The organism is Yoonia sp. SS1-5 (assembly GCF_038443705.2).
GTDB lineage: Bacteria > Pseudomonadota > Alphaproteobacteria > Rhodobacterales > Rhodobacteraceae > Yoonia > Yoonia rhodophyticola.
On record NZ_CP151767.2, the window covers coordinates 2,048,841 to 2,160,721 of the forward strand.

Annotated in this window: 119 protein-coding genes and 1 pseudogene (2 of these 120 cut by a window edge); 63 read left to right on the forward strand and 57 right to left on the reverse strand. The window is 58.6% G+C overall.

Annotated elements, in window-relative coordinates; all coding sequences use genetic code 11:
- The 4 genes in view from AABB31_RS11680 to AABB31_RS11695 are tightly spaced (at most 1 nt apart) and all read left to right on the forward strand, a layout consistent with a single transcriptional unit that may run on beyond the window.
- Positions 1-347, forward strand: partial view of a molybdopterin-binding protein gene (locus AABB31_RS11680; RefSeq protein WP_342077969.1) — the 3' portion only. 376 nt of this gene lie to the left of the window's left edge; 347 of the gene's 723 nt are visible here — the last part of the coding sequence; its start codon lies beyond the left edge, outside the window; the stop codon is at positions 345-347.
- A complete protein-coding gene (locus tag AABB31_RS11685; RefSeq protein WP_342077968.1) occupies positions 344-1,072 on the forward strand; it encodes a GNAT family N-acetyltransferase in 729 nt (242 codons plus the stop codon). Before AABB31_RS11680 ends, AABB31_RS11685 begins: the two co-directional genes overlap by 4 nt.
- Before the next feature lies 1 nt (position 1,073).
- Positions 1,074-1,640, forward strand: a complete 567-nt coding sequence (locus AABB31_RS11690; protein WP_342077967.1) for a peroxidase-related enzyme — start codon at positions 1,074-1,076, stop codon at positions 1,638-1,640.
- On the forward strand, positions 1,637-2,575 hold the full coding sequence (locus AABB31_RS11695) for an OmpA family protein (protein WP_373635779.1): 939 nt from the start codon (positions 1,637-1,639) through the stop codon (positions 2,573-2,575). Before AABB31_RS11690 ends, AABB31_RS11695 begins: the two co-directional genes overlap by 4 nt.
- An 80-nt stretch (positions 2,576-2,655) precedes the next feature.
- On the opposite strand, the gene AABB31_RS11700 is transcribed toward AABB31_RS11695, so the two are convergent.
- Both AABB31_RS11700 and AABB31_RS11705 read right to left on the reverse strand, forming a co-directional pair.
- Positions 2,656-3,561: a LysR family transcriptional regulator gene (locus AABB31_RS11700; protein WP_342077965.1), complete on the reverse strand. Its 906-nt coding sequence runs from the start codon at positions 3,559-3,561 to the stop codon at positions 2,656-2,658.
- Between the two features lie 196 nt (positions 3,562-3,757).
- Positions 3,758-5,782, reverse strand: a complete 2,025-nt coding sequence (locus AABB31_RS11705) for an FAD-dependent oxidoreductase (protein WP_373635780.1) — start codon at positions 5,780-5,782, stop codon at positions 3,758-3,760.
- 124 nt (positions 5,783-5,906) lie between these two features.
- On the opposite strand from AABB31_RS11705, the gene AABB31_RS11710 reads away from it, so the two are divergent.
- Both AABB31_RS11710 and AABB31_RS11715 read left to right on the forward strand, forming a co-directional pair.
- The gene (locus AABB31_RS11710) at positions 5,907-6,893 is read left to right on the forward strand and encodes a fatty acid desaturase (protein ID WP_342077964.1); all 987 of its coding nucleotides are present in this window, start codon (positions 5,907-5,909) and stop codon (positions 6,891-6,893) included.
- A 34-nt stretch (positions 6,894-6,927) separates the two neighbouring features.
- On the forward strand, positions 6,928-7,776 hold the full coding sequence (locus AABB31_RS11715) for a sugar phosphate isomerase/epimerase (RefSeq protein WP_342077963.1): 849 nt from the start codon (positions 6,928-6,930) through the stop codon (positions 7,774-7,776).
- 11 nt (positions 7,777-7,787) lie between these two features.
- On the opposite strand, the gene AABB31_RS11720 is transcribed toward AABB31_RS11715, so the two are convergent.
- Positions 7,788-8,369 (reverse strand): DNA-3-methyladenine glycosylase I, encoded by a 582-nt coding sequence (locus tag AABB31_RS11720; RefSeq protein WP_342077962.1) that lies wholly within the window; start codon positions 8,367-8,369, stop codon positions 7,788-7,790.
- A 68-nt stretch (positions 8,370-8,437) separates the two neighbouring features.
- On the opposite strand from AABB31_RS11720, the gene AABB31_RS11725 reads away from it, so the two are divergent.
- The 4 genes from AABB31_RS11725 (at position 8,438) to AABB31_RS11740 (ending at position 12,631) form a co-directional block, all read left to right on the forward strand.
- On the forward strand, positions 8,438-9,244 hold the full coding sequence (locus AABB31_RS11725) for an EAL domain-containing protein (RefSeq protein ID WP_342077961.1): 807 nt from the start codon (positions 8,438-8,440) through the stop codon (positions 9,242-9,244).
- 152 nt (positions 9,245-9,396) lie between these two features.
- A complete protein-coding gene (locus AABB31_RS11730; RefSeq protein ID WP_342077960.1) occupies positions 9,397-10,572 on the forward strand; it encodes an acetyl-CoA C-acetyltransferase in 1,176 nt (391 codons plus the stop codon).
- An 80-nt stretch (positions 10,573-10,652) separates the two neighbouring features.
- Entirely contained in the window at positions 10,653-11,378 is a 726-nt protein-coding gene (gene phbB, locus AABB31_RS11735; protein WP_342077959.1) for an acetoacetyl-CoA reductase, read from the forward strand.
- Positions 11,379-11,692: 314 nt separating this feature from the next.
- A complete protein-coding gene (locus AABB31_RS11740; RefSeq protein ID WP_342077958.1) occupies positions 11,693-12,631 on the forward strand; it encodes a transcriptional regulator GcvA in 939 nt (312 codons plus the stop codon).
- Positions 12,632-12,635: 4 nt separating this feature from the next.
- Here the strand turns inward: AABB31_RS11740 and AABB31_RS11745 are convergent, their stop codons facing one another.
- From AABB31_RS11745 to AABB31_RS11755, 3 genes are all read right to left on the reverse strand, one after another.
- Complete coding sequence (locus AABB31_RS11745; RefSeq protein WP_342077957.1) at positions 12,636-12,803, reverse strand: DUF465 domain-containing protein; 168 nt, start codon at positions 12,801-12,803, stop codon at positions 12,636-12,638.
- Positions 12,804-12,920: 117 nt separating this feature from the next.
- Entirely contained in the window at positions 12,921-13,688 is a 768-nt protein-coding gene (locus AABB31_RS11750; protein ID WP_342077956.1) for a methyltransferase, read from the reverse strand.
- Positions 13,669-13,887, reverse strand: coding sequence for a DUF2007 domain-containing protein (locus tag AABB31_RS11755; RefSeq protein ID WP_342077955.1), 219 nt, complete (start codon positions 13,885-13,887; stop codon positions 13,669-13,671). Before AABB31_RS11755 ends, AABB31_RS11750 begins: the two co-directional genes overlap by 20 nt.
- Before the next feature lie 55 nt (positions 13,888-13,942).
- On the opposite strand from AABB31_RS11755, the gene AABB31_RS11760 reads away from it, so the two are divergent.
- Complete coding sequence (locus AABB31_RS11760) at positions 13,943-14,941, forward strand: polyprenyl synthetase family protein (RefSeq protein ID WP_342077954.1); 999 nt, start codon at positions 13,943-13,945, stop codon at positions 14,939-14,941.
- 6 nt (positions 14,942-14,947) lie between these two features.
- Here the strand turns inward: AABB31_RS11760 and AABB31_RS11765 are convergent, their stop codons facing one another.
- From AABB31_RS11765 to AABB31_RS11775, 3 genes are all read right to left on the reverse strand, one after another.
- Entirely contained in the window at positions 14,948-15,568 is a 621-nt protein-coding gene (locus AABB31_RS11765; protein WP_373635781.1) for a hypothetical protein, read from the reverse strand.
- Between the two features lie 122 nt (positions 15,569-15,690).
- Positions 15,691-16,554, reverse strand: a complete 864-nt coding sequence (locus tag AABB31_RS11770) for a 4-(cytidine 5'-diphospho)-2-C-methyl-D-erythritol kinase (protein ID WP_342077952.1) — start codon at positions 16,552-16,554, stop codon at positions 15,691-15,693.
- The gene (locus AABB31_RS11775) at positions 16,541-18,178 is read right to left on the reverse strand and encodes a tetratricopeptide repeat protein (protein ID WP_373635782.1); all 1,638 of its coding nucleotides are present in this window, start codon (positions 18,176-18,178) and stop codon (positions 16,541-16,543) included. The genes AABB31_RS11770 and AABB31_RS11775 overlap by 14 nt, the downstream gene beginning before the upstream one ends.
- Before the next feature lie 356 nt (positions 18,179-18,534).
- On the opposite strand from AABB31_RS11775, the gene AABB31_RS11780 reads away from it, so the two are divergent.
- Genes AABB31_RS11780 through AABB31_RS11790 form a run of 3 tightly spaced genes read left to right on the forward strand, consistent with a single transcriptional unit; the run spans position 18,535 to position 20,009 of the window.
- The gene (locus AABB31_RS11780; RefSeq protein WP_342077949.1) at positions 18,535-18,945 is read left to right on the forward strand and encodes a hypothetical protein; all 411 of its coding nucleotides are present in this window, start codon (positions 18,535-18,537) and stop codon (positions 18,943-18,945) included.
- Positions 18,946-18,959: 14 nt separating this feature from the next.
- Positions 18,960-19,247 carry an antibiotic biosynthesis monooxygenase gene (locus AABB31_RS11785; RefSeq protein ID WP_342077948.1) on the forward strand — a complete coding sequence of 96 codons (288 nt, stop codon included), beginning with the start codon at positions 18,960-18,962 and terminating at the stop codon, positions 19,245-19,247.
- 3 nt (positions 19,248-19,250) lie between these two features.
- Positions 19,251-20,009, forward strand: a complete 759-nt coding sequence (locus AABB31_RS11790) for a helix-turn-helix transcriptional regulator (protein WP_342077947.1) — start codon at positions 19,251-19,253, stop codon at positions 20,007-20,009.
- Positions 20,010-20,014: 5 nt separating this feature from the next.
- On the opposite strand, the gene AABB31_RS11795 is transcribed toward AABB31_RS11790, so the two are convergent.
- On the reverse strand, positions 20,015-21,664 hold the full coding sequence (locus AABB31_RS11795) for an electron transfer flavoprotein-ubiquinone oxidoreductase (RefSeq protein ID WP_342077946.1): 1,650 nt from the start codon (positions 21,662-21,664) through the stop codon (positions 20,015-20,017).
- A gap of 194 nt (positions 21,665-21,858) precedes the next feature.
- Between AABB31_RS11795 and greA the strand changes: the two genes are divergently transcribed.
- The 8 genes from greA to AABB31_RS11835 are packed head-to-tail and all read left to right on the forward strand — an operon-like array spanning position 21,859 to position 28,391.
- A complete protein-coding gene (gene greA / locus AABB31_RS11800) occupies positions 21,859-22,329 on the forward strand; it encodes a transcription elongation factor GreA (protein ID WP_373634773.1) in 471 nt (156 codons plus the stop codon).
- A 6-nt stretch (positions 22,330-22,335) separates the two neighbouring features.
- Positions 22,336-23,286, forward strand: a complete 951-nt coding sequence (locus AABB31_RS11805) for a hypothetical protein (protein WP_373634774.1) — start codon at positions 22,336-22,338, stop codon at positions 23,284-23,286.
- A gap of 2 nt (positions 23,287-23,288) precedes the next feature.
- Complete coding sequence (locus AABB31_RS11810; RefSeq protein ID WP_342077943.1) at positions 23,289-24,218, forward strand: AEC family transporter; 930 nt, start codon at positions 23,289-23,291, stop codon at positions 24,216-24,218.
- Positions 24,219-24,259: 41 nt separating this feature from the next.
- Positions 24,260-25,090 carry an S-formylglutathione hydrolase gene (gene fghA, locus AABB31_RS11815; protein WP_373634775.1) on the forward strand — a complete coding sequence of 277 codons (831 nt, stop codon included), beginning with the start codon at positions 24,260-24,262 and terminating at the stop codon, positions 25,088-25,090.
- Entirely contained in the window at positions 25,087-25,533 is a 447-nt protein-coding gene (locus AABB31_RS11820) for a YaiI/YqxD family protein (RefSeq protein ID WP_342077942.1), read from the forward strand. Before fghA ends, AABB31_RS11820 begins: the two co-directional genes overlap by 4 nt.
- Entirely contained in the window at positions 25,533-26,456 is a 924-nt protein-coding gene (locus AABB31_RS11825) for a DMT family transporter (protein WP_373635805.1), read from the forward strand. The genes AABB31_RS11820 and AABB31_RS11825 overlap by 1 nt, the downstream gene beginning before the upstream one ends.
- A 59-nt stretch (positions 26,457-26,515) precedes the next feature.
- Positions 26,516-27,418 (forward strand): ornithine cyclodeaminase, encoded by a 903-nt coding sequence (locus AABB31_RS11830; protein WP_342077941.1) that lies wholly within the window; start codon positions 26,516-26,518, stop codon positions 27,416-27,418.
- Positions 27,419-27,470: 52 nt separating this feature from the next.
- Complete coding sequence (locus AABB31_RS11835; protein WP_342077940.1) at positions 27,471-28,391, forward strand: alpha/beta fold hydrolase; 921 nt, start codon at positions 27,471-27,473, stop codon at positions 28,389-28,391.
- Positions 28,392-28,393: 2 nt separating this feature from the next.
- Here AABB31_RS11835 and AABB31_RS11840 read toward each other — a convergent pair whose 3' ends face one another.
- The 3 genes from AABB31_RS11840 to fnrL all read right to left on the reverse strand — a co-directional run bounded on the left by AABB31_RS11840 (position 28,394) and on the right by fnrL (position 31,686).
- On the reverse strand, positions 28,394-29,521 hold the full coding sequence (locus AABB31_RS11840) for a diguanylate cyclase domain-containing protein (RefSeq protein ID WP_373634776.1): 1,128 nt from the start codon (positions 29,519-29,521) through the stop codon (positions 28,394-28,396).
- A 113-nt stretch (positions 29,522-29,634) separates the two neighbouring features.
- Positions 29,635-30,873 (reverse strand): MFS transporter, encoded by a 1,239-nt coding sequence (locus tag AABB31_RS11845; protein WP_342077938.1) that lies wholly within the window; start codon positions 30,871-30,873, stop codon positions 29,635-29,637.
- A gap of 78 nt (positions 30,874-30,951) precedes the next feature.
- The gene (gene fnrL, locus AABB31_RS11850) at positions 30,952-31,686 is read right to left on the reverse strand and encodes a transcriptional regulator FnrL (protein ID WP_373634777.1); all 735 of its coding nucleotides are present in this window, start codon (positions 31,684-31,686) and stop codon (positions 30,952-30,954) included.
- Between the two features lie 52 nt (positions 31,687-31,738).
- Here fnrL and hemN point away from each other — a divergent pair, with 52 nt between their 5' ends.
- On the forward strand, positions 31,739-33,094 hold the full coding sequence (gene hemN / locus AABB31_RS11855; RefSeq protein ID WP_342077936.1) for an oxygen-independent coproporphyrinogen III oxidase: 1,356 nt from the start codon (positions 31,739-31,741) through the stop codon (positions 33,092-33,094).
- Positions 33,095-33,110: 16 nt separating this feature from the next.
- Here hemN and AABB31_RS11860 read toward each other — a convergent pair whose 3' ends face one another.
- Positions 33,111-34,049: a phytanoyl-CoA dioxygenase gene (locus AABB31_RS11860; protein ID WP_342077935.1), complete on the reverse strand. Its 939-nt coding sequence runs from the start codon at positions 34,047-34,049 to the stop codon at positions 33,111-33,113.
- A gap of 142 nt (positions 34,050-34,191) precedes the next feature.
- Between AABB31_RS11860 and zapE the strand changes: the two genes are divergently transcribed.
- A complete protein-coding gene (gene zapE, locus AABB31_RS11865) occupies positions 34,192-35,247 on the forward strand; it encodes a cell division protein ZapE (RefSeq protein ID WP_342077934.1) in 1,056 nt (351 codons plus the stop codon).
- Positions 35,248-35,344: 97 nt separating this feature from the next.
- Positions 35,345-36,112 carry a hypothetical protein gene (locus tag AABB31_RS11870; protein WP_342077933.1) on the forward strand — a complete coding sequence of 256 codons (768 nt, stop codon included), beginning with the start codon at positions 35,345-35,347 and terminating at the stop codon, positions 36,110-36,112.
- Between the two features lie 326 nt (positions 36,113-36,438).
- Here AABB31_RS11870 and AABB31_RS11875 read toward each other — a convergent pair whose 3' ends face one another.
- The 3 genes from AABB31_RS11875 to accD are packed head-to-tail and all read right to left on the reverse strand — an operon-like array spanning position 36,439 to position 39,154.
- Positions 36,439-36,945 carry a hypothetical protein gene (locus tag AABB31_RS11875; protein WP_342077932.1) on the reverse strand — a complete coding sequence of 169 codons (507 nt, stop codon included), beginning with the start codon at positions 36,943-36,945 and terminating at the stop codon, positions 36,439-36,441.
- The gene (locus tag AABB31_RS11880; RefSeq protein WP_342078842.1) at positions 36,942-38,183 is read right to left on the reverse strand and encodes a folylpolyglutamate synthase/dihydrofolate synthase family protein; all 1,242 of its coding nucleotides are present in this window, start codon (positions 38,181-38,183) and stop codon (positions 36,942-36,944) included. The genes AABB31_RS11875 and AABB31_RS11880 overlap by 4 nt, the downstream gene beginning before the upstream one ends.
- A gap of 29 nt (positions 38,184-38,212) precedes the next feature.
- A complete protein-coding gene (gene accD, locus AABB31_RS11885; RefSeq protein ID WP_373634778.1) occupies positions 38,213-39,154 on the reverse strand; it encodes an acetyl-CoA carboxylase, carboxyltransferase subunit beta in 942 nt (313 codons plus the stop codon).
- Between the two features lie 144 nt (positions 39,155-39,298).
- On the opposite strand from accD, the gene AABB31_RS11890 reads away from it, so the two are divergent.
- Positions 39,299-40,015 (forward strand): hypothetical protein, encoded by a 717-nt coding sequence (locus AABB31_RS11890; RefSeq protein WP_342077931.1) that lies wholly within the window; start codon positions 39,299-39,301, stop codon positions 40,013-40,015.
- A 7-nt stretch (positions 40,016-40,022) separates the two neighbouring features.
- On the opposite strand, the gene AABB31_RS11895 is transcribed toward AABB31_RS11890, so the two are convergent.
- Positions 40,023-40,931: a CPBP family intramembrane glutamic endopeptidase gene (locus AABB31_RS11895; protein WP_342077930.1), complete on the reverse strand. Its 909-nt coding sequence runs from the start codon at positions 40,929-40,931 to the stop codon at positions 40,023-40,025.
- Between the two features lie 108 nt (positions 40,932-41,039).
- Here AABB31_RS11895 and ilvD point away from each other — a divergent pair, with 108 nt between their 5' ends.
- From ilvD to AABB31_RS11920, 5 genes are all read left to right on the forward strand, one after another.
- Positions 41,040-42,773, forward strand: a complete 1,734-nt coding sequence (gene ilvD / locus AABB31_RS11900; protein WP_342077929.1) for a dihydroxy-acid dehydratase — start codon at positions 41,040-41,042, stop codon at positions 42,771-42,773.
- 1 nt (position 42,774) lies between these two features.
- Entirely contained in the window at positions 42,775-43,386 is a 612-nt protein-coding gene (locus AABB31_RS11905) for a dihydroxy-acid dehydratase (RefSeq protein ID WP_342077928.1), read from the forward strand.
- A gap of 66 nt (positions 43,387-43,452) precedes the next feature.
- Positions 43,453-44,226 (forward strand): DUF6478 family protein, encoded by a 774-nt coding sequence (locus tag AABB31_RS11910; protein WP_342077927.1) that lies wholly within the window; start codon positions 43,453-43,455, stop codon positions 44,224-44,226.
- A gap of 28 nt (positions 44,227-44,254) precedes the next feature.
- Positions 44,255-44,620 (forward strand): hypothetical protein, encoded by a 366-nt coding sequence (locus tag AABB31_RS11915; protein WP_342077926.1) that lies wholly within the window; start codon positions 44,255-44,257, stop codon positions 44,618-44,620.
- Positions 44,621-44,755: 135 nt separating this feature from the next.
- A complete protein-coding gene (locus tag AABB31_RS11920) occupies positions 44,756-45,247 on the forward strand; it encodes a fasciclin domain-containing protein (protein ID WP_342077925.1) in 492 nt (163 codons plus the stop codon).
- 64 nt (positions 45,248-45,311) lie between these two features.
- On the opposite strand, the gene AABB31_RS11925 is transcribed toward AABB31_RS11920, so the two are convergent.
- The 8 genes from AABB31_RS11925 to AABB31_RS11960 form a co-directional block, all read right to left on the reverse strand.
- On the reverse strand, positions 45,312-45,761 hold the full coding sequence (locus AABB31_RS11925) for a molybdenum cofactor biosynthesis protein MoaE (protein WP_342077924.1): 450 nt from the start codon (positions 45,759-45,761) through the stop codon (positions 45,312-45,314).
- A complete protein-coding gene (gene moaD / locus AABB31_RS11930) occupies positions 45,762-46,007 on the reverse strand; it encodes a molybdopterin converting factor subunit 1 (RefSeq protein WP_342077923.1) in 246 nt (81 codons plus the stop codon). It abuts the gene before it with no gap.
- On the reverse strand, positions 46,007-46,672 hold the full coding sequence (gene pgsA / locus AABB31_RS11935; protein WP_342078841.1) for a CDP-diacylglycerol--glycerol-3-phosphate 3-phosphatidyltransferase: 666 nt from the start codon (positions 46,670-46,672) through the stop codon (positions 46,007-46,009). Before pgsA ends, moaD begins: the two co-directional genes overlap by 1 nt.
- A 78-nt stretch (positions 46,673-46,750) precedes the next feature.
- The gene (uvrC, locus tag AABB31_RS11940; RefSeq protein ID WP_373634779.1) at positions 46,751-48,619 is read right to left on the reverse strand and encodes an excinuclease ABC subunit UvrC; all 1,869 of its coding nucleotides are present in this window, start codon (positions 48,617-48,619) and stop codon (positions 46,751-46,753) included.
- Positions 48,620-48,905: 286 nt separating this feature from the next.
- Positions 48,906-49,682 carry an SDR family oxidoreductase gene (locus AABB31_RS11945; protein WP_373634780.1) on the reverse strand — a complete coding sequence of 259 codons (777 nt, stop codon included), beginning with the start codon at positions 49,680-49,682 and terminating at the stop codon, positions 48,906-48,908.
- 160 nt (positions 49,683-49,842) lie between these two features.
- On the reverse strand, positions 49,843-50,634 hold the full coding sequence (locus AABB31_RS11950) for a S49 family peptidase (protein WP_342077922.1): 792 nt from the start codon (positions 50,632-50,634) through the stop codon (positions 49,843-49,845).
- A 36-nt stretch (positions 50,635-50,670) separates the two neighbouring features.
- On the reverse strand, positions 50,671-51,432 hold the full coding sequence (locus tag AABB31_RS11955) for an ABC transporter permease (protein ID WP_373634781.1): 762 nt from the start codon (positions 51,430-51,432) through the stop codon (positions 50,671-50,673).
- Entirely contained in the window at positions 51,429-52,355 is a 927-nt protein-coding gene (locus AABB31_RS11960; protein ID WP_342077921.1) for an ABC transporter ATP-binding protein, read from the reverse strand. The genes AABB31_RS11955 and AABB31_RS11960 overlap by 4 nt, the downstream gene beginning before the upstream one ends.
- 157 nt (positions 52,356-52,512) lie before the next feature.
- Between AABB31_RS11960 and AABB31_RS11965 the strand changes: the two genes are divergently transcribed.
- Entirely contained in the window at positions 52,513-53,565 is a 1,053-nt protein-coding gene (locus AABB31_RS11965) for an NAD(P)-dependent oxidoreductase (RefSeq protein ID WP_342077920.1), read from the forward strand.
- Here AABB31_RS11965 and AABB31_RS11970 read toward each other — a convergent pair whose 3' ends face one another.
- On the reverse strand, positions 53,566-54,453 hold the full coding sequence (locus AABB31_RS11970; protein ID WP_342077919.1) for a helix-turn-helix domain-containing protein: 888 nt from the start codon (positions 54,451-54,453) through the stop codon (positions 53,566-53,568). It lies immediately after the preceding gene.
- Between the two features lie 166 nt (positions 54,454-54,619).
- On the opposite strand from AABB31_RS11970, the gene AABB31_RS11975 reads away from it, so the two are divergent.
- From AABB31_RS11975 to AABB31_RS12005, 7 genes are all read left to right on the forward strand, one after another.
- Positions 54,620-56,608 carry an ABC transporter substrate-binding protein gene (locus AABB31_RS11975; RefSeq protein WP_373634782.1) on the forward strand — a complete coding sequence of 663 codons (1,989 nt, stop codon included), beginning with the start codon at positions 54,620-54,622 and terminating at the stop codon, positions 56,606-56,608.
- A 76-nt stretch (positions 56,609-56,684) separates the two neighbouring features.
- The gene (locus AABB31_RS11980) at positions 56,685-57,707 is read left to right on the forward strand and encodes an ABC transporter permease (RefSeq protein WP_342077917.1); all 1,023 of its coding nucleotides are present in this window, start codon (positions 56,685-56,687) and stop codon (positions 57,705-57,707) included.
- Positions 57,708-57,711: 4 nt separating this feature from the next.
- Positions 57,712-58,854 (forward strand): ABC transporter permease, encoded by a 1,143-nt coding sequence (locus AABB31_RS11985; protein WP_342077916.1) that lies wholly within the window; start codon positions 57,712-57,714, stop codon positions 58,852-58,854.
- Positions 58,847-60,454 carry an ABC transporter ATP-binding protein gene (locus tag AABB31_RS11990; protein WP_342077915.1) on the forward strand — a complete coding sequence of 536 codons (1,608 nt, stop codon included), beginning with the start codon at positions 58,847-58,849 and terminating at the stop codon, positions 60,452-60,454. The genes AABB31_RS11985 and AABB31_RS11990 overlap by 8 nt, the downstream gene beginning before the upstream one ends.
- Before the next feature lie 88 nt (positions 60,455-60,542).
- Positions 60,543-61,916: an alpha-glucosidase/alpha-galactosidase gene (locus AABB31_RS11995; protein ID WP_342077914.1), complete on the forward strand. Its 1,374-nt coding sequence runs from the start codon at positions 60,543-60,545 to the stop codon at positions 61,914-61,916.
- On the forward strand, positions 61,916-63,451 hold the full coding sequence (locus tag AABB31_RS12000; protein WP_373634783.1) for a tryptophan halogenase family protein: 1,536 nt from the start codon (positions 61,916-61,918) through the stop codon (positions 63,449-63,451). The genes AABB31_RS11995 and AABB31_RS12000 overlap by 1 nt, the downstream gene beginning before the upstream one ends.
- 117 nt (positions 63,452-63,568) lie before the next feature.
- Positions 63,569-64,549, forward strand: a complete 981-nt coding sequence (locus AABB31_RS12005) for a hypothetical protein (protein ID WP_342077912.1) — start codon at positions 63,569-63,571, stop codon at positions 64,547-64,549.
- 93 nt (positions 64,550-64,642) lie between these two features.
- Here AABB31_RS12005 and AABB31_RS12010 read toward each other — a convergent pair whose 3' ends face one another.
- A complete protein-coding gene (locus tag AABB31_RS12010) occupies positions 64,643-65,203 on the reverse strand; it encodes a helix-turn-helix domain-containing protein (protein ID WP_342077911.1) in 561 nt (186 codons plus the stop codon).
- Between the two features lie 94 nt (positions 65,204-65,297).
- Between AABB31_RS12010 and AABB31_RS12015 the strand changes: the two genes are divergently transcribed.
- The 3 genes from AABB31_RS12015 to AABB31_RS12025 are packed head-to-tail and all read left to right on the forward strand — an operon-like array spanning position 65,298 to position 68,632.
- Positions 65,298-65,759, forward strand: coding sequence for a (2Fe-2S)-binding protein (locus tag AABB31_RS12015; RefSeq protein WP_342077910.1), 462 nt, complete (start codon positions 65,298-65,300; stop codon positions 65,757-65,759).
- 3 nt (positions 65,760-65,762) lie between these two features.
- A complete protein-coding gene (locus tag AABB31_RS12020; protein WP_342077909.1) occupies positions 65,763-68,003 on the forward strand; it encodes a molybdopterin cofactor-binding domain-containing protein in 2,241 nt (746 codons plus the stop codon).
- A gap of 8 nt (positions 68,004-68,011) precedes the next feature.
- A complete protein-coding gene (locus tag AABB31_RS12025; protein WP_342077908.1) occupies positions 68,012-68,632 on the forward strand; it encodes a hypothetical protein in 621 nt (206 codons plus the stop codon).
- Between the two features lie 355 nt (positions 68,633-68,987).
- Here the strand turns inward: AABB31_RS12025 and AABB31_RS12030 are convergent, their stop codons facing one another.
- On the reverse strand, positions 68,988-69,500 hold the full coding sequence (locus AABB31_RS12030) for a DinB family protein (RefSeq protein WP_342077907.1): 513 nt from the start codon (positions 69,498-69,500) through the stop codon (positions 68,988-68,990).
- Between the two features lie 526 nt (positions 69,501-70,026).
- Between AABB31_RS12030 and AABB31_RS12035 the strand changes: the two genes are divergently transcribed.
- Positions 70,027-70,563: a DUF3859 domain-containing protein gene (locus AABB31_RS12035; protein ID WP_342077906.1), complete on the forward strand. Its 537-nt coding sequence runs from the start codon at positions 70,027-70,029 to the stop codon at positions 70,561-70,563.
- A gap of 8 nt (positions 70,564-70,571) precedes the next feature.
- On the opposite strand, the gene AABB31_RS12040 is transcribed toward AABB31_RS12035, so the two are convergent.
- The gene (locus tag AABB31_RS12040) at positions 70,572-71,342 is read right to left on the reverse strand and encodes a sulfite exporter TauE/SafE family protein (RefSeq protein ID WP_342077905.1); all 771 of its coding nucleotides are present in this window, start codon (positions 71,340-71,342) and stop codon (positions 70,572-70,574) included.
- 145 nt (positions 71,343-71,487) lie between these two features.
- Between AABB31_RS12040 and AABB31_RS12045 the strand changes: the two genes are divergently transcribed.
- Positions 71,488-73,173, forward strand: coding sequence for an acyl-CoA dehydrogenase family protein (locus AABB31_RS12045; protein WP_342077904.1), 1,686 nt, complete (start codon positions 71,488-71,490; stop codon positions 73,171-73,173).
- A 104-nt stretch (positions 73,174-73,277) separates the two neighbouring features.
- Here the strand turns inward: AABB31_RS12045 and recO are convergent, their stop codons facing one another.
- The 15 genes from recO to folK all read right to left on the reverse strand — a co-directional run bounded on the left by recO (position 73,278) and on the right by folK (position 85,120).
- Entirely contained in the window at positions 73,278-74,003 is a 726-nt protein-coding gene (gene recO, locus AABB31_RS12050; protein ID WP_342077903.1) for a DNA repair protein RecO, read from the reverse strand.
- Positions 74,004-74,233: 230 nt separating this feature from the next.
- Positions 74,234-74,560: a DUF1491 family protein gene (locus tag AABB31_RS12055; protein WP_342077902.1), complete on the reverse strand. Its 327-nt coding sequence runs from the start codon at positions 74,558-74,560 to the stop codon at positions 74,234-74,236.
- Positions 74,557-75,474, reverse strand: a complete 918-nt coding sequence (gene era, locus AABB31_RS12060; RefSeq protein ID WP_373634784.1) for a GTPase Era — start codon at positions 75,472-75,474, stop codon at positions 74,557-74,559. Before era ends, AABB31_RS12055 begins: the two co-directional genes overlap by 4 nt.
- The gene (gene rnc / locus AABB31_RS12065; protein ID WP_373634785.1) at positions 75,471-76,151 is read right to left on the reverse strand and encodes a ribonuclease III; all 681 of its coding nucleotides are present in this window, start codon (positions 76,149-76,151) and stop codon (positions 75,471-75,473) included. Before rnc ends, era begins: the two co-directional genes overlap by 4 nt.
- A complete protein-coding gene (lepB, locus tag AABB31_RS12070) occupies positions 76,148-76,984 on the reverse strand; it encodes a signal peptidase I (RefSeq protein ID WP_342077901.1) in 837 nt (278 codons plus the stop codon). The genes rnc and lepB overlap by 4 nt, the downstream gene beginning before the upstream one ends.
- A 52-nt stretch (positions 76,985-77,036) precedes the next feature.
- Positions 77,037-77,438 carry a holo-ACP synthase gene (acpS, locus tag AABB31_RS12075; protein ID WP_342077900.1) on the reverse strand — a complete coding sequence of 134 codons (402 nt, stop codon included), beginning with the start codon at positions 77,436-77,438 and terminating at the stop codon, positions 77,037-77,039.
- A complete protein-coding gene (locus AABB31_RS12080; protein WP_342077899.1) occupies positions 77,435-77,761 on the reverse strand; it encodes a Dabb family protein in 327 nt (108 codons plus the stop codon). Before AABB31_RS12080 ends, acpS begins: the two co-directional genes overlap by 4 nt.
- Positions 77,758-78,240, reverse strand: coding sequence for a nucleoside deaminase (locus AABB31_RS12085; RefSeq protein ID WP_342077898.1), 483 nt, complete (start codon positions 78,238-78,240; stop codon positions 77,758-77,760). Before AABB31_RS12085 ends, AABB31_RS12080 begins: the two co-directional genes overlap by 4 nt.
- A 418-nt stretch (positions 78,241-78,658) precedes the next feature.
- Positions 78,659-79,441 (reverse strand): hypothetical protein, encoded by a 783-nt coding sequence (locus AABB31_RS12090; protein ID WP_342077897.1) that lies wholly within the window; start codon positions 79,439-79,441, stop codon positions 78,659-78,661.
- A 310-nt stretch (positions 79,442-79,751) separates the two neighbouring features.
- Entirely contained in the window at positions 79,752-80,300 is a 549-nt protein-coding gene (locus AABB31_RS12095; protein ID WP_373634786.1) for a cell wall hydrolase, read from the reverse strand.
- 17 nt (positions 80,301-80,317) lie between these two features.
- Entirely contained in the window at positions 80,318-81,061 is a 744-nt protein-coding gene (locus tag AABB31_RS12100; RefSeq protein WP_342077895.1) for a pyridoxine 5'-phosphate synthase, read from the reverse strand.
- Positions 81,062-81,101: 40 nt separating this feature from the next.
- Positions 81,102-81,776 carry a DUF2062 domain-containing protein gene (locus AABB31_RS12105; RefSeq protein WP_373634787.1) on the reverse strand — a complete coding sequence of 225 codons (675 nt, stop codon included), beginning with the start codon at positions 81,774-81,776 and terminating at the stop codon, positions 81,102-81,104.
- Positions 81,754-83,913: a bifunctional (p)ppGpp synthetase/guanosine-3',5'-bis(diphosphate) 3'-pyrophosphohydrolase gene (locus AABB31_RS12110; RefSeq protein ID WP_342077893.1), complete on the reverse strand. Its 2,160-nt coding sequence runs from the start codon at positions 83,911-83,913 to the stop codon at positions 81,754-81,756. Before AABB31_RS12110 ends, AABB31_RS12105 begins: the two co-directional genes overlap by 23 nt.
- A gap of 40 nt (positions 83,914-83,953) precedes the next feature.
- Entirely contained in the window at positions 83,954-84,307 is a 354-nt protein-coding gene (gene rpoZ, locus AABB31_RS12115) for a DNA-directed RNA polymerase subunit omega (protein WP_342077892.1), read from the reverse strand.
- Between the two features lie 186 nt (positions 84,308-84,493).
- Positions 84,494-85,120 (reverse strand): 2-amino-4-hydroxy-6-hydroxymethyldihydropteridine diphosphokinase, encoded by a 627-nt coding sequence (gene folK / locus AABB31_RS12120; protein WP_373634788.1) that lies wholly within the window; start codon positions 85,118-85,120, stop codon positions 84,494-84,496.
- Positions 85,121-85,171: 51 nt separating this feature from the next.
- Between folK and AABB31_RS12125 the strand changes: the two genes are divergently transcribed.
- The 9 genes from AABB31_RS12125 to AABB31_RS12165 all read left to right on the forward strand — a co-directional run bounded on the left by AABB31_RS12125 (position 85,172) and on the right by AABB31_RS12165 (position 90,784).
- Entirely contained in the window at positions 85,172-85,744 is a 573-nt protein-coding gene (locus AABB31_RS12125; protein ID WP_342077890.1) for an NYN domain-containing protein, read from the forward strand.
- Between the two features lie 158 nt (positions 85,745-85,902).
- The gene (ispH, locus tag AABB31_RS12130) at positions 85,903-86,853 is read left to right on the forward strand and encodes a 4-hydroxy-3-methylbut-2-enyl diphosphate reductase (protein WP_342077889.1); all 951 of its coding nucleotides are present in this window, start codon (positions 85,903-85,905) and stop codon (positions 86,851-86,853) included.
- Positions 86,850-87,464 carry a LysE family translocator gene (locus AABB31_RS12135; protein ID WP_342077888.1) on the forward strand — a complete coding sequence of 205 codons (615 nt, stop codon included), beginning with the start codon at positions 86,850-86,852 and terminating at the stop codon, positions 87,462-87,464. The genes ispH and AABB31_RS12135 overlap by 4 nt, the downstream gene beginning before the upstream one ends.
- Positions 87,461-87,913: a YdeI/OmpD-associated family protein gene (locus AABB31_RS12140; RefSeq protein ID WP_342077887.1), complete on the forward strand. Its 453-nt coding sequence runs from the start codon at positions 87,461-87,463 to the stop codon at positions 87,911-87,913. Before AABB31_RS12135 ends, AABB31_RS12140 begins: the two co-directional genes overlap by 4 nt.
- The gene (locus AABB31_RS12145; RefSeq protein ID WP_373634789.1) at positions 87,910-88,359 is read left to right on the forward strand and encodes a DUF3429 domain-containing protein; all 450 of its coding nucleotides are present in this window, start codon (positions 87,910-87,912) and stop codon (positions 88,357-88,359) included. The genes AABB31_RS12140 and AABB31_RS12145 overlap by 4 nt, the downstream gene beginning before the upstream one ends.
- Positions 88,290-88,955 (forward strand): class I SAM-dependent methyltransferase, encoded by a 666-nt coding sequence (locus AABB31_RS12150; protein WP_373634790.1) that lies wholly within the window; start codon positions 88,290-88,292, stop codon positions 88,953-88,955. Before AABB31_RS12145 ends, AABB31_RS12150 begins: the two co-directional genes overlap by 70 nt.
- Positions 88,948-89,400: a ribonuclease HI gene (gene rnhA, locus AABB31_RS12155; RefSeq protein WP_342077886.1), complete on the forward strand. Its 453-nt coding sequence runs from the start codon at positions 88,948-88,950 to the stop codon at positions 89,398-89,400. The genes AABB31_RS12150 and rnhA overlap by 8 nt, the downstream gene beginning before the upstream one ends.
- Positions 89,397-90,092, forward strand: coding sequence for an alpha/beta fold hydrolase (locus AABB31_RS12160; protein WP_373634791.1), 696 nt, complete (start codon positions 89,397-89,399; stop codon positions 90,090-90,092). Before rnhA ends, AABB31_RS12160 begins: the two co-directional genes overlap by 4 nt.
- Positions 90,077-90,784, forward strand: a complete 708-nt coding sequence (locus tag AABB31_RS12165) for an RraA family protein (RefSeq protein ID WP_342077884.1) — start codon at positions 90,077-90,079, stop codon at positions 90,782-90,784. Before AABB31_RS12160 ends, AABB31_RS12165 begins: the two co-directional genes overlap by 16 nt.
- 11 nt (positions 90,785-90,795) lie before the next feature.
- Here the strand turns inward: AABB31_RS12165 and AABB31_RS12170 are convergent, their stop codons facing one another.
- From AABB31_RS12170 to AABB31_RS12180, 3 genes are read right to left on the reverse strand one after another with little or no spacing between them, the layout of a single operon-like run.
- Positions 90,796-91,224 carry an NUDIX domain-containing protein gene (locus AABB31_RS12170; RefSeq protein WP_342077883.1) on the reverse strand — a complete coding sequence of 143 codons (429 nt, stop codon included), beginning with the start codon at positions 91,222-91,224 and terminating at the stop codon, positions 90,796-90,798.
- A 39-nt stretch (positions 91,225-91,263) separates the two neighbouring features.
- A complete protein-coding gene (locus tag AABB31_RS12175) occupies positions 91,264-92,235 on the reverse strand; it encodes an NAD(P)H-quinone oxidoreductase (RefSeq protein WP_342077882.1) in 972 nt (323 codons plus the stop codon).
- Complete coding sequence (locus tag AABB31_RS12180; protein WP_342077881.1) at positions 92,235-92,933, reverse strand: COQ9 family protein; 699 nt, start codon at positions 92,931-92,933, stop codon at positions 92,235-92,237. Before AABB31_RS12180 ends, AABB31_RS12175 begins: the two co-directional genes overlap by 1 nt.
- A gap of 104 nt (positions 92,934-93,037) precedes the next feature.
- On the opposite strand from AABB31_RS12180, the gene rpsU reads away from it, so the two are divergent.
- Together rpsU and AABB31_RS12190 are read left to right on the forward strand one after the other, a co-directional pair.
- Positions 93,038-93,244: a 30S ribosomal protein S21 gene (rpsU, locus tag AABB31_RS12185; protein WP_008231221.1), complete on the forward strand. Its 207-nt coding sequence runs from the start codon at positions 93,038-93,040 to the stop codon at positions 93,242-93,244.
- 136 nt (positions 93,245-93,380) lie between these two features.
- Complete coding sequence (locus AABB31_RS12190) at positions 93,381-94,442, forward strand: alcohol dehydrogenase family protein (RefSeq protein WP_342077880.1); 1,062 nt, start codon at positions 93,381-93,383, stop codon at positions 94,440-94,442.
- 10 nt (positions 94,443-94,452) lie between these two features.
- On the opposite strand, the gene AABB31_RS12195 is transcribed toward AABB31_RS12190, so the two are convergent.
- Positions 94,453-95,340: a DMT family transporter gene (locus tag AABB31_RS12195; RefSeq protein ID WP_342077879.1), complete on the reverse strand. Its 888-nt coding sequence runs from the start codon at positions 95,338-95,340 to the stop codon at positions 94,453-94,455.
- 323 nt (positions 95,341-95,663) lie between these two features.
- On the opposite strand from AABB31_RS12195, the gene AABB31_RS12200 reads away from it, so the two are divergent.
- Positions 95,664-97,544, forward strand: coding sequence for a substrate-binding domain-containing protein (locus tag AABB31_RS12200; RefSeq protein WP_373634792.1), 1,881 nt, complete (start codon positions 95,664-95,666; stop codon positions 97,542-97,544).
- 136 nt (positions 97,545-97,680) lie between these two features.
- The gene (locus AABB31_RS12205; RefSeq protein WP_342077877.1) at positions 97,681-99,102 is read left to right on the forward strand and encodes a hypothetical protein; all 1,422 of its coding nucleotides are present in this window, start codon (positions 97,681-97,683) and stop codon (positions 99,100-99,102) included.
- Positions 99,103-99,170: 68 nt separating this feature from the next.
- Here AABB31_RS12205 and AABB31_RS12210 read toward each other — a convergent pair whose 3' ends face one another.
- From AABB31_RS12210 to AABB31_RS12220, 3 genes are all read right to left on the reverse strand, one after another.
- Positions 99,171-102,086 (reverse strand): DNA translocase FtsK 4TM domain-containing protein, encoded by a 2,916-nt coding sequence (locus AABB31_RS12210; protein ID WP_342077875.1) that lies wholly within the window; start codon positions 102,084-102,086, stop codon positions 99,171-99,173.
- Between the two features lie 11 nt (positions 102,087-102,097).
- On the reverse strand, positions 102,098-103,276 hold the full coding sequence (locus tag AABB31_RS12215; protein WP_342077874.1) for an aminotransferase class I/II-fold pyridoxal phosphate-dependent enzyme: 1,179 nt from the start codon (positions 103,274-103,276) through the stop codon (positions 102,098-102,100).
- Between the two features lie 153 nt (positions 103,277-103,429).
- Positions 103,430-104,761: an amidase family protein gene (locus AABB31_RS12220; RefSeq protein ID WP_342077873.1), complete on the reverse strand. Its 1,332-nt coding sequence runs from the start codon at positions 104,759-104,761 to the stop codon at positions 103,430-103,432.
- A gap of 43 nt (positions 104,762-104,804) precedes the next feature.
- On the opposite strand from AABB31_RS12220, the pseudogene AABB31_RS12225 reads away from it, so the two are divergent.
- Positions 104,805-106,051 (forward strand): annotated as a pseudogene (locus tag AABB31_RS12225) (UbiH/UbiF/VisC/COQ6 family ubiquinone biosynthesis hydroxylase).
- Between the two features lie 27 nt (positions 106,052-106,078).
- Here AABB31_RS12225 and AABB31_RS12230 read toward each other — a convergent pair.
- Genes AABB31_RS12230 through AABB31_RS12240 form a run of 3 tightly spaced genes read right to left on the reverse strand, consistent with a single transcriptional unit; the run spans position 106,079 to position 107,835 of the window.
- Positions 106,079-106,258: a Trm112 family protein gene (locus tag AABB31_RS12230; protein WP_342077872.1), complete on the reverse strand. Its 180-nt coding sequence runs from the start codon at positions 106,256-106,258 to the stop codon at positions 106,079-106,081.
- Positions 106,255-106,896, reverse strand: coding sequence for an LON peptidase substrate-binding domain-containing protein (locus tag AABB31_RS12235; RefSeq protein ID WP_342077871.1), 642 nt, complete (start codon positions 106,894-106,896; stop codon positions 106,255-106,257). Before AABB31_RS12235 ends, AABB31_RS12230 begins: the two co-directional genes overlap by 4 nt.
- A 27-nt stretch (positions 106,897-106,923) precedes the next feature.
- A complete protein-coding gene (locus AABB31_RS12240) occupies positions 106,924-107,835 on the reverse strand; it encodes a co-chaperone YbbN (RefSeq protein WP_342077870.1) in 912 nt (303 codons plus the stop codon).
- Positions 107,836-107,943: 108 nt separating this feature from the next.
- On the opposite strand from AABB31_RS12240, the gene AABB31_RS12245 reads away from it, so the two are divergent.
- Positions 107,944-108,582: an SGNH/GDSL hydrolase family protein gene (locus AABB31_RS12245; RefSeq protein ID WP_373634793.1), complete on the forward strand. Its 639-nt coding sequence runs from the start codon at positions 107,944-107,946 to the stop codon at positions 108,580-108,582.
- Positions 108,579-108,983 (forward strand): NUDIX hydrolase, encoded by a 405-nt coding sequence (locus tag AABB31_RS12250; protein ID WP_342077866.1) that lies wholly within the window; start codon positions 108,579-108,581, stop codon positions 108,981-108,983. The genes AABB31_RS12245 and AABB31_RS12250 overlap by 4 nt, the downstream gene beginning before the upstream one ends.
- A gap of 8 nt (positions 108,984-108,991) precedes the next feature.
- Here the strand turns inward: AABB31_RS12250 and AABB31_RS12255 are convergent, their stop codons facing one another.
- Positions 108,992-109,717, reverse strand: coding sequence for a phosphodiester glycosidase family protein (locus AABB31_RS12255; RefSeq protein WP_342077865.1), 726 nt, complete (start codon positions 109,715-109,717; stop codon positions 108,992-108,994).
- A complete protein-coding gene (gene rbfA, locus AABB31_RS12260; protein WP_342077864.1) occupies positions 109,717-110,112 on the reverse strand; it encodes a 30S ribosome-binding factor RbfA in 396 nt (131 codons plus the stop codon). Before rbfA ends, AABB31_RS12255 begins: the two co-directional genes overlap by 1 nt.
- Before the next feature lie 99 nt (positions 110,113-110,211).
- On the opposite strand from rbfA, the gene dapB reads away from it, so the two are divergent.
- From dapB to AABB31_RS12275, 3 genes are all read left to right on the forward strand, one after another.
- Positions 110,212-111,033 carry a 4-hydroxy-tetrahydrodipicolinate reductase gene (gene dapB / locus AABB31_RS12265; protein WP_373634794.1) on the forward strand — a complete coding sequence of 274 codons (822 nt, stop codon included), beginning with the start codon at positions 110,212-110,214 and terminating at the stop codon, positions 111,031-111,033.
- A 62-nt stretch (positions 111,034-111,095) separates the two neighbouring features.
- A complete protein-coding gene (locus tag AABB31_RS12270) occupies positions 111,096-111,455 on the forward strand; it encodes a dihydrodipicolinate reductase (RefSeq protein WP_342077863.1) in 360 nt (119 codons plus the stop codon).
- Between the two features lie 105 nt (positions 111,456-111,560).
- Positions 111,561-111,881, forward strand: the 5' portion of a protein-coding gene (locus tag AABB31_RS12275; protein WP_373634795.1) for a hypothetical protein. Its footprint extends 255 nt past the window's final position; 321 of the gene's 576 nt are visible here — the first part of the coding sequence; its start codon is at positions 111,561-111,563; the stop codon falls past the right edge of the window.

The window sequence follows — 111,881 nt, forward strand, 5'->3', positions numbered from 1 at the left end:
GCGCAACATTAATCGACAACCCGGTCAGCGTGGCCCCGGGTTTCACCTTGGGCCATGTGCATGTCATGGCAGGGGTCCCATCTGTGTTTCGGGCCATGGTCGCCAGTGTCCTGCCGACGCTGACAGGCGGCGCGCCGCTATTGTCACGCACCTTGCGGGTGATGCGCGGCGAGGGCGATATTGCCGAACCACTTGGCACCTTCGCCACCGAATTTGCGGATCTTTCGGTTGGATCCTACCCGTTTCAAAAGGACGGTATTTATGGATCAAGCATCGTCTTGCGGGCAAATGACCCCGCCCGTCTGGACAGTGCCATGACCGCCCTGCAACAGATTTTCCCTGAATGACGCTGCCCGACGCGCAAAAACTCTATGCCGTGATTGAAGGGACATGGCCCCCATCGGCCAAACAGGCCGTGGGCCCCTGGATCGTGCGGCTGGATGACAGCGGCAGTAGCCGGGTCAGCGCCGCTACGGCCGAGCAAACGCCACAGGCGGGCGATATTGCAGCGGCCGAAGACGCCATGCGCGAGGCTTTTCAAAGCCCGCTCTTCATGATCCGCGAAGGTGATGATGCGCTTGATGCGATGCTGGCGGCGCGCGGCTACGCCATCAAGGACCCCGTCAACATGTACGCCGCCGAGGTTAGCGCCATTGCCACCCAAAGGCCGCCGCCCGTTACGACATTCGAAGTCTGGCCACCACTGACCGTGCAGACAGATATCTGGGCCGCGGGCGGGATCGGCCCGGGCCGGATCGCGGTCATGGATCGCGCCCGTCCGCCCAAAACCGCCCTGCTGGGCCGGCTTGATGACCGGCCGGCGGGGACGGCCTATGTTGGGATCGCGGGCGACTGCGCGATGATCCATGCGCTGGAAGTCGCCGGCGCACATCGCCGCAAAGGCCTCGCGACATATCTGACCCGTGCCGCAGCATTCTGGGCGCAATCAAAGGGCGCGGCGTATCTGACCCTTGTCACCACGCAAGAGAACGCGGCGGCCAATACGCTCTATGCTTCCCTCGGCATGTCACTTGTGGGACAGTACCACTATCGCATCCTGCCGGAGGAATGACTTGACCAAAGAGCCCACCGCCCTTGATTTGCCGATGGTTGATCCCCTGCCCGAGGCGACGCAAAAGTATTTTGATATTTGTCAGGACAAGCTAGGCATGATCCCAAATGTCCTGCAGGCCTATGCCTTTGATATCGACAAGCTGAACGCATTCACCACGCTTTATAATGACGTCATGCTTGCGGAGTCCGGCCTGACCAAGCTGGAACGCGAGATGATCGCGGTTGTCGTGTCGTCAATCAACAAATGCTACTATTGCCTGACGGCCCATGGTGCGGCTGTCCGCGCATTGTCAGGGGACCCGCAATTAGGGGAAATGCTGGTGATGAACTGGCGCGTGGCTGATCTGGACGCACGGCAGACTGCCATGCTTCATTTTGCGGAGATGATGACACTGTCCAGTGCGAAAATCGACGAAAGTGATCGCGACGCCCTGCGGCAGGTGGGTTTCAGCGACCGGGACATCTGGGACATCGCCGCCGTCACCGGGTTTTTCAACATGAGCAACCGGGTTGCATCCGCCACGGATATGCGCCCGAACGAAGCGTATCACGCCCAAGCGCGATGATCAGATGCTACCTTGGTCTGATAGCGCTGCTCGCGGGTCCGGGATCTGCGCAAACTCTTGATTTTCCAAGCAATGCAAGCCTTCAGATCACACAAGGCAACCCGCTGGACAGCTACCAGATGCCGATTGGCATCTGGGAGAATGGCACCATGCCAACCGCCACAATCGAAGGCGAGCTGACCGTCCAGGCCTGGCGTATCAATGCCCAGTCACTGACTACCCTGCAATTGCTCCGGCCCCTGCGCGAACAATTGCGCAATGACCGGTTTCGGGTGATTTTCGAATGCCAGACAGAGGCCTGCGGTGGTTTCGACTTTCGGTTTGGTGTCAGGACGCTGCCGCCACCGGAAATGAAGATCAATCTGGGCGATTTCAGGTTTCTGGCAGCCCGGCGCGTCGTGCAGGGGGGGACGGAATATGTCAGCCTGTTTGTCAGCCGGACCGCACAAGCAGGGTATGTGCAGGTCACGGTGGTCCGGCCACCCACGGCACCGGATGTTGACATCGCCCGGGCCAGTTCGGCGCCCCTGCGCGGCAATACTACAGCGCCTGATAGCAATTTCGAGACCAAGCTTGACCTGAACGGGCATGTCGTTCTTGACGATTTGTCCTTTGCGACCGGCTCGTCACAGTTGGGCGAGGGGCCGTTTGCATCGCTGCAGTCGCTGGCGGACTACCTGACTGCAAACCCCAATCGCACTGTGGCACTTGTCGGACATACGGATGCGTCCGGATCGCTGGCAGGCAACATCGCCCTGTCCAAACGGCGTGCTGCGTCGGTTCTGGAACGGCTGGTGGGCCAATACGGCATCAGCCGCAGACAGCTGGAGGCCGAAGGTATGGGATATCTCGCGCCCATCGCCAACAATCTGACCGAAGACGGACGCGAGACCAACCGCCGGGTCGAGGTCATCATCACATCAACAGAAGAATAGGTTGCCCGCAAAAAAAGCGCGGCCAAAAAACACGGCCGCGCCAGTAGGGTGACAAGCACCTTGGGAAAATTCTGTTGGGCCTACCAGGTATCGGGGCCCTTCTCGGCAAATGCATGCACGAGGAAATCAATAAACGCCCGGACCTTTGGCTGTGTGAAGCGGCCCGGAGGATAGACCGCGTAAATACCTTGGGTTTCCTGCGGCAGATCGGGGATGGCCTCTTCGACCAGCCCGCTGCGCAAGGCGTCCGCGTAAAGGAAGCTTGGCAGATATGCGATGCCAAGCCCGCCGATACACGCATTCAGCAATGATTGCCCGTCATTGACTGTCAGCCAGCCTGCCGTGCGCACCTGACGCTTTTCGCCCGATGGCGCGGTCAGTTTCCAAACGGCAGAGTTGGCTTGGTTGGAATAGTGGAGCAGCTTGTGATCGTTCAAATCGTCGATCTTTTCAGGCCGCCCGTACTGCTCGAAGTAAGCGGGGCTTGCGATCATGCGTTTGTTGGTTTCGGTCAGCTTGCGCGCGCGCAATGTGCTGTCCTCCAGTTCGCCGATACGCACAGCCATGTCGAACCCTTCAGAGATCAATTCGACATAACGATTATTCAACACCATATTGACGGTGATATCCGGAAATTCGGTCAGAAAGTCACCCAGGACAGGCGACAGGTGGTTCACACCAAAATCGGTTGCAACACTGATCCGCAACAGCCCCGACGGCGCCGATTGCATGGATGTGACCAGCGCATCAGCCTCGCCCGCATCATTCAGGACGCGGCGGGCCCGGTCATAATAGGCCAATCCGATTTCGGTGGGGCTGACCCGGCGGGTCGTCCGGTTCAGAAGGCGCGCGCCAAGACGGGCCTCAAGCGAGGAGACGTGTTTGGAGACGGCGGATTTGGATATCCCCATCTTCTTTGCGGCGTCTGTAAACCCGCCCTGGTCAACAACCGTGGCAAAGGCCTCCATTTCCGTAAGACGATCCATACTCGTTTCCTAAACCGATAAAACTTATAGGGACTTTGATGGTCTTGAAATCAGGCAGGAATGGGACCAATGCCTGACAATAACGGGGTATCTCGGTATTTGATGCGACTTCGGAAACAGCTGATTCGCTGTTCGGCATTTGAGACAAGTTTGACGTAACGTCTTAATTCGGTGAGGATTCTTGGCCGAATGATGGTTAAAGACTTGCCGCCAAACGCGTGCCTTGATCAATGGCCCGCTTTGCGTCCAATTCAGCCGCAACATCCGCGCCGCCGATCACATGGACGTTTCTGCCAGCCGCAATAAGCGAGTCGGCAAGTGACCTTTCGGGGACCTGCCCTGCACATAGAATGATCGTATCTGCCGCGATCAGTCGGGGGTTTTCACGTCCCTCCCCGCTTGAGACATGCAATCCGTCCCCATCAATCCGCTCGTAATTCACGCCGCCGATCATCTGCACGTTCTTCATCTGCAAAGCCGCCCGGTGGATCCAACCGGTTGTCTTGCCCAGCCGCTTGCCCAGTTTTTCTGATTTGCGCTGGAGCAGGGTCACCGCGCGGGCCGGTCCATCCGGTTTCGGCCCCTCGGGCCGCAGCCCGCCGCGCGTCTGTGCCGGGTCCCCCACACCCCATTCGGCCAGCCATTCATCAAGGTTCTCTGTCGGGCTGTCATCGGTCACCAGAAATTCGGCCACATCAAAGCCGATCCCACCTGCGCCGATGATCGCCACGTTTTTGCCAACCGGGGCCTTCCCCCGCAGCACATCAATATAAGACAACACATTCGGCCCATCCTGCCCCGGTATCGCCGGATCACGTGGGGCAACACCGGTCGCAATAATGATCTCGTCAAATTCAGCCAGCCCATCCGTCGTGGCTGTCATCCCCAGTTTCAGGGTGATCCCCGCCTTGGCCACCATGGTTTTGTAGTAGTCTACAAGCCCCCAGAATTCTTCCTTGCCCGGCACCTGCTTGGCCATGTTCAATTGACCACCCAGTTCCTGCGCCTTGTCAAAAAGGGTGACCGCATGGCCGCGTTCAGCCGCGGTCAGTGCGGCAGACAAACCCGCAGGACCAGCGCCCACAACCGCAACGGTCTTGGGGGCTGCGGCAGGGGTAATGGTCAGCTCGGTCTCATGGCAGGCCAGCGGATTGACCAGACATGACGACAGCTTGCCACCAAATGTATGATCAAGGCAGGCCTGATTGCAGGCGATACAAGGGGCAATCTCGGCAGGTTTACCGGCCATGGACTTGGCCACGAAATCCGGATCGGCAAGGAATGGGCGGGCCATGCTGACCATATCCGCGCAACCATCGGCCAGAACCCCTTCGGCCACGTCGGGCATGTTGATCCGGTTGGAGGTGATGATCGGGATCTGCACCTCGCCCATCAGCTTCTTGGTGACCCATGTAAAGGCCCGGCGCGGCACAGAGGTGGCAATCGTCGGGATGCGCGCCTCGTGCCAACCGATGCCCGTGTTCAGGATTGTCGCGCCAGCAGCCTCTATCGCCTTGGCCAATTGCACGATCTCCGCCCAGGTGGATCCATTCGGCACAAGATCAATCATCGACAATCGGTAGATCACAATGAAATCAGGCCCCACGGCAGCCCGGACCCGGCGCACGATCTCGACCGGCAGACGCATCCGGTTTTCATAGGACCCGCCCCATTCATCCGTTCGCTTGTTGGTATGGGTGACAAGGAACTGGTTGATGAAATACCCCTCAGACCCCATCACCTCGACACCGTCATAACCGGCTTGTCTGGCCCGGGTTGCGGCTGTGACGATATCAGCTATCTGCTTTTCGATCCCATCGGCATCAAGTTCCTTGGGTGGAAATGGCGAAATCGGGGATTTGATCGCCGAGGGTGCCACGCAATTGGGCGCGTATGCGTAACGCCCCGCATGCAGGATCTGCATCGCGATCTTCCCATCGGCCGCATGCACGCGGTCCGTGACGATCCGGTGGTTGGCAATGTCATCATCAGTATAAAGGCCGGCCGCCCCGGGAAAGACCCCGCCTTCGGGATTGGGGGCCATGCCACCGGTGACCATCAGGGCCACACCCCCCCGCGCCCGTGCGGCATAGAATTCCGCAACACGGTTCCAATCCTTGGTTTCCTCCAGCCCGGTATGCATCGACCCCATCAGGACCCGGTTCTTGAGCGTGGTAAAACCCAGATCAAGCGGTGCCAGAAGATGTGGATAATCGGTCATGATGCGCCTCCCATTTGGGCAGAGTTTGGCGAAGCCTGACCCGAAGGTCACCCCCAAACGCCGCGTCATTGCCTGCATTGAAAGCTTTTGACAGGCTGCTAGGGTAGTGCGGGGAAGGAGTATCATGATGGACGCAAGTTTTTCACGGCGCAAATTGCTGACCCCGACAGAATTGCGGGCCTTGTCCGAACGGTCCGATCTGCGCGGCGGGCTGCAAATGGCAAGCCATCTTGGTGCGATCCTGCTGATCGGCATCCTGCATGCGCAGGTGATGGGAACCGGCTGGATGCTGATCACCGGGCTGGTGCTGGGGGTCCTTTTGAACTTTCTTTATGCCGCGCAGCATGAATTGTCCCATGCAACCGTCTTCAAAACCCGCAAACTGAACACGCTCTTTGGGCGGCTGATCGGTTTTGTGCAGCTGTTTCCCCGCGATTTCGATCAGATCATGCATTTTGCGCATCACCAATATACGCAGGATTGGGAACGTGATGGCGAACTGGTGCGCGAACCCTACACGCTGACAACCTATCTGCTGTGGTTGAGCGGGATCACCTATTGGCGCAACCGGGTCTTTGGGCTGATCCGCCGGGCCCGCGGGATCATTATCGAGCCCTTCATCCGGGTCGAGGAAGAGGCGCGCGTTATCCGCGAAAGCCGTTTGCATATGCTGGGCTATCTGTTGATCGCATTGCTGTCGATCATTCTGGGATCTTGGGCCGCCCTGACCTTTTGGTTGATCCCGATGGTGCTGACCAAGCCCATCCACCAATTGCAGAACACAATCGAACATCTGGGGCTCAGCCACGAAGACGACATTCTGGAAAATACGCGATCCACCCGGGCCAATCCGTTGCAAAACTGGCTCTGCTGGCAGATGCCTTACCACACCGCGCATCATACATTCCCGGCGGTGCCATTCTGGAAGCTTCGCGACCTCAATAGCCGGATCGAAGCCAAGGCAGGTTCAGTACATCGGATGGGCTGGATCGAGTTTCAGCGCGAGGTGATCACCAAGCTGATGGCCAAGGACGAAAGCCAGTATCCCATGGATGAAGTATGGGTGATCCCGCGCAGTGGCGGCCGGGTGTCGCGCGTCCCTGCAGAATGATCATGGCCCGGCCATATCCGGATCGCGATGGCCAATGCGCCAGCTAAAGATCTACACCTCGCTCTGGGCGATGCAGCCGCATGACCAGACGGGCATCAAACTGCCCTATGATCAGGTCTGCGCGATGGTGGCCCAGGCCGGGTTTGACGGAATGGCGATTGATCTGGGGGCATCCGATGTCGCCGTGGCCCATGCCGTGCGCCCGCATATGCAAGCGCATGACCTGACGCCTTTGATTGTGGCCTTTCCCAAGAGCATCGAAAGCCTTGAGGACACGTTGCATATGGCGGCCGATTTTGGTGCGCCTTTTGTCGATGTGATCGGCCAGGTAATGCCCATCGAGTTGGATGATATGGTCCCGGTGATCGAAACCTGGATGGCGATGTCCGACCGGATCGGCGTACCGGTCCAGTTTGAAACCCATCGGAATTGCATCACAAACGACCTTTACACCACGCTGCAACTGCTCAAGCGGATACCGGATATGCGGCTCTGTGCGGATCTTTCGCATTATGTGGTGGATCGGGAATTTTGGTTCCCACTGTCCGATCACGACCTTGGGCTGATCAGCCGGATCTTACAGCGCGCCGACAGTTTTCAGGGCCGCGTCGCAAGTCGTCAGCAAATCCAGCTACAGCTGGATTTTCCGCAAAATCAAAAATGGGTCGATCTGTTCAAGGCATGGTGGCGCGAAGGTCTTACCGATTGGCGCAGGCGCAATGCGACCGGCGATTGCATCTTTGTCTGCGAACTGGGGCCACCTGAATATGCCATGACCGGCCCTGACGGGCGCGAAATGTCCGACCGCTGGGCCGAAGGGCAAGTGATCATGCAATGGGTTCGCGACATCTGGGACGACCTCGGCGGCGATGACACGGTCTGACCCTCTGGGGTCTAAGGCATCTGCCGGGCCATGGCCGCACAGGGTTCGTGGCGGAAACACGTCGTCAGGTGGTTGTTGATCAGGCCAGTCGCTTCCATGAATGCATAGACAATCGTCGGCCCGCAAAACCGGAACCCGGCCTTCTTGAGGTCCTTGGAGATTTGCAGCGAAAGCGCCGATTGCGTCGGCATCGCCGCCCGGTCAGCCAGAGTGGTGCGCAAAGGCACGCCATCAACGTAGTTCCACAGAAACTGATCAAAGCCTTGCGCCGCCTCGATGTCCTGCCAGGCACGCGCATTGCCAATTGTCGCCTCGATCTTTCCACGGTGCCGGATGATGCCCGGATCAGCCAACAGGCGGTCAACATCCTCAGACCCCCATGTCGCGATTTCATGCGGATCAAACCCGGCAAAGGCATTGCGAAAATTGTCACGCTTTTTCAAAATGGTGATCCAGGACAGGCCCGCCTGAAAACCATCCAGGATCAGCTTTTCCCAAAGGGCGCGGCTGTCATATTCGGGCACGCCCCATTCGGTATCGTGATAGGCCACATAAGTCGGATCCACACCCGCCCAACCGCATCTTGTCACCATCGTTGCATCCTTAATCCAATCTTAGCACGCCGTAGGCCATATTTGACCCGGCTTGATGGAAGGTGACAATGCAAAACGCTACGCTGACCCTGACGGAAATCGACGACAAGGCGCTGCAGGACCCATTGCAATACGCAATGGCCAGCCGCGATGCCGATGTCATGAACCTTGTGCGCGAGGCGTTGGACGCCGGCCGTGCACGGCTTGCATTTCATCCGATTGTCACTGCTGCGACCCCGCCGCGGATCGCCTTTTACGAAGGGTTGGTGCGTCTGATGGACGAGGCGGGGCGCATTATTCCGGCAGCCCATTTCATGCCATTGGTCGAAGAAACGGGTATGGGACGGCAGATTGACTGCATCACACTCGACCTTGCGCTGCGGTTGTTGAAACAAACTCCGGGGCTGCGGTTATCCATCAATCTGTCCGCCCGGTCCATCGGGGACGGCGAATGGCGGCGCATTCTGGATGGCGGGCTGCGGGACAGGGACAGTCTTGGGGATCGGCTGATTTTCGAAATCAGCGAATCCTCTGCGATGATGCTGCATGAAAACGTGATCCGGTTCATGGCGGAAATGCAGCCCAAGGGCGTGGCCTTCGCACTTGACGGGTTCGGGGCCGGGCTAACCGCATTTCGATATCTTAAGGACTTCTTCTTTGATCTTGTGAAAATCGACAAAAGTTTCATCAAGAATATTCAGAACGACCCTGACAATCAGGTCTTGGCCGAAGCCCTTGTAACGGTCGCACATCAGTTCGAGATGTTTGCCATCGCCGACGGGGTCGAGACGGAGGATGAGGCCGCATATCTGCGTCAGATCGGCGTCGATTGCCTGCAAGGCTATCTCTACGGGGTCCCGAAATTCGAACTTTGATACCGTTGCACCCGCTGCATAGGGGATTTGATTTGCCCTAGGTCACCCCAGGCAATACAAGGCGTAAGAGCGGCAGTGGGGGCTGACTCGCACCTGACAGCGTGCAAATGGCCTCGTCCTGCCAAGCGAAAAAACTCAAAGGGACCTAATTCATGACCAACGTTGTTATCGCATCTGCCGCACGAACCGCTGTCGGCAGCTTTGGTGGCGCATTTGCCAACACACCTGCCCATGACCTGGGCGCCGCCGTTCTGGAAGAGGTCGTCGCCCGCGCCGGTATCGACAAATCCGAAGTCAGCGAGACGATCCTCGGGCAAGTCCTGACCGCCGCGCAGGGGCAAAACCCCGCCCGTCAGGCCCATATCAACGCAGGCCTGCCCAAAGAAGCAGCCGCATGGGGTATCAACCAGGTGTGCGGATCCGGCCTGCGTGCCGTGGCGCTGGGCGCCCAGCATATCCAGCTTGGCGATGCCGACATCGTGGCCGCTGGTGGGCAGGAAAACATGACACTCAGCCCGCATGCCGCAGCCCTGCGCGCGGGCCACAAGATGGGTGACATGAAATATATCGACACGATGATCCGCGACGGTCTGTGGGACGCGTTCAACAATTACCACATGGGCCAAACCGCCGAGAACGTCGCTGACCAATGGCAGATCACCCGCGACATGCAGGATGAATTTGCAGTCGCATCGCAAAACAAGGCCGAGGCCGCGCAGAAGGCTGGCAAGTTTGCCGATGAAATCGGGGCCTTCACCGTCAAGACCCGCAAGGGCGACATCGTCGTTGATCAGGATGAATACATCCGCCACGGCGCAACCATGGAAGCCATGCAGAAACTGCGCCCCGCCTTTACCAAGGAAGGGTCTGTGACCGCTGCCAACGCATCCGGCCTGAACGATGGTGCCGCAGCGACACTGCTGATGTCCGCAGAAAACGCCGAAAAGCGCGGGATCGAGCCGTTGGCCCGGATCGCGTCCTACGCCACGGCTGGCCTTGATCCGTCAGTGATGGGGGTCGGCCCGATCTACGCATCCCGCAAGGCGCTGGAAAAAGCTGGCTGGTCCGTTGACGACCTGGACCTTGTCGAAGCAAACGAAGCCTTCGCCGCACAGGCATGTGCCGTGAACAAGGACATGGGCTGGGATCCGGCCATCGTGAACGTCAACGGCGGCGCGATTGCCATCGGCCACCCGATCGGCGCATCCGGTTGCCGCGTCCTGAACACGCTGCTGTTCGAGATGAAACGCCGCAACGCCAAGAAGGGCCTCGCGACGCTTTGCATCGGCGGCGGTATGGGCGTCGCACTTTGCGTCGAACGCCCCTAAGTCACGTCGCAATATTGTTGCGCCCAGCGCGGCGCAACGATAACAAGATTACGTAATAGAATTCCCCGAAGGAGAATATCATGACCCGTGTTGCACTCGTAACAGGCGGCTCGCGCGGTATCGGCGCGGCCATTTCCACAGCTTTGAAAGACGCAGGCTATAGCGTTGCCGCGACCTACGCAGGCAATGAAGAAAAGGCCGCAGCCTTCACAGCCGAAACCGGCATCAAGACCTATAAATGGAACGTCGCCGACTACGAGGCCTGTGCCGCAGGCGTCAAACAGATCGAGGCTGATCTGGGCCCGGTTGATATTCTGGTGAATAACGCAGGTATCACCCGCGATGCCCCATTCCACAAGATGACGCCGCAGCAATGGCATGAATGCATCGACACCAATCTTAATGGTGTTTTCAACATGACCCACAATGTCTGGGGCGGCATGCGCGAGCGCAAGTTCGGGCGGATCGTGACAATCAGCTCGATCAACGGTCAAAAGGGTCAGTTTGCCCAGGCCAACTATGCCGCAACCAAGGCCGGCGATATTGGATTCACCAAATCCCTCGCACAGGAAGGCGCGCGGGCTGGCATCACGGTGAACATTGTTGCCCCCGGCTACATCAACACCGAAATGATGAGCACGATCCCCGAAAAGGTGATGAACGATGTCATCCTGCCGCAAATTCCCGTCGGTCGCCTCGGCGAGGCCGCAGAGATCGCGCGCGCTGTCCAGTTCCTTGTCTCGGATGATGCGGGCTTTGTGACCGGGTCGACCCTGTCGGCCAATGGCGGGCAATACATGTCGTAGCGCGGCCAAAACCTGAAAGTAACAAAGGCCACGCTGATCAGGCGTGGCCTTTTTCGTTCGGCTACCAGTCCGGACAGCCGGAGCGAATTACTTACCGCCGCGGCCGGTCAACCAGCGCCATGCGTCGCGCACGGCCTGCCCACGTTCTTCATGGGCGTTGCGGATACCTTGGCGAATGCGATCATCGGTTGTGATCTCGATCATGATTAAACTCCATTTCAGTGTTTCACTGCATGGGTTGAATATGGGGCTATTTTTGAATGGCGACAAACGAGACTTCCTATTGCTTCAGTTAAGCTGTATTTAACTGAAAGATGAATGACAGATTACCACCGCTTACCGCATTGCGCGCGTTTGATGCCGCCGCCCGTCACATGTCCTTTGCAAAGGCAGCAGAGGAATTGAACGTCACGCCAGCGGCCTTGTCCTACCAGATCAAGGCGCTGGAGGCTGATCTGGGGCAACCCGTTTTTCGCCGGTTGAACCGCGCTGTCGAACTGACCGAAGCCGGTCGCGCCTTGGCCCCGGGCACAGCAGACGCTTTTGCGGCCCTTTCTGCGGCATGGCGCAAGACACGGCGCATCACGAATAGTGGGGTCCTGACGGTCACGGCGGGTCCTGCATTCACCTCGAAATGGTTGGCGCCCCGGCTTTATACTTTTGCGCTTGCACATCCCGATATCGAACTGCGCTTTAATGCCAGCCTGCGGATCGCCGATTTTGATCGGGACGAGGTTGATGTGGCCATTCGATTTGGTCTTGGCCGTGACCGGGATGTCTTTGCCACAGACCTGTCACATGAATGGGTGACCCCGATGATGTCGCCCGCACTGGCCGAACAAATCACTACACCCGCCGATCTGGCAGAGGCAGTTCTGATCCATGACGATTCGATGTCAGGCTTCCGAACACCCAGCGACTGGCCGGTATGGTGCAAGGCTGCCGGCCTCGACATTGATACAAGCCACGGCCCCCGCTTCTCGCAGGCGGATCACGCGCTGGACGCGGCCATCGCAGGGGCAGGTGTGGTGCTGGGACGCATTCTGCTTGCCTCGCGCGATCTCGAGGCCGGGCGTCTGGTGGCGCCATTCGATCTGGCGCTTGTGCCTGAATCGCAGTTTCGGTTCGTCTGTCCGAAGGGGATGGAAAACCGGCCGCAGATCAAGGCGTTCTACGATTGGCTTGTCGCGGAAACGGCGTTGTCAGGTCAGTTCGAAAAAGGCCGGCGATTGCTACGAACAACCGACCTTTGAAGGATCAATGCGTGCTGAGCCGCGTGATCTCTTCTTTCAGCTGCAGCTTTTGCTTCTTCAGTTTCGCAATTTCCAGATCATCGGTCGCCGGACTGCGCTGTAGCATTTCCACCGACTCAGAGAGGGATTGATGTTTCTTCTTCAGTTCCTGCAAATGCGAACTCAAGCTCATAGTCGTCCTCCTGTGATTGGTTGTGGATCAATAGCAGCACATATGACGGACCAAGTCACGCCGCAGGGCAGCAATAACATCCGCAATCGAGGCTGACGGAAAGATATTGCCAAAGTATTAAGGCCAGATGCCCAATTCGTCGCCGTCTCGCAAAACGGCGCGGACTTTTTCGGTATAACTTTCCTGATCGCCCTGATGGGTCTGCCCCGCATGCATGACCAATGGACTGCACATCCTGAATGCGGCTTTTCCTTCCTGCCGGGCGCGCAGCAGGAACAGTTCCGGCGCACGTCCCGGCCGCCCCGCAATGGGGCACAACACGATGGAACCCAGCCGACCATCCAGACCGGACAGCACCTCTGGCAGCCGCTCCATTCGCTGGATGATCGTCAGATAACCGCGCGGCCCAACCCGGCGGGCGCCGACATCCAGCCAGTCAGCCAGCGCCGTCGCCCCACCCAGGGCGATATCCCGGCCCGGGTCCGTCGACCCGGTCCCCGCCATTCGGTCGAAATAGGGTGGGTTCATAATCACGTGATCGTATCGATTCTGCCGGATGTCGGGTGGCAGCCGGCGCAGATCAGCGGTGACGACTTGGAATGCTGCCTGCGCGTGTTCCGCATTTCGCCGCGCCAATGCCGCGTAATCCGCCTGCAGTTCGACACCGGTCAACCGCAGGCCCGGCAGGCGGGCCGCAAGACACAGCGATGCCACCCCTACACCACATCCCAGTTCCAGAACCGTCTGATCTGGGCGCGCCTGCACGGATGCTGCCAAAAGCACCGGATCAACACCCGCCCGGTACCCCCGTTTCGGCTGCCAGATCTTAAGGCGCCCGCCCAGAAAATCATCTTGCGTCAGCGCATCAGTCGCGGCCAAGGTCAATCTCTCCGTCCCGCATGACAGCCTCGGCCATGAACAGATCACGGTCCAGAACCATCAACCGACGCGGCATTATGCCTATGCTTCCTTCGAGGACGCTCATATTTACGTCGAAGGTGAACCAGTCTATACCCTCGGCATCCAGCAGGGCGGTTGCAAAGGCGATGACAGTTGGGTCATTTGTGCGCAGAAGCTCTTTCATATCCAAGACCTAAGATGACGGGCTGGCGTTGTCTATTCACATGACGGAACCTTGCATGAGCCTTGATCTTGCTGCCACCAAACCGCACGAGGAACTGGCTGCGGCCCTGGCCGATGATCTGACTGCCGTGAACGCGATGATCCGTGCGCGTATGGCGTCTGAACACGCCCCGCGCATCCCTGAAGTGACCGCGCATCTGGTCGAGGCCGGCGGAAAACGTCTGCGCCCCATGCTGACCTTGGCTGCAGCCCGCATGTGCGGCTATGACGGCCCCTATCATGTGCATCTGGCCGCAACGGTTGAATTCATTCACACCGCGACCCTGCTTCATGATGATGTTGTCGATGAAAGCAGTCAGCGTCGGGGGCGTCCGACCGCAAATCTGTTATGGGACAACACATCCAGCGTTTTGGTCGGTGACTATCTGTTTGCCCGCTCTTTCCAGTTGATGGTCGAAACCGGGTCGATGCGCGTGCTGGATATTCTCGCCAATGCCGCCGCGACAATTGCGGAAGGTGAAGTATTGCAGCTGACCGCCGCCTGCGATCTGGCGACAACAGAAGATATCTATATCCAGGTGGTTCGCGGCAAAACGGCCGCGTTGTTTTCGGCCGCAATGGAAGTGGGTGGCGAAATCGCCGGTCAGGATCAGGCGATCAAGCAGGCCTTGTTCGACTATGGTGATGCGTTGGGGATCGCATTCCAGATCGTCGACGATCTTTTGGATTACGGCGGCACAGATGCCATCGGCAAGAATATTGGCGACGACTTCCGCGAACGCAAGCTGACCCTGCCGGTTATTCGCGCTGTCGCGATGGCCGATGATGAGGAACGCGCGTTCTGGGTGCGCACAATCCAGAAGGGGCAACAGGCACAAGGTGACCTGGATCAGGCACTGGCCTTACTCGCCAAACATGGCGCCATGGAAAGCACCCGCAAAGATGCGATTGCCTGGGCCGACAAGGCGAAAACGGCCCTGGATGCTGTTCCCGATCATCCGTTGCGGCGGATGCTGGTTGATCTGGCCGACTACGTCGTCGCCCGGATTAAATAATCCGGGTCACGGCGGCGGGGCAGCGGCGACGATCCCGCCCACAAGAACCTGGCTCGCGCTGTCACCAGCAAAGGCACCGACGACCCGCTCGGCCCCAATGGCCCCGTCCAGATCAGCGGTCACGCCACCAAAACTGACCGTTCCGTCAAGCGCGGTTGTCGCCCCGAAGGTCCCGTTCACGACCAGCCCACCCGCAGAACCTGTCAATGTGTTGTCAAGCAAGGACGCAAGCAAGGTGATGTTCCCATCGCGGATTTGCTCGACCTCGCCGATCAACGCCAAGTTATAGGTGCCCGTATAGGTGACATCACCGCTGACAAGCGCCGCCCCCACCGATGAGGTGCTGGCAAACCCGGCCTGCCCCAGAAACTGATCGGTTCCATCCAGCCGCCCATAGGCAAACCGATAGCCCGTCAACGCCCCATCAATCTCCGCAAGGTCGGCCACATTGCCGCTGACCCCAGTTGATCCAAACCCCGGATCCGGCAAATTCCCGGCAGGATCAAGTGCCGCGCTTTGCGCCACCGGGACAGTGCCCGCCCCGATACCGCGAAAGTCGTTGACCGGGTCACATGCCGCCAACGCGGAGAGTGTCACCACACCTGCAAATATCCGGGTAAGCATCATGTTTGTCGTCTTCCTAACTGCATATTGTTGTCTTGAATGTGACCCCACATATCCCCGGAATGCAACCGCGCAAACTTTTCAGACACGCAATGCCCGGCAACGACCCGTATCAAGCCATTGCACTAAGGCGCCAGAATAGCCGCAGGTGCCACCCACCACCCCATCTGGGACAGTTGCAGGATGCGGGCAGCCTGCCGGGCCGCGGCCATATCCTTGACCAGTCCAAAACAGGTTGCGCCAGAGCCTGACATACCCGTTGCAGCGACGGCAGGCATGGCGTCCAGTTTTGCAAGGGCCGTGCCTATTTCCGGGGCCAGCGTGCGGGCGGTCGCAAGCAGATCGTTGCGTTGCGCGGCCAGCCATGCGGCAAATTGCGCAAAATCTGTCCTATCGGAAAGGGGGCTCATCGCGCGACCGTCCTTCTTTTTCAGCCCCCTAAAGACAGACTGGGTCGGCACGTCAACAGGCGGCCGAACCAGCACCAAAGCCGCATCCGGCAGCGGCGGTATATCGGCCAGAACGTCCCCGATGCCCGACATGCGCGTGGGGCGGGGCGCATGCAGGCAAACCGGCACATCGGCCCCAAGGGTCACGATTTCAGGGGCTGACGGCGGCAGGGGCGCAACTTTCCAAAGCTTGGCGAGAAGGCCCAGCGCGGCCGCCGCATCCGCAGAGCCACTGCCGATCCCTGCCGCATGCGGCAGGCTTTTCTTCAGGGTCATTGCAGCGCCCTGTGTCACCCCCCGTGCCTTTTGCAGGGCAAGCGCTGCGCGCATGATCAGATTGGTCGCGTCTGTCGGCACGCCCTGCGCAAAGGGTCCACTTACCGTCAGGCTAAGCTCTGGCGCCAGACTGGCCTCGATCTCGTCGGCGACATCGACAAAGACCACCAGGCTGTCCAGCAGATGATAGCCATCGTCACGCTGGCCTGTCACATGCAGCGTCAGGTTGATTTTTGCTGGGGCAAGCGCCCTAATCGTTGCCACGGGCAACGCGGATTGGGTCCAGCCCTTCGTCACGCAACACAAGGTCGAGGCCGCGCGAAATCTTGTCGCGAATGCGGCCTGCATCCTCTGCATCGGGGTCAAAAGACAACGCGCGATGCCATTGGAAATGTGCCTCGACCTCGCGGCCAACGGCCCAATAGACATCGCCCAGATGATCGTTGATCACCGGATCCACTGGCAGCAGCTCTGCCGCTGTCTCAAGATAGCCAACCGCCTCGTCGTAGCGACCGAGCTGGAACAGGACCCAACCCAGACTGTCGATAATCGCACCATTGTCAGGTCGGGCGGCGGCAGCCGTTTCAATCATCGTCAGCGCTTCATCCAGCTTTTCGCCACGCTCTACCAGGGAATAGCCAAGATAGTTCAGCACCTGGGGATGGTCAGGGTTCAATGCCAATGCAGCCCGGAAATCACTTTCGGCGGCGGCCCAGTTGTCCAGCAGATGATTGGTGATACCGCGGGTGTAATGCACAAACCATTTGACCGGGCTGGCATCATCATAAAGGTCCAGGGCCCGCGTGTAAGCAGCCGTTGCCTCGTCATACCGTTCGGCCTGGCGCAGCGTGTCGCCTTTGGTCGCGTGCACCTGCGGCAAATCCGGGTGGCTGCGTGCCAACGCTTCCAACACCTCGATCGCCGCATCTTCGCGGCCAGCATCGCTTAGGACATCCGCGCGCCCCAATTCGGCGGCATGAAAGGCCGGGTTCGTGCGCGAAATGCTTGCATAAGCATCATTGGCAAGATCGTATTGCCCCATATCATCCAGCAACTGTGCGGCCATCAGAATGGCCGGTGTATTGTCGGGGTCAAGATACGCCGCGGCCCGGGCATAAAGCACGGTATAGGCATCCGGCGCATCCCCCTGCACGATGCCGGCTATGACCTGAAACATCTCGGCCATGCCTTCTGCGGGGGTCCGCACCGCATCAAAGGCAACGGCTGTTCCGGCCGCAAGCTCTGCACGCAGCTCTGCAACCCGTGGGTCCAGCTGTTTGCCAAAAACACCGTCAATGATGGCCAACGCGTCCTCATTACGGCCAAGCTGGCTGAGGATTTGCGCCCGTGCCGTCGCACTGCGGGTGCTGTAACGCAAAACGTTGCCGGTGGCCGCGCCGTTGAAAATGGCCTCGGCCCCTTCGAAATCACCAACGGATGCAAGCGCATAGGCCTTATGCGTCATCCCGTAGACGGTCATATTCGGGGTTTCGATCACCTGATCGAAACTTGCGAGGGCTTTTGTCATGTCCCCTTCGCCCAGATGCGCCCAGGCCTGCGCGATCCCATCCACCAGCGGGGCGACAGAGCGGCCCTGTTCCAACGCCGCGAATATCTGATCCCATTGTCCGGTCTTGGCGGCTTGCAGGCTTAGGGTCAGATGGGCAATCTGGCTTTGATACCCGTTATCGACCATGACCTGTGCCACAGGGATCGCCCGATCCACCTGCCCCAGCGCAATAAACGCTGTCATCGCATTTTCCAGCAGATATGGGTCCGTCGGGTCGGCAATCAGGCTTTTGGTGAAAAAGCGCGCAGATGCCGCAAAATCATTTGCATTGCTCGCATGGCGCGCAGCCAGATACGACCCGGAGTTCGGGTCAGCCATTGCAGAATTTACAGGAGAAAGCAGGCACACCAGCACTGCCGCTGTCATCGAACGTCTGAACACAGTCACGAAAAGCCCTTTTGTCAGTTACCGACACCCTAGTCAGCCAAAACCTGACACGCAATTGCGACATTCTCTGGGCAGCAAAATGTCGCAAACCCCGTGACGACGCTGCCACTTCAGGCAGAACCTGACAAATTTTAATCATCTGGACGGTAAGTAGACCGTCGAAGGCAACACGGTTCGAATCGGCCTATTTTGCGATTTGGCGGCTGAGGGCGCGTTTTTGGCGAGCAGGCGCAAGACTGCCATCCCCGTCTTGGTAGGTTTGCAATACCAATCAAACGGAGACTCTCATGAAAATCACGTCACTTATTGCGGGCTGCGTCACAGCACTCGCCATCACCGGGTCGACGGCCATGGCCGATGTCACCATGACGGGCGCCCAAATCAACGCGCTGATCAACGGCAATACGCTTTATGTCGAAATACCCGCAGGCGCCCCGGGCGCGCCCCACGGCGGTACAGCACCTGTCTTTTACGCCACAGATGGCGCGGCTGCCGCCCTGCTCCCTGCGGGCCTCAAGCTGGTCGGGACATGGGCATTGGACGGTGACAGCTACTGCATTGACTGGAACAACGGCCCCAAGAACAGTTGCACGACACTTGTCCGTAACGCAGATGGTTTCGCCGTCATTGATGCCAGCAAGGGCGAACCCCGTGGTATCGTCAGGCAGATTGCAACCGGCAATCCCGAAAACCTGTGAGGCGAGGCAATCAGATGAAGTCAGTCACTGTTGAAGCCACATGCGCACCCGCCGATCTGGAGCAAGCCATCGCACTTGTCGCAGCCCAAATGCCCGCAATACGCGCCATGCCGGGATGTGATCACTATACGCTCTATCGTGATCCGACCGAACCGATCCTGGCGATGATACAGCGCTGGGACAGCTTGGCAGCTTTCGATGACTACCGCGCCAGCGAGGCGTTTATGGTGTTGGGGCAAGGTTTGCGGCCATTGATGACCGCACCGCCCGTGACCACGATCGCAGAGATTGATATGGGCTAGGCCATGGCCGAAGACATTCCTGCAGCCTATTGCTTCTTTCAGGATATCGCACCGCGTCCCCCGCTGGACGCGGTGTTTGACCGCGACTACCTGCTTTATGCAGCCAAGGGTGCGATGCGACTAACCGTCGGTCCGCAAAGTTGGCTGTTGCCGCCGTCATTTGCGGCGTGGATGCCCGCCAACACCCGTTTTCGGGTCGAGATCGCCAAACCGGTGACAAGCTGTTCGGTCCTGACCAGACCATCATTTTGCACCAATATGCCGCCCGAGCCGGCAGTATTTCAGATGTCGGTATTGGCGCGACACATGATCCGGCATTGTCGCGACTGGGGAAAGGGCAGCCCGCAGCCGCCCGAAGCGGAGGGGTTTTTTCTATCACTGCTGAATGTCTGTGCCGTTTTGGTCAGCCGGTCAGTCGACGTAGCGCGCCCGACCGCCACCGATCCGGGGCTGGCGCGGGCAATCACGATATCCGAAGCCCGCCTAAACGAACGGCTGACCGCCGCCGATATCGCACAAGCCGCCAACATGTCTGAACGCACAATGCAAAGACGGTTCGCTGATCATCTGGGCATGACATGGTCCGAGGTTCTGACACGGCAGCGCATGATCAGGGCCATCGAACTTTTGTCCGATGACACCCTGTCAGTCATTGAAACTGCCGGCGAGAGCGGCTTTGCGTCGCTCAGCGCCTTTAACCGGGCGTTTCGGGTCTTTGCCCGGACCACCCCGTCGGCCTTTCGCAGAAACCTGCGAAAGTAGCCCGCTTACATGTTCGGATAATTCGGCCCGTCGCCCCCTTGCGGAACCGTCCAGGTGATATTCTGGCTGGGGTCCTTGATATCGCAGGTCTTGCAATGCACGCAGTTCTGGAAATTGATCACGAACCGCGTGTCCTTGCCATCCTCTTCGACAAACTCGTAAACACCGGCCGGGCAGTAGCGGGCGGATGGACCTGCGTATTTGGCCAGGTTCACATTGACCGGGACCGACGGATCACCCAATTGCAGATGCGCGGGCTGGCTTTCCTCGTGATTGGTGAAGCTGAACGAGACATTTGTCAGCCTGTCGAATGACAGCACGCCATCTGGTTTGGGGTAGTCAATCTTTTCGTGCTTGCTGGCCTCTTCGGTGGCTTCAGCATCCGATTTGCCGTGCTTGAGGGTGCCAAGGAACCCCATGCCAAACGTATTCATCCACATATCCATGCCGCCAATCCCCAAGGATGCCAGCAATCCGTATTTGGACCAGAGCGGTTTGACATTGCGCACCTTGGCCAGATCCTTGCCGATCTCGCCAGTGCGCACCAAGGCCTCGTACCCATCAAGAAGGTCACCGCTGCGCCCGTCCTTGATCGCCAGATAGGCCGCCTCTGCAGCCGCAATACCCGACAGCATTGCATTGTGATTGCCCTTGATGCGCGGCACGTTCACCATCCCAGCCGAGCAACCCAGCAGGGCGCCGCCCGGGAATTCAAGCTTTGGCATGGACTGCAGACCACCCTCGGAAATCGCACGCGCGCCATAGGCAACCCGTTTGCCGCCTTTCAGCAGATCGGCAATCACGGGGTGATGCTTGAACCGCTGGAATTCCATGTAGGGAAACAGATGCGGGTTCTTGTAATTCAGGTGAACAACGAACCCGACATAGACCTGATTATTATCAAGATGGTAGATGAAGGACCCGCCGCCTGCATTCTTTTCCAGGGGCCATCCCATTGTGTGGGTCACCGTGCCTTCGCGATGCTTTTCGGGGTCGATTTCCCAGATTTCCTTCATGCCCAGCCCGTATTTCTGAACATCGGATTTCGCTGCAAGGTCGTATTTTGCGATCACCTGCTTTGATAGCGAACCGCGGACCCCCTCGGACAGGAACACGTATTTGCCATGCAATTCCATCCCCGGCTCATAAGACGGGCCCGGCGTGCCATCAGCGGCCTTGCCAAACTCACCCGCCACAACGCCTTTGACCTCGCCATTGTCACCAAACACCAGCTCAGAGCAGGCCATGCCGGGGAAAATCTCGACCCCCAGCGCCTCGGCCTGTTCAGCCATCCAGCGGCAGACATTGGCCATTGAGACGATGTAATTGCCATGATTGTTCATCAAGGGGGGCATCAGGACGTTCGGGATACGCAACTGGCCTGCCTCGCCCAGCATGTAAAAATTGTCTTCCTTGACCGGCACGTTCACCGGCGCGCCCTTTTCCTTCCAATCGGGGATCAGCTTGTCCAGCCCCACGGGATCAAGCACCGCACCCGACAAGATATGCGCCCCAACTTCCGAGCCTTTTTCAAGCACGACCACTTCAAGATCCGCGTCCAATTGTTTCAGCTTGATCGCCGCCGAAAGGCCGGCGGGTCCAGCGCCCACGATGACAACATCATATTCCATTGTTTCGCGTTCAATCTCGGCCATCAACATTCCTCACTTTGGCAGGGCACAGGCCCTTTCATTTAGGGTCGGCAACGGTTACCTCAAGCAGAATAAAGGGGCAATCTATACACGACGTCAAAAATGATTTGCGCGACACCAAAGCGCGGTTGCCCTTGACTTAGCGCCTGCAAAATAGGCTATGAACGTTCGATTGATAGATTTGCCTTGGGGGCATTATGGAAAAGATACCTCTGACCCGTGCCGGGTTCGACAAACTTGATGCAGAGCTTAAGCATCTGAAATCAGTGGAACGCCCTGCAATTATCCGGGCGATTTCCGAGGCACGCGAGCATGGCGACCTTTCGGAAAATGCCGAATATCATTCTGCAAAGGAAAAGCAGTCATTCATCGAAGGGCGCGTGAAGGAATTGGAAGGCGTCATTTCGCTGGCCGATGTGATTGATCCCGCCAAACTGTCCGGCACAATCAAATTCGGCGCCACTGTTCAGATCGTGGACGAGGATACTGACGAGGAAAAGACCTATCAGATCGTCGGCGAGTACGAAGCCGATATTGAAAACGGCAAGCTGAACATGAAATCCCCCCTGTCGCGCGCCCTGATCGGCAAGGATGAAGGCGACAGCGTCGATGTCCGCACGCCGGGCGGCACGCGCAGCTATGAGATTCTGAAAATCAGCTACGTGTAGGCGCCCGTGGCTTCCCCGAATGGCGCACGCACGGCCGTGCTGGATGGCGACCCATCCCGCATTGCTGCTATTGCCGGTATCATATCAGCCATCTGGCTGGTTCTTGTGGGCCTGTTCCTCTGGCTGATGCCTGCACCCGCGCCCGAAACAGGCTTCACAGCGGCCGGGATAGTGGGAACTGGGATTGCAATCTGCATGCCGCTAGCGTTGATCTGGCTTGCCGCAATCATGGCCCGCAACATGCAGCAGTCCCGCGCCGAAATCCTGCACCTGCAAACATCCATCGCGGAATTGCGCAAGACGTTGGCCCAAAGACCGCCCGCCGCCGCGACACAAATGCAGCCTGCCGCGCCCCCAACAGAAGAGCCCAGACCCTTTGCCTCGCGCCGCGAGGTATCGCGGCTGATCGTTCCACAACCGGCACCGCAGTCACATAGCGCCCAGCAAAGCCTGCCATTGGGTGGGGCGCCGACCGCCACGGAACAACAGCTTGACCGCGTTGATCTGATACGCGCGCTGAACTTTCCTGATGACGAAGGGGACACAGCCGGTTTTGCAGCCTTGCGCCGGGCCCTGAAGGACCGCAATGCCCGCAAATTGGTGCAGGCCAGCCAGGACGTGCTGACCCTGTTGTCCCAGGACGGGATTTACATGGATGATCTGCTGCCCGATGCGCCCAACCCGGCGCTGTGGCGCCGCTTTGCCGGTGGGGAACGGGGGGCCACAATCGCACCGCTTGGCGCAATCCGCGACCGTGATGCGCTTGCGCTGAGCGCGGCGCGGATGCGCGAAGACACGATTTTCCGGGATTCCGTTCATCATTTCCTGCGCAAGTTCGACCTGATGCTGGCCGGGTTTGCAGATGGTGCCAGCGATGACGCTCTGCTGGCCATGGCTGAAACCCGGACGGCGCGTGCTTTCATGCTGCTGGGCCGGGCCACGGGGACGTTCGACTAGACATGTGGGAGATCTTCCTCAAAACCCTGCCATTCTTCATGCTGATTGCATTGGGATACGGTGCGGGACGGCTGAGGTTTTTCACGCCCGAGGCCACGGCCTACCTGACCAAATTCGTCTTTTATTTCGCACTTTCGGCCATGATTTTCCGGTTTGCAGCCAGCCTGCAGCTCGAGGACATCCTGAATTGGCCGTTTGTGTTTGCCTATCTGGCCGGGTCAGGGGCGGTGTATGTTCTGGCAACTGCTGTTGCGATGTGGCGGGGTCTGCCGGTGGCCCAAGCCGCGGTCGAGGCGCAATGCGCGGTAATCGGCAATGTGGGTTTCCTGGGCATTCCGATGCTGGCATTGCTGCTGGGCGACGCAGCGGTGGGGCCGATCATGATGGTTCTGGCGGTGGATTTGATTATCTTTGGCAGCCTGATCGTGATCCTGATCACGGGGTCGCGGGATGGGCGTATGTCACCGGCGATCATTCTGACCGTGGCAACAGGCCTGATCAAAAACCCGATGATCGTGTCCATGTTACTGGGGCTTGCAGTGTCGGCATATGCGGTGCCAATCCCGGTGCCGGTCAACGAATTCCTGACAATCCTCGGGGCCGCTGCAACACCCGGCGCCCTGTTTGCCATCGGCGCATCACTGGCCACAAAATCCGCCGAACGGATGGTTGTGGCCGGGTGGCTATCGCTTTGCAAACTTGTGCTGCATCCGGCGGCGGTTGCGATCATGTGTCTGTTCATCTTTGACGTGGCCCCCTATGCGGCAGGCGTGATGATCGCAGCCGCCGCCCTGCCGGTGGCTGGAAACGTCTATATCATTGCGCAGCATTACGGCGTTGCGCCGGCCCGGGTCTCGGCCGCGATCCTGATTTCCACAATTCTGAGCATCCTGACGGTTTCGGCGGTGATTGCGTGGGTGACAAGCCTATGAACCTGCGCTAGCCCTTGTCGAAACAGACAGGAGGATTTGCGATGGAAACGGTCTCTGAAAACCGGTGCTTCGGTGGTGTGCAGGGTGTTTACAAACACGCCTCTTCGGTCTGCAAATGTGATATGACATTCGCGGTTTTTCTCCCCGCCGAAGCAGCCCACGGGCCGGTGCCGGTGCTGTGGTATCTGTCGGGCCTGACCTGCACCCACGAAAATGCGATGACCAAGGCCGGCGCACAGGCATGGGCGGCCGAGCATGGCATCGCATTGGTCTTTCCCGATACATCACCGCGCGGGGCGGATGTGGCGGATGACGACGCGTTTGATCTGGGGCAAGGGGCGGGTTTCTACGTCAACGCGACCCAGGGGCCGTGGGCGCCACATTTTCAGATGTGGGACTATGTCACCGCCGAACTGCCCGATCTGCTTGCCTCGCAATTTGCGCTGGATATGGGCAGCCAATCCATCACGGGGCATTCGATGGGCGGACACGGGGCGCTGACCATTGCGATGTCATTGCCCGGACGCTTCCGGTCGGTGTCGGCCTTTGCGCCAATCTGCCATCCGACGGCCAGCGACTGGGGGCGCAAACAATTCACCGCCTATCTGGGGTCCGATCACGCGCTGTGGCAGGGGCATGATGCAACGCTGCTGATGCAAAAGGGGGGCTTTGACGGGCCGGCGCTGATTGATACCGGAACCGATGACCAATTCGGCGATCTGCTGGGGACAGAGCATTTGGCGAATGCAATGGCGGGACGCCGGCAAGAGGGCACACTTCGGCTGCAAAAGGGTTATGACCATTCCTATTTCTTTATTTCCACCTTCATGGAAGACCACATCACCTTCCACGCCGAGGCGCTCTATCAGTGATTTACGTCGACGCAGATGCCTGCCCGGTCAAGGTAGAGGTTGAACGCGTCGGCACACGGCACAAACTGAAAATGTTCATTGTCTCGAATGGCGGGATCCGGCCATCGGCCAACCCGCTGGTCGAGACCGTTGTCGTCTCGGATGGGCCGGACGTTGCGGATATCTGGATCGCAGATCGGGCAACCAACGGCGATGTCGTCATCACCGGCGACATTCCCCTTGCCGCCAAATGTATCGAAAACGGTGCGCTGGTGCTGAAGCATAACGGCGAGGCACTGACCCAGAAAAACATCGGCAACGTTCTGGCGACCCGGGACCTGATGGCCGATATGCGGGCGGCTGATCCATTTCGTCAGGGCGGCGGACGTCCCTTTGCAAAGGCTGATCGGGCCCGATTTCTTGACGCGCTGGAACGCACAGTGCGCGCCGCAGCGCGGCCGTGATCGCCCGGCTGTCGCCCGCGCAACTGGGTGCGCTTTGCGCTGCAATATCCGTTCTGTTCTTTTCCATGAACGATGTGGCGATCAAATTTCTCAGCGGCGGATATGCCTTGCATCAGGTTGTGCTGATCCGGTCGGTCATTGCATTGATCATCGTGGTGGCAGTGATCGCACCGCTGACAAATGGCTGGGCTATCGCCAAAACATCCCGATTGCGGATGCACCTGCTACGCGGCCTCTGTGTCGTATGTGCAAACATGACGTTCTTTCTTGGGCTGGCCGCCATGCCGCTTGCCGATGCCGTCGCGATCTTCTTTGTCAGCCCACTAGTGATCACGATCTTTTCGGTCATCTTTCTTGATGAAGTGGTCGGGGCCAAACGTTGGGCCGCCGTCGCCATCGGGTTTGTCGGGGCGCTGGTCATGATGCGCCCCGGGACAGAGGCGTTTCAGCTCGCGTCTTTTCTGCCGCTGATAGCGGCCTTCTGCTATGCCGCGATACACATCATAACCCGGCGGATCGGCAGCACCGAATCTGCGGCGACGATGGCGTTCTATATTCAGGTGATGTTCATTGTCATTTGCCTCGGCATGGGGCTGGTCGTCGGCGATGGCCGGTTTGGGGATCAGTCCAACGCCTCGCTTGCCTTCCTTCTCAGGGCATGGAGCTGGCCGCTGCAGGCTGACTATCTGCTGTTTGTGCTGATTGGCGTCGGGATCGGAATTGGGGGCTATCTGATCAGTCAGGCCTACCGGGTGGCGGCTGCGTCGTTTGTGGCGCCATTTGAATACCTCGCCCTTCCGATGTCAGTGATCTGGGGCATGATTGTTTTTGCCGAGTTTCCGGATGCGCTGGATTACTTTGGGATGACGCTGATCCTTGGTGCAGGCCTGTTCATCATCTGGCGCGAGGCCCGGGCCGCCTAGTTTACAGTCGCATCACCGGGGCTAAGGTAAAGCGAGCGAATTTCGAAAAAGGGTACGCCATGACGATCATGATCCCCTATGACAAAGGCGAGGCCGGGCTTGACTGGATCGGGCTGACCCAGGCGCTGGCTGCCGGGCATGACCTGCCACGGGCAGAAGTCGCCGATACATTTCTTTATCAGGGTGAGAACACGCTGTTGAACCGATCCGCCTGGATCGAGGGGATGGGGCTTGCCGTGAAATGCGCGACGATCTTTCCGGGCAATGTGGCGGCGGGCAAGTCCGCCATTGGCGGGGCGGTGAACCTGTTTTCCGGCAAGGATGGCACATTGGAGGCGATCCTTGATTTTCATCTGGTCACCAAATGGAAAACGGCCGGGGACAGCCTGCTGGCAGCTTTGCGGCTTGCCCGCCCCGACAGCGCCCGCATCCTGATTGTGGGCGCAGGCACTGTCGGCCGCTCGCTTTATCAAGCCTATAGCGCCGGATTTCCGCAGGCCCGCTTTACAATCTGGAATCGGTCCGCGGCCGGCGCGGCGGCGTTCAAGGCTATCTATCCAGAAGTTGACGTCGCGTCCGATTTGCAAGCCGCCGTTGAGCAGGCCGATATCGTAACCTCGGCGACAATGTCGACCACGCCTGTGCTTAAGGGCAGTTGGCTGCAGCCCGGCCAGCATATTGATCTGATCGGCGCCTACCGGCCAGATATGCGCGAAGTCGACGACGAAGCGATTGAAAAGGCAAACATTTTTGTCGACAGCCGCGAAACGACAATCGACCATATCGGCGAATTGAAAATCCCCATCGCGGCGGGCGTGATCACCCCGGCGGATATCGTGGCCGACTTTTATGACTTGCCGCACTTCCGTCGCGACAACGACAAAGACATCACACTCTTCAAAAATGGTGGTGGTGCGCATCTTGATCTGATCACAAGCAGGTACATACTGAATAACTGGTGATATTTTTCATTGCCGCCTCGGGTTGAGGCGCTGTTGGTTTGGATTGGTTTTTATGTGGTACTGGATTTTAATTGTCGGGCTGTTGCTGATTGCAGCAACGCCTTTTGTCATCGAACGGATGCGACCTGTCATTGGCGCAACCGCCCGACACGGTGCCGAGGGTGATTTTGCCCAGCTCTCACAAGGTGTGACACATTTCAGATGGGTCGGCCCGACCCGCGGACCCGTTGCCGTGTTCATCCATGGTCTGGCCACATCATCCATCGCGATGGAAGACGTGGCAGAAGGCCTCGGCTCCATGGGGTACAGGGTTCTGATGTATGATCTTTATGGCCGCGGGCTGTCCGATGCAGTTCCGGGGTCACAGGACCGCGCCTATTTCCTGCGTCAATTATCGGATTTGCTTGCGCATCAGGGTGTCGAGGACGAGTTGACACTGGTGGGTTATTCCATGGGCGCATCAATCGCCACAGCATATGCCGCTGAAAATACCTATCAGATCAAGCGGGTCATCATGTTGGCCGGCGCCGGGGTGCTGACAACCGAAAGCGGCTTTTCCAGCTTCTGCCGCAAGACACCATTGCTGGGCGACTGGCTTCACGGGATGGTCGCCAAGCGGCGGTTCCTGGCCACAATTCCAAAAAACGCCCGGCGGCAGGCGGTGCAAAAAGTTCTGATCGCGCAACAGGCAGAGGTGCAGCGGCGGGGATATCTGCCCGGCATCCTGTCGAGCCGGCGCGGCATCCTGTCAGAAATCCAAGAGGCAGAACATCGCAAGCTTGGACGCGAAGACGTACCGGTTGTGGCCATTTGGGCCGAGCGGGATGAAGTTATCCCGATCTCTGCGTTGGGGCGGCTTGCACAGTGGAACCGTGGCGCCCGTCAGGAAGTTGTGGACGGGGCCGAACACGGCCTGCCCTATACACATGCTGATCAATTGATCGAGGCGTTGCGCCAGACCCTGCGGGAATAGGGTCAGGCAACGGCCGGGCGCGCCACGGACAAACCTTGCGTCACCGGTAGGGCACGATGGGCAACGCAGTTTCGGCCCCGCTCCTTTGCGTTGTACAGGGCCTGATCTGCACAATCGCGCAGTTCTGCAAAGGCCGGTTTCTCTTCAGCCCATGTGCAACCGATACTAACCGAAAGATCAATCTGGGCGCCGTCACACATGGCTGGCGTCTCGGAAACGGATTTCTGGCAACGGTCGGCGATAGCGCTGGCTTGTTCCCTGGTCAGATCTGTCACGACAATGAGAAACTCATCACCACTCATCCGGGCGAACATATCTGTGGGGCGCAGAAGCGCATTCATCCGTTCCGCAATCTCGACCAAGACCTGATCACCACGTAGGTGACCATGCGTGTCGTTGATGGCTTTGAAGCTGTCGACGTCGATACATAGCATTGCCAGCCCTGTGTCTGGACGGGCGCTGATGGACAACGCCTCGTATCTGGTCAGTGCAGCCTCTCGGTTCAGCAGCCCGGTCAAATGGTCCCGTTGTGCTGCGGAAAGCAAACGTATGGTCTCATCCGCAAGGATTTCCTCGCGGCGGATCAACTTGCCCAGCAGCAACGCGCCGACCAGATTTGCGACCAGCAGGATCGGTGCGAGTTCGATCAGGAATTTGTTACGCATCGCCGCTGGCAGGACAAAGGCAACCGCCAGATGCGCCGAAATCATCAATCCCAAGACAAGGTAAGGCATGGCCTTGCCGGTGAGGCGCGGGCGCACCCAGACCTTCCATGTCAGCCCCGCGACAACCGCGACACCCATCCCCATAATCCCTGGCAAAACACCGATCCCGCCCATGTAAAAGCGCGCCGTGGCAGCCATGACCAAGGTGATAACGCCCGCAATCACACCAAAGAACGCGGCCGCAACCCCGATGAACAGGTTGCGCATGTCCACAAAGATGCCTTCGGACATTTCGACGGGGGACATCATGCCCGCCAGCGACGTCAGGCCAAAGACAAGCCCCATCATCATGCAGACCTGCCGATATGATCCCACCGACCGGCGAACAAAGCCGTAGGCGTATACCAACAAGATTGCCAAGCCGATCGGTTCGGCAAAGCCTAGAATAGTCTTTAATAACGCCATTCGCTTCGTCCTCCAAAACTCATGGGAACGTGGTACGGGTCGCCTGTAAAATGTTGCTTAATCCTGCCTGCCGGCAAAATTAGACTCTTCATAAAATTTGAGTAGATTGCGGCTCAAGCCGGGGCGGCGACCCGGCGGCGTTCCTGTATTGGCAAATGAATCAAGGCGCTAAACGCCCCAATACCGACGCCGACCCACCAGCCATGGGTATAGGTGCCATAGGCATCATAAAGTGCGCCGCCCAGCCAAACCCCAAGGAATGACCCCAGTTGGTGTGAGAAGAACACGATGCCATAAAGCGTGCCCATATAGCGCAACCCGTAAAGATGCGCGACCAATCCTGATGTCAGTGGCACGGTCGCCAGCCACAGGCTGCCCATTGCGACAGAAAACAACAGCACGCTGAACGGGGTAATTGGCGCCAATATGAACGCCGCCGCGATAATCGTTCGCCCGGTATATATCCCTGCCAAAAGATACTTTTTCGAGTAACGCTTCCCCGCCCAGCCCGCGGCCAGTGTCCCGCCAATATTGGCCAGACCGATCAGGGATATGGCAACGGCGCCAAGCGCGCTCGTCGTTGTAATCCCAAGCCCCGCCAGCATGCTGTCTTGCGCGATGGGGCCACACATCTCGGTGACAAGCGCCGGGAAATGCGCCGTGATGAACGCAAGCTGATACCCACAGGAAAAGAAACCAAGGAAGATCAGCGTGTAAGACGGATCCTTGAAGGCACGCATCAGGATCGTCCCCATGCTTTCTTCCAACTCTGCCTTGCTGGCTTGCGCAGGCGAACGCATCATCGGCAGAACCAGCAGGGTCGACAGGATCAACCCCGCAAAAGCCACAAAGGTCATTTGCCAGGTCAGGAAAGTCAGCAGATACTCGGCCAGCGGCGCCCCGAAAACCTGCCCCGCGGATCCGGCCGCCGTCGCAATCGCCAGGGCCATTGACCGGTTTTCATCCGAGGCGGCACGCCCCACAACCGCAAGGATGACGCCGAAGCCTGTCCCCGCAATCCCGAACCCAACCAGAATTTCATAGAACTGATGCGCAATCGGCGTGGTCGCGCCAGCAGATAGCAGCAGACCGGCTGCATAGAAAAGCGCACCGATGACAATCGCCCGCCGGTCACCAATTTTTTCGGCAATCGCCCCGAAAATCGGCTGACCAATGCCCCAGGCAAGGTTCTGGATCGCGATGGCAAGGCTGAAATCCGAACGAAGCCACCCGAACTCTGTCGCGATTGGAATTTGGAACACACCAAAAGATGCCCGAATAGCAAAGCCGGTCATGATAATGAGACAGCCCGCAACAAGAACGGGTGTGATCAGGGGGGCGTGACGATCCATGGCCCGATGTCGCGCCGGTTTGGACGGATTGTCAATTCCCTCACTGCAATTGCGGCCTGTTTCCGACACATGCCGCGATCAGGCCAATATGCCCCCGTCCGCATCATCACCTGTTGCATCATGCAGCCGCGCCATATCGAGAATGCGGAAATGGCGTTTGTCCACAAATTCCAGCACACTTTCGGATTTCAGGATCGTCAACTGACGGCTGACAGTTTCGAGCGTCAGGCCAAGGTAGTTGGCGATCTCACTGCGCAGCAACGGCAGAACAAGGTCTGTCTGCTGCCCGTCCGCCCGATCAAGATGCTGGCGGCGGGTGACCATTTCGATAAAGGTGGCGATCTTTTCACCGGCCGTTTTCCGGCCCAGCAGCACCATCCAGTCACGGGCCGCGTCCAGCTCATCCAGGGCGATCTCGACCATGCGCTGTGCAAGATGTGGCACATCGTTGATCAGCTTCCGAAAGGGTTCGCGCTCAAAACAGCACAAGGTGACATCGCTGGCAGCGACGACGTCAAATTCAATATGGGTCCGGCCCGGATGCCCGATAAAGTCCGAGGGAAGCAAAAGCCCGACCATCTGAGTGCGCCCGTCCTCAAGGCTTTTGCCCAGCGTGGCCACGCCTTCGACCACCGACGCCACATAATGCAGCTCTTCGCCCCGCCACAGGATCTGGTCGTTGGCGGAAAAGGATTTGTAGGTCTTGATACTTTCCAAAAGCGCAAGTTCATCCGCATCACAGCGCGAACATACAGCGCGATGTTTGATCGGACATGACGCGCAGGCCATGTTTTTGAGAATACTTTGCTGCATCGTTCTTGATTTATATCAAACCGCCTGAACCCGTGCGTTGTATACTAGCCCTATGGATCATTCTGAACAACTGCGCCGGTCAGGGCTGTTTGACACACAGGTGCCCCGCTACACAAGCTATCCGCCCGCCAATCATTTCGGCCGGGCGACCGGGCGGCGCCATCAGGGCGACTGGCTGGCCGCCATCCCGGACGGATCGGCGGTGTCGCTTTACCTTCATATCCCCTTCTGCAAACGGCTTTGCTGGTTCTGCGCCTGCCGGACGCAAGGCACCAAAAGCCTGCGCCCCGTGGATGCCTATATCGAAAACCTGATGACAGAGGTTTCGATCCTCCGCACCAGATTACACCCGAACATCGCCATATCACGCCTGCATTTGGGCGGCGGCACGCCAACGATTCTTGGCCCCGCGACGATGGACAGACTGCTTGATCATATCCTGAACAGTTTTCCCCGCGCGCCGGGTTTCGAGTTGTCGGTTGAGATTGACCCGACCGAGGCGTCGGACGCATTGCTGCAAACACTGGCCGATCATGGGATGAACAGGGCCAGCATCGGCGTGCAGGATTTCGACCCCCAGGTGCAGGCGGCCATCGGGCGACCGCAAAGCTTTGAACAAACCTCGCGTGTTGTGACGGTGCTGCGTGATGCGGGGGTGCGCAGCCTGAATATGGACCTGCTTTACGGGCTGCCATTCCAGACCGCAGGCAGCATGACGGAAACCGCGCTAAAGGTGCTCGCGCTCGAACCTGATCGGCTGGCGCTTTATGGCTATGCGCATGTGCCCTGGATGTCCAAGCGACAGGTGATGATTGACGCCGCCACCCTGCCGGATGCAGAGACACGTTTCAGCTTTGCCCAGCTGGCCAAACGCCTGTTCGAGGCTGATGGATTCCAGCCAATTGGGATCGACCATTTTGCCCGCCCGACTGACGGCCTTGCGATTGCCGCAGGCTCAGGCAATCTGCGCCGGAACTTTCAGGGCTATACCGATGACGGCGCCGCGGCTTTGCTGGGTCTTGGTGCCTCTGCGATTTCGCGTTTTCCTCAGGGCTATGTCCAGAACGCTGCAGCAACTTCTGCCTATGTGAAACATATACTGGGTGGCGAATTGGCAGGCATGCGCGGCTATGCGCTGACGGATCATGATCGGATCACTGCTGCCATGATCGAAGGGCTGATGTGCAACTTCGAAATCGACGGCGCGGCCCTGATCCGCGGCAATCCGAAAGCTCGCCCCCAGATAGAGACGGCGCTGGATGTGCTGAAACGCAATTTCAGCGACCATGTTTGCATGGATGCGGGCGTGTTACGGGTCAGGCCGGAAAGCACGCCCCTGATCCGCATATTCGCCAATGCGCTCGATACGTTCAGATCAGCCACCAAAAGCCACAGCAGCGCGATCTAGGGTCAGGACCCTCGGATCAGGCCCAGTCATCCACGCCCAACAGGCGCCGCCCCAGCGGTGACAGCGCCGCCGGGCGCACATGTTGCTTTTCCCAACCACGGGGATCACCGGGAAAATCCGGGCGATTGGGCGGCTCGACCTCCTGCCACAGCCGGATGCGTTCCGACTTTTCGCGGGTATTCTCGGGCTCAGCCGGATGCATCGAGATATATTGGGCCAGACGCACCCGATCCTTGGAGATATTCGGCCTGACCCCGTGCGCCAGCAAAGAGTTGAAGATCATCAGATCACCCGGATCAAGCGAGATATCTTCGCGCGCAATGCCTGTCATATCGGGCAAAAGCGGGTTGCGATCCGCAGGTTGCGTCGCAACCCATTCGTCAAAATGCTCAAAAAGATAGGGCGCGCATTGAAAGCCGCCTGTTTCGCTGTCCTGCACATCAAGGCTCAGCACCCCCTGTACACCGATCGGGGGCGGATCAAGGCTGGTATTCACGTCCCAATGAATGAATCCATCCTTGGTGGTCGCCCCCTTTTTGGGGGGATTGAGGTTGGCCCGGTCAATCGTGACCCACAGGTCCTCGCGGTCCCAGATATCCACGAAAGCATCATAGACACGCGGGGTTTGCCGATTATCCCACAAGGCCTGATGGTGATAGATTTCGACCATGCCTGCATTGTTCAGTTCCTTGCGCACATGCGGGCGCCGCTCGGGGGCGTACCAGGTTGACGGATCAGCGGGGTCCTTTTCGTCAAACGCCCAAAGGACATCCGCAAGCGCCTTGGCCTGCGCCACCGGAACGGCCTGACGGACAATCACGTAGCCTTTCGTGATCCAGTGCGTCCAATCGGCCTTTGACAAGACGCGCAGCGGCAGTGTCTTTTCGATATCCTTCAGCTGGGTTGTTAACCCGGCACTGATCGGATGGCTGATCGCGTCGGCATCTGGCTGCATGTTCATGTCCTCCCAGTATCAGGTTCGCCCGCAAATGACGCGGCTGTCCAGCCATAAACGCGCCTACGGCTGGTCACAGGCGCGTTGGGCCAAAGCATGTTCCTGACTTTTCAAGCGTCGTGGCGCAGGCTATCCCACGGTGATGACGATACAACAGGCATATCAGGCCGCCATTGATGCAGGCACCCTGACAGAAGACCCCGCCCAATTGGCGGTGTTGCCCGAGCTTGAACGGGTACGGGCCGCATTGGCACAACCGGTCAAATCAGGGCTATTCCGCAAGGCGCCACCCCCAATTCCGGGCCTTTATATGTGGGGCGGGGTCGGCCGCGGCAAATCCATGCTGATGGATCTGCTTTATGATCATGTCGATGCCCCCAAGCAGCGCCGCCATTTCCATGCGTTCATGCAATGGGTGCATGCGGAAATGACGCAAGCACGCAAGCGCGGCGTGGATGATGCCATTGCACCGGTGGCCGCAAAGCTGGCAGATGACGTCCGGTTCCTTGCCTTTGATGAGATGCAGATCACCGACATTACCGACGCGATGCTTGTCGGGCGGTTGTTCGAGGCGCTTTTCAAGGCGGGCGTCACCGTTGTGACGACATCAAACCGGCCGCCTGACGACCTGTATAAGGACGGGCTGAACCGGCAATTGTTCGTGCCGTTTATCGGGCTGCTCAAAGACCACATGGTCATTCACGAACTGGCAAGCGATACGGATTACCGACAGGATCGGCTGGCCGGCGCACAAAGCTATTTCACCCCAATTGATGCAGCCGCCCGCATGGCAATCGACGATATCTGGGAACGGCTTTCCGGGGGAAAATCCGAGACCCTCACGCTGCATGTCAAAGGGCGCGAGGTCACCTTGCCGCTATTTCATAACGGCGTGGCCCGCGCAAAATTCTACGATCTGTGCGGCAAGTACCTTGGGGCGGCAGATTATCTGGCATTGGCAGACGCGGTGCGGGTTCTGATCCTTGATGAGATCCCCACCCTGTCCCGCAACAATTTCAACGAAGCAAAACGGTTCGTCACCCTGATCGACACGCTATACGAGGCCAAGGTGCGGCTGATCTGCTCGGCCGCTGCCAAGCCCGAGATGCTTTATGTCGAAGGCGAAGGAACGTTTGAATTCGAACGCACCGCCAGCCGCTTGCGGGAAATGCAGTCGGACGGCTGGGGGCAAAGCTAGGGTCAGGAGCCCCGCCAGGGGAAATACCACGCAATGGCCTGCTTTTTGCCATGGTCCCCGGGCATCAACTGTCCGAACTGTTCAGGATATGCTGCATATGAAAAAACCATTTCTCCTTTTGGCACTGGGTCTGACCACGGCCTGCCTGCCCGCCGAAGAAACCCCCGGCATTGGCCTTGAGATTCCGAACAGCAACTTTCGCGAAAGCGACCTGATTGGTGGGACTTTCGGTGGCACGGGGGCGACGGCGCGTTTTGGGTCGGCTGAAACCGCAACCGGGACGGTGCGGTTCAACTCTGCCTCGTCCATTACCCTCGAGGTCGATGGCGAAAGTACATCCCTGCTGAACCTCGATGGTGACGGATTTGAAGGCCCACTGGGCGAAGGCGCGGTGATCCTGACATCACTGCCAAGCGGGCCCACGACCAGGGATGTTCTGTATATCGTGACAGAAGATCGACCAGCGCCATCGCTTGGTGCCCCGCGTCTGGGGGTGTTTGTCGATGGCAATGAAACGCTGTCCAGCCGCCTGCCCAGCGGCACCGTTGTCTATAACGGCGGTGCGTTGGGCATTAACCAGACCACCATCGCAAATGGCCGTATCCGTCTGGAGATGGGTTTTGCCACCAACACGTTTGATGCCACGCTTACAGGGGTCGATCCGGCAAGTGCCAGCAACACGTTCAGCGTCACAGGTGGGACGGTCAGCAATGGCCGGTTCAACGGTGATATCACGGGCGGCACCGCCCTGGGTGGCGCGCTGAATGGTACGATCTATGGCAGCAGCGGCGATCAGGCGGCCGGAACATTCGTCGTGGACTTGCCCAGCGACGATGTCATCGGGACATTTGGGGCAACGCGCTAAAGCGTTATGCGAAAAACCTGAATCACCTAACGCTGCCTGAAATCAAAGATTTCAACGCGTTACGTGATGCTCGATGTATCAGGTATTTCGTCAAACGCTATAGGGCCAGAATAGCCAAAGGCCCGCGATGCGGGCCTTTGATTGTCGCTGCCACAATCTGCGTGCGGCAAATGCCATCCTGCTGAAAAACAGAAAGACAGGCCCGAAAGCCCGCCCCACTGCCCTGCCAAGCTCGATCCGTTGCGCCTTTTGTGATGCGCTTCTGGTTGAAAACGAATCTAGCCCACGAAGTGATTCGGCGTCAATAGACTGATTCGCGAATCGCCCTAACTTGTCGGCACATAGACCCGGCATTGCGGATCAACCGGCACCGGACTGACAAGAAACGTGGTCTGCGGATCAACGCCGCTTTCCTCGATCCAGACCCCATCCAGGCAGAAATCCTGTGCCTGATTGCCAGAATTGAACCCGAAACGCCCGGCGCCGCAATCCTCGGCTGTTCCATCCGCGTTCCAGCCTTGTGAAAACCCCGATGGCAGGGCGTCACCGGTCAGGAAACTGTTGGTCGCCGGGTCAAAATGTAGGACCCAGGTATCGCCAGCCTGTTTGGTGGCCAGATCCCAGTTGCCAATCTGCTGACCATCGCGAAATCCCGCGATGGCAAATTGCGTGACATCACGCGCCGTCACAATGGGCTTGTTCAGGGCCGTTTCATTGACGGTCATTTCGCCGGTCATGGAATACCCGTTATCGCCCAGCCAGCAAAAATAGAAATTTGCGGCCTGGGTTGGACCGGCGCACAGCCCCAATGCAATCGACAGGGGCCGGATCATGCGGTGTTCTCGCGGATGACATGCCCGGCCAGATAGAGCGAGCCGCAGATCAGGATGCGGGCATGTGGTGCAACATCCGTGATGGACCTGATCGCATCTGCAACCGACGGCGCGGACCGGGCGTCCAACCCGACGGCGCGCGCATTCGCCTCTGTTTCTGCGGCGGGCAATGTATTGGCTTCGCCGGGGATTGATACGGCGACAAGGCTTTCTGCCACCTCCGCCAGCGGGCGCAGATAGCCGCCGATATCCTTGGTGTTCAACATCCCGCAGATCAGATGGGTCGGACGCGCCGATTGTTCTCCCAACGTTTTGGCCAGCGCACGCCCGGCGGCGGGGTTATGCCCCCCATCCAGCCACAATTCCGCGCCCCCGGCCAAATCAACCAGCGGGCCCGCCGTCAGACGCTGCATCCGCGCAGGCCAATCCGCCTGACTGACCGCCGCCTCGCATGCGGCCTCGCCACAGTTCAGGTGACGCAAAGCCGCAATTGCTGCACCTGCATTATAGACCTGATGCGGGCCGGGCAGGTTGGGCAGCGGAAGATCCAGCAGCCCGGTCTCATCCTGGTAAATCATGCGGTCGCGTTCCCGCGCCACATGCCAGTGCTGACCATAGGCCAGAAGCGGGGCGTTCATGCGGGCTGCAACCCCCTCGATCACGGCGATTGCATCATCATGCTGCGGTCCGACGACACAGGTGACCCCGCGTTTAATGATCCCGGCCTTTTCGCCCGCAATCTGCGCGAGTGTGTCGCCCAAAAACTGCTGATGGTCCAAATCTACAGGGGTAATAATCGTCAACGCAGGCACCGCAATAACATTCGTGGCGTCCAGCCTGCCCCCTAAACCGACCTCAAGCAAGGTCCAGTCTGCGCGACTTTCGGCAAATGCAACAAGGGCGGCGACTGTTGTGATCTCGAAGTAGGTGATCGGGTCGGTCCCGTTCGCCTGATAACACCGGTCCAGCACGTCAGAAAGCGCGTCCTCGGCGATCAACGCGCCCGAAAGGCGTATGCGTTCATGAAACCGGGCCAGATGCGGTGACGTGTAGGCATGCACATTTGCGCCGCCGGCCTCCAGCCCCGCGCGGATCATCGCCTGGGTCGATCCTTTGCCATTGGTGCCTGCGATATGGATGACCGGGGGCAGTTTGTCCTGCGGGTTATCCATCGCATCCAGCAAGCGCCAGACACGATCAAGCGTCAGGTCAATGACCTTTGGATGCAGCGCCATCATCCGTTCAAGAATGACATCCGAAGCTGTGGTCACTTCGCCTCTTCTGCGGCGGCGGCGGCGTCCAGTTCCTCGGCAGCTTCCGAGACGATTTCCGGCGCGGGCAGATCACCTTTGACCGGTGCAGGTTGTTTCATCAGCAGGCGGACAATGGTGACCAGTTCGTCTTTCAGATCCGTTCGCTTGGTGACCCGGTCCAGCATGCCGTGATCCAACAGATATTCCGCCCGCTGGAACCCTTCGGGCAGCTTTTCCCCGATGGTCTGCTCAATGACACGCGCGCCTGCAAAGCCGATCAAGGCGTTGGGTTCGGCGATCTGTACATCACCCAGCATCGCGTAAGAGGCGGTGACACCCCCCGTCGTTGGATGGGTCAGCACGACAATATAGGGCAACCCCGCCTCTTTGAGCATCTGTACCGCGATTGTGGTGCGGGGCATCTGCATCAGGCCCATGATACCTTCCTGCATCCGCGCACCGCCGGCGGCAGAAAACAGAATCAGCGGACGGCCAAGCGAAATCGCACGCTCGGCCGCGGCGACGATGGCGTTGCCGACATACATCGACATGGACCCGCCCATGAACGAAAAATCCTGCACCGCGATCACGACGCCTGTGCGCCCAACTTCGCCCTCGGCCACCAGCATGGCATCTTTTTCGCCCGTCTTGCGGCGGGCATCCTTGATCCGGTCGGTGTATTTCTTCTGATCGCGGAATTGCAGCGGGTCGGCCACGGGGTCAGGCACATCGACCTCGATGAATACGCCGCCGTCAAAGACAGACCGCAGGCGATCACGCGCACCGATTGGCATGTGATGGTCGCAATTGGTGCAAACGTTCAGATTGTCAGCCAACTCGCGATGAAACAGCATCGTGCCGCAATCATCGCACTTGGTCCAAAGGTTCTCGGGCACTTCCCTGCGCGAAAACAACGAGTTGATGGTCGGGCGGACGTAGTTGGTGATCCAGTTCATGGCGCGGCCTTCTGCGTTAACAAGCCTCAGATATGCCGGGGTGTTCGGAAATGCAATTGCGACGGCGGGCCCGTGTTCCTTTTGGCCTCTGCCGCACGCTGTGCTAGGCTGGCCGCATTAGCCAATTTTCCAATAGGTGTTTTTATGAAGCAAAGCTTTTTTGAATGGCTGACCGACAGCAAGCAAACCGGTTTCAAGGTGCTGCAAACCTATGCCAGCGAAGCCCCCGACAAATGGCAATATGTGGGGGCGGTATCGGATGCATGGGATCTGATCAAAGCCGATCCGCAGGCCGATGAACAAAAGCAGCTGGAACTTGTCCGGCAGGTATCGCTCGCCTTCGACAGATACGAGCGGACCCAATCCAAGGGCAGGTTTTCGATTGGCGTCAACGCCTTCGGTCTGGGTGTATTCCTGTTCATGGGCGCTGTCATTCTGATCCTGTTCGGCGCGATTTTCGAACCCACCCTTCTGACCTATTGGGGCCATCCGGAGCCCAAAGAGGCCCCGCTGCTGACCCGTCTGGCGGATGTTGATACCGCACGCGGATTGATCACGTTTGTCTTTACGCTGGGCGTCATCGCGCTTGCGCTGATCATCGTGACAGCCAATGTCACCTCGTCCGATGACAAGGGCCTGCGCTTTGAGCGCTCAAAGGAAATCCTGACCTCGATGATTGCGATCCTGGGGACGATCCTAGGGTTTTACTTCGGCAAATCCGATACCACGCCGACCGTCCCGCCCTTTCCCCAGGAAGAGGCGATCCCGGCCGAGACAGACACGCTATCGGATTTCGAGAATGAGGGCGATTTCATCCCGTTGGAGGAAGACGCGTCAGACGCGCTACCCATCACGGAATAGCCCGATCCTAACGGCGCAGGGCGATCCTTGCGGCCAGCCACATGACCAGCACCGTCAGGGTTAGGCTGACCAATTCGAGGATCGCCGCCGGTTCGGCCAGTCTGGCTGCACTCCAGTCATATTGCGCCGGGTCGTCGTAAGGGTAGAGGAACAGCGCAAGCCCGGACGAGGGCCAGTTTTGCATGCCCACGATCAAGACAGCAAAGATGTTGTTGGCCAGATGCAACCCGATGGCCGCCCCCAATGTCCCGGTCCGGGCGGTCAGGTCTGCGCAGGCCAATCCAAGCATCGTGGCCCAAATCCCCCACAGCACCCCGTCCGCAAACCCATACCCGTTGTAGAAATGGGCCGCCCCGAACAGAATTGACGGAATGCCCATCCACACAACCGGCATATTTGTCAGACAGGCCAGTTGCTGCTGCAGGTAGCCCCGAAAATAAATCTCTTCCGTGGTGACCTGTATCAACAGCACCACCAACGCAAAGGGCAACCATAAAAGCCAGCCCAGAAGGTTGCGGGCCTCGGCCAGTTCGGAAAAGGCAATCCAGGGGGGCAAGACCTCAAGAACCAGCAGAACGGCGCCGACCCCCAGTGTCACGTTCCAAAGATCCACGATGGCACGGTCAGGCGCACCGACCAGCGACCAGAACCCGCGGTCATGCACGACGCGCAACAGCAGCACAAAGCCCAGGGCCGTCACGCCAAAGGTTGCAAATTGCGCCAGTGTCGCCAGCGGGGTCAGCCCGTCAAAATAGGCGTTGCGGGCCGTATCGGTGGGCATAGCACCAGCCACGATCACGGGCCCCATGAAGAATACGACCTCGAACCCGATCACCATAAGCGCCAGACGCCAAAGCTCTGTCCGGCCCCAGGCTGCGCGGAAGAATTGGATGTGGTTGGCATATGGATCAGTCATGGCCGACACTAGGCCGCCCAATGTCACCATCGCAACCGCCCGTTTGCATCTTGCGTCAGGCGACCCCGCTATTTAGACCCTTTTCAACAGTTTCCGGGGAGAGAACCAATGCTGAAGGGCAAGCCAGACAAATCCAACCTACCCAGCCGCCACGTGACCGAAGGGCCCGCGCGCGCGCCGCACCGGTCCTATTTCTACGCGATGGGTCTGGATGAAGAGGCGATCAAACAGCCATGGGTCGGTGTTGCCACCTGCTGGAACGAGGCTGCCCCCTGCAACATCTCGCTGAACCGGCAGGCGCAGGCCGTCAAGCTGGGCGTCAAGAAAGGGTCCGGCACACCGCGCGAGTTCACCACGATCACGGTCACCGACGGCATTGCGATGGGTCATGAAGGGATGCGGTCCTCGCTGGCGTCGCGCGAAGCGATTGCCGACACCGTGGAACTGACCATGCGCGGCCATTGCTACGATGCCATCGTCGGCCTTGCGGGTTGCGACAAATCCCTGCCCGGCATGATGATGGCGATGGTGCGTCTGAACACGCCATCCGTCTTTATCTATGGCGGGTCAATCCTGCCCGGCCGGTTGGATGGCAAGGACGTCACCGTGCAGGACGTCTTCGAAGCGGTCGGCAAACATCAGGCGGGCAATATGTCCGACGCCGAATTGGAAGTGCTGGAACGGGTCGCCTGCCCATCGGCCGGTGCCTGCGGCGGCCAGTTCACCGCCAACACCATGGCCTGCGTGTCCGAAGCCATCGGTCTTGCGCTGATGAATTCATCCGGTGCACCCGCCCCTTACGAAAGCCGCGACCAATATGGCATCGCCTCGGGCGAAGCGGTCATGAACCTGATCGAAAAAAACATCCGCGCCCGCGATATCGTCACGCGCAAGTCGCTGGAAAATGCGGCGCGGATCGTGGCCTGCACTGGCGGGTCCACAAATGCGGGTCTGCACTTGCCTGCGATTGCGGCCGAAGCCGGGGTTGATTTCGACCTCTTCGACGTCTGCGATATCTTCCGCGACACGCCCTATTTCGTCGACCTCAAGCCCGGTGGCCAATATGTGGCCAAGGACCTCTACGAGGCGGGCGGCGTTCCTGTGGTCATGAAGGAACTGCGCAAAGCAGGGCTGATCCACGAAGACTGCATGACCGCATCGGGGCGCACCATGGGGGAAGAGCTGGACATGATCAGAGGCGATGCCGACGGCACCGTCATCTACCCGGTTGAAACACCAATCACCGCAACGGGCGGCGTTGTCGGGCTGAAAGGCAACCTGGCCCCGGAAGGTGCGATTGTGAAAGTCGCTGGCATGACCGAGGCGGAACAGACCTTTACCGGTCCGGCACGGGTATTCGAGTGCGAAGAAGACGCATTTGAAGCCGTCAAAGCCCGCCAATACGAAGAAGGCGAAGTCATCGTCATCCGTAACGAAGGCCCATCCGGTGGGCCAGGCATGCGCGAAATGCTGGCGACCACGGCAGCTTTGTCCGGGCAAGGGATGGGCAAAAAGGTGGCCTTGATCACCGATGGTCGTTTTTCGGGTGCCACACGCGGGTTCTGCGTGGGCCATGTGGGACCAGAGGCCGCACATGGCGGTCCCATCGGCCTTCTGGTCAATGGCGACGTCATCACGCTGAACGCGATCACGGGCGAGTTGAGCGTCGATCTGAGCGACGAAGAACTGGCGACCCGCAAAGCCAACTGGAAAGGGCCACGGGAAACGATCTATGCCTCCGGCGCGCTGTGGAAATACGCGCAGCTTGTGGGCGGCGCGCGTTTGGGTGCTGTGACGCATCCGGGCGCGAAGGGCGAAAAGCACATCTATATGGATCTTTGATTTGATACGGTTCAGTTTTTGTTCGGCCGCTGTTTTGGCCATCGTCTCATGTGCGCCGTTCGAGGCGCCTGTAAAATCGCTGGCCCTACTTGATGGCGCGGTCAATGCAAACGCCCCGGCGGGCTATTGTGTTGACCCTGCCGCCAGCCAGCCTGCGGATGGGTTTGCGTTGATCGCCTCATGTGCGTCACTGGGGGCCGATGACAAGGCACCTGACGCACTTGGGGTCGCCACCGTGCAGGTTGGTCCAGCAACCAGCGGGGCTGTCATCGGATCAGAGGACGCTCTAGTCGGTCTGCTGAATTCAGAAGCGGGCGCTGTCCTGCTTAGCAAGGATGGCAAACCCGATCAGATCAAGGTCATCGCAGCGGAAACCGGCGAAAACGCTGTCACCGTGCAATTCACCGATGCAGGCGCCCCACCCATCGCGGGATTGGGGGCCGAGGAATGGCGGGCCTTTACCGATATCGACGGACGGTTGGTGACAGTGGCCGTCAGAGGGCTGGCGACTGCACCCCTGCGCGACGGCACCGGTGCCTGGCTATTGGATCTGGTGCTGAATGGGCTCTTGCCCTCGACCACTGGTGAGACGGCTGAAACATCTGACACCTGAATTGTTTCATTCTTTACCCTTATTTGACATTCTGTCGCAAACACGGCTGACAGAAGGTCTGCGTAAATGGCGATGAAGCCGCACGGCATCATGGGACGATTGCTGCACCGGCGGGCGTTGCGGCGGTGGAACCATGCGTCTCAGATCGCGGGTGATGCTGAATTGTCCACATTGCGCGCCTATCGGCAGCAGGCCCGACAATTGCGTGGCCCGTTGCAGGAATTGCTGCATGTGGCTGACAACCGGCTTGCACTGCCCCGGATCGGATCAAACACATTCGCCCGGCCCAGCGGAACCGATTGGTCATGGCGGCCACAACTTTGGCGTGGGCCACTGCCGGAACAAGGGGTCGCACCGGCGCTGAACAAATCCAGATTGGGGACGGAACTGGCAATCTTTCACGATTGTCCCGCGCAAGAGATCGCCTTGCGGCAGATCCGGAATACCCGCGACCACGATCTGGCGGCATTCGGGGTCAGCCTGGAGGTGCTGCATTTCGAAGGCAGCTTCCTGTCGCTGGTTGTCGATTTGCCGCCCGATGTCTGCGACGGCCTGGAAAAGCGCCATCTGATCCAGCTATCCACCGTCATCGAACGTGAGGCGCCGATCACCATTCAGGCGCGTCTCAACGTCAAGAGCGGCCCTAACACCGATCAGATTCTGCTGCCCTTGCCCGATCAGGATGGCGAATGTGATATCTCTTTTGATCTTGCCTATAGCCAGTTGAACGAGAAACGCACCAGCCACATGTGGATAGATCTGATGTTCGACGCCCCGTCGATGACCAAGACGACCCTGCGTGATCTGACCATTTGTCGCCACCCACGGGCGGCCCTATGATAACTTTGCAAGGGGCAGGATCCGCAGAATGAACAACTGGGAGCTTAACAATACACGCCTGTTCGGCGGGGTATGGGAGGCAGAGCTTTCCGGCACCGGGCCCGACACGCCCAAGTTGCAGGCCACACATGATGGCGTGACGCTTGATGGGTTGCAGCTGACCCATGACGCGCCGACAGATACCTGGCACATCAGGCTAAGCCTGCCAGCAACGGTGATCAGTGACGGGGTGCAGACAATCGTGATCAGTGATGCGCAGAACGCAACCGTGGCCAGCTTTTCCGTGTTAAGCGGCGCAGCCGCCGCCGAGGATCTGCGCGCCGAAATCAGCCTGCTGCGCAGCGAACTTGATATGCTCAAACGGTCGTTCAGACGGCATTGCACCGATAGCTAACCCCGGCGCGCTACGTGCATTGTAGCAAAATGGATCAGTCCGGCAGGGGCGGTTCAACACATTGTTAGATCGCAAACCAGTCCCGTCACCGGCGCGTAACAATGACGTTAACAGGGACAGGAAAGGACACCCTTTATGAATCGTCGTCTTGCATTGAAAACCGCCATCTTGGCCACCGGTGTTGCCATCGTCGCGGCCTGCACACCCATGATGGAAAAAGAACCGGATATCGTGGACATCGCGGCCTCTAACGGCAACTTCAACACGCTGGTTGCGGCTGTCACCGCCGCAGGCCTTGTTGAGACGTTGAAGGGCGATGGCCCGTTCACCGTTTTCGCACCAACCGACGCAGCATTTGCGGCCTTGCCTGCCGGTACAGTTGATAACCTCCTGCTGCCCGAGAACAAGGATCAGCTGACCGCCATTCTGACCTACCACGTCGTTCCAGGCGCGGTCACGTCAGACCAGTTGGCCGGTCAGCGGCTAAGCGTTGCGACCGTCAACGGTGAAAACGTGCATATTGACGGCAGAAACGGCGTCAAGGTCGAGCAGTCCAATGTGACCACGGCTGACATCATTGCCTCAAACGGCGTGATTCACGTGATCGACAAGGTGCTGCTGCCCTAAATGGATCGCGTAGTGTCGCCTCTTCCACGCTGATGCGTGGCGGGGGCGGCCCGAGGCCGTGGCCCTAGTCGGCTGCCCAACGTTGCAGCGCATCTTCGTCTTCGTCTTTTGCCGCCACCCATTGCGCCCCTTGCTGAGTGATTTCTTTTTTCCAGAACGGGGCGCGGGATTTCAGATAGTCCATCAGAAAGTCAGCCGCCGCAAACGCAGCTGCCCTGTGGGCCGCGGCGGTGGCAACCATCATGATGGGCGCGCCCGGTTTCAATGCGCCATAGCGATGAATGACCAGACAATCGGCCAGTTCCCACCGCTGCATCGCCTGTTGCGCAATTTTGCTGATCGCCGATTGGGTCATGCCCGGATAATGCTCGATCTGCATTTCCTGCAAAGTCTGATCAGTATCGCGGACCACGCCGGTAAAGCTGACCACCGCGCCGATATCGGTGCGCCCATCTGCAAAGCTGTTCAGCTCGGCACCGGCATCAAACCGTTCTGACTGTACCCTGACCTGCATTCAGCCGCCCGTCATTGGCGGGAAAAACGCAACCTCGCGCACGTCCTTAAGGGGTGCGTCAAAATCCGACAGCTCTTGATCCAGCGCCACGCGCAAGGCGGAAATGTCTGCAAACGCCGCAGCATAGCGGTCTTCACGTGATCTTAGTTCAGCCACAAGGTCATTGACGGTCGCCGCCTCGGTGGTGACTTCTTCCTGCGGGATACCGATCCGCTCGCGGACCCATGCAAAATACATCACATTCATTATCCAACATCCTTCAGATAGGGCAGCGATTTGCGGAAATAGTCCCAGCCGGTCATCAGCGTCAATACGCCCGCCACCCACAGAACCGTGATCCCACCCCACCAGCTGACGACCATACCCTGGTATTTCCACCAAAGCCCCAGTTCATCCGGGCCGGTGCCGTCAATGGCCGCCTGCACCATTTCCGATGTCATCGCCAGCGATTGCATACCGAAATAATGCTCAAACGCGCCTGTCGCGAAAAGCAGCGCAATCCCGACCATTTGGGCGGTCGTTTTCCATTTGGCCAGAACCGTAACCTTCAGCGTACCTGCGGTTTCGCCCAGAAACTCGCGCAGGCCGGATACAAAGACCTCGCGAAAGATAATCACCGTCGCGGGCAACAAGATCCACGGGTTCATCCCCGAAAAGCCCGTGATGACCACCAGCGCAATGATCACCATCGCCTTGTCGGCAATCGGGTCCATCATCGCCCCCAGCTTGCTTTCCTGTTTCCAAAGCCGTGCGAGATACCCATCGAGAAAGTCGGTCAGGGCCGCGGCAACAAACAGGATCAGGGCGAACCAGTCCGCCCATGGCCGGGTGAAGTACAGAAACATGATCACCACGCCGGGGGCCGCCAGAAGGCGCAGGATCGTCAGGATATTTGGTAGGTTCAATTGCATATGCCAGTGGTAGCGTGGGTAAGACGACGATACCAGAGGGGCCGTCATCACAGGGTCACTGTGCTGCATCCGTCGGGATCACCCGTTTTCGTGAAAGTAGTCGTAGATCGTCTGCGCCATATTTGCAGATACGCCATCAACTGCCTTTAAATCCGCCAGATTTGCGCGCGCAACGGCCTTGGCGGATCCGAAATGGGCCAGCAGGGCGCGTTTCCGCGTGGCGCCCACGCCGGGGATATCATCAAGCGGGGTTGCGCCGATGGCCTTGGACCGCTTGGCGCGATGGGTGCCGATGGCAAAGCGGTGGACCTCGTCCCGCATGCGCTGAATGAAATAAAGCACCGGATCATTGTGACGCAGTGCCATCACGGGTTTGCCGGTTCGGTGGAATTCTTCCTTGCCCGCATCACGATCTTCGCCTTTGGCCACGCCAACCATGGGAATATCACTGACACCCAGATCATCCATGATCTCGCGCACCGCGCTTACCTGCCCTGCGCCGCCGTCAATCAATAGCAGATCCGGCCAGGTGCCTTGGGTCCGGTCCGGATCTTCCTTCAAAAGTCTTTGGAACCGGCGGGTCAGGACCTCTTTCATCATTCCGAAATCATCACCGGGGGTCAGTTTGGTATCCTTGATGTTGAACTTGCGGTACTGGTTTTTGTCGAACCCGTCAGGGCCAGCCACGATCATGGCCCCAACCGCATGCGCACCCTGAATATGCGAGTTGTCGTAAACCTCGATCCGGTCCGGCACCTTATCCATCTCAAACGCCTCGGCCACACCTTTAAGCAGTCTTGCCTGTGTGGCGGTTTCGGACATCTTGCGCGCCAGGCTTTCACGGGCGTTGCGCAAGGCTGATTGCACCAGTTCAGCCTTTTCGCCGCGCTGCGGGACCGTGATCTCGACCTTGCGGCCGGCCTTTTCAGCGAGGGCATCCGCCATCAGATCGTCATTATCCAGACCATGCGACAGGATCAGCATGCGGGGTGGTTCGCGGTTGGAATAGAACTGACCGACAAAGGCCTCCATCACCTCGGACAGGTCTTCGTCCCCGCTGATGCGTGGGTAATAGTCATGATTACCCCAGTTCTGGTTCGCCCGAATAAAGAAGACCTGCACACAGGCCTGACCGCCATCGGTGTGCAGGGCGATCACATCCGCCTCGGTCGTGGATTGCGGGTTGATACCCTGCGCTGATTGCACTTGGGTCAGGGCCTTGATGCGGTCGCGCAAGGCGGCGGCGCGCTCGAATTCCAGCGCCGCACTGGCATCCTGCATCTGTTTGGCAAGTGCTTCCTGAATGCCCTTGGTCCGGCCCTGCAGGAATTGTTCGGCATCACGGACCGACCCTGCATAATCGTCTTCGCTGATCAGTCCGCAGCAGGGGCCAGAGCAGCGTTTGATCTGATATTGCAGGCACGGCCGACTACGGGTTTCAAAATCCGAGTCCGAGCAATTGCGCAAAAGGAACACACGCTGAAGCTGATTGAGCGTGCGATTGACAGCACCCGCCCCGGCAAACGGGCCGTAATAGTCCCCCTTTTGTTTCTTGGCACCACGGTGCTTTTTGATCTGCGGGAAAGCATGGTCCTTGGCGACCAGAATATTGGGAAAGCTTTTGTCGTCCCGCAGCAGCACATTATAGCGTGGCTTCAGCTGCTTGATCAGGTTTTGTTCAAGCAACAGGGCTTCGGTTTCTGTCCGCGTTGTCAGGAACATCATCGACGCGGTTTCGCGGATCATCCGCGTGATCCGGGCACTGTGCTGACCGGGCCGGCTATAATTGCTGACACGCGCCTTGAGGTTGCGCGCCTTGCCGACATAAAGAACGCGGCTTTCTGCATCAAGCATCCGGTAGACACCGGGTGAGCTATCCAGACTACGGAGGTACCTACGTATACACTCGTATCCGGTTGCGGCTTGATCCTTAGGTTGCACAGTCATGTTCACGGTCCCGTGATTCTTATTTGGCTGCAATGGTAAAGCAGCAGGGACAAGAGAAAAGGCATCCACTGTTTCTGTGGATAACTCGGTGAGTTATTCTGCGAAAATCAGAAATTTTCCTTATTTTCGGCTGACTTCGTCGGATTGCCTGTTTTTTAGGCACTTTTTTAACCCACTGAAAAGAAAGTATATTTTTATTACCAGATGATTAAAGCATTGAAAAACAGGCTATTTGTAAAGATTTTGTGAAGGTTGACATGGCCCGGTGCGTAACTTGCGGCCAGACTCACTCTACACCCAGAACATCGGGGGTTTCCCAACCCAGATGCTGCCCCCCATCCACGGCGATCATCTGCCCGGTGACGGCCCGTGCCTCCAGTAGGTATGCCAACGCGGCGGTAATGTCTGACGGGTTTGCGCCGCGCCGTAAAACAGTAGCCTCACGCTGTCGCGCGAAATGCGCAGCGCTTTGGTTATGCCCCTGCAGGGTGGGTCCGGGACCGATCCCATTGACACGCACACGGGGTGCCAACGCCTGTGCCGCGGTCCGGGTCATTGCCCATAGTCCCATCTTGGCGATGGTATAGCTCATGAATTCCGGCGTCAGCTTGTGCACACGTTGATCAAGCATGTTCACCACCAGTGCCTGTGCGACAGGTTCGCCCATATCGTCATTGATCGGGTCTGGGGCCTGCGCCGCAAAGGTCTGGGTCAGGACAAACGGTGCGCGCAGGTTTGATTCCAGATGTCTGTCCCAGCTTTTACGGGTCGCCGTGTTGATGTCGTCATGCTCAAAGATCGAGGCATTGTTGACCAGGCAGGTCAGCGGCCCGCCAATCGCGTCTGCCGCCCGCCCGATCAGGGCCTGGGTTGCATCCTCTGATAACAGGTCCGCTTGCAAGGCAACTGCCTTGCGCCCCATCGCCTGCAACTGCGCCACCGTGTCCGATGCGCCCGCTGCCGATCCGGCATAATGCACCGCAACGTCATATCCGCGCTGCCCAAGGCAAAGGGCCATAGCCTGCCCAAGCCGGGCCCCTGCACCTGTCACCAGTGCTTTCATGTCCGCCCCTTTTCACAAACACATGGTCCCTTGCCGATCCGGTAACGTTGGCATTTCGGGCATTTGGCCTGCGCCAAACGATCCTGCCCCGGAAACCGCCACTTGCCGAACAATCCAAGGACCCCCATGAAGGCCAGAAAGATAAAGATCGCCTTGAGGATCATAGGCCGAACCGGGCGAAAGCCGCCCGTTCCTCGATCCCCGCAATCGTATCGCCGACAATCTGGGTCCCAAAGCGAGAAAGGATCGACCGTTTGGCGCCATAGCGCTTGAACTGCACTTTGTCGCCGAAACGGTCCTTCATCACAGGCGCCAGATGCCCGATGCCATCGACCAGCCCCTCATCCAGCCCTTTTTGGCCGATATAGACCTCGCCCGAGAAAAGATCAGGGTTATCCGACAGCTTGGTGCCGCGCCGCGATTTCACGTAGTTGATAAATGTCTCGTGCAGGTCCTCTAACCAGCCTTTCAACTTGTCCACATCTTCGGGTTTGAGCGGCTTGAAAGGATCCAGCATGGATTTGGATTTGCCGGCCGTGTGCACGCGACGCTCGATCCCGTAATTGCCCAGCGCTTCATGCGCGCCAAAACCAGCACTGATCACGCCAATGGATCCGGTGATGGAACAGCTATCGACAAAAATCTCGTCTGCGGCACAGGCCAGCCAATAACCACCCGAGGCCGCGACATCCTCGACAAATGCAAAGACCGGGATTTTCTTTTCATCCGCAAGCCGGCGAATACGGGCGGCGATCAGGGATGATTGCACAGGCGATCCACCCGGGCAGTTGATTTCCAGCGCGACAGCGGCTGGCTTGCCCTTCGAGAACGCTTTTTCGATGACAGGGGCAAGCGTGGGGTTGTCCAACCCCCGGCCGCCATTTGTGATCGCACCCTGCAACCGGATCACGGCGACGAAGGGATCGGACTTTGTAAATGGGATATACTTCATGCCGCTCTACTTAGGGTGTCTGAAGGGATGCACAAGTCATTGCCTGATCCGCCATCCCGTCCGGAAAATCCACCAGATGAAGGCCAGACAGATGCCTGTGAACAGCGCAATCGCGAACAGTGATAAACCGATGCTGACATCTGCGGTCCCAAAGAAAGACCAGCGAAATCCGCTGATCAGATAGACGACGGGATTGAACAGGGTGATGTTCTGCCACACCGGCGGCAGCATCGCGATCGAGTAGAAAGAGCCGCCCAGAAACACCAGCGGGGTGATCACCAGCAGCGGGATCAACTGCAGCTGTTCGAAATTCCCTGCCCAAATCCCGATGATAAACCCAAGCAACGCGAAGCTGACGCAAGTCAGCGTCAGGAACGCGATCATCGCCAGCGGATGCGCGATGCTGATATCCACAAAAAAGAAGGATGTGATCAAAATGACCACGCCGATAAACATCGCCTTGGTGGCCGCTGCCCCCACATACCCGGCCACGATCTCGAGAAAGCTGACCGGCGCGGACAGCAGCTCGTAGATGGTTCCGATAAACTTCGGAAAATAGATGCCAAAGCTGGCATTCGACGTGGCCTGGGTCATCACCGTCAGCATGATCAGCCCCGGCACGATAAACGCCCCATAACTGACGCCTTCGACCTCTTGTATGCGGCTGCCGATGGCCGTTCCGAACACCACAAAGTAAAGCGACGTGGACAAAACCGGCGACACCAGGCTTTGCGTGATTGTCCGAAAGAACCGTCGCATTTCGAACATGTAGATGGTCAGGACCGCGTTCAGGTTCATGCTGTTTCCTTCACCAGACCGACAAAAATATCTTCAAGGCTGCTTTGCTGGGTCTGGATGTCTGTCATCTGCAGCCCGGCCTTCTGCAGATCACCAAGCAAGGTCGTAATGCCCGTGCGTTCGCCCGTTGTGTCATACCGGTAGATCAGGTTTCTGCCATCTGCGGCGCGTTCCAATGCATAGGCTGCCAATGCGTCAGGCACATTATCGACCGGCGTGGCCAGTTCGATCCGCAGCTGTTTTTGCCCCATCTGGGCCATCAACTCGGCCTTGTCCTGCACCAGCAAGATCTCGCCCTTGTTGATGACACCAACGCGGTCGGCGATGGCCTCCGCCTCTTCGATATAATGGGTGGTCAGGATGATGGTCACGCCACTGGCCTTGAGGTCTGCGACGACCTCCCACATGTCTTTGCGCAGTTCCACATCCACGCCCGCGGTCGGTTCATCAAGAAACAGGACGCGCGGTTCATGCGCCAACGCCTTGGCAATCAGGACCCGGCGTTTCATGCCCCCCGACAGCATCATGATCTTGTTGTCCCGCTTGTCGAGCAATGACAACTGCCCCAGGATCTTTTCGATATAGGCATCATCGCGTTTTTTGCCGAACAACCCGCGCGAAAAACTGACCGTTCCGAAAACCGTCTCGAACGGTTCCAGGTTGATCTCCTGCGGGACCAGTCCGATCAGACTGCGCGCCGCCCGAAAATTGGTCTGGGTGTCATGCCCGCCAACCGTAATCGTCCCCGCGCTTGGCACGGTTATGCCGCAAATCGTCGAAATCAGCGTGGTCTTCCCCGCCCCGTTCGGCCCCAAAAGTGCAAGGATCTCGCCCTCTTCGATATCAAGATTGACGGTTTTCAGGGCCTCAAAACCACCTGCATAAGCCTTGTGCAGGTTTTTGACGGAAACGATTGCGGACATTGGCAGACCTTCTGTGTGCTGCGGTGGACCGTAATCCCAGAACCGCCGAAGGGAAAGGTCAGAAGCCGCAAGTTCAGGCCGCCCGGCGATGGCCGTTGGCAATTGCCCGCATCGTTTGACTTCGCGGCAGTGCGGGCGCATGATTTGCCGAAACAACATGACCAAACCAACCCTGATACTCGATCCCGACTGGCGGCAGATGGACGAACTCTTTTCGCCCGCTGCGCGATCTGTGCTGTTCGCTACCTACACTGTGATCTGGGGACAGGACGGGCCGATCCCACACAGGTTGCTACACGACGAGTTACCGAATGCGGCCGTCTTGATCGCGGCCAATCCGGTCGTCGATCAGGCAACCATTGACAGGGCGCCGCATCTGAAGGCCGTTATCGAAGTGTCCGGCAGCTTTCCGGACACTATAGACTACGCCGCCTGTGCTGCAGCGGGGATTGAGGTGCTGACATGCGCGCCCGGATTTCGGCAATCGGTGGCAGAAATGGGTTTGGCCATGGCCCTTGCCGGCGGGCGGGGCCTGGTCAGCGAACATGAGGCATTCCGCCATGGCCGGGAAAACTGGCTAAGCGACAATGAAAACACAGATTTCACCCTGTTTGGCGCCCGGGTCGGGTTTATCGGCTTTGGGCAGATCGCGCAGGAGATCTGCCGCCTTATGGCGCCATTTGCACCCGACATCCTGGCCTATGATCCATGGTTGCCGGATGCAGTTGCAACGCAGTTCGGGGCACAGTTGACCGATCTGGACGACGTCCTTGCGCAGGCCCGTTGCCTGTTTGTCGCCGCAGTCCCCACCCGCGAAAATCATCACCTGCTTGGCGCAGACAAGCTGGCATTGATGCCGCAGGATGCGCTGCTGATCCTGCTCAGCCGCGCGCATCTGGTGGATTTCGCGGCGCTGACCGAATGCGTCAGGGCGGGTCGTATCCGGGCAGCCATCGACGTTTTTCCACATGAGCCCGTTCCGGCAGATGACCCGATCCGGCAGCTTGGCAATGCGATCTTCTCACCGCATCGCGCGGCCGCGGTTGCCGGGGGCAGGCAGCTGATCGGTGACATGATCATCGACGATCTGGCGCATATCATGGCCGGTGATGCGACCCGGCGGCTTGGGCTGGCTGATGCTGAAAAAATCGCGTCATTGGCTGGTGTGGGCGATGCAGCACAGGTCACATCCATGGCCAAAGAGCGCTGATCATTCCCCGCGCAATTGTCGCCTGAATTGCGCCGGGGTCATATTGGTCAGGCTCTGAAACGCCTCATAAAACGCGGATAAGGACCGAAAGCCGCAATCAAGCGCGATCCCCAAGATCTTGGCGTCAGTTTCGGCCAACAGCATCCGCGCCCGGTAGACCCGTATTTCGGTGACATGGGCCTTTACGGTGGTGCCGAGTATCTTCTTGAACAGCGTATTGGCGTAGTTCTTTGATACCGAGGCCGCTTCAGCCACGTCAGCAAGGCTGATCGGGTCAGTGTAACGCTGTGCTACAAAACGCAGCATCCGTTCAAAATGAACGATGGCGTTGCCGCCAATCCGGGACCGGCCGCCCAATTGTTGCGGCTGCGCAATGACGTCCCAACCACTTAACGCGACGCGTGTGATCCGGGCCTGCAGCTCAAGACAGTGCAGCCTGCTCATCGCTTCGGTGTCAGGGGATATCTCCCGCGCCCATTGCCCGGCCAGGATATCATCGCCGGGCAAATGATCGGCGGCCAGGATCACGCCGCCACCCAATAGCGCCTGCGTGAAATCCTGCGGTACCGGCCATGACCAGAATTCCTGCAATGACACATAGGCATTTGTGATTGTACCCGCGCCAACCACATCGGTTACCCGATGCGGCTGCGCGGCCCAGAAAATACAAAACCGCCCCTGTGGCACCCGAACTGTCTTGCCGCCAAAGGAATAGATCATATCGCAGCCCTGCAGATAATTGATCTCGATTGACGGATGGACATGATAGGGCTCGTTCATCGCGCGCGGGCGATGATGCTGCAGATACATGCCGCCGCCATGAGTCATCAGCTCGAAATCGTCAACAACGTTGGACGGATCAAGCGAACCCTGAAAGTGCGGCGTCATGTGCTTCATGGGCCGACACTAGCAGTGCTTTGTAAACAACGGCATACCATGTTTGATTTTCCGGAAGTCTTTAGTGCCTGTCCGAAAGACAGATCGCGAGGTGTCGCGTCTTATGAACCCCACAAAGCACCAATGGGAGGATTTAACGGTGACTTCTAATCGCAGATTGAAGATTACGCTTGGCCTGACGACGGCATTGTTGAGTGTGGGGACACTTGCAAAAGCCGACGACATGCCCGAAGAGCGGAGCCTGTCAGGCCTTGAATACGAACTGATCGGGCGCGGCGATATCTATGCGCATGGCACGGTGGACAGCTATTCGCAGGCTCCCATGCTGGATGCATTTGTGGAATCGGGCGCGTTGCCCCCAGTGGCTGATCGCCTGCCGGCAGAACCTATTGTGTTCAAGACCGGCGCCATGGTTGACGGTGTGGGCGAATATGGCGGCGTGTTTCGCCATGTGATCGGCGGCCGTCCAGAGGGATGGAACTGGATGGCTGGCCAGCATCAGGGCTGGGGCGGCATCAACATGGCAATGCAGGAATGCCTTGTCCGTCAGGGCCCGCGCTGGCAGGTCAAGGCCGAAGATCAGACCGGCCCGCTGCCGAACCTTGCCCAAAGCTGGTCATTCAATGATGACAATACGGAATTGACCATCAATCTGATGCAAGGCGTCAAATGGTCGGATGGCGATGCATTTGACGTCGAAGACGTGCGCTTTTGGTACGAAGACAATGTGCAGAACGAAAATGTCGCCTCGCGGATGGCAAAGGACAGCTTTGGTGGTGGCGCATCAATGGAAGTCATTGACGACTACACGTTCAAATTCGTCTTCGCAGAACCGCAATCGGAAACCATCGTCGAAAACCTCGCCTATATTCAGGGCTGCCCGGGTCCCAGCCATGTGCTGAAGGATGCGCATCCGGAATATAACAGCGATGCGACTTATGACAGCTACACCCAGGCACTGCCGAATGATGTGCTGCCACCTGTCGTGTTGGGGGCATGGGTGCCTGTGGTGCATCGCCCGGATGAATTGGTGATCATGCGCCGCAACCCATACTATTTCAAAGTGGACGAAAGCGGCCAGCAGCTGCCCTACTACAACGAAATGCACTTCCGCCTGTCCACATGGGGCGACCGGACGGCGCAGGCTGTGGCAGGCACGGGCGACTTTTCCAACATGGAAGATCCGGGCAACTATGTCGAAGCGCTCAAGCAATCCCAGGACGATGCAAGCCCTGTGCGTGCCAATTTTGGGCCACGTGTTCTGGCATGGCGTCTGGTTCTGAACATGGATGCAGCCGGTGCCGAGGATGAGGGCGAAAAAGCCCTGCGCACATTGTTCCGCGAGACGGATTTCCGCCTGGCCCTCAGCCACGCATTGGATCGCGACGCGATTGGGCAGGCGCTGGCCCGTGGCCCATTTGCCTATCCGTATATCTCGGGCTTTGCGACTGGATCCCCCTACTATGATGCGTCCTCGTCGGACTATCATCCATTCGATCAGGCCAAGGCGGCGGAACTTCTGGACGGTCTGGATGTAGTGGATACCGATGGTGACGGCACCCGCAACATGCCCGGCGGTGGCGACAACCTGACGATCAACGTGGATGTCAGCCAGGCGGGCAATGCCAGCATCAAGCAGTTGGAAGCTGTGGCCTCGCAATTGGCCGAAGTGGGTATCGCGGTGCAGACCCGTGCGGTCGATCAGACCGTTGCCGACACAAACTTCACCGGTGGTCAGTTTAGCGCGATGATGATGCGTGACAACGTGATCCTGCCCACGCGGGAAACCTGCCGCAGCTGGCCTGCCGGCGCCAATTGCCCGCATTTCAACGCCGGTGGCGACCGTCTGCCATTCGAAGCTGATCTGGAAGCGAAGCTCGCCGCGCTGCAAAGCTCATCCGACGCAGCCGAGCAGGCCCAGCTTGCACGCGAGATGCAGCAGCTGGTGACGGCCAATGCCTACACAATCGGGACCGTTCAGGTGCCTGCGGCATTGCTGGTCAACAAGCGGATCAAGAACGCGCATCCCGGCACACCAGTGTTCATGTATGAATGGGCCGAAGACGGTGTGATCCGCGAGCGCCTGTGGACACCTGCTGCCGATCAGGAACAAGAGGTCCTCCCTGACACGATTGCCGAATACTAGGCGATACGTGTGTAGCGGAACGCGCGGCTGTCAGCGATGATGGCCGCGCAACTTTGATCGCTGGGGAGGGCGTTCAATGGCATTCTTGCAATTTATTCTTCGGCGGATCCTTGTGACGATCCCGTTGCTGATTGGTATCTCCATCGCAACATTTCTGATCATCACCGCCGTTCCCGGCGATTTTGTCGACGGCTGGCTTGGCCGCACCATGGCCCAGACGGGCCAAAGCCGCGAAGCCCTGATGCCGCAGGCCAATCTGATGCGTGAGAGGCTGGGCCTCGATCAGCCGCTTTATGTCCAATATTGGGTCTGGATCAGGAACATCGTCTTTGCCGGTGACTTTGGCATGTCCTTTACCCAGAACCGGCCCGTCACCGAGGTGATCGACCTGCGCCTGTGGCGCACCATCGGCATCGCGCTTGTCACACTCGTTGTGGGCCAGATGATCGGTGTCTTTCTTGGTATCTATGCCGCAACAAACCAGTACCGCTGGGGCGATACGGCCGCCACGCTGGTGGCTTTCCTCGGGATTGTGATCCCGAAATTCGTGATCGCGCTGATCCTGCTCTACCTGCTGGCTTTTGTCTGGCACTCTCCCTATATCGGCGCGCTTTATTCGCCTGAATTCCAGGTCCAGCAGGGCATGTCCTTTGCCAAGCTGTGGAACCTCTTTTTGCATGTCTGGCCGATCCTGCTGGTCTCGATTTGGGCCGGACAGGCCTATACGACCCGCATGATGCGCGGGAACCTTCTGGATGTGATGAACGCCCAATATATCGAAACCGCCCGGGCCAAGGGGTTGTCGCGGCGCAAGGTCCTGTTTCGCCATGCGGTGCCGAACGCGCTGCATCCGGTGGTGATGAATATGGGATCCCGGTTTGACTACATGATCAAGGGCGAGATTGAGATCGCGCTGGTTCTTGGCATCCCCACGCTGGGGCCGCTGATCATCTCGTCCGTCACGGATCGGGACATGTATGTGATTGCCGCGATCTTCCTTCTGGTCGCCGTCTTGCTGGTGATCGGCAACCTGCTGGCCGACATCATTCTGGCCCTCATTGATCCGCGCGTCCGGCGCGCCACAGTGTCAGGAGGGTGAGGCGATGACCGACACGATCACCCCACCCGGCGCCCCAACCGATTTTGGCATGAATGCCGAGGCGGCAAGCGGGCCTTCCCTGTCTTACTGGCAATTGGTGCGCAAACGCTTTCGCCGCAACAGGTACGGGATGGCCGGGCTGTTGATGTCCCTCTTCATCCTGCTGACAGCGGTTTTTGCGGGCTTTATCGCGCCCTATGCCGTCGACACCAAGGACCGGGCCGCCATTTACAGCCCACCACAGACAATCCGCATCCTGACCGAGGATGGCAGCCTGACCACCCCCTTTGTGCTGGGCTTTGAAGAGGTCATGGACCCCAACACGTTCGAGATCACGTTCGAGGCCTCGTATGACAAGGCGGTGCCGCTGACATTCTTCGCCCAAGGGCCGGAATATACGTTTCTTGGGATGGAATTTACGACGCATCTATTCGGCGGGGCCGATGGCGAATTCGTGCATCTGCTAGGCACCGATGGGCTGGGCCGCGATGTCTTTAGCCGGATGGTCTATGGATCACGGATCACCTTGCTGATGGGCTTTCTGGTGATGGGCTGCGCCTGCATCATCGGCACCATCATCGGGGTATCCTCAGGGTATTTCGGCGGGCGTACAGATACCGTGATCCAACGGCTGATCGAATTCGTCAAATCCTTCCCTGACTTGCCGCTCTACCTTGCGCTGGTCGCCGTCCTGCCCCGCAACGCAGACCCGATCACCACGTTCATCATGTTCGCGATGATCATCGTGTTGCTGCAATGGGCAAACCTTGCGCGCGAATTGCGCGGCAAGGTCATTGCCATCCGGTCGGTCGAATTCGTCCGTGCCGCCGTCGCTGTCGGCGCCAGCGACAAGCGGATCATTCTACGCCACATCATTCCCAACATGTCCTCGCATATCATCGTCTGGGCCACCTATGTACTGCCCGAGGTCATCCTGCTTGAAAGCTTCCTGTCCTTCCTTGGGGTGGGCATTCAACAGCCGCTGGTCAGCTGGGGGGTGATGCTGAACGCGGTGCGTGATTTCCAATCACTGGCGGCCGCACCCTGGCTGCTGGCCCCTGTGGGTATGATCATCCTGTCTGTGCTGGCCTTCAACGCGCTGGGCGACGGGATGCGCGATGCAATGGATCCTTATGCCAATGACTGAACCCCTTCTCTCAGTTGAAAACGTCGCCGTATCCTTTCGCACCGCTGTGGGCGTCACCGAAGCGGTCAAAGACGTCAGCTATGCAGTCAACCGGGGCGAGACCCTCGCCGTGGTGGGTGAAAGCGGCTCGGGCAAATCGGTGACCGCGCGCGCGATCATGGGCATGCTTGCGCCCAATGCCATTGTGGGCAAGGACACCCGGGTCATGTTCGATGGGGACGACCTGTCCACGTGGTCGGAACTGGAATTGCAGCGCATTCGCGGCAGCCGGATTTCGATGATCTTTCAGGAACCGCTGACATCGCTGAACCCAGTCTACAAGATCGGCGATCAGGTGGGTGAAATCATCCGGGTCCATCGCGACATCAGCAAGAAAGACCTCAAGGCCGAGGTGATCCGGCTGCTGACCGAAGTTCAGCTTCCCGATCCTGAACAACGCTACAGCCAATACCCGCATGAAATGTCAGGCGGACAGCGGCAGCGGGTCATGATCGCCATGGCGCTGGCCAACAACCCCGATCTGCTGATCGCGGACGAGCCGACCACCGCCCTTGATGTCACGGTGCAGGCGGAAATCCTGTCTCTGCTGAAATCGCTTCAGCAGAAACACAATATGGCCGTGGTCCTGATCACGCATGATCTGACTGTTGTCAGCCGCGTGTCCGACAATGTGGTTGTCATGCGCCGGGGCGAGGTCGTGGAACGCGGGGCCACGGCCGAGGTTTTTGCCAACCCCCAGCATCCCTACACCAAGCACCTGATCGAAAGCGAACCCAAGGGGCTGCCCGACCCGCTTGACCCGCAGGCCGCGCCGGTCATGGAAGGCACCGATATCTGCGTGACCTTTCAGTTGAAAGGCGGGGGGTTCTTTAATCCGACAACCAAGGATCTGAAGGCGGTCGATCATGTCTCGGCCCTGGTACGCAGGGGCGAAACGGTCGGCGTTGTGGGCGAAAGCGGATCTGGCAAGACCACCTTTGCGATGTCCCTGATACGGCTGGGGGTCTATCAGCAGGGTCAGATCACATTCCAGGGTGACCGAATCGAAACCCTTAATCGCAAGCAGTTGCAGCCTTATCGCACCCGCATGCAGGTCGTTTTCCAGGATCCGTTTTCATCGCTAAACCCGCGCATGATCATCCGGCAAATTCTGGAAGAAGGGCTGATTGTGAACGGCATGGGGTCTGCCCGCGACCGTGACACCGCGGTGCGGCAGGCGCTGGACGATGTGCAAATGCCGCATAGCGCGCTGGATCGGTTTCCGCATGAATTCTCTGGCGGGCAACGCCAGCGACTGGCCATTGCCCGCGCCATCGCCTTGAAGCCCGAGTTCATCCTGCTGGACGAGCCGACATCGGCGCTGGATCTGTCCATTCAGGCCCAGATCATCGAGCTGCTGCGCGATCTGCGGCGCAAACACGGGCTTAGCTACATGTTCATCAGTCATGACCTTAAGGTTGTGCAGGCGCTCTGCCATAATGTGATCGTCATGCAGCATGGCAAGGTGATGGAGGCCGGACCGACAGATCAGGTCCTCACCAACCCCACAACCGCCTACACGCAGCGGCTGGTTGATGCCGCCTTCAAGGTGGTTGCATGATTTTCCGGAACCCTTTCACCAATCCTCTGAAAGACCTGTCTGCGCAGGCTGATAAGCTGCAATAGGCATTCAACAAGGACATCGCAGGATGACACAAACACCTAAAATATCGTTTATCGGCGCAGGCTCTGCCGTGTTCATGCGCAACATTGTTGGCGACATCCTACAGCGCCCGGATCTAAGTGATGCGCATGTCGCATTGATGGATATTGACCCCACCCGTCTGGCCGAATCCGAAGCCATCGCAAACCGGATGGTTGAAACGCTGGGTTGTGGGGCGCAGGTCACCGCACATACCAATCAACGCGAGGCGCTGGACGGCGCGCATTTTGTCATCGTTGCCTTCCAGATCGGGGGCTATGACCCTTGCACGATCACTGATTTCGACATTCCCAAGAAATTCGGACTACGACAGACGATTGCAGATACGCTTGGGATTGGCGGCATCATGCGCGGGCTGCGCACAATCCCGCATCTGTGGTCGATCTGCGAAGACATGATGGCCGTCTGTCCAAATGCCACAATGCTGCAATATGTGAACCCCATGGCGATGAACACATGGGCGATTGCGCGGAAATACCCGCAGATCAAGCAGGTTGGCCTTTGCCATTCGGTGCAGGGAACGTGCAAGGAACTGGCCCGGGATCTCGACATTGATTACAAGACCATTCGCTACGAATGCGCGGGCATCAACCATATCGCCTTTATGACAACGTTCGAGCAACAGATGCCCGACGGCACACGCCGCGATCTCTACCCCGATCTGCATGCCGCCTATCACGCTGGCAAGGTCCCCAAGGAAAACCTGCATAACCCGCGCTGTCCCAACATCGTCCGCTACGAGATGATGACAAAGCTGGGATATTTCGTCACCGAAAGCTCGGAACATTTTGCGGAATATGTGCCGTGGTTCATCAAGGATGGCCGCGAGGATATTCTGGAGCGGTTCAAGATCCCGCTGGACGAATACCCCGAACGCTGTGTGGAACAGATCGCGGGCTGGGCGGCCGAGCGCGAGCGGCTGGAATCACAAGAGGTGATGGAACTGAACGAGAGCCATGAATATGCCTCGGAGATCATCAATTCGATCTGGACAGGCACGCCGTCGGTGATCCATGGCAACGTGGCCAATCACGGGCTGATTGACAATCTACCCGATGGCTGCGCGGTCGAGGTCGCCTGCCTGATTGACGGTAACGGTGTTCAGCCCACCCGCTATGGCACCCTGCCACCGCAACTGGCCGCAATCATGCAATCCAGCGTGACGGTCCAGGGGCTGGTTGTTGAGGCGCTGATGACTGAAGACCCGCAATATATCTACCACGCCGCAATGATGGACCCGCACACGGCTGCTGAACTGGATCTTGATCAGATCTGGGCGCTGGTGGACGAATTGCGCGCGGCACATACCGAATGGCTGCCCGGATGGGCAAGACCGGCGGAAACTGCCAAAGTGGCCTGATGGCGCCAACACAAAAACACATCGCAATTGTCGGGGGCGGCACAGCCGGATGGTTGGCCGCCCTGATGCTGCAAAAGGCAGCGCAAGCGTCGGATGGCTTGCGCATTTCAGTGATTGAAAGCCCCGATATTCCCACTGTTGGTGTGGGTGAGGGATCAACTTCGGTCTTTCGGCAGGTTCTGTTGGACCTCGGGATTGATGAGGTGGAATTCCTGCGCGCAACCGGTGCGACGCTGAAATTCGGGATCAAACATGCCGGCTGGCGCAAAGACGGCAAGGACTATTTCGGCCCGATTGATGATCCTAACGCATTGGCACCACCCCCCGGTGGGGCGCCGTCCAACTGGCTGCATCACGCACAGATCGCTGCCGGAAAAAGGGTTGCGGACACACATCTTTTTACGGCGCTGATGCGCGGCAATAAATCCGCCTATGCGCGCAAGGATGGCAAGCTGATCCCGCTTAGCCCCTATCACCACGCCTATCATTTCGATCAGGCCCGGTTAGGGCGTTTTCTGGCCAGCAAGGCGACCGGGATTGACCATATCCAAACAGAAGTCGCAGCGCTTTTGCGCGACCCCGCCAGCGGCGACATCACGGCCCTGCAATGCAGCGGCGATCGCCAGATCGACGTGGATTTCGTGATAGATTGCACCGGTTTTCGCCGCGCGATCATCGGGCAAATGGGGGCGGAATGGAAAAGCTATGGCGCCATGCTGCCCCTGAACAAGGCAATCCCGTTCTGGCTGGATCATGATCCAAAGGCTGATATTGCCCCCTATACGCTTGCCCGCGCGATGGATGCAGGATGGATGTGGGGCATTCCCGTTCACGACCGGATGGGCTGTGGCTATGTGTTTTCCGATGCGCATATCAACGCAGATCAGGCCAAGGACGAGTTGGAAACCCGGCTGCGCCGCCCCGTCGAGATCCGCCGCCAGATCGACATTGATCCGGGCCGTCTGGACCAATCCTGGATCGGGAATTGTGTGGCCGTCGGGCTGGCGCAGAGCTTTCTGGAACCGCTAGAGGCCACATCCATTCATGGCACATTGGTGCAAATGCTGCTGCTGTTACGGGCAACGCCCACCCAACTTGCCGCAGGCCCGCTGCCCACAGAGCGCGCTGCGTTCAATCAGACAGTTGCGGGGCAGGTCGATGACTTCGCCGATTTTATCAATATCCACTATGCCGGCGGGCGGCGGGATACACCGTTTTGGGCTGACATGACCGAAGGCGGGATCACCGCGCGCCAGCGCGACAGGATCGCGGCATGGCAACACACGCCGCTATCGCGGAACAGTTTTACCCCATTGCCGGGTGGGTTACCCCATGTGGAAGAGCAGCTTTATACGCCGGTGCTTGGCGGTCTGGGGCTTTTGGGCAAAGATGCCTCTGCGCGCGCGGTCGGATCACCCGGCCTGAAAAAACAAGCGCGCAGCGCCTTGGCGCAGCTGCATCAGGATTTCACCGGCGCGGCCCGCAAGGCGATCCGGCACCGCACCTTTCTTGCAAGCCTGGCCGCCCGGGACTAGGCACTGCAGGCGGTATCCACCGCAATCAGAGCGTATTGGCGAACGCATCACGATCCGTTACCGTCCGACCATGTTGCCGCGATGATATTGGCAGGCAACGGTTTTTTGAGGCGGGGATTGAACATCAACAATCGTGTCTATCTGATTTGGGTGGTGTTACCCATCGCGCCCCTGATTGTCGCCTTCACGGTACTGGGCCTGCTGGATCCGGGGGAAATGACCCTGCTGACCTCTGCCATCGCGACAGAGGCGTTCCACGATGACGCGCTGGCCATCCGTTTTCACAACCAGCTGCTGGTCTATGGGGCGGTTGCTGTCTTTCACGTGGCCGCCTGCCTTGCGATCATCATCTCTATGATGCTGAAAATTCGGCAAAAGCCGCTGGCCGAACGGCGGCAGGCCGTGTGGGTGCTAGGCATATCCATCGCTTTGCTGGTGGCATTCAATCTGATCGCACGACAGGACGCGTTTCGCGGGGCGCTCAACCTGACCTATCGCGAGATTTGCGCGGTCAGTCGGCAGGCAGATATCGCGCTGCATATCCTGCCACCGGCCTGCGATGCGCCGGGGCTGAGCATTTTTGCATGGCTTGCTGTCATTCCCTACCTGTTCGGGCTTTTGGCGGCTGCATTCGCATCATCGCTGGTCAGCACCCTGTTCGTACCCCTGCCCGAAGACCCCAGCACGCAAGAGGTTGAAGCCCACAAGAAACGCATCACGGGGATCGAACAGGCCTTCCAATCTGCAGCTTTCGTGCTGGTCACAAGCACGATTGCAATGATGCTGTTCTACAAACTGCCCCTGTCCCTGATGGCCGACGAAAAAGCCCATGAGATCATGACAGGCTATGCGCAAGGCATGACCCTGTTCTGGGGGATGATCTTTACCCTGACCCTGATTGCGATATTTGGCCCCGGCAATCTGATCCTGTCGGGTTATCTGACGCGCGACAAGGCCGTGCCCGAGGACGAGGACCGAAGCCGCGGATTGCTTGCGCCCAGCACCCGCGATCAGTTGTCAAAGCTTCTGACGGCGCTGGTGCCACTTCTCATCGGGGCCGCCGCACCGGTGCTGGAGTTGATAACAGGCGCGTTATAGTGCTGCGATCAAGTTGACCGGGTTGGTGGCGACGCATTCAAAGTGACCGGAACCGTCCGTCGTGGGCCCGGGCCAGCGCGTCAGCTTTGGACCCTAAGCATCCATCATCCCAAGCACAGCGGTTTTCAAAATGCGCAGGCGTGTCAGGAAGGTGTCCCTGTCAGGGGCATCGTATTTGGCATTGGCACTGGTGGAGAAAACGAAATCGGCAGTCGCTTTGGTGTTCTGGGCCGCAGGACTTCCGGCGGCCGCATGTGCCGCGATCTGTGCGCTGAACAACGCGGTCCAGCCCGCGTGCGCCTCCAGCATTTCTTCGCTGGCGATTGAATGCATGCCATCTATCAGATCCGCAGCCTCGGGCGAGGCCTGGACGGTGTCGTACCATGATATTGGGCCAAGGGTGAAAAACGTCTCTAGTTTGTCGGCAAAACTGTCTTGTTCGGCCCAGATCCGCGTCACCTCATCAACAGTTGCTGCATTGCCTTTGCGGACGGCAGCGCGAAGAATCGCCTCTTTGCTTGGATAGGCGTTGTAAAGCGTTTGACGCGCAACGCCCGCCTCACGCGCAATGTCGTTCATGGTGGTCTTACTGACCCCATATCGCTGAAAAACAACCGTTGCAGCGTTCACAAGTCTTTGGTTGCGGGCGTCCATCTGACTTTCATTCTACGGATTGACATGCAATGTCAAATTGGACAATTGTATAAAAAATGTCCAATCGTCAATACAATCCACCCGGGGGTGCACCATGCAACTGACTGTAAACGGACAACGTCGCGAAGTTGATGTTGAAGACGACATGCCGCTTTTGTGGGTGCTGCGGGATGAGCTTGGCATCACCGGCGTGAAATACGGCTGCGGCATTGCCCAATGCGGGGCCTGCACGGTGCATATGGACGGTTTCGCCGTCCGCAGTTGCCAGGTCGCCGCGGCCAGTGCCGACGGGGCCGATATTGTGACGATCGAGGGGTTGGGCACGCCCGATACGATGCATGCCGTCCAGGACGCCTGGGTCGAACATCAGGTTGCCCAATGCGGCTACTGTCAATCGGGGCAGATTATGCAAGCAGCAGCACTGTTATTGGACAACCCCGAGCCCTCTGACGACGATATCGACGCCGTCATGAGCGGGAATCTTTGCCGCTGCGGGACATATCCCCGTATCCGCGCCGCGATAAAAACAGCCGCCGCCAAGCTGCAGGAGGTTTGATCCATGGGACGTTTACGCACAATTGCCCGCCGCACGTTTCTGATCGGATCCGTCGCCGTTGTTGGCGGGGTGGCCTTTGGCACCTATCTGGTCCGCCGCGACATTCCGAACCCGTTGGAAGATGACCTTGCAAGCGGTGAAGCAACCTTCAACCCATGGGTCAAGATTGATCAAGACAAGATCACATTGATCACGCCCCATGCGGATAAGGGTCAGGGGGTCGCCTCGACCCAGGCCGCGCTGATCGCCGAAGAAATGGATTTGGAGTTCGGCCAGTTCGAGATCAGCTTTGGCACGCCCAGCCCGGCCTATTGGAACACGGCCATGGGGGCAGAGACGGCCCCGTTCATGGCCACCGATGAAAGCTTCACCGCCGAAACAACCCGCGCAATGATGGGCAACCTGATGAAAGTCATCGGCTTGCAAGGCACCGGTGGGTCCAGTTCTATGCCGGATAGTTTTGACAAACTGCGCATGGCCGGGGCCGTCGCGCGGGAAACACTCAAGCATGCCGCATCGCAGGAAACCGGTGTGGCGATTGCCGAACTCAACACCGAAGGCGGCGCGGTCATTCTACCCGATGGGACGCGTATCCCATATACCGCATTGGCTGCGACAGCCGCGGGGATCGAGCCGGTGCAGGATGTCACGTTGCGTGACCCCAGCACATGGCGGTTGCTTGGTAAACCGATGCAGCGGCTTGATATCATTGCAAAATCAACCGGCACTCTGAATTACGGGATCGACCTTTCCGTGGACGGGATGGTGCATGCCGCAGTCCGGTTGGACCCCTGCCGCAACGGACAGATTGTGAACTATGATGCAACCGCCGCAAAGGCCATGCGCGGCGTGACGGATGTGGTCGAGATCACCGGTGGCCTGGCCGTTCTCGCTGACAATACGTGGCGGGCCATGCAGGCGGCGAATGCCATTGATGTGACATGGGGCGCACCGCCATACCCCGCCGAGATGGACGGGCACTGGCAGGCGCTGGAGGCATCGTTCAGCCCCGAACTTCTGGACAGCACATGGCGTGACGAGGGCGACGTCGAGAGCGCAATTGCGGCGGAAGACGTTATCGAGGCCGAGTACAGATCGCCCTATGTCGCACACGCACCACTGGAGCCACTGAACGCCATCGTGCGTGTCACAGATGACGGGGTCGAGGTCTGGTCCGGGCATCAGATGCCCCGCCAATTGCAGACTGTTGTGGCGGGGATCACCGGGCATGCTGAGGGCCAGGTGACCTTCCACAACCAGTTCATGGGCGGCAGTTTCGGGCACAGGCTTGAACTTGACTATATCAAGCAGGCCACTGAAATCGCCAATCAGATGCGCGGCACGCCGATCAAGCTGACCTATAGCCGGGAAGAGGATTTTGCGCAGGACTTCCCCCGCCATATCGCCATGGGTCGGGCGCGCGGGACAGTGGCTGATGGTCAAGTGAACACGCTGGATCTGTCGCTTGCAGCCCCATCTGTCATTGCGTCTCAGATGGGCAGGCTGGGCTTCCCGGTGGCGGGGCCCGACTCGCAGCTGGCGGCGGGCGCGTGGAACAACCCCTACGGCATCCCGAACTACCGGATGACAGCCTATCGCGCGCCAGAGCTTGCACCAACATCAAGTTGGCGGGCCGTTGGCGCGCCTGCCGCTGGCTTTTTCTTTGACAGCTTCCTTGATGAATTGATCCACCAGGCAGGCGCCGACCCGATGGAAGAACGCATTCGCCTGATGGATCATGATGTGTCGCGCAAGGTGCTTGAGGCTGTGGCCGACATGTCATCCTGGGGCGGGGAGCTCGGGCCCAATCAGGGGCGCGGCGTTGCGTTTGTGGAAAGTTTCGGTGTGCCGGTCGCTGAAGTGGTCGAGGTAACGGCGACGGATGCTGGCATCCGGCTGGACAAGGTCTGGGTCGCTTGTGATGTCGGCCGTGTGCTTGACCCGGTAAATTTTGAGAACCTGGTCCAGGGCGGTGTGATCTTTGGCCTGGGCCACGCGATCAACTCGGAAATTACCTATGCAGGCGGGATGGCAGAGCAATCGAATTATCATGCGCATGAAGCAATGCGTATGTATCAGGCGCCCGAGATTTTCGTGAAGGGGCTCGAAAACGGCGCCCATATCCGCGGCATTGGCGAACCTCCGGTACCTGCTGCAGCCCCAGCCTTGGCAAACGCGATTTTTGCGGCCACGGGGGAGCGTCTGCGCGAGATGCCATTCCACAAGTTCATGGATTTTGTGTGAGGTTTGCCATGACACGGTTTCTGAAAGTTCTGGCCGTTGGTATGATGGCCAGCCTTGCCACATTGGCCATTGCAGACGAAGAGGCCGCCGTCATTGATCCGCCTGCTGCTGGCAGCGTCAGCATCACAGAAGGCCTTGCGGCCTTTGATCGGGTTTACGAGGTCACCTCGCACCCCCGCTGCGCAAATTGCCATGTCGGCGCAAGTGACCGGCCGATGTGGTCCGGCCCCAGCTATGACCGTACGCGCCCGCATGGGATGAATGTGCAGGCCGGGGAAAGTCGCATTGGCGCCGAAACAATGCTGTGCAGTACCTGCCATGCGTATCGGGAGGGTTTGAATGATGTCCCTCATGCGGCCCCACAAGTGGCGATGAACTGGCAACTCGCCCCGATTGAGGCCGACTGGTTTGGCCGCACATCAGACGAGATCTGCACCCAATTGCGTGACCCTCAACGCAATGGCGGGCGCACGATGGTAGAACTGGCAGAACACCTCAATCATGATCTGATCCTGCATTGGGCCTGGAACCCCGGCGGCGGACGCGAACCGGCACCCTATAGCTTGCAGCAACATGTCGATGACCTGTTGATCTGGGGCGTTGCAGGCTTTCCCTGCGCAAGTGACTAGATCGCGGTTGGCGCATGGCCAATACCGTCGAACAGGTGCTCGGTCCAGCATCTATGCCTGATGTGGCTACTTAAGCTTCCCACCAGACCGCCCTGCATTAAGGCGTCGGAGGCAGTCCAGTGCTGATCGACGTAGCGACCCCTGCGCCGTGTTGTGGAACGGCGGGCATCATTGGCTCAATGCCGTGGATTTTGTGAATCCTATCAATAGTGCGGCATCATGCAGTACCGGCGCGAACGTCAAGCATTTCCACCTCGGACCGGACCTGCATCAAGACCTTCTCGGACGGCAACAGAGCGGGACAAAACCGATTTTCGATGCTGATGCCTGAATGACCGCTCTTACTGAGCCAACATTATGAAACGTCGGCGGGGGTAACCAACAGATCGGTGCTTTCTGTAGCCGAACCAAATGCCGTCAGTAGCGCGTGAGCTTGGCCACGGTGGTGGGTCTGGTGATTGAAGAAGTGTGCCACGAGCCTCCAAGCGGGTTGCGTTGACTTGCGTGTACGCGTCGTATTCCACCATGTGAAATCAGCTTCGAGCCAAGCTTCGTCCAGATCATGCGCCCAGCCTAGAATCGTTTCATCAAAGGTTGCGCGATCTGTTTTCAGTGTCTGCCAATCTTGATATGCTAGCCCCTTCCCCTGATCATCTGACAAAACAGTCGCCGGCGTTCCGGCAAACCTGTTCATCCAAACACGGTCCGCCCAAAGAATGTGCGCAAGCGTCGTATGCAACGATCCGAAAAATGCGCCACGGTCTTCATTGCGTTGTTTGTCATCAAGGGCATCTGCTGCCTCATAGAGAAGGCCGTTCTGCCAATGATTGTAGCGTGCCATCAACAACGCGTGGATCGGCGAAATCATGAGATACTCCTCCTGTTTACTACAGGAACAGTAGCATGACCCTCCGTGGCGGACGAAACAGCTTGCATGTCGGAAACAAACTACGGCAAAGCTGCCGTTAGAGCGCCATGCAGCATCATGCAATTTGGGTTCTTTCGGCACGTTCGCTTCGTTCCACAGGAAGGTCAGCTTTACCAGTTTTTCAGGATTTGGATCAGTATTGTGCGGTACAGGTCGCACATCTCTGACGTTCCACACATGTCAGAAATCAGATTCGACGGCATTTCCATTCCGTTGTCGCGGATCGTCACAAAAGGACCGGCGCAAAACGCGCAAAGTTCTCTGCTCAAATTTGAGGGTAGATCTGCCCCACCGACGGTAAAGTTTGATGCATGCCACACGCACCGGGTCAGTTCGACCACATTCCGCAAGTTGAAAGCGCCATTCGGTGCGCTCGAAACGTCGGATACCTTGCGGCGTTTTGCAAACCGGTCAACGCGCCATATGAGGCTCGACACCAATAGCGCAGATATGAAATGAATGCGGTATGTCGATACGCGCGCATCTTACTATTTTCCTGGTCCTCCCCGCGGCACTGCTTGCGCAAGGCGAAGGGCAGTCAGAGCGTATTGCGTCGCTCCAGGCTGGCATCATATGCCCGCCTGAAACCGTCGGGTCGGCGCCAGCGCCCGGAACGCTCGCCGGAACAACCCACATTATCGACGCTGATCCGCCCTTTGTCTCGACAGAACGCAGAGTTCCGGCCGTGCTCGGGATCGGCTTTGGGATCAAGGCGACTGCGGCAGATGCGGCAGGGATCGACAATGTGACGATGGTGGTCACCCACCCGCCCATGGGCAAGACGCAGGCACAGGTACAAAGCTTCGGAACAGCGGTCAGCGGGGTCAGCACGTCGCTGACTTTCTACCAGTTCGATTACGCCTACGAGCTGGTCTATGGCACATGGGAAATGGCCGCGATCAAAGACGATCAAACGCTCTACCGGGTTCGGTTCGAAGTGGTACCACCACAGCAGGTTCCCGAACTGGCGGCGATTTGTGGATTTGAAGAACTGCTGTCGTAGGATGGGTTTTAACCCATCACCCCTCGCCGGATCAGGTTGATCCCTGCGAAGATCAACACAAACAAGGTGACGCGGCGAAACCTCTCCTGATCAAACCGGTCGCCAAGGCGAAAGCCCAGCCACATCCCCACCAAAGCCGGCAATAACAGCAGCGCCGAGAATGGCCAGGTCTGGGCATTCAGAATACCCGATTGCAAATGCCCGGCAAACAACATGACCGACCCCAGCATGTAGATCACACCCTGCACAGACATCTGCCGATCACGCGGGGTCGCAAGTGCCAACAGATACAGCACCGTCGGCGGACCCCAGGTTCCAGCCAAACCACCCAGAATACCGGCAAGCAAACCTGCCAACCACTCGAACGGACGCCGGAGCGTGGGTGCAATCCGGGGGCGCCAACCGGCGAATTGGACAATACAAAGGGCGACAACAGGGACGCCCAGAACGATAAACATCAGATCTGCTGGAATGACGCGGACAAACTGGGTTGTGATCAAGATCATCACGCATACGATCAGAATGTAACGCCAGTGCTCGGCGACGGCCTCGCGCGCCTGGCCCATACCGGCCCGGGCGACCTGCCACCCATTGCTGATCAAGATGGGAAGGATGATACCCGCCACCACCAATTGCGGGTCGATCAGGATCCCCATGCCCGACACCATCACCAAGGGCATGGCAAATCCAACCGCGCCCTTCACAAAGCCGGCCAGAACGGTGACGCCGCAAGCAAACAACAACAGTTCCGGGGCGATTATTTGGAAAACATCAGGCATATGGCGTGATACAAGCTTCACAACAGCGGCGCATCAAGGATTTACGTGCGACATTTTTGTGCTTTTTGAGGTTGTATGATGAATTATTATTGCGCTGCAACTGCGAGAGTTCTATCTCTGCACCTGCAAAAAGAGGATTCGACCCATGCCCCATGACGGACAACAGATGCCAGCAGCAAGTAACCATATCTTGCAGGACCTCCTGGATCTGACTGCAGCAGCCCTGCCAGCCGTCGATGCCGTCCTTGCCACGGCCAAATCCGCGCTTGCGGCGATGGTCACGGAAGGCGGTCGCGTGTCCGCCGGGCATCTCGAAACGCACCAGACCGCAGCCCATGGCTTTGCCTGGTTCGCCACCTATGCGCAATCCCTGCACCAGATGCAGAACTGGGCCACGCGACTGCAGGCCGCCGACAAATTTGGCGAAACAGAGCAGCTGATCCACCAGATCGCCTTTGGAGAGTACCTTTGGCAGATCTACGGTGGCATTCAGATGAACCAGGGCGAAGTTGTCCGCTTGCAGGATATCGGGCTCAGCCAGGACGATATGCGCCCGCTGATGGTGCCGGCGGTCACAACCCTGACCCAGCAAGGCAATACCCAAGCGGTCCGCACCCGCCTTGTCACATTGATGCAGGAACAGGCCGCGAATGTGACCGTTGGTGCATCAGGTCTGGACGATGAACTTGAAATGATCCGCGAACAGTTCCGGCGGTTCAGCGTCGAAAAGGTGGAACCCTACGCGCATGACTGGCATCTCAAGGATGAACTGATCCCGATGGAGGTCATTACCGAGATGGCCGAACTTGGGGTGTTTGGTCTGACAATCCCGGAAGAATACGGTGGGTTTGGCCTGTCCAAGGCATCCATGTGCGTGGTGTCCGAGGAATTGTCGCGCGGCTATATCGGGGTCGGCTCACTGGGGACACGTTCCGAAATCGCGGCCGAGCTGATTTTGTGCGGGGGCACGGACGCGCAAAAGGAAAAATGGCTGCCCGGTCTGGCAAGCGCCGAAATTCTGCCAACGGCTGTGTTCACCGAACCCAATACCGGATCCGACCTGGGCAGCCTGCGCACCCGCGCCCGCAAGGAGGGCGATGACTGGATCATCAGCGGCAACAAAACCTGGATCACCCATGCGGCACGGACCCATGTGATGACCGTATTGGCGCGCACAATACCCGACACCGACAATTACAAAGGCCTGTCGATGTTCCTGGCCGAAAAAACACCCGGCACCGATGAAGACCCCTGGCAGGATCCGGGGATCTCGGGCGGCGAGATCGAGGTTTTGGGCTATCGCGGTATGAAAGAATACACGCTGAACTTCGACGATTTCAAAGTGAAGGGTGAAAACCTATTGGGCGAGAAAGAAGGTCAAGGTTTTAAGCAGCTTATGCAGACCTTCGAAAGCGCACGCATCCAGACCGCCGCCCGCGCCATTGGCGTGGCGCAATCCGCATTGGACGAAGGGATGCGCTATGCGCAGGATCGCAAACAGTTCGGCAAGCCGCTGATCGCTTTCCCGCGTGTCTCGGGCAAGCTTGCGATGATGGCCGTCGAAATCATGGTTGCCCGGCAGCTGACCTATTTCAGTGCAAATGAAAAAGACAATGATCGCCGCTGCGACCTCGAGGCGGGGATGGCCAAACTGCTTGGCGCGCGGGTCGCCTGGGCCTGTGCGGACAACGCCTTGCAAATCCATGGCGGCAATGGTTTTGCGCTGGAATACAAGATCAGCCGCATCCTGTGCGATGCGCGTATTCTGAACATCTTCGAAGGTGCCGCCGAAATTCAGGCGCAGGTCATCGCCCGGCGTCTGCTGGACTGATCGAAAAGCGACGTAAGATGCGAGACAGATGACCCGCAGAAAACCGTGTCAAACAGTCGGTGATCTGTCTGCGCACTGCATGCAGTGTCCGCAGTCTGGCGGTCTCAAAGCCGACCGATCGCGTCCAGCAATCGACCGCGTGCGGCGCTCATCGGTCGGTCCCCGAGGCTTTTGATCAACCGGTGTTCGATGAAATGCCCCGTGGTGCGAAGGGCAGCGATGATTTCGGCATTGTCAGCATCCCCTTTGCCCGCCAAAACAGGCGGTAGGGGCAGCATGCGGTCAGCCCATTCACCTGCTCCCTCGCGGCTAACGGCCCGGCCTGATTTGGGTGAGACATAGATCAGGTCCTCATTGACCCCATGCACGGCGCAGGCAGTCAGGTCCATGCCAAAACCCATTTCTTCAAGCAAAAGCTGTTCCCAGCGCAAATAGGCCAACGGCCAGATATCCGTTTGCCCCAGCAAATCGAGAATTGCGACGGTCTGCTGATAAAGCTGCGCCTGTTCTTCACGTTCCGGCAAGACCTGGGCCAGAATGGCGCAAACCGCGTTTAGTCCCGCCAGCGACAGCCGGTCACTCATCGCCGCCGATGCCCGGCTACGTATTGGCTCAATACTGAACGCGCCAAGATGGCTATCCAACCGGGCCTTCCATGTAACCGATACTTGGGCACCCGGTTGCAAGACAGGCGCAAGCTTGCGACTGGTCCCGCCTTTGACAACGCCTGCATGGCGGCCCCGGCTGCGCGTGAAAACCTCTACGATGACGGATGTTTCACCGAAAGGACGGGTTGTCAGTATGGCGCCTTCATCGGTCCAGGTAATCATGCGGCACTATCAACGCAAAACTCAAGCGGTTGCAATGCATGGCACATCCGGACGCCTCCGGCGGGGGAGTATTTGGGGCAAGATGATATCACCTTGCCCCGGGACAAACCAAGTTCATCACCTCGCACGGCCATCGGCTCTCCAGCCTGTACCGCAGGCAGATCGTGGCGGTTTATTGTTAACGAAACCTTATCATCTTGCCGAAAATACTCCCGCCGGAGGCATCAAAGTCATTCTAACCCCGGTTCATCCAACAGGTGACGTCCCTGTTTGTCCTCAACCTCGATGACCCATAGATCCGGGTCAAAGCTTTGCTGTTTGGCAACTGACGCGTCAACTGCGGCTTCATCGCCCTCAACAAGACTGACCCATTTCCGGTCGCCCGTGATAAGATCGAAACTGCGTTGATAGCAACAGGCCTGCCCGTCAAGCGTGTTGAGCTTTATCAGAACCGCCCCGGCCGTGGGATCGCCTTTTTTGACGACAAAGGCGGGGATCGGCACCAAACGCAAACGCGCCAGATAAGCCGACACCCATATGTCGGCTGTTAGTTTCACGTGTTTCCGTCTTTGAAATCCAGACCCATTTCCGAATACCGTTCGGATTCCTCCAGCCAATTGGGTCTAACTTTGACTTTCACGAATAAATGCACCCGGCGGCCCAAGAACTCTTCCAGCTCAAGGCGGGCCGCTTTGCTGACACCCTTCACAGTCTCGCCACCTTTGCCCAGAACAATGCCCTTGTGACCGTCGCGGGCCACATAAATCAGCTGATCAATGCGGGCCGATCCGTCGGGCCGTTCCTCCCAATTCTCGGTCTCGACAGTCAGCTCATAGGGCAGTTCCTGATGCAGGCGCAGGGTCAGTTTCTCACGGGTCATTTCGGCAGCGATCATGCGCATCGGCAGGTCAGCGATCTGATCTTCGGGGTATAGGAACGGACCCTCCGGAACCTGCTGGACCAGCCAGCTACGTAACGTGTCACAGCCATGGCCACGCTCTGCCGAGATCATGAAGGTTTCGGCAAAGGGATAAGCCGCGTTCATGTCTTTGGTCAGGGCGAGCAAAACCTCGGATTTGACCTTGTCGATCTTGTTGATCGCCAGGGCCACAGGGCTTTTGCCGGCGCGTTCGGCCAGCGTATCCAGGATGGCCTTGACCCCATCGGTCATGCCGCGATGCGCCTCGATCATCAACACAACAACATCCGCATCCGCCGCACCGCCCCAGGCCGCTGCCACCATCGCCCGATCAAGCCGCCTGCGCGGCTGAAACAAGCCGGGGGTATCAATGAAGATCAGCTGCGCATTCTCTTCCATAGCGACACCACGGATGCGCGCGCGCGTGGTTTGCACCTTGTGGGTGACAATCGAAACCTTGGCGCCAACCATCCGGTTCAGCAAGGTCGACTTACCGGCATTCGGCTCGCCGATCAAAGCGACAAAACCAGCTTTGGTGGGGGCATCTGTCATGCGCTGACCTTTTTCAATAGTGCTGTTGCGGCGGCTTGTTCTGCCTGCCGTTTGGAGCCTGCGGTTGCCTGTTCCGTCGGGCCCGAGGCAAGGCGGGCCTCGATTGTGAATTCGGGTTGGTGATCGGGGCCTTTGCGGGCAATCTCGATATATTGCGGCGGGGTTTCCCCCCTTGCCTGTGCCCATTCCTGCAGGGCCGTTTTGGCATCCCGCGCGTCAGCTGCCACATTGCTGATCCGGCCACCCCATTGCGCCAATATCACCCGCCGTGCCGCATCAAACCCACCATCCTGATAGACGGCGGCAATGACCGCCTCCATCGCGTCGGCAAGCAATGCCTCTTTACGGCGGCCCCCCGATTTCATCTCGGAACGGCCAAGCTTGAGCACGGCACCCAGATCAATCTGACGGGCCACGTCTGCACATGCCTCGCGCCGGACAAGGGCGTTGTAGCGCGGGGCAAGCAGGCCTTCAGGGGCAGAGGGATCAGCATTCAGCAAAGCCTCGGCCATCACAAGGCCCAGCACCCGATCACCCAGAAATTCAAGCCGTTGATTGTCATCGCGGTGCGGGCTGACCATCGAGGAATGCGTCACCGCCCGCACCAGCAACTCCGGCGTTTCAAAACGATGCCCAAGCCGCTTGGCAAAGGCTGAGAGATCAGCAGACAGCTTCAATCCAGCGCCTTGAAGAACCGGTCACTGCGCCATGTCCAGAAGGCCAGCATCGAGCGTCCTGCTGAGGAAAAGATCACGCGGTCTGCACGGCCAACAATATCCTTGCGATCTACAAAACCAACGCCCCGGGCGGCCTGCGGAAATCGGCTATCCGTGGAATTGTCGCGGTTATCACCCATGAAGAAGAACTGATCCGCAGGCACCGTGAACACGCCCGTATTATCCGCGGCCCGGTTCCCGATATTCAGGATCGCGTGGCTGACGCCATTGGGCAGTGTTTCAATCTGGCGTTCCTTTTCACACACCGCCCCAAGGCCGACGGCGCCATTGGCGCATTGCGGCTGATTGCGAAGGGGGCCTTGGGGTTCCATGATTTCGGTGAATGTCCCGGCATCTTCAACGACAACGGCCTCATCGTTGATATAGAGCTGCCCATCCTGCATCTGGACGCGATCACCCGGCACGCCGATCAGGCGCTTGATAAAATCCCGACCTGTCACCGGATGGCGAAACACCACGATATCACCCGCCTGCGGATCGCTGCCAAAAAGCCGGTCGTCATAACCCTCGAACCAGCCGCAAAAATCCTCGGCACCGATATCAACGCCTACTTGCGGGATCCGGACCGAGGGGCAGGACGCATAGGAATAGCCATAGACCATCTTGTTGACGAACAGGAAGTCACCGATCAGCAAGGTATCCTTCATCGAACCCGACGGGATCCAGAATGGCTGGAAAAAGACCGTCCGGAAAATTCCGGCGATCACCAATGCCCAGAAAACTGTCTTGAATGTCTCGACAATACTGCCGACGAAGCCTTGTTTTTCGGCCATTCTTTGATCCTTTTTGGCGTTTGAGGCTACATGAGGCCGCGCGCGTGCCCTGTCAAGCGATGGGACGGGCCTCGATCACGACAAAGGCCTGCGCCCAAGGATGATCGTCGGTCAGCGTGACGTGGATGACAGCCTCGTGACCCGGTGGGGTCATTTTGTCCAATCTGTCTTTTGCCCACCCTGTGACATGCATCACGGGCTGACCCGTCCGCAGATTGGTGACTGACATGTCCTTCCAGGCGATCCCCATGGCCAGCCCGGTGCCCAGCGCCTTGGAACATGCCTCTTTGGCGGCCCATCGCTTTGCGTATGTGCCGGCCACGTCCTTGCGCCGCTCTGCCTTGGCCTGCTCTGTCTCGGTGAAGACCCGATTGCGGAACCTGTCACCGAACCGGTCGAGCGTCCCGGCAATCCGGTCGATATTTGCCAGATCGGTCCCAACGCCAAGGATCACGCCACCGATCCTTCTGTCAGGGCCAGATCAACGACCATGATGCCCGCCACGCCACCTGCGCAAAGCGCAACAAGCCGGGTGCCCAGCGCCTGATGCACCGGATTGACCAGATAGGCCTGCGACTGGGCCGCGTCGATGAAATGGCAAATAAACCCGTAATCATAGTCGGGTGACATGTTTTCAAAGTCCCGGTTCGGTCCATGTTCGAAATGGACAAACCCCGGCAGATCGGCCCGCAGATCGTCCAGACCGACCATCACTGATTGCAAGGCGGCTGCGTCGTGATCGGGCGCGAGGTTCAGCAGGACGATATGTCTGATCACGCGGTGACATCCTTTGCATAGATATGGCTGACGCGGTCCTCATCCACACCGCCAAGCCAGTCGAACGCACCGTCGCATGCCGCGTGATAATCCTGAATGGTCAACTTGGGAAAGCGGAAAAACTCTGGCTTCGTATTGGCCTGCTGGGCGGCAAAGATGACCCGGTCGATGCGCGCCCAGCGCATGGTGGCCAGACACATCTCGCACGGCTGACACGACGCGATAAGCGTCGCACCGGTCAGGTCGCGCGTGCCAAGTGCCGCGGTCGCACGGGCAATCGCCACAACTTCGGCGTGACGGCTGACATCGTTGGTATCCGCAGCCTCGTTCCGGGCGGTGGCGACGACCTTGCCATCCATCACGACGGCAGAGGTAAAGATGATCGATTTGCCTTCAGCCTTCAGTTGGCAGGCATGATCGGTCACAGCACGCATCGCGGCGCGCTCGACATCGGTCGGGGTGAGTTTTCCATTGGTCATCAGGGGACGATACCCATGGCGACGTCTATTAGGAAGAGAAGAACCGGCATTCTTGAGATTCATCTTCAATGGTTGGCACGTACCGGCAATCGTTGCCTTTTCCCATAGGCTCTCTCTACGCCGAGAGGACATATGGCAAAGACGAAGGCGCCATTTAACAACAAATGTTTGTCGATTTTGCGGACAGAGCGCGCTTTCGCTGCGGTTGCGGGAATGTCTACTTTTGACTAGCGAACCAATCTGGGCGGACAAGGGGATACCTAGGATGAAAATCCAACCATATTGAGTGATACATGCAAATCATATGTCGCGGCTGAACTACCCCCCCAAAGGCTGGGCCTCGCTTGCGTTATTTGAGGGCTCCTCTGCCAATCACTTGGTTGTGTCCAGTTTCTACCGGCGTTGGCACCCAGTCGAGTTAGTCGCTGCAGGGAATTTCGATCCTCATCCATTCAACGCCGCGCCTGTTGACAATTTCGCACCGGTCTCTCGATGCACCGAGCATGAGTGTTTCATCGCTTTCTTCGACCTTCAAACGACCCTCAAGTTCGGCTTTCAAAAGGTGGTTCACGTCATATGGGTCCGCGACAATTGTTACATCATAGCGGCCATCGGCAGTTTCTTCAGAGAAACGGAACATTGCAGTAATGTCTTCATAGGCTCTGTAGGTCGCCGTGGCGTTTTGTTCCCGATCATTCCAGTTTCGGCGGATGACTTCGCGGGCGTCGAAGAACGTCAACGTTTCACCTGGCTTCCAGCCGTTGACCGTTTCCGCCTCGGCCGACAGGGTAACAGTCATGCGACGCATCCGGGGGGCCAGAAGGATCATGTTGTCGCTGTCGCGGTAGTCTTTTCGCACCACGACGACTTCTGGATCAGGGTCACTTATTTTCTGGAGATTGATGCTCCCCTCTGCCTGATATCTGGCAACTTCGATGGCGTTTGCGTCGGGCAGTTCGATAAAGACGATGCCACCCGACGATCCCAATACCAAACCGGATGTTCTGCGGAGGGGCCGTGGCACGCCGTTCTCGTCCTCTACCGTGAAGGAGACGCGCGCACCTTGTAGTAAAGGCGGCAGGTGCCGGTCGACGGGGAACGGGACGGATTTGTGGTTGATGGCCACCGGCAGAAAGTCCTGTGCCTGAACGGGGCCACAAAGCGCTAGGAAAGCGAAGATACGCAACAAAAGAAGTTTCATAACTCACCGGATACTTGAACCGTATGGCAAGATAAAGGCGCACTGAAACTAGTGCAATGTGCTCCCGGTAGACTAGTGGCTTCTCGATTTGAAGAATAGAACATCTGTATCCAGATTGAGCCCGGTGCGTACTAAAAAAGCTCAATAACAGACATACAAGCACCACGCAGCATCCGACACGTTGGGCTCGAAGGCGCCCAATGGCCATGGAGCAGAAACTCGTCTTTCAAGCCTTCCCAGACCAGGTCTTTCCTTAACGCTTGCCCCCTACGCGGCCGCTTGTTTGGGGCGCAATGCGGCTCCGTCACTATTAACCCGTGATCCCATCGGTCTGTGGCAGCGGGTTTGCTGTTGTTACGTTCTCGGGCCGTCGTTTTTCGTAGAAGGCGTTGCCGCCCGCCGTCACGACATAGTGGATGTTGTTGAAATTGGCGTCGTACCACGCGGCGTGAAAAAACCGTGCACCCCCGACATTCGGGTGGCGTTCGCCCGCCAGCACCGCAGATGCCGAGGCCCTCGCCAATGCCTGGCCCTGACCGTTCATTGACCTGCTCATCACACCGGGCGCGAACTGGTTTTTCTGGCTGACCACAGTGCAGACAGTGTTGGGAAAGTCGTCAGACGCGACCCGGTTCATCACGACGCTGCCCACCGCGATCATCCCGTCCCGGCTGGACCGGTTGGATTCGAAATACATCGCGCGGGCCATGCAATTGATGTCAGAAGCGGACGCCACCATCTTTTCCGACGGCGATTGGCGTGCGCATCCGGCAAGACCGCACGCAGCCACCAGCGCGAGGATGAGGACCGTTTTGGACTTTGGGGCCTGCAATTGGAATACTCCCTTATCGTGCCGCATGGTGGTCGCCCCCTCTGTCACCCGCGTGCCGCGTCCATACGTGCGCGCATTTCCTGGATTGCCGGGCCAAGGCCACGGAAGATCGCCTCACCCATGATAAAGTGTCCGATGTTCAGTTCCATCACCTCTGGCAGCGCCGCGATAGGCCCCACGCTGTCATAGGTCAGACCGTGCCCGACATGGACCTCGAGCCCCAGTTCGTGTCCGTAGGTCGCCATTTCAGTGATTTTCGCCAGCTCGCTGTCGCGTTCATCCCAGCGCCCTTCGGCCCAAGCATCTGCATAGGCGCCCGCGTGCAGTTCGATGATATCGGCACCGATCCGCGCCGAGGCTGCGACCTGCGCCTTGTCTGCTGCCACAAACAGCGACACCCGCGTACCTGCATCCTGAAACGGTTTGATGTAGTGGACCAGCGCATTGTCCTGCATCGCAACCTCCAGCCCGCCTTCGGTTGTGCGTTCTTCCCGCTTTTCGGGCACAAGGCAGACCGCATGCGGCCGGGTGCGCAGGGCGATGGCCTGCATTTCATCGGTCGCAGCCATCTCAAAATTCAGGGGGATGTTGATCGCTGATTTCAGCCCTTCCATATCCTCATCCCGGATATGGCGGCGGTCTTCGCGCAGATGGGCTGTGATGCCATCCGCACCCGCCTCTTGCGCCATAATGGCCGCACGCACAGGGTCAGGGTTATCGCCACCGCGCGCGTTCCGCACCGTGGCAACATGGTCGATATTGACACCAAGACGCAACCTGTTGGTCATCCAAAGCCCCCTTTTTCGCTGCCTCAAACTAGCGCGCTGATCAGGGCGCGTCATCCACCGCGCGTGTCTTTTTTTTCAACTGGTCGAGTTTTGCGCGCAGTGCCTTTTGACGCCGTTTTTGATAGGCGGTGATCAGGGGAACCGAAAGGTAGTAACTTGCCGTTCCGCAAATCACACCCGGCAAAACGCCACCAATCATATACGGGTAAAAGACCTCGCGATAGAAATTACGCAGCCCGCGCCAATCGGCCATTTCGGGCGTAAACATCGCCGTGAAATTGTGCCAGAGATCATAGAACGCGTTGGAAAACTGGCACCCAAGTCCGCAAATGCGTGGTGTATCCACCGTTTCAAAACCCAATAGCCCCGCATTGAATGGAATGCCCAACATCCAATACCCTGTCCCCAATGCAGCAACGGCAATTGGAATATATGTCAGCGGATTCCCAAAGAACGTGCCCAGCAACGCGGCAAGGATGTTGCCGCGCATCAAACGGGCGATGATTGCGGCGATAACGAAATGAAGCCCATAGAATGGGGTGAAGCTGGTAAAGACACCGGCGGCGATGCCGCGGGATATCTTTTCCGGGGTATCCGGCAATCGGCGCAACCGATGTTTGACATATTGCGCTGCCCGGCCCCAACCGCCGCGAGGATAGATGAAATCGACCACGATCTTCCAGATCGGTCGCCTATCCCTCCGCTTGAATACCAATACTTGTTTCCCTTTCCGCGCTGGCCAGACCAGGATCACGATGCCGTCTGATTGACGACACGTTGCTTTCCGCCTCTAACGCGGTGATGACACGGTGCAGATGTTCTGCGTCCCGCAGGTCAACGTCGATCAGTAGCCTATAGTAGTCCGGTTTCCGGTCGATGAATCGCAGATCAGAGATATTGGCGTTCTGCTCACCGATCAATGTGCAGATGCGCCCCAAGACCCCAGAATCATTTGTGATTGTTGCATCAAAGCTTACCGTGTTAACCGGTTTGTGGGTTCCTTCGTGCCAGCGCAGGTCGATCCAGCGCTCTGGCTGGGCCTCGTATTCGGCAAGAACCTCGCAGTCGATGGCATGCACCATGACGCCCTGACCGCGAAAGGTGATCCCCAGAATACGCTCACCCGGCACGGGCTGGCAGCAGGGGGCGCGGCGCTGGCTTTGCTCTGGCCCGAGGCCAACCACCGCGCGCCCCTGATCAATGCCCTCGCCCTCGCGGCTTTCCAGTTCCGGATAGATGGCGCGCACAACCTCACGGCCCGTCAATTCTGCGCTACCCAAACGGGCAAGCAGCTCTGTCACATTTTCAATCGCAAGCGCCTTGGCTGCCGTGCGCAGGGCTTTCTCGGTGGATTTCTTGCCAACATTCTCAAAGGCGACCCGCGCAAGCTCGCGCCCCAGTCGGACAAAACGCTCGCGGTCTTCTTCGCGTAACGACCGGCGGATCGCGGTCTTTGCGCGCCCGGTGACGGCAATGTCGATCCATGTAGCCTGCGGGGTCTGTCCCTCGGCAGTGATCACATCCACGGACTGGCCGTTCTTCAGACGGGTCCAAAGCGGCACGCGCAGCCCGTCAACCTTGGCACCCACGCAGGCCGACCCGATCCGGGTGTGGATTGCATAGGCAAAGTCGATCGGGGTGGCGCCACGCGGCAGCTTGATCACATCACCCTTTGGCGTGAAGCAGAACACCTGATCGGTATACATCTCAAGCTTCACGGCTTCGAGGAACTCATCATGATCCTGATCGTCGTCTAGACGCTCGGTCAGGGATGAAATCCAGTGGACGGGATCAACGGCAAACCGGTTCTCGACCCGCTCTCCGTTCTTGTAGGACCAATGGGCAGCCACTCCGGTTTCGGCGACCTCGTGCATTTCGCGGGTTCTGATCTGCACCTCGACCCGCTTGCCATCACGGCCCGACACGGTTGTATGGATGGACCGGTAGCCGTTGGATTTTGGCTGGCTGATATAATCCTTGAACCGGCCGGGCACGGCCCGCCAGCGTTGGTGAATGGCACCCAGTATGCGGTAGCAGTCAACCTCTGTCGCAGCGATCACGCGAAACCCGTAGATATCAGACAGACGGCTGAAACCCTGGTCTTTCTGCTGCATCTTGCGCCAGATCGAATAGGGTTTCTTGGCACGGCCGATAACATCTGCCTGAATGCTCGCCTTTTCCAGCTCGACGCGCATATCGGCGGTGATCTTTTGCACCACATCGCCGGCCTCGCGCTGCAAGGTGATAAAGCGGCGAATGATCGAGTTGCGGCCCTCGGGGTTCAGAACCCGAAAGGACAGATCCTCTAGTTCTTCGCGCATCCACTGCATACCCATGCGGCCAGCCAACGGGGCATAGATATCCATGGTTTCGCGGGCTTTCTGGGCCTGCTTTTCAGGGCGCATCGACTTGATCGTGCGCATATTGTGCAACCGGTCAGCCAGTTTCACCAATGTCACGCGAAGATCACGGCTGGTCGCCATAAACAGCTTGCGGAAATTCTCGGCCTGTTTGGTCTCGGTCGAGTTCAGCTGCAAATTGGTAAGCTTGGTCACACCATCAACCAGCTCGGCAATCTCGCGGCTGAAACGTTTCTCGACCTGCGCGAAAGAGGCCTTGGTGTCCTCAATCGTATCATGCAGCAGGGCCGTAATAATGGCCGCATCATCCATCTGCTGATCGGCAAGAATACAGGCGACGGCAACGGGATGGGTGAAATACGGCTCCCCGGAATGGCGGAACTGGCCGTCATGCATTTCCGCGCCAAACGCAAAAGCGTCGCGCAGCATGACCTCATTCGAGCGGGGGTTGTAGTTGCGGACCAGCGAGATCAGATCATCAGCAGTCGTCATCTGGTCCGGCGCCTTCGGTTTTGTGGCCGGTCTTGCGGCCTTATCGCTGTCCTTGCGCGTCCATAAGCGCGCGCAGCAGTTTCTCTTCCGACATATCGTCTTCGACAGGTTTGTCGGTTTCCGCGCCCATCAGCAAGGACATGCTGTCCTCTTCCGGCTCGTCCACCTCAATCTGGGTCTGGTTCGCCTCGATCATGCGCTCGCGCAGATCATCGGCCTGCTGGGTTTCTTCGGCAATCTCGCGTAAGGAAACGACAGGGTTCTTGTCATTGTCGCGTGACACCGTGATCGGCGCACCGGCAGAGATTTCGCGGGCGCGATGGGCCGCCAACATCACCAAATCAAAACGATTTGGAACTTTATCGACGCAATCTTCTACGGTGACGCGAGCCATATGCGATCTCCACTGGGAATCTGACTAAGGTTGAAGTCGGGTCTTTAGGGCTTTTGCGCGTTGTTGGCAAGGGGGAATGGGCCGCCGATCCTCTGCGTCATTCCCATCTGCAACTGGGGCCATGGCCCAGAAAACCGCAGGCAACCCATAACCCGCGTGGTTTACCAACCTGCACCTTGTGATCACTCAACAGGGGACAACTGGCGCGCGCTCTGTCTCCGGGCGGGTGGCAAGCATTTGGGCAGTGGTCCGGCCCAATATCGGGTGGCGCCAGTCGGCGGCGACATCCATCAACGGGACCAGAACAAAGGACCTGTCCTGCACCCTGGGATGCGGCAGAACAAGGGTATCAGGCGCAATCTGCTGCTGGCGCTCAGGCGGCAGGTCGCGCCAAAGGGTCTGGGTGGCGGCATCGGGCAGCACACAATCAGCAACCGCGACAAGATCCAGATCCAGCGTCCGCTGACCCCACCTTACGTCACGACGCCGGGCGGCCTGCCCTTCGATATCGTGCAGCTTGGCAAGAATTTGCGCGGGATCACAGGGGCTTTCAAATGCCATCGCAGCATTCACATAATCCGGGCCAGCGCCTTCCGGAAAGGCCGGGCTTTTGTACAAACGGCTTTGATTTGCAGGCTCTTCAGACCATGCAATCAGCAAATTCATAGCCTTTTGGACAGTTTCCTTTGCGTCACCCCAAATGGAATTCTCGTTACTTCCTAAAGCGATAAGCACCAACCGGCTTTTTGTTGCCATTTTCTTTACTTGCCTCATGCGGGGAAAGCCGTACATTACCGAAAGTCTTGCATCCATCAACCACTCACAGACGAACACTACCGCAAGGCTTTTTTGGAAGGACATTTTATGTTTTATCGGGACGAGCGCTTGGCGCTCTTCATCGATGGATCAAATCTTTACGCAGCAGCCAAATCGCTGGGATTTGACATCGACTACAAACTTCTCCGACAGGAATTCATGCGGCGTGGCAAGATGCTGCGGGCATTCTACTACACCGCGCTGCTGGAGAATGACGAATATTCGCCAATCCGCCCACTTGTCGACTGGTTGCATTACAACGGGTTCACAATGGTCACGAAACCGGCAAAAGAATATACCGACAGCATGGGCCGGCGGAAGGTCAAGGGCAACATGGACATCGAACTTGCAGTCGATGCGATGGAACTGGCACCGCATGTGGATCACGTTGTTCTGTTCTCGGGTGACGGGGATTTCCGGCCGCTGATCGAAGCGTTGCAGCGCAAGGGTGTACGGGTTTCTGTTGTCTCGACGATCCGCAGCCAACCACCCATGATTGCTGACGAACTCAGACGGCAGGCTGACAACTTTATCGAGCTGGACGAGCTGCGTGACGTTGTCGGGCGTCCATCGCGCGAGCCGCGGGCAGATGCGCCCGCAGAAGAAGTGACCGCAAGCTAGCCTGACCATGCGGCGGTTGGTGCAAAACCGCAGCATATAGGGCCTGATGCGACCGGAAGAATGGAATGCGCCGTCAGGCGCTCATTTTGGTCGCAGCATATCCGACTGGACGCGGCATCGCTCACGCCTTACCTCTGGGACAGAACGCGGAGGCTGCGATGACAAAACAACCACTGACGCTGTATCTGGCTGCGCCGCGCGGTTTTTGCGCGGGCGTGGATCGGGCGATCAAGATCGTCGAGATGGCGTTGGAAAAATGGGGCGCGCCGGTTTATGTGCGCCACGAGATCGTGCACAACAAATTTGTGGTCGACGGCTTGCGCGACAAGGGCGCAATCTTTGTCGAGGAACTGGACGAATGCCCTGATGACCGCCCGGTGATCTTCTCGGCCCATGGTGTACCCAAGGCCGTCCCCGCCGCTGCTGCAAAACGCGAAATGATCTATGTGGACGCAACCTGCCCGCTGGTCAGCAAAGTTCATATCGAGGCGCAACGCCACGCGGATAATGGCTTGCAGATGATCATGATCGGCCATGAAGGCCACCCCGAAACCGTCGGTACAATGGGACAGCTGCCCGCGGGCGAGGTCCTTCTGGTCGAAACCCCCGATGATGTAGCGACCGTCAAGATACGTGACCCTGAAAAGCTGGCCTATGTAACACAGACCACATTATCGGTCGATGACACCGCCGATATCGTCGCGGCCTTAAAGGCCCGCTTTCCGGGTATAGTAGGCCCGCATAAGGAAGATATCTGCTACGCCACAACCAACCGGCAAGAGGCCGTCAAGGCAATGGCGCCCAAATGCGATGCCATGCTGGTTGTGGGTGCACCCAATTCCTCCAACTCCAAACGGCTGGTCGAGGTGGGCGCGCGCGCAGGGTGCAACTATGCGCAGCTGGTCCAACGCGCGACAGATATCGACTGGCGCGCGCTAGAGGGGATTACGTCAATGGGGATCACGGCTGGCGCCTCCGCCCCGGAAGTGCTGATCAACGAGGTGATTGATGCGTTCAAAGACAGGTTCGACGTGAGCGTCGAGATGGTTGTGACCGCCGAGGAAAACGTGGAATTCAAAGTCCCCCGCGTCTTGCGCGAACCGGCATGATCAGCCTGCAATTCCTTCTCACCGCAATTGTGGTCTGCATCGCGCCTGGCACTGGTGTCATCTACACATTGGCATTGGGGCGGGGGCAAGGGCGGCGGGCCGCTGTCGCCGCCGCTATTGGCTGCACTTTTGGGATCGTGCCACATCTTGCGGCAGCCACGCTTGGGCTGGCGGCACTTTTGCATACCAGCGCCTTGCTGTTTCAAATCGTGAAATTCGCGGGGGTCGCCTATCTGCTTTATCTCGCCTGGCAGGCTTTGAAAGCAGACGGCGCATTGGCAGTCAGCGGCCAGGCAACGCAGCAATCCATGTTCAAGATCGCCCAACGCGGTGCGCTTATCAATATCCTGAACCCCAAGCTTTCGATCTTCTTTCTGGCGCTGTTGCCCCCATTCCTGTCGGGCAATCCGGCAACGGTCACCATCGAAATGATCCTGCTCGGCGCCGTTTTCATGGTGCTGACGCTGATAATCTTCCTGGTCTACGGGATGTTTGCATCCTTTGCGCGCAATTGGCTGTTGCAAAGCGCGGTGATCATGCGCTGGCTAAACCGGTCATTTGCAGCAGTCTTCGCCGCGCTCGGCCTGCGACTGGCATTCGAGAAAGCATGACCGCCTATCTGTCCTTTGAAGGGCAGGTCGTGCCAATGACATGGGGCAAGTCCGTCTACACGGTGCTGCCGTTGCCGGATGAGGTTGCGGAAGCCTTGCACGCACAAGGGGCCAGGCGGGTTGAGGGCGAGATCAACGATCATCCCATCAATCTGGCCCTGACAAAAGCCCCGGTCCTCGACGCGGTTTTTCTATGGACGGGCAAGTCACTCTTGCAACAGATCGGGATTACCCCGGGCGAGCCGCTCGAGATACGCTTGCGCAAAGCCGATGACACCGTTGAAACGCCTGATGATGTGGCGCTGGCGTTGCGGCAAGCCGATGCCACACCCGTATGGGAGGCCTTGACCCCCGGCAAAAAACGCGGCCTTTTGCACGGTATCAACACCGCAAAGCGGGCCGAGACCCGCACCAAACGCATCGCCAAGCTGATCGCCGATATCACATGAACACCATTCCACGCCCTGCCCTGATCCTCGGCCTTGCCGGGTTGATCCCATTCCTTTGGGGGGCGGCAACCGTGATGCGACCAGAGCTTGTGGTCTGGGGCACGCAAAATATCGGGGCGCGCTTTGTGGGTCCGTATGTGCAACTGTTCTATGGGGCGGTGATCCTGTCCTTTATGTCCGGCGTCTTATGGGGCTTTGCGACCAAGGCCACGGGCCGAATGGCCACCGCAGGTTACGTGCTGTCGGTGGTTCCGGCGCTTTGGGCATTTTTCATGACAGGCGGCGGCCCGGTCGAGGCCGCAATGAACCTGATTGCCGGTTTTCTTGCGCTGCTGCTGCTTGACTGGCATTTCTGGCGCCTTGAACTGGCCCCGCCATGGTGGATGCATCTGCGTATTCTGCTGACGGCAATTGTCGTTTTGTCGCTTCTGCCGGTGGTGATCTGATGCCGGATGCCAGAACAATCGCATTCTACGACACTGCGGCAGATCATTATGCGGACCTGACAGATACCGACGCGCCCGACGCCAATCTGCTGGCCTTCATGGCGCTGCTGCCACAGGGCGGGCAGGTGCTTGATCTGGGATGCGGACCAGCCCATGCGTCGGTCCATATGCGCGATGCAGGGTTTCGGCCCGACCCGGTTGATGCCTCGACCGGGATGGTCACCCTGGCCAACGAGACCTACGATATCGGGGCGCGTCTGCTGACATTTGACGCGATTGATATGGTGGCCGCATATGACGGGGTCTGGGCGAATTTTTCACTGCTGCATGCGCCGCGTGCGGCCCTGCCGATCCATCTGGATGCGATCGCAACGGCCTTGCGTCCGCAAGGCATTCTGCATGTTGGCATGAAAACCGGTGCAGGCGAGCTCCGCGACCGTATCGACCGCAAATACACTTTCGTGACCGTTCCGGAACTGACCGGTCTGCTGGAGGATGCCGGATTTGACATCATCGACATGGTCGAGGGGCGCGAGAAAGGCTGCGCGGGCACTGTCGACCCGTTCGTCGTGATGAGGGCCCGAAAGCATGCCTGATCTGTTCGCTTATACCGATGGCGCGTGCTCGGGCAATCCTGGTCCCGGTGGCTGGGGCGCGTTGTTGATTGCCCGCGACGGCGAAAAGGTCGTCAAAGAGCGCGCCTTAAGCGGTGGTGAGGCGGATACCACCAACAACCGAATGGAACTGCTGGCTGCGATCACCGCCCTTGAAACGCTGGATCGACCGACCGCACTGACCATCGTGACCGACAGTTCCTACGTCAAAGACGGGATCACATCCTGGATCCATGGCTGGAAAAAGCGAGGGTGGAAAACCGCCGCCAAGAAACCGGTCAAGAACGAAGACCTGTGGCGCAGGCTGGACGCAGCCACGCAACGCCACAACGTCAGTTGGGAGTGGGTCAAAGGCCATGCAGGTCATCCCGAAAACGAGCGCGCCGATGAATTGGCGCGGGCCGGCATGGCCCCTTTCAAGCCATGACAGAGCCGCTGCTTCTTTTGCCCGGAATGATGTGTGACGCGCGTCTTTATGGCCCGCAGATGTCTGCATTTTCGCATCAACGGCCCGTCATGGTCGCGCCATTCGGCCTGCACGACACGGTCGCGGCGATGACAGCGGATATACTGGCCAATGCGCCGCCCCGCTTTGCGCTTGCGGGCCTGTCGATGGGGGGTATCGTCGCGATGGAAGTCATCCGGCAGGCACCCGACCGGGTCACGCGCCTCGCCCTGCTCGACACCAATCCCAAGGCCGAAGTTGCTGCCGTCGCCGCAAATCGCGAGCCGCAAATCGCCAAGGTGATGCAGGGCCAGTTGCGGGCCGTGATGCGGGACGAAATGAAACCGAACTACCTGACAGATGGGCCAAATACCGGCCAAATCCTTGATCTTTGCATGGCCATGGCGGAAACAATCGGCGCGCAGGCATTCGTGACGCAATCGCGCGCATTGCAAACACGGCCCGACCAGCAAGACACGCTGCGCGCTGTCACGGTCCCAACGCTTGTCTTATGCGGCGAGGATGACAGCCTCTGCCCGCTACACCGGCACGAGCTGATGCATGAACTGATCCCCGGCTCTACATTGACTGTGATCAAAAGCGCGGGCCATCTGCCGACGCTTGAACAACCTGACGCAACAAACAAGGCATTGTCCCAATGGCTGACCCGGTAATCCCTGCTGACCTGCTTGATCTGCTACAGCGCGTTGACACACCAACCGTGTGCAATGCCATCGAAGTGGCCCAAGGCAAGCGTGGCTTTGACGCCTACACCAAGGGCACGATGCAATGTTCGGCCCCCGGCCAATCCATGGTGGGGTTCGCCCGCACCGCCAAGATCGCGGGCCGCGAACCACCAACCGAAGACCCCGATGTAATCCGCGCCCGCCGTCTGGATTATTTCCGGAATATGGCCGAAGGGCCGCGTCCGGCCATCGCGGTGCTTGAGGACGTGGATTTCCCCAATTGCGTCAGCGCGTGGTGGGGCGAAGTCCATACCAATGTCCACAAGGGACTTGGGCTGAATGGTGCATTGACCAATGGGGTGATGCGCGATCTGGGCGATCTGGCCGAGGGGTTTCCGGTTGTGGCCGGGTCCATCGGGCCGTCACATGCGTTCGTGCATGTGCGCGAACTGGGCACCCCGGTGACCGTCTTTGGGATGACGGTGAAACAGGGTGATCTGGTCCATGCAGATCAACATGGCGGGCTTGTCATTCCGCCCGAGGTAATCCCCGACCTGAAAGCCGCAATCGAGGCGATGTGGGCTGGCGAAAAGATTATTCTGGGGCCAGCAAAGGAACCGGATTTCGACCTCGACAAGCTGCTTGCAGCATGGCGGGCGTTTGAAAAGGCGCGGACCTAGGGCCAAGGGCGCTAGGATAAAGCGATCCGCAAATGCTCGCTAGGGTCGCGGATCACGAATTCCTGTCGGACATGCCGGAACACACGGCGCTGTCCGCCAAAGGGCACGAGGTCTTCGGCCCAATCCAGACTGATCCACTTATATTCGCTATGTTCGGCGTTCAGAACCACAGGCGCATCATAGTCCACGTAAGCCACAAACACCGGCGCAATCGTGATCGCATCACGGTCCGCTTCGTAAAACTCTTCGCAGATATCGCCGGAATAAAAGCGGGTCGGGACCAGACCTGTTTCTTCTTTCAACGCGCGTAAGGCGGCTTGGGATGCCGTCTCGCCGTCTTCGATGGCGCCGGCGATCTGGCACCATTCGCCAGCCAAACGGCGATTGCGCCGCAAAAGCAGGATCTCGAACTCATCGGCAACCTCACGTAGCACGATCACCGAAATGGAGAATGACCTGATCGGTATTTCTGCCAAAGCCTAACTCACTTTCAGCACGATCTTACCGATATGCGCACTGCTTTCCATCCGGGCATGGGCCGCGGCAGCATCGGCCAGCGTAAATTCCTGATCCATGACCGGCGCGATCTTTCCGGCGTTCAAGAGTGGCCAGACCTGCGCGCGCAGCGCGTCAGCGATGCGTGCCTTGGCCAGATCCGATTGCGGACGCAGGGTTGATCCGGTCATCGTCAGGCGCCGGGTCATCAACTGCACCATGTTCAGTTCGGCCTTCATGCCCTGCAGAAACGCGATTTGGACAAGCCGCCCGTCATCAGCAAGCGATTTCAGGTTGCGCTGCATGTATGGGCCGCCAACCATATCCAGAATGACATCGGCCCCGCCCAATGCGCGCAATCTCTCAACAAAATCCTCGGTCTTGTAGTTGATCGCCAGTTCGGCACCCAGCCTGGTGCAGGCCGCGCATTTGTCGTCAGTTCCGGCGGTGGTAAAGACGCGCGCGCCAAAGGCATCCGCAAGCTGGATCGCAGTCGTGCCGATGCCCGAACTGCCCCCATGGACCAGAAAACGCTCTCCGGCCTGAAGACCACCGCGCATGAAAACATTCGACCAGACCGTGAAAAACGTCTCTGGCAGGCAGGCGGCCTGTGCCAGCGACAACGGGTAAGGCACTGGCAGGCAGTGGGCTGCCGGTGTGGCCACAAATTCCGCATAGCCCCCGCCGGGCAGCAGCGCACAGACCTGATCGCCAATATTGGGGGTTGTTACACCGGCACCGACGGCAACGACCTCTCCCGCCGCTTCCAGCCCGGGCAGATCGCTCGCACCCGGGGGTGGATTGTAAAGACCGGCCCGTTGCAAGGCGTCGGGCCGGTTCACACCAGCATATGCCACCTTGATCACCACCTGGTCATGCCCTGCCTCGGGCATGGGCCGTTCAGTCAGTGTTAAAACATCGGGGCCACCCGGCTTGGCGATTTCAACTGCCTTCATTATTCGGGGTCTTTGCACATACCGGGCAAATCAACCTGCGGGATTTTGCTGGGCGCCTTGATTTGCGACATCAATCGACCCAACGGGCCTGTGATCGGTTTCAGCAATGGATTTTTGTTCACGCTGGCTTTCACCTTTTCAAACTGCATCACATCATCAATGCGTCTTTCGATAAAGGCGGTTGTCGCCTGCCCGTCCAGACTGTCGTCGCCCAGCCAATAGAGGACCGTCGAGCTGTACACCCCCGAAAGGATAAGGCGCTTTGAATACCAATTGCCATCCCGAGACGTATCACCAAGCGCATCCCAGATCGCATCTGCGGTTCCCCAGATCAGTTTCGCACCATCGGCGGCCATGTGGGGCATCGCAAACAGGGTTGATCCGCGGCGCACGGCCTCTTTATCATCAACGGCCGCGATCCGCAGGCCAACCGCATGGGCGACCTTGTCGCGAAACCGCATGTCGCGCAGATCCGCATCGGCCAAGGCCTTGATCATCCCCAGATCGCCCCGCTTATGATAGGCGATGGCCAGATCGACGGCACCGCGCGGGCATAAGGTCTTTGCATGGGCGGGGGCGATGCCCACCTCTGCAACTGCCGCATCAAAGGCTGATGCTGACCAGCCGTCAAAGGCCACATACGGCAATATCGCGTCAAGTAACTGGTCTTTGGCGGGGTCGATGGGCTGATTGGGCATTTCGCAGTCCTCACTTGTGGTACTGGACAAGATAGTCTTGCTTTGCTATCTGCCCACTTCCTGCAATTTTTGCAAATCCAACTTAGAAAGGTGGTGTATACCACATGCAGGTTAGTGTTCGTGATAACAACGTCGATCAGGCGTTGCGTGCTCTGAAGAAAAAACTTCAGCGTGAGGGCGTTTTTCGTGAAATGAAGCTTAAACAGCATTTCGAAAAACCGTCCGTGCGCAAAGCGCGCGAGAAAGCCGAAGCCATCCGCCGTCAGCGCAAGCTGGCGCGCAAGAAGCTTCAGCGTGAAGGGCTGCTCTAAGCGACCTTTCGACGTGACGATCTTGAAACCCTCGCCTGTCTCATCAGGCGAGGGTTTCTTTTTGCCCCTTCACCCCCAGATTGACCCGGCGCACCGTCCCCTTCAGGCTATGTGCTGAGGCAACCGGAGTACACAGATGTCCCTTCCCGACAAAATGTCAGGCGTTGTTCTGACCGGTCATGGTGGTCCGGAAAAACTGGTTTGGCGCGACGACCTGCCGGTGCCGCAGGCAAAGGCGGGGGATGTGATCGTCAAGGTCGGTGCCGCAGGCGTCAACAACACCGATATCAACACACGCATCGGGTGGTATTCCAAAGGTGATGCGGATGCTGCGGATGCAAGTTGGGCCGGCATACCCATCCGATTTCCGCTGATACAGGGCATTGATGTGTGCGGGCATATCGTGGCGGTCGGTCCGGGTGTGTCCCCCACCCGCATTGGCGAACGTGTGCTGGTTGAACCCTGCCTAACCGAGGTGGGCGGCAAGCGGCTGGATCGCCCGTGGTTTCTAGGCTCGGAATGTGATGGCGGTTTCGCCCAATACACGTGTGTCGCGGCGCGCCATGCCTACAGGATTGAAACGCAGCTGAGCGATGCGGAACTCGCGTCCTTTCCATGCTCTTATTCAACAGCCGAGAACATGCTGACACGGACCAATCTGCAGGCCGGCGAAACGGTGCTGATTACCGGCGCATCAGGCGGCGTGGGATCAGCGGCCGTGCAATTGGCCCGGGCGAGGGGTGCCTTCGTGATCGCTGTCACCAGCCCATCCATGTCGCAACAGCTAAAAGACCTCGGCGCTGCCCGCATAATCGGGCGCGATGAGGATTATGTCGCAGCCCTGGGCGCAGATAGCGTTGATGTCGTCATTGATCTGGTTGCCGGCCCGGGATTTCCATCCCTGCTGGCCGTTTTGCGCCCCAAGGGCAGATACGCAGTGGCTGGTGCGGTGGCTGGGCCGGAGGTTATGCTGGATGTCCGTACGCTCTACCTTAAGGATCTGTCATTCTTCGGCTGTACCGCGTTGGAATCGGCCGTATTCGCCAACCTGATCGGGTACATCGCGCGTAGTGAGATCAAGCCCTTGGTGGCCGCAACCTACCCGCTTGGCGAGATCGCCAAGGCGCAGGAGATGTTTCAGCACAAGGGATATCTGGGAAAGATAGTTCTGCTTGTCGATCGTGAACCTCTCGCCTAGGGTCAGGACCCTAGCCCAGCGGTTTTGTGGCGCGCGCGGGCCAAACCTCGCATATTCCTGCGCACAGGACCAATGCGCCGCCAATCAGTTCAGCCTGGCCAATCGGCTCATTTGCAATGATGGCCGCGGATACGGCGCCGACGATGACCTCGGCCATCAGCAGGATCCCGACGCGCGCAGGTTCGAGCCGTGCCGCGGCCCACAGCAAACCCGCCATGGACAACGCCCACCACAATCCGCCTGCAACGACCGCCATAACCACGGCTTGGCCGATATGGGTGACATCGGGCCTGTGCCCGGACCCAAGCGCAAAGCAGAGCGCGCCCACTGTCGCCCCGGCGGCAAACACGAATGCCGCGTCAGGCGGTGCCAGGGACGCGCGCGACCTGATGCCGGTCGTGGCAACAGCCCATAACGCGCCGGACGCCAACCCCAGCCATTCGCCAGGTCCCTGCGGCAGTGGGGTCGCGCCATCCGCGCCAAGCATCCACGCCAGCCCCGCAATTCCAAAGATCAACGCCAGCACGCGTGACTGCGTCAACGGCCACCCCATCACAAACCGGCCCAAAAGCGTGCTCCATAGCGGGGTCAGGAAGAACAGGATGACCACAACAGCCACGCGGCCATATAGAAACCCGACGGAATAAAGCACAAAGGCAACGCCGCCCAACGCCACCGAACAAACCGCCAACGGGCTTGCCGCGGCCAATCTGGCCCGCCCACGCCATGCAAATGGCAATAGCAGGATCACCGCCGCTGCAGTGATTGCCAATGTTCCCCAGGCCCCGTCCAGACCAAGACCCGCCAATTGGCGCACCGGCAACCAGTAAAAGCCCCAAAATATGCCGGCCAGCACAACAATGGCTGTCGCTTTGATGGAATGGTTGTCTGCTGTCATGAGACGTTCTTAACACCGACCTTCGCGATGGAAACCGCAGATCGGCATCGCACCACAAGAACTGTACCCCCCCGCGCGAGTCGGTCATCCGCTACCGCTCTGCACCGCGCATTAACCAAAAGACCAGATGGACCAACGGTTGAAACGGCCACAATCAGCGCTAGAAAATTAGAGACGTCACAAAAGAATCCGGGCGTCGGGCCGGAAAATAAGGGGGTTTGCGCAAGATACGTCACAATCGGGACACATTCGCGCCCCTTTCTTCCAACAGTGTTCTATCGTGGGGAAGACTCGTGAATTTTAACCAATACGGATATTTAGGTATGAGCGAAATTAGACGCCACAGTTTACGGTTGGTTCTGGCAGGATCGCTTGGGGCCGTGTGCACAGTGGCATCGGCCCAGGACGAACCCCAGGTCATGCTCAGAAGTGATGATGGCCGGGCCAGTTTGTCTGGTCGGCTGATTGCCGTCGAGAATGGCAACTATATCGTCGCCAATGACGCCGGTAATTTCGAAATCCCTGTCCAGGGTGTGCAATGCGAAGGGGCCGCCTGCCCCGTGCCCGCACCAAGCATCGGCGGACTGGTTGATCTTGTTTCCGACGATGACAGCATCCAGATCAGCGGTACGGTGACCGACTTTGTCGATGGCAATTACGTCGTCGAAACGGAGCGTTTCGGCATCCTGAGTGTAGATAGCGAAAAGGTCAGCTGTACGGGGGATGGCTGTGTCCAAATTCAGGATCTGACCCGCGCACAGGTTTTGGCAGGCGCTGCAACCGCAACGCAAACACCTTTGGAATTGCCCACCGACCCCGATATCCAGCCGACAACAACCGCACCTGCCGCGACACCAGCACCGGCCGCACCCGCAACTGACGGGTCGGACGCCAAGGTCCGGTTTGCCGGTTCTGACACGGTCGGTCTGGGCCTGATGCCCTTCCTGTTGGATGACTATGCCGACTATCTTGACGCCAATATCGACCGCACCGATTTCAGCGAGACCGAAACACTGGTCCGCTATCTGAATGCAAGCGGGCAGGAATTGAACAGCCTCTTTGTGAACTCCACCGGATCCGGCGACGCCTTTGATGCGCTGGAAACCCGTCAGGCAGAATTGGGCATGACCTCGCGCCCGGCACGCGACGCCGAAGCGCAACGCATGCGCGCCGCCGGTGCGGGCGAGTTGCGCGGATCGGATAATGAAACCGTTATCGCCGTTGATAGCCTTGCTGTCATCACCCACCCGACCAACCCGGTCACGGCACTGACGCGCCAGCAAATCGGCGACATGTATCTGGGCCGCATCACAAACTGGTCAGAGGTTGGCGGCCCCGATGCGCCGATCACCGTATTGTCCCGCGAGGACGGGTCCAGCACACGCGGCGTCTTTGAAAACGCCATCTTTGACGGGGTCGAACCACCCCTGGCCAACCGCGTCACCTACCCCGGCGGCGATAACCCGGAAATGGCCGCAGCCGTGCGCAGCGACCCGACAGCGATCGGCTATGTGGGCTTTTCGTACTCCGAGGGGCTGAACCGGCTTGATCTGAACAGCACCTGCGGGATCCGCACCACCGCCACGCCATTTTCGGTCAAGACAGAGGAATATCCACTTGGCCGGCGCCTGTATCTCTATAACCGGGCAGACAATCTGCCTGCGGAGGCTGCAGACTTTCTGAAATATGTCCTGTCGCCAGACGCCGATGACGCAATCGCACAGTCCAATTTTGTGAACTTTGCGGTCGAGCGCCAACCGCATTCGCCAAGCCGACAGGAAACGCTGTACCGGGATCTGGACGAACCCACCGCGTTCCAACTGGCCAGCGTTCTTGATCGTGATCTGCCGAACTGGGATCGCCTGTCGACCACCGTCCGGTTCCCGACCGGATCATCCTTGCTGGGCAATAAGGAACTGAACGATATCGAGCGGTTGATTGCATATCTTGCCGACCTTCCAGACGATACGCGGGTTGCCGTTGTCGGGTTTGCCGACAGCCGTGGCGCATTTGATTTCAATGCAAATCTGTCCCAGCGCCGTGCGGCCTCTGTTGCGGCGGCCATCAGCAATCTCGGCGGCTCGCGGTTGAGCAATATCCGGTTCGAGACCAAGGGATATAGCGAACTTGCACCGGCTGTTTGCAACGACAGCGAAAACGGCTGGCGGATTAACCGCCGCGTTGAAATCTGGGTTCAGCGCTAAATCAATTTGGGGGCAAGGGGGTCAGCTGCACCGCGGCTGATCCTGATCCGCCGACCTGTCATGGTGCTGTCATATGACCGTGCGAGCGCCATGCTGGGAACTGTTTATTACACTTACCAATTTGAAAGAGGTAACTATGACGACGAAACTGAAATCCACCCTTTTGGCCGGGACCACTGCCGCCATCGCGCTGATCAGCTCGGGTGCATTGGCCCAGACGGATTTGCTGGTCACAACAACGGCAGATAGCGGTGAGGGCAGCCTGCGTGCCGCGCTGGCCGCCGCGTCCGAAGCTTCGGACCCCGCGCGCATCGTGGTGCTTGCCGATGGCACGCTGAATATCGACACAACGCTTAGCTATGATGGGACGGCCCCATTGACGGTTGTCGGCATGGGCCAAACCGTCAAGACGGACGCCAATGCAACCCTGTTCGCCGTCAGCCAAGGTGCCAGCATCGCCATTTCGGACCTGACATTTGAGGGACCCGGTGGCTACCATATTCAGGCACGCGGCGATGTGGATGGACAGACCGCGGGCAAGGGCATTTTTGTCGACGTGCGCGATGATCAGACCGAAACGGTCTTTATCACGCTGACCGATGTGACCGTCAAAGGCGTCGCAAACCACGGCATTCATATCTCCGACTGTCTGCTTGCTGATGATTGCGGCGGTGGTCAGGGTGGGGCTGGCGACGGCTCTCCTGCGTCGATCCATATCGCCCTGACCAATGTCGAGGTAAACGATGCGGGCAATGGCCGCTTTGACGCCGATGGTTTCCGCGTGGACGAGCGTGGGGCAGGCGACATTCACTTCACCGCCTATGGGTCACTGTTCACCGGTGTCGGTGCCGATGGTGTCGAACTGGACGAAGGACAGGATGGCAGTGTGATTGCAACGGTTGTTGATACCGCATTCACCAATAATGGCGGCTATTGTGATCCAGCCTTGCTGTCCGGCAACATGCCAGAGGATGACGAGGCCGAATTCGAAGACGGCGAAGCAACAGTGGCCGACATCCCCGGACCCGTGACCGGATCCCTCGATGATCGCTGCTTTGAGCGCGAGGTCGATCTGTACGATTCAGGCAATGTCGAAGCGTATGAATTTGGCATCGACCTTGATGACGGCATCGACTTTGACGAAGCGGGCGAGGGCAATATCGAAACAGTCATGATCAACTCGGTCATCACCGGCAACCTCGATGAAGGCGTTGACTTCGACGAGGAAGACAACGGTGATATCATCGTTCAGTTCATCAACACGGATGCAAGCGGCAACACCGATGACGGCTTCAAGATGTCCGAACTGGATGCCGGCGATGTCCATGGCCGGATGGTTGGCGCAACCGCAATGAACAATGGCGGCAAAGGCGCTGTTTTCGAAGAAGACCAGGACGGTAATCTTGCTGTCACTGCGGCCTATACCAAAACCGCCAATAATGATGATGGTGATGATACCGGTATGGAACTGCTGCAGGCCGATGACGGCACAGGCAGTGTCAGCGCTGTTGCATCCAAGATTGCAGACGGTTTCGATCTGGACGGCGTCGAGCAATAAGATCATCGCCTCAGAAACGCGAAAAGGCCGCCAATTTGGCGGCCTTTTTTTATTGCTGCGCCCGCAGCTTATTGCTGCTCTGGCACCAGAATCTCGCGCTTGCCCACGTGGTTGGCCGCGCTGACGACACCTTCGTCTTCCATCTGTTCCACCAGACGGGCGGCCTTGTTATACCCGATCGCCAGCTTTCGCTGGATGTAACTGGTCGAACATTTCCGATCCTTGATCACGATCGCCACCGCAGTGTCATAGAGCGCATTCTCACTATCGGACCCATCGCCAAGACCAAGCACCAGATCAATGCTGCTTTCTGCATCATCTGATGGCCCTTCAACCACGCCGGACATGTATTCCGGCGGGCCAAAGCCCTTGAGGTGGTTGACGATCTCCTCGACCTCTTCATCGCTGACAAAGGGGCCGTGCACCCGGGTGATTTTGGATCCGCCCGCCATATAAAGCATGTCACCCATGCCCAGCAGCTGTTCGGCGCCCATCTCACCCAGGATCGTGCGGCTGTCGATTTTCGACGTCACCTGGAATGAAATCCGGGTGGGGAAGTTCGCCTTGATCGTGCCGGTGATCACGTCCACAGACGGGCGCTGCGTGGCCATGATCAGGTGGATACCAGAGGCACGGGCCATCTGGGCCAGACGCTGGATGCAGGCCTCGATTTCCTTACCCGCGACCATCATCAGATCGGCCATCTCGTCCACGATCACGACGATATAGGGCAGAACTTCGGGCTGGAATTCCTCGGTCTCAAAGATCGGATCGCCGGTTTCATCGTCAAAGCCGGTCTGGACCGTCCGGCTGAACATCTCATTCTTGGACAGGGCATCGCGAACCCGGCCGTTATAGCCATCAATATTCCGGACGCCCATTTTGGACATCTTGCGATAGCGTTCCTCCATCTCGCCCACGACCCATTTCAGGGCAACAACCGCCTTTTTCGGATCGGTCACAACGGGCGACAGCAGATGCGGGATGCCGTCATAGACGCTGAGTTCCAGCATCTTGGGATCAATCATGATCATCCGGCATTCTTCCGGGGTCAGTTTGTAAAGAAGTGACAGGATCATCGTGTTGATCGCCACGGATTTACCTGACCCGGTAGTCCCCGCGATCAGCAGGTGAGGCATCTTGGCAAGATTGGCGATAATCGGCTCCCCGCCGATATCTTTGCCCAGCGCCAATGGCAGCTTGTGGTTGCCATCGCCAAAGTCGCGATGGGACAGGATTTCGCGCAACACGACCTTCTCGCGATTTTCGTTGGGCAATTCGATCCCGATCACGCTGCGCCCCGGTACGGTGGATACACGTGCCGACAGGGCCGACATGGACCGGGCGATATCATCCGACAAACCAATCACCCGCGAGGCCTTGAGACCCGGCGCCGGTTCAAGTTCATACATCGTCACAACCGGACCCGGCCGGACCGAGACGATGTCCCCTTTAACCCCGTAATCATCCAGCACGCTTTCCAGCATGCGGGCGTTTTCGGCCAAGGCGTCATCGCTCAGATGATGGCGCTGAATTTCAATCGGGTTGGTCAAAAGCCCAAGTGGCGGATGCTCGTAGCCGGGATATTGGTCGTCAAATTTCAGCGTTGGCTGCGCTTCGGCCTTGGCCTGCGTGGATTGCTGCGGGGCCTTTTTGGGCGGGTGCTGCACGACGCTGCGGGCTTCCGGCGTTGCAATCGGCGCAAGCGACGGGGCCGGCGGTACGTTAACCGGCGGGATGGGCATATGCGGCGCGGCCATGCGCGGGGCATCCGGGTTCACCATCATCGGCTCACCATCGGTTTCAAACAGCGGGTCATCCGTAGCGGGGCCATCTGCGGCCGGGGTGTTGTCGAACACCAGCGGCTTGGGGCCGCGCCCGGCGGTCAATGTGGGTTCGATACGAATGCCTGTGGGTGATGGGGGCTTGGACCGGTTCTTGATCGCATCGGCAATGCGCGCGCTGACACGGTCGGGGCTGCCCGGTGCAGGTTCCGCCACGGGATCAGGGGTAACCAGTTCCGGTTCGGGCAGCAGATCATTGCGGCGCAACAGGCCGGTCAGAAAGCCCGTCTGCTCGGGCTCTGGCGCCCTCGCCGGGGCGGCAAGCGGCGGGGCAGTTGGCATGGTTGGCGTGGTCAATGGGGGCTCGGATACCGGCATGACCGGGTTGGCGCGCACAACTGCGGCCGCCTTTGCGCGCAGATCTGTATCGCCCGTTGCAAGGCCACCGGCCTCTTCGATCCAGACCTGATCCGCGCGGGCCGTTGCAGCCTGCGCACGACGTTCCTGAACCGCATGAGTCACCCCCTGGGCCGCCTTGGCAGACAGACTGGCGCCCTTCCCTACAAGTTTCAGCAAGGTCGCATATAGCATGACCGTCCCCAGAAACAGAAAACGTCCGCCGGTGCGTAATTCCGGCCGGGTAAAGCCCAGCACAAAGGCAAGCAGTGCCAACAGGGCGCCAAAGGACAAAAGCGACAGAAATTTGACGCCAAAGCTTGTCCCGAACGGCACAATCGTGAGGATCACACCCAGAACCGTATCGCCAAACAGACCACCAAGTCCGAAATTGGCGGGCCAATCGACCCCCGGCGTCAACGTGGCCGCATAGACCGACCCAAGTATAATCGCGACGGGCGCAAAGATCAGGCGACCAACGGCCCGTTCCTGCCCGTGATGCAGCACAAAACGCGCGCCCCATGCGACCAGAACGATGGGCAAGACCCAAATGCCCAACCCCATGATCATCATCAAGGGCGCAGTGATCGACGCACCAAAATGCCCCAGCCAGTTCTGCACCGGCGCGTCCGTTGCGGAAATCCAGCTTGGGTCATCCGGTGAATAGCTGCCAACCATGGCCGCAATCAGCAGACCGGCAATGATCAGGCCCAGACCAAGTAACTCACGACCCCGTTTTTCAATCGCGGCCTGTGTCGTGCTGTCCAGTAGCGGATCGCGTTGCCGTGTTTGATATGATGCCATGTGATCGTTCCTCAACCATACAAACAGTCGCGGATCAGGGTCAGACCGCGCTGCATTTCTTGTGTTGGGGCCACCAATGCGACCCGAATATAGTGCTTGCCGGGGTTCTGCCCGTCGACATCCTGGCTTAGATATGCGCCGGGCAAGGTACGCACCCCGGTTTCCTGCCAAAGCCGCAGCGCGGCTTGCTCACCATCAAGGACGGGCAGCCACAAAAAGAACCCGGCCTGAGGTGACTTGTAGCCGGGGATATGGCCAAAGATGTCATCCGCGATCTCATATTTGCGGTGATAAAGGGCGCGGTTCTCATCCACATGCGCCTCGTCATTCCAGACTTTGGTGGCCACAACCTGCAATGGCCCGGACAGGGGCGCGCCCGCAAAGGCCCGCAACTGCCGCAAACGCGCGATTGATTTGGCCCCGCCGGCCGCAAAGCCGCACCGCAGGCCCGGCAGATTGGACCGCTTGGACAGGGATTGAAAGATCATCACCCGGTCGGGATCAGCGCCCATGCGATGCGCAATTTCCAACGCACCGGGCGGCGGCGTCGTACGATAAATCTCGGAATAACACTCATCCGCGAAAATCTTGAAATCATGTGTCTCGGCCAGCGCAATCGCCGCGCGCCAATAGGCCTCGTCGGCAACGGCCCCCTGCGGATTGGCGGGCGAGCAGATATAGGCGATGGCCGTGCGATCCAACACATCGGCAGGGATCGCCGCAAGATCAGGCAGATGGCCCGAACTTTCGGTGGCGGGGATATAAACCGGCGTGGCCCCCACTGACAGGGCCGCAACGCCATAAACCGGGTAAAACGGATTGGGGGTCAGAATGGCAGGTTGCTGGCCGTTTTTGGTTTCAGGGCACAACGCCATTGCAGCATTATAAAGCCCCTCGCGCGTGCCGTTCAGCGCGATGATTTGCTCATTCGGGATGTCGAGCCCATAGCGCCGCTTAAGAAAGCCACCCATCGCGGTCAGCAGATCGGCCTGCCCTTCGTTGCTGGGATAATTGTTAAAGCCTTCCAGATTGGCGGCAAGAATATCGCCCACAAATGCAGGAAACGCGTGGCGTGGTTCGCCAATCGTCATATTGATCACATCCGACGCCTTGCTTGGTACGTCCAATAACGCACGCAAACGTGGCCACGTCGCGACCGGGAGGTTCGAAAACCGCTCGGGAAACACCATAACTGCCTCAATTTACGGGATCATGTCGCCCCGCTTTTGTTCAAACTAGCCCGGCGCGGCCTGTACTGTCCAGAAAAAGGACTGACATCAAAAGGGTTTTGTGGCTTTTGAGTCGCCCCCTGGCGCGATCAAATCGCTGAATTGTACCGCCTGTCAGGCCCGCAAGACCGTCTCTGCCGCCGCACAAAGCCGCAAAAGCCGGGCCTCCTGGCCGTTTTGCCCATTAAACATGATCCCGCAGGATGGCGTATCGGTTGGCAAGGTGATTGAGGGGACATCCATCAGATTGGCAACCCGTGTATTGCGCAGGGCAAGCAGGTTTTCGGATTTGTAATAGGCGTCATCATCCAGCAGCCGTTGTGCATCTGGCGGCAGGATCGGCGCCGTTGGCATGATCACAGCGTCGAATTCAGCCGTCTCGGCCGCGTATTGCTTGCGGATATCACGCAGCTGGTTCCAGCCCGCCACATATTCGGGACCGCTGACACTCTGGCCGCCGCGCACCCGCTCCAGAATTTGCGGAAACATCTTTTCGGGATGTGCCTCGACCAGATCGCGCCACCACCCGTAGCTGTCAGCAGCATAGAGGTTGCCGGCCACGTTGAACGCGTCAAAAAGCTGTGCGAAATACCGGTGATGGGTCGTGGCGCCCGCTGCCGCCAGCTTTTGAACAGCCGCGTCAAAGGCTTGGCGCGGGGAGTCGCGCACGTCGTCAGGGACAATCGTATCAAGGATCATCAGCCGCGCGCCTGCAAGGTCCGTCTTGCCAAGATCACTGGGTTTCGCCCCCTCGAGCGCGGCAAGCAACAGATTTGCATCCTCGACCGACCGGCAAAGCGGACCAACCGTATCAAATGTCAGGCAAAGCGGTACGGTCCCACCCAATGACAGCCGCCCATGACTGGTCTTCAGCCCAACAAGATCGTTCCAGGCCGAGGGTATCCGCACGGACCCGCCTGTATCTGATCCGATGGCAGCCGCCGCCAGACCAAATGCAACAGACGCCCCTGCCCCCGAACTGGACCCACCCGGCACGGCATCGGGATCATTGACACATGGGGGTGTGCCCATGATCGGGTTCAATCCCAGCCCGGAAAACGCGATTTCGGACATATGCGTCTTGCCCAGACAGACCAGACCGGCCGCTGTTGCTGCCTGCAACACATCCGCATCCGCATCGGGGACCCGTCCGGCCATCAGGGCGGTGCCGGCCTCTGTTCCGATCCCTGCCGTGTCAAACAGGTCCTTCCACGAGACCGGAACCCCATCAAGCGGGCCGCGCCGCAGGCCCGATTGGGCACGCGCGGATGCGGCAGCAGCCTCGGCCCGGGCGCGGGTATGGGTGACCCTTGCATAAATGCGGTCGCGATGTTCATGGGCGTCGATGGCATCAAGGTAAACATCTGCAAGCGCGACCGGGTCGATATCCGCTGCCGCAATCCCCCGCCCGAGATTTGCTGCACTCATCCATCGCCAGTCTTGCATCGCGCTCTCCTTGTTTGGGGCGACGGTAGCGGCCATCAGGCGCATGGACAATCCCGTCAGACCGCGCATATTGCGCGCATGGATACCGATATCATCATCGTGGGGGGCGGGCTGAACGGGCCGGCCCTTGCATTGGCGGCGGCCCAGTCGGGCTTTCGTGTGACAATCATTGATGCACTGCCCCGCGCCAAGCGACAGCAAGCCGATTTTGACGGGCGCAGCTATGCGTTGGCGCTGGCCTCTACCCGGTTGCTTGATGGTATCGGCATTTGGGATGCAATCGCCGATGCGGCGCAGCCGATGCTGGAAATCAAGGTCACCGATGGGCGCGCTGGCGAAGGCCCCAGTCCATGGATGATGCATTTCGATCATGCCGAAATCGAAGAAGGGCCAATGGGCTATCTGGTCGAAGACCGGCATCTGCGTCGTGCATTCCTTGATGCGATGGCTGGCGATGACCGGATCACGCTCTACGATGCCGAAACGGTTGTGGCGCAAGCCGTCGAAGGCACGCAGGCAAGCGTCACGCTGCAATCGGGCAAAACCATCAGCGGGCAGATGATCGTGGGGTCGGATGGGCGGCAAAGCGAAACCGCCCAGCGCGCCGGGATCAAGCGGACCGGCTGGGGCTATGACCAAACTGCTGTCGTCTGCGCCGTCGAACACGCGCTGCCTCATAACGGGATTGCGCATCAGTTCTTCATGCCCGGCGGTCCGCTGGCCATTTTGCCGCTGACCGGAAACCGCAGTTCCATAGTCTGGAGCGAGCAGACAAGCCGAGCAGAAACACTGGCCGCCATGGACGATGCCGACTTCCTGACAGCCCTTCGGCCCGCTTTCGGCAGCTTTCTGGGCCAGATCAATCTGATCGGCAGCCGGTACACCTATCCGCTTGGGCTGACGCTGGCCAATCGTCTGATTGCCGACCGGCTTGCGCTGATCGGGGATGCCGCACATGGGGTTCATCCGATTGCGGGTCAGGGGCTGAATGCCGGGCTGCGTGACGTCGGAGCACTTGCCGAGGTTCTGTCTGACGCGCGCGCGCGGGGCGAGGATATTGGCAGCACACAGACACTGACCCGCTACCAGCAGTGGCGCAGGTTCGACACTGCGACACTGGCCATTGCCACCGATACGTTCAACCGACTGTTTTCAAACGATAACCCGCTATTGCGGACGATCAGGGATATCGGAATGGGCCTGGTGAACGCAGCCCCCGGCGCAAGGCGCGGTTTCATCCGCGAGGCCGCTGGGCTGACGGGTGACTTACCGCGGCTCATGCGCGGCTGAAACAGGAACCGCCCCAAGGCCTGGACCCTAGTCGAGCTTGCGTGCCTCATCCATCAGCATGACCGGAATGCCGTTGCGGATCGGAAACGCCACCCCGGCCGGTTTTGACACCAGTTCCTGTTTTTCGGGATCATACGTCAGTGTGGCCTGCGTCATGGGGCAGACAAGGGCCTCGAGCATTTTGGGGTCAAAATCCGGTTCACTCATTGCATCACCTCTTCGCCTGATCCACCGCGCAGCGCAAATTCAATCAGGGTCAACAGCGTCTCGCGGCGTGTCGACAGCGAATGCGCTTCCAGCAAGGCCTGTTTGTCCTCCGGCTCAAACGGGCAAAGCATCGACAGCGAGTTGATCAACAATTCATCCTCTGCGTCGCCCAGACTGTCCCAGTCGGTCGATAGCCCCTGCTCTTTCAGGAACCGACCAAGCGCCTTCATGAAGACGGGCCGATCAAAACCGGGGTCCTTCTCCACCGCGCCCAGATCACGTTCAAACCCGGTCCAGTTGACCTCGCAACGGCGGTAAGGGGTGAAACCTTCGATCTCTTTGACGATCCGAAAGCGTGACGCGCCAGACAGGGTGATCATATATCTGCCATCCTCCGTCTCGGAGAAGGCCGTCAGCTTGCCTGCGCAGCCGATGGTATGCAGCTTGCCGTTGCTGTCAGGCGCATCATAGGGCTGCACCATGCCGATCAGGCGCGACGATGTTTTCAGCACGTCATCCAACATTGCCAGATAGCGCGGTTCAAACAAATGCAGCGGCAGGCGCGCACGCGGCAAAAGCAGCGCACCGGGCAGCGGAAACACCGGGATCGTGTCTGGCAGGTCTGTTGATGATATCATGACCATTGAACTAGCCCGCAGGACAGGTCAGGCAAATATCATCGACGACAGCTTGCGACGTCCGTTCAAAACGATGGGATCTTTCGCTTCATGAGCATCAAATATAGTGAAAAGCTGGGTTTTGGCCGCCCCGTCATTCCAGTCTCGGTCACGGCGGAACAGCTCCAGCAGCATATCCACGGCCTCTTCGGCCTGCCCGTTGGCATGCAGGGCGGTGGCCAGATCAAAGCGGGCCTGATGATTGTCGGGCTCTGCCTCGACGGCGGCCTGCAATTCGGCAACCGGGCCGGCATTGGCGGCTTCGCGCGCCAGCATGATCTGGGCATGTGCGCTTTCCAGTGCCGGATCGGTTGAGATCTCTGCAGGGGCGCCGTTCAGGATCGCCTCGGCCTGATCAACATCATCCAGCGCCAGATAGGCACGAACAAGGCCCGCATAGGCCGGTGCGTTGGCAGGCTCTTCCTGCAGGATGGCGGCAAAGGTCTCGGCAGCATCTGCGGCGGCCCCTTCATCCAGCATCTGCTCGGCAGCCTCAATCGCGGCCTCCAGCCCTTCGGCTGCGGGGTCACCTGCCAGATCAGCGACCTTTTTGACAAATGCCTCGATTTCGGACGGCGGCAGCGCACCTTGGAACGCATCAACCGGGCGGCCCTGGTAGAAGGCATAGACAGTCGGTATCGACTGCACCTGTAACTGGGCGGCGTAGGCCTGATGGGCGTCCACGTCGATCTTGACCATCTTCACACGTCCGCCTGCCTTGGTCACCGCAGCCTCAAGCGCGGGCCCCAGTGTTTTGCAGGGGCCACACCACTGGGCCCAGAAATCCACAATAACCGGGACGGTCTGCGAGGCTTCGATCACATCCTGTGCAAAACTGGCGTCAGTTCCGTCTATCACAAGATCACCGGTTGGGGGCGTGGCTTCGCCAAGTTCAAGCATGGCAGGTCTCCTTGATAGCGTTTCGCTGTCTATATGTGTGCATTGGGTGCAAAGGCCAAGGGGAATTCGCGCTTTACCGGTTTGCAACGCGGCAGTAGCGTGGCCTGCATGGCAAAGACGATACTGGCATATGGGGATAGCAACACCCACGGCACACCGCCGATGACCGACCGTATGGTCTATGCGCGTTATGGCGCGGACGTCCGGTGGCCAACTCTTCTGGGGCGCTCGCTGCAGCCGGATTGGCAGGTGATCGAGGCCGGGCTGCCCGGGCGGACAGCTGCGCATGACTGCCCTGTGATGGGGACGCATCGGAATGGGCAAGTGGGTCTGCGGATTGCGCTGGAAAGCCACGGACCTATTGATTTGCTGACCATCATGCTGGGAACAAATGACAGCAAGACGTTCTTCGGTCTCAGCGCGGACGGGATCGCCGCAGGTCTGGCCAGTCTGCTCGCTATCGCGCAGTCCGATGAGTACCAGACACGGCATGGGGGGTTTGAGATTCTGCTGATTTGCCCGCCACCGGTCTTGGAACAAGGCCCCATATCAGCCGATTTTTTCGGGGCAAATGCCAAGACGGTTGCCTTGCCGGAATATTGCGCCAAGCTGGCCGCGGCGCGGGGCGTGCATTTTCTGGATGCAGGCAAGCATATCGCGTCCAGCCCTGTCGATGGGGTCCATTTTGATCCGGCGGGGCATCTGGCACTTGCGCAAGCCGTCGCAGCGCGGATCAAGAACCTATGATCCGGCCCACCCTCGCGGCACTCGCGGTTGTGATCAGGGATGATGCGGCGCTGCTGGTCAAGCGGCGCAAAGAACCGGACGCAGGCAAATGGGGATTTGCGGGCGGGCATGTAGAGCCGGGGGAAACAGCGCTGGCCGCCGCCGTGCGCGAATTGGGCGAAGAGACATCCGTGATGGCAAGGCCCATCCGGTACCTGACCAATCTTGATATCATCATTCGGAATAAAGACGGGGATTTGCAGCACCACTTCCTGCTGGCGGCCGTCTTATGCGCGTATGAACGCGGGGACCCTTATCCAGCCGATGACGTCAGTGATGCACGCTGGATCAAGATCAGCGATATCGCCGCGGTTGATACCAGCGCAGACGTGCAGCGGTTGATCAACCTGGCAACGTCGTAGGATGGATTTCAATCCATCCCATTATCAACAACCCCGACAATCGGACCTAGTTGAAACCCGATATCCGAACGACCCAAAGACGGCGCATGCAGTCGCGATACCTTGCCATCGAAATACAAGGCATTTGGCAACTTCAAATAATCGCGAAACACGGTGCCAAATTCGAAAAACGACACCGGGTCATTCGAAATGACAAAAACGGCCTGCGTGCCGTCGGCACTGGTTCCAACACCGTTGCGAATGAAACGGGACGTGCCATCCGGCAGAAACCGGGGATGCAGGGCGCCATCAATCACCAGCATCGGCCCTGACTGGGTGGCATCGCGGCATCGGGGCTGCAAATCGACATATTGCAGCGTCTCATAAACCTGCGCGGACCCGTCATTGACGCAGAAAATGCCATTTGGCAGCAATCCAAAATTGCCGGGCCCTTCGGTTGTGATCACACGCATCTTCTCGATGCCGTTTTCAACATAATGGCCGACCGGTGCGCGATCATCATGATACATCCCGGCATTCATGGCAAAGGACAGCATTTCCACATCCAGCGTCGCCTCAACCGCGCTGAAACTGCCCAGCACGGTTCCGTCCTCGTCCGCATGGAACAGGCGCAATGCTTCGCGCGCCGCGTCGACATGGCATGCAGTATAGCTCTTGCCTTCATGATCGAAATCGTCGCAGGTCACCGCCGCCGCTGGCGTTCCAAGCAACAGCAAAAACACAAGCCAGCGCATTAGTCTTCCAGATCCTGACGGACGTGATCATCCGACAGCAAGGCCCGGGTCGCATCCATCTGATCAAATGTTCCGTCGAGCTCGAACCGCAGCTCGGGCGCGAACTTCATTGATCCGCCTTTGACAACCAGATGCCGTATCTCGTGTTTGTTGCGGCGCAAGGCCGCCAGCGCGTCTTCCTTGCCCTGCCCACCCAGCGGCAGCACAAATGCGGTTGCAATGCGCAAGTCGGGGGTCATGCGCACTTCGCCAACGGTAATCGACATGCGCGCCAGATCATCATCATGTACGTCACCCCGCTGCAGGACCTCTGACAGGATGCGGCGAAATTGTTCCCCCACTCGCAACATTCGCTGCGTCGGAGCCTTGCCATCGCGATTTGATTGTTTAGCCATAGGGGTCATTTAAGCATTTGGATCCCCGATGCCAAGCAAGGCTTTGCACCGCGGGCGATCCGCCGCTAAGAACGTCGCGGCAATAAAAGGATAGCAGCCATGACATCACAACCGGGCATTGTCGTCACAGGCGGTTCAGGACGCATGGGCCAGATGCTGGTTGCGACCATTCTGGCCTCTGATAGCTGCAAACTGACCGCTGTCCTTGAACGACCCGGGCATGACTGGATCGGGCAGGATGTGGGCGTCATGATGGGCGGTCAGCCAGCCGGCGTTGTGGTCAGCGATGACCCGCTTGCAGCCTTTGCCAACGCGCAGGCCGTGATCGACTTTACCGCACCCGCAGCCACTGTCGCATTTGCAGGCCTTGCCGCGCAGGCAAAGGCCGTTCACGTCATCGGCACAACGGGGCTTTCTGCAGATGATATCGCCGCAATCGAAGCGGCCGCACATCACACGGTGATCGTGCGCGCGGGAAACATGTCGCTTGGGGTCAATCTATTGACCGAACTGACAAAGAAAGTCGCCGCAGCGCTTGACGCCGATTTTGATATCGAGGTGATCGAGGCGCATCATGGGCAAAAGGTCGATGCCCCGTCAGGAACCGCGTTGATGCTGGGCGAAGCTGCCGCGGAAGGGCGCGGTGTTTCGCTGGACGATGTGCGCGACAGCGGGCGCGACGGGATCACCGGCGCGCGAAAGCGTGGCGATATCGGTTTCACCGCCATCAGGGGGGGCGATATCGTGGGCGAACATGACGTCCTTTTTGCCGCCCCGGGCGAGCGGATCGTTTTGCGCCACATCGCGACGGACCGGGCGGTCTTTGCCCGCGGCGCTGTAAAGGCAGCCCTTTGGGGGCAATCAAAACTGCCCGGCGCCTATGATATGCTGGACGTTCTGGGCCTGTCGCAAAAGGAATAAGTGAACCAAACACCTCGTTCAGGCGTATTTATACCAACACGCAAGAAACAAAGAGGTGTTTGATGAAACGGTTCATCGCCGCACTTTCCATCGTTATAGCCGCAGCACCTGCCGGCGCTGATGCCTACGAAGCCATCAAGGATGAGGCGACATTCGTGTCGCTCGTCGACGGAAAACTCCTGCGAAACCGCCTTTATGGGGTGCGTTTGAACGTGCTTGATAACGGGCAGATAGAAGGGTCAGCCATCGGCTGGGACATCACCGGTACGTGGGACTGGCAGGACGGGTATTTCTGCCGCGAGATGAGCTGGGGCGGCGATCCGATCCCTTACAACTGTCAGCTGGTCGAATTCGATGGCGCCAACCTGCGCTTTACCGTCGATCAGGGTGCCGGGGATTCTGCATCTTTCAGCATCAATTAAATCTGCCACGCACCGTCAAAGCTTGCTAAGCTCTGCACTATGTGGCGGCTTTTTTTTGTATTTTTCCCGGCGATGGGACAGGCGTGTGAAACACCGATTTGTCCCGTGGCCGCGGACAGCATCTATTTCGCAAAGGTGATCACGTTCGAAGATCAGGCCAGCGGTTTTGGACCTGGCCGGCCCTTTGCAGATGTCATCTGGATGGATGGGATTGCCTTTGGTGAACATTTTGCAGGTCAGTCCATGGGTGCGGTCGGCAATTTTGATCGGGTCACCGGACAGGCGACGGGGCCCTTGACGCTCCGCCCCGGCGCGCCGGCGCAAAACCTGACCATCATCCGACTGCCACAAACCAACGTTCTTAGCGGGTATGGCCCCACCGGCTATCCGAACCATACGGCCACCGGCGAAGGCGCGATTGCGCTA

What these genes read in the sequence shown, in the direction of transcription:
- AABB31_RS11685 (WP_342077968.1), top strand. Translation starts at nt 344, where the DNA reads ATGACGCTGCCCGACGCGCAAAAACTCTATGCCGTGATTGAAGGGACA.
- AABB31_RS11695 (WP_373635779.1), top strand. Translation starts at nt 1,637, where the DNA reads ATGATCAGATGCTACCTTGGTCTGATAGCGCTGCTCGCGGGTCCGGGA.
- AABB31_RS11700 (WP_342077965.1), bottom strand. Translation starts at nt 3,561, where the DNA reads ATGGATCGTCTTACGGAAATGGAGGCCTTTGCCACGGTTGTTGACCAG.
- AABB31_RS11705 (WP_373635780.1), bottom strand. Translation starts at nt 5,782, where the DNA reads ATGACCGATTATCCACATCTTCTGGCACCGCTTGATCTGGGTTTTACC.
- AABB31_RS11710 (WP_342077964.1), top strand. Translation starts at nt 5,907, where the DNA reads ATGATGGACGCAAGTTTTTCACGGCGCAAATTGCTGACCCCGACAGAA.
- AABB31_RS11715 (WP_342077963.1), top strand. Translation starts at nt 6,928, where the DNA reads ATGCGCCAGCTAAAGATCTACACCTCGCTCTGGGCGATGCAGCCGCAT.
- AABB31_RS11720 (WP_342077962.1), bottom strand. Translation starts at nt 8,369, where the DNA reads ATGGTGACAAGATGCGGTTGGGCGGGTGTGGATCCGACTTATGTGGCC.
- AABB31_RS11725 (WP_342077961.1), top strand. Translation starts at nt 8,438, where the DNA reads ATGCAAAACGCTACGCTGACCCTGACGGAAATCGACGACAAGGCGCTG.
- AABB31_RS11730 (WP_342077960.1), top strand. Translation starts at nt 9,397, where the DNA reads ATGACCAACGTTGTTATCGCATCTGCCGCACGAACCGCTGTCGGCAGC.
- phbB (WP_342077959.1), top strand. Translation starts at nt 10,653, where the DNA reads ATGACCCGTGTTGCACTCGTAACAGGCGGCTCGCGCGGTATCGGCGCG.
- AABB31_RS11740 (WP_342077958.1), top strand. Translation starts at nt 11,693, where the DNA reads ATGAATGACAGATTACCACCGCTTACCGCATTGCGCGCGTTTGATGCC.
- AABB31_RS11745 (WP_342077957.1), bottom strand. Translation starts at nt 12,803, where the DNA reads ATGAGCTTGAGTTCGCATTTGCAGGAACTGAAGAAGAAACATCAATCC.
- AABB31_RS11755 (WP_342077955.1), bottom strand. Translation starts at nt 13,887, where the DNA reads ATGAAAGAGCTTCTGCGCACAAATGACCCAACTGTCATCGCCTTTGCA.
- AABB31_RS11760 (WP_342077954.1), top strand. Translation starts at nt 13,943, where the DNA reads ATGAGCCTTGATCTTGCTGCCACCAAACCGCACGAGGAACTGGCTGCG.
- AABB31_RS11765 (WP_373635781.1), bottom strand. Translation starts at nt 15,568, where the DNA reads ATGATGCTTACCCGGATATTTGCAGGTGTGGTGACACTCTCCGCGTTG.
- AABB31_RS11775 (WP_373635782.1), bottom strand. Translation starts at nt 18,178, where the DNA reads ATGGCTGACCCGAACTCCGGGTCGTATCTGGCTGCGCGCCATGCGAGC.
- AABB31_RS11780 (WP_342077949.1), top strand. Translation starts at nt 18,535, where the DNA reads ATGAAAATCACGTCACTTATTGCGGGCTGCGTCACAGCACTCGCCATC.
- AABB31_RS11785 (WP_342077948.1), top strand. Translation starts at nt 18,960, where the DNA reads ATGAAGTCAGTCACTGTTGAAGCCACATGCGCACCCGCCGATCTGGAG.
- AABB31_RS11790 (WP_342077947.1), top strand. Translation starts at nt 19,251, where the DNA reads ATGGCCGAAGACATTCCTGCAGCCTATTGCTTCTTTCAGGATATCGCA.
- AABB31_RS11795 (WP_342077946.1), bottom strand. Translation starts at nt 21,664, where the DNA reads ATGGCCGAGATTGAACGCGAAACAATGGAATATGATGTTGTCATCGTG.
- greA (WP_373634773.1), top strand. Translation starts at nt 21,859, where the DNA reads ATGGAAAAGATACCTCTGACCCGTGCCGGGTTCGACAAACTTGATGCA.
- AABB31_RS11810 (WP_342077943.1), top strand. Translation starts at nt 23,289, where the DNA reads ATGTGGGAGATCTTCCTCAAAACCCTGCCATTCTTCATGCTGATTGCA.
- fghA (WP_373634775.1), top strand. Translation starts at nt 24,260, where the DNA reads ATGGAAACGGTCTCTGAAAACCGGTGCTTCGGTGGTGTGCAGGGTGTT.
- AABB31_RS11830 (WP_342077941.1), top strand. Translation starts at nt 26,516, where the DNA reads ATGACGATCATGATCCCCTATGACAAAGGCGAGGCCGGGCTTGACTGG.
- AABB31_RS11835 (WP_342077940.1), top strand. Translation starts at nt 27,471, where the DNA reads ATGTGGTACTGGATTTTAATTGTCGGGCTGTTGCTGATTGCAGCAACG.
- AABB31_RS11840 (WP_373634776.1), bottom strand. Translation starts at nt 29,521, where the DNA reads ATGGCGTTATTAAAGACTATTCTAGGCTTTGCCGAACCGATCGGCTTG.
- AABB31_RS11845 (WP_342077938.1), bottom strand. Translation starts at nt 30,873, where the DNA reads ATGGATCGTCACGCCCCCCTGATCACACCCGTTCTTGTTGCGGGCTGT.
- fnrL (WP_373634777.1), bottom strand. Translation starts at nt 31,686, where the DNA reads ATGCAGCAAAGTATTCTCAAAAACATGGCCTGCGCGTCATGTCCGATC.
- hemN (WP_342077936.1), top strand. Translation starts at nt 31,739, where the DNA reads ATGGATCATTCTGAACAACTGCGCCGGTCAGGGCTGTTTGACACACAG.
- AABB31_RS11860 (WP_342077935.1), bottom strand. Translation starts at nt 34,049, where the DNA reads ATGCAGCCAGATGCCGACGCGATCAGCCATCCGATCAGTGCCGGGTTA.
- zapE (WP_342077934.1), top strand. Translation starts at nt 34,192, where the DNA reads ATGACGATACAACAGGCATATCAGGCCGCCATTGATGCAGGCACCCTG.
- AABB31_RS11870 (WP_342077933.1), top strand. Translation starts at nt 35,345, where the DNA reads ATGAAAAAACCATTTCTCCTTTTGGCACTGGGTCTGACCACGGCCTGC.
- AABB31_RS11875 (WP_342077932.1), bottom strand. Translation starts at nt 36,945, where the DNA reads ATGATCCGGCCCCTGTCGATTGCATTGGGGCTGTGCGCCGGTCCAACC.
- AABB31_RS11880 (WP_342078842.1), bottom strand. Translation starts at nt 38,183, where the DNA reads ATGATGGCGCTGCATCCAAAGGTCATTGACCTGACGCTTGATCGTGTC.
- accD (WP_373634778.1), bottom strand. Translation starts at nt 39,154, where the DNA reads ATGAACTGGATCACCAACTACGTCCGCCCGACCATCAACTCGTTGTTT.
- AABB31_RS11890 (WP_342077931.1), top strand. Translation starts at nt 39,299, where the DNA reads ATGAAGCAAAGCTTTTTTGAATGGCTGACCGACAGCAAGCAAACCGGT.
- AABB31_RS11895 (WP_342077930.1), bottom strand. Translation starts at nt 40,931, where the DNA reads ATGACTGATCCATATGCCAACCACATCCAATTCTTCCGCGCAGCCTGG.
- ilvD (WP_342077929.1), top strand. Translation starts at nt 41,040, where the DNA reads ATGCTGAAGGGCAAGCCAGACAAATCCAACCTACCCAGCCGCCACGTG.
- AABB31_RS11910 (WP_342077927.1), top strand. Translation starts at nt 43,453, where the DNA reads ATGGCGATGAAGCCGCACGGCATCATGGGACGATTGCTGCACCGGCGG.
- AABB31_RS11915 (WP_342077926.1), top strand. Translation starts at nt 44,255, where the DNA reads ATGAACAACTGGGAGCTTAACAATACACGCCTGTTCGGCGGGGTATGG.
- AABB31_RS11920 (WP_342077925.1), top strand. Translation starts at nt 44,756, where the DNA reads ATGAATCGTCGTCTTGCATTGAAAACCGCCATCTTGGCCACCGGTGTT.
- AABB31_RS11925 (WP_342077924.1), bottom strand. Translation starts at nt 45,761, where the DNA reads ATGCAGGTCAGGGTACAGTCAGAACGGTTTGATGCCGGTGCCGAGCTG.
- moaD (WP_342077923.1), bottom strand. Translation starts at nt 46,007, where the DNA reads ATGAATGTGATGTATTTTGCATGGGTCCGCGAGCGGATCGGTATCCCG.
- pgsA (WP_342078841.1), bottom strand. Translation starts at nt 46,672, where the DNA reads ATGCAATTGAACCTACCAAATATCCTGACGATCCTGCGCCTTCTGGCG.
- uvrC (WP_373634779.1), bottom strand. Translation starts at nt 48,619, where the DNA reads ATGACTGTGCAACCTAAGGATCAAGCCGCAACCGGATACGAGTGTATA.
- AABB31_RS11945 (WP_373634780.1), bottom strand. Translation starts at nt 49,682, where the DNA reads ATGAAAGCACTGGTGACAGGTGCAGGGGCCCGGCTTGGGCAGGCTATG.
- AABB31_RS11950 (WP_342077922.1), bottom strand. Translation starts at nt 50,634, where the DNA reads ATGAAGTATATCCCATTTACAAAGTCCGATCCCTTCGTCGCCGTGATC.
- AABB31_RS11955 (WP_373634781.1), bottom strand. Translation starts at nt 51,432, where the DNA reads ATGAACCTGAACGCGGTCCTGACCATCTACATGTTCGAAATGCGACGG.
- AABB31_RS11960 (WP_342077921.1), bottom strand. Translation starts at nt 52,355, where the DNA reads ATGTCCGCAATCGTTTCCGTCAAAAACCTGCACAAGGCTTATGCAGGT.
- AABB31_RS11965 (WP_342077920.1), top strand. Translation starts at nt 52,513, where the DNA reads ATGACCAAACCAACCCTGATACTCGATCCCGACTGGCGGCAGATGGAC.
- AABB31_RS11970 (WP_342077919.1), bottom strand. Translation starts at nt 54,453, where the DNA reads ATGACGCCGCACTTTCAGGGTTCGCTTGATCCGTCCAACGTTGTTGAC.
- AABB31_RS11980 (WP_342077917.1), top strand. Translation starts at nt 56,685, where the DNA reads ATGGCATTCTTGCAATTTATTCTTCGGCGGATCCTTGTGACGATCCCG.
- AABB31_RS11985 (WP_342077916.1), top strand. Translation starts at nt 57,712, where the DNA reads ATGACCGACACGATCACCCCACCCGGCGCCCCAACCGATTTTGGCATG.
- AABB31_RS11990 (WP_342077915.1), top strand. Translation starts at nt 58,847, where the DNA reads ATGACTGAACCCCTTCTCTCAGTTGAAAACGTCGCCGTATCCTTTCGC.
- AABB31_RS11995 (WP_342077914.1), top strand. Translation starts at nt 60,543, where the DNA reads ATGACACAAACACCTAAAATATCGTTTATCGGCGCAGGCTCTGCCGTG.
- AABB31_RS12000 (WP_373634783.1), top strand. Translation starts at nt 61,916, where the DNA reads ATGGCGCCAACACAAAAACACATCGCAATTGTCGGGGGCGGCACAGCC.
- AABB31_RS12010 (WP_342077911.1), bottom strand. Translation starts at nt 65,203, where the DNA reads ATGGACGCCCGCAACCAAAGACTTGTGAACGCTGCAACGGTTGTTTTT.
- AABB31_RS12015 (WP_342077910.1), top strand. Translation starts at nt 65,298, where the DNA reads ATGCAACTGACTGTAAACGGACAACGTCGCGAAGTTGATGTTGAAGAC.
- AABB31_RS12020 (WP_342077909.1), top strand. Translation starts at nt 65,763, where the DNA reads ATGGGACGTTTACGCACAATTGCCCGCCGCACGTTTCTGATCGGATCC.
- AABB31_RS12025 (WP_342077908.1), top strand. Translation starts at nt 68,012, where the DNA reads ATGACACGGTTTCTGAAAGTTCTGGCCGTTGGTATGATGGCCAGCCTT.
- AABB31_RS12030 (WP_342077907.1), bottom strand. Translation starts at nt 69,500, where the DNA reads ATGATTTCGCCGATCCACGCGTTGTTGATGGCACGCTACAATCATTGG.
- AABB31_RS12035 (WP_342077906.1), top strand. Translation starts at nt 70,027, where the DNA reads ATGTCGATACGCGCGCATCTTACTATTTTCCTGGTCCTCCCCGCGGCA.
- AABB31_RS12040 (WP_342077905.1), bottom strand. Translation starts at nt 71,342, where the DNA reads ATGCCTGATGTTTTCCAAATAATCGCCCCGGAACTGTTGTTGTTTGCT.
- AABB31_RS12045 (WP_342077904.1), top strand. Translation starts at nt 71,488, where the DNA reads ATGCCCCATGACGGACAACAGATGCCAGCAGCAAGTAACCATATCTTG.
- recO (WP_342077903.1), bottom strand. Translation starts at nt 74,003, where the DNA reads ATGATTACCTGGACCGATGAAGGCGCCATACTGACAACCCGTCCTTTC.
- era (WP_373634784.1), bottom strand. Translation starts at nt 75,474, where the DNA reads ATGACAGATGCCCCCACCAAAGCTGGTTTTGTCGCTTTGATCGGCGAG.
- lepB (WP_342077901.1), bottom strand. Translation starts at nt 76,984, where the DNA reads ATGGCCGAAAAACAAGGCTTCGTCGGCAGTATTGTCGAGACATTCAAG.
- AABB31_RS12085 (WP_342077898.1), bottom strand. Translation starts at nt 78,240, where the DNA reads ATGACCAATGGAAAACTCACCCCGACCGATGTCGAGCGCGCCGCGATG.
- AABB31_RS12090 (WP_342077897.1), bottom strand. Translation starts at nt 79,441, where the DNA reads ATGAAACTTCTTTTGTTGCGTATCTTCGCTTTCCTAGCGCTTTGTGGC.
- AABB31_RS12095 (WP_373634786.1), bottom strand. Translation starts at nt 80,300, where the DNA reads ATGCGGCACGATAAGGGAGTATTCCAATTGCAGGCCCCAAAGTCCAAA.
- AABB31_RS12100 (WP_342077895.1), bottom strand. Translation starts at nt 81,061, where the DNA reads ATGACCAACAGGTTGCGTCTTGGTGTCAATATCGACCATGTTGCCACG.
- AABB31_RS12110 (WP_342077893.1), bottom strand. Translation starts at nt 83,913, where the DNA reads ATGACGACTGCTGATGATCTGATCTCGCTGGTCCGCAACTACAACCCC.
- rpoZ (WP_342077892.1), bottom strand. Translation starts at nt 84,307, where the DNA reads ATGGCTCGCGTCACCGTAGAAGATTGCGTCGATAAAGTTCCAAATCGT.
- folK (WP_373634788.1), bottom strand. Translation starts at nt 85,120, where the DNA reads ATGGATGCAAGACTTTCGGTAATGTACGGCTTTCCCCGCATGAGGCAA.
- AABB31_RS12125 (WP_342077890.1), top strand. Translation starts at nt 85,172, where the DNA reads ATGTTTTATCGGGACGAGCGCTTGGCGCTCTTCATCGATGGATCAAAT.
- ispH (WP_342077889.1), top strand. Translation starts at nt 85,903, where the DNA reads ATGACAAAACAACCACTGACGCTGTATCTGGCTGCGCCGCGCGGTTTT.
- AABB31_RS12135 (WP_342077888.1), top strand. Translation starts at nt 86,850, where the DNA reads ATGATCAGCCTGCAATTCCTTCTCACCGCAATTGTGGTCTGCATCGCG.
- AABB31_RS12140 (WP_342077887.1), top strand. Translation starts at nt 87,461, where the DNA reads ATGACCGCCTATCTGTCCTTTGAAGGGCAGGTCGTGCCAATGACATGG.
- AABB31_RS12145 (WP_373634789.1), top strand. Translation starts at nt 87,910, where the DNA reads ATGAACACCATTCCACGCCCTGCCCTGATCCTCGGCCTTGCCGGGTTG.
- AABB31_RS12150 (WP_373634790.1), top strand. Translation starts at nt 88,290, where the DNA reads ATGGTGGATGCATCTGCGTATTCTGCTGACGGCAATTGTCGTTTTGTC.
- rnhA (WP_342077886.1), top strand. Translation starts at nt 88,948, where the DNA reads ATGCCTGATCTGTTCGCTTATACCGATGGCGCGTGCTCGGGCAATCCT.
- AABB31_RS12160 (WP_373634791.1), top strand. Translation starts at nt 89,397, where the DNA reads ATGACAGAGCCGCTGCTTCTTTTGCCCGGAATGATGTGTGACGCGCGT.
- AABB31_RS12165 (WP_342077884.1), top strand. Translation starts at nt 90,077, where the DNA reads ATGGCTGACCCGGTAATCCCTGCTGACCTGCTTGATCTGCTACAGCGC.
- AABB31_RS12175 (WP_342077882.1), bottom strand. Translation starts at nt 92,235, where the DNA reads ATGAAGGCAGTTGAAATCGCCAAGCCGGGTGGCCCCGATGTTTTAACA.
- AABB31_RS12180 (WP_342077881.1), bottom strand. Translation starts at nt 92,933, where the DNA reads ATGCCCAATCAGCCCATCGACCCCGCCAAAGACCAGTTACTTGACGCG.
- rpsU (WP_008231221.1), top strand. Translation starts at nt 93,038, where the DNA reads ATGCAGGTTAGTGTTCGTGATAACAACGTCGATCAGGCGTTGCGTGCT.
- AABB31_RS12190 (WP_342077880.1), top strand. Translation starts at nt 93,381, where the DNA reads ATGTCCCTTCCCGACAAAATGTCAGGCGTTGTTCTGACCGGTCATGGT.
- AABB31_RS12195 (WP_342077879.1), bottom strand. Translation starts at nt 95,340, where the DNA reads ATGACAGCAGACAACCATTCCATCAAAGCGACAGCCATTGTTGTGCTG.
- AABB31_RS12200 (WP_373634792.1), top strand. Translation starts at nt 95,664, where the DNA reads ATGAGCGAAATTAGACGCCACAGTTTACGGTTGGTTCTGGCAGGATCG.
- AABB31_RS12205 (WP_342077877.1), top strand. Translation starts at nt 97,681, where the DNA reads ATGACGACGAAACTGAAATCCACCCTTTTGGCCGGGACCACTGCCGCC.
- AABB31_RS12210 (WP_342077875.1), bottom strand. Translation starts at nt 102,086, where the DNA reads ATGGCATCATATCAAACACGGCAACGCGATCCGCTACTGGACAGCACG.
- AABB31_RS12215 (WP_342077874.1), bottom strand. Translation starts at nt 103,276, where the DNA reads ATGGTGTTTCCCGAGCGGTTTTCGAACCTCCCGGTCGCGACGTGGCCA.
- AABB31_RS12220 (WP_342077873.1), bottom strand. Translation starts at nt 104,761, where the DNA reads ATGCAAGACTGGCGATGGATGAGTGCAGCAAATCTCGGGCGGGGGATT.
- AABB31_RS12230 (WP_342077872.1), bottom strand. Translation starts at nt 106,258, where the DNA reads ATGAGTGAACCGGATTTTGACCCCAAAATGCTCGAGGCCCTTGTCTGC.
- AABB31_RS12235 (WP_342077871.1), bottom strand. Translation starts at nt 106,896, where the DNA reads ATGATATCATCAACAGACCTGCCAGACACGATCCCGGTGTTTCCGCTG.
- AABB31_RS12240 (WP_342077870.1), bottom strand. Translation starts at nt 107,835, where the DNA reads ATGCTTGAACTTGGCGAAGCCACGCCCCCAACCGGTGATCTTGTGATA.
- AABB31_RS12245 (WP_373634793.1), top strand. Translation starts at nt 107,944, where the DNA reads ATGGCAAAGACGATACTGGCATATGGGGATAGCAACACCCACGGCACA.
- AABB31_RS12250 (WP_342077866.1), top strand. Translation starts at nt 108,579, where the DNA reads ATGATCCGGCCCACCCTCGCGGCACTCGCGGTTGTGATCAGGGATGAT.
- AABB31_RS12255 (WP_342077865.1), bottom strand. Translation starts at nt 109,717, where the DNA reads ATGCGCTGGCTTGTGTTTTTGCTGTTGCTTGGAACGCCAGCGGCGGCG.
- rbfA (WP_342077864.1), bottom strand. Translation starts at nt 110,112, where the DNA reads ATGGCTAAACAATCAAATCGCGATGGCAAGGCTCCGACGCAGCGAATG.
- dapB (WP_373634794.1), top strand. Translation starts at nt 110,212, where the DNA reads ATGACATCACAACCGGGCATTGTCGTCACAGGCGGTTCAGGACGCATG.
- AABB31_RS12270 (WP_342077863.1), top strand. Translation starts at nt 111,096, where the DNA reads ATGAAACGGTTCATCGCCGCACTTTCCATCGTTATAGCCGCAGCACCT.